Source organism: Streptomyces sp. R11 (assembly GCF_041051905.1).
GTDB lineage: Bacteria > Actinomycetota > Actinomycetes > Streptomycetales > Streptomycetaceae > Streptomyces.
In genome coordinates, this window is sequence record NZ_CP163432.1 from 2,213,404 (window position 1) to 2,327,337 (window position 113,934).

The following is a 113,934-nucleotide window of genomic DNA, read 5'->3' on the forward strand; positions in this document are numbered from 1 at the left end:
CAGGGCGACCGCGGGGATGGTCAGGCCGATACTGGCCATCGCCGAGCCGAGCGCGAGGTTCAGACTGGTCTGCACACGGTCGCGGCGGGCGGAGCGAAGCGCGGCGATCGTCTCGGGAAGCAGTACCAACAGGGCGATGATCACGCCGACGACGGCATGCGGAAGGTCGGCCGCCGCCACTCCGGACTCGATGGTGGGCGACACACCCTTGGCCAGGCCGACCACGCCGACCAGGGCCAGGCCCAGCAGCCCCAGGCTGATCAGGGCGGTGCGTCGAGAGGGCGCGTCGGCGTGGTCGTCCGCGGTGATCACGTCGCCCTGCCGGCTGATGGGGAGGAAGTAGTCGCGGTGCCGCACGGTCTGGGTGGTCACGAAGAGGCCGTACAGGATCAGCGACGAGATCGCGGCGAACGTCAGCTGCACGGTGGAGAACTCCGGGCCCGGCTTGCTCGTGGTGAACGTCGGTAGCACGAGGCTGAGCGTGGCCAGGGTGGCGACTGTCGCGAGGGCGGCGCCGGTGCCCTCGGGGTTGAAGACCGCCGTACGGTGCCGCAGCGAGGCGACCAGCAGACACAGGCCGACGATGCCGTTGCAGGTGATCATCACGGCCGCGAAGACCGTGTCCCGGGCGAGGGTGGAGCTCTTGTCGCCGCCATCGACCATCAGGGTCACGATCAGGGCGACCTCGATGATCGTGACGGCGACGGCGAGAACGAGGGAGCCGAACGGTTCGCCGACGCGGTGCGCGACCACCTCAGCGTGGTGTACGGCGGCCAGGACGGCACCCGCGAGGACCAGCGTCACCAGCGCGACGACCGCGCCGGGCAGGTCCCGTCCCCAGGTGAAGGCCAGCAGGACGACCGCGAGCACCGGCACGAGGTACGTCCACCCTGTCGTGAGCGACCTGAGCCGATCGATCATGGAGCGATCGTCGCAGAGGGCTTGGGGGTTCGCATTCCGGTCCGAGTGGTTGTCAGGTGGCCCCGCGCCCTCGGGTTGCGGGGCCCCTGCCTTTCGTATGTCGCTACGCGAAATCGGTCGTCTCCTGTACGTCGCAGTCCGTGAAGGACGGCGGCGCGGTGCACAGCGCGGCCATCTGCTCCGCGAACTTGGTCGTCTCGGGGTCGTCGCTGTTGCGCATCGCGTCCTCGTAGGAGGCGAACTCGATCACTGCGAGGTAGCGGTTGGGCTGCCCTCGGTCCTTGAGGACGATGCGTCGCGTGGGGCCGCCGTCGCGGCCCGCCAGGCGCTGTTCCGTCTCGTGGGCCAGTTCCCGCATCTCGTCGATGCGCTCGGTCTCGAAGTCGATGATCTGTACGAACTTGATGGGTGCGTCCACAGGTGCCTCCACCCCCGGCCGTGGTGTCCCCGGACGGGGACACCCCAGCACCCAACGAAGCACCGGGAGCGGTGCTCGGCAATTCGCTGGGCACCACTCCCGGTGTTGGTTCTTCCTACGTCCGACGTGGTCAGACGTCGATGCTGTCCTTCGGAGCGCCTTCGCTCCGCTCCTGCGCCGCCTCGGCCGCCGCCTTCTTCTTGGAGGCCCTCAGGCTGGTGATCGTGGTGACGATCAGGACGGAGCAGATCACGCCCAGCGAGACCGGAATGCTGATCTCGGGGACGTGCACCCCGGACTCGTGCAAGGCGTGCAGCACCAGCTTGACGCCGATGAAGCCGAGGATGATCGACAGGCCGTAGCTGAGGTGGACCAGCTTCTTCAGCAGGCCACCGATCAGGAAGTACAGCTGCCGCAGACCCATCAGCGCGAAGGCGTTGGCCGTGAACACGATGTACGGGTCCTGGGTCAGGCCGAAGATCGCCGGGATGGAGTCGAGGGCGAAGAGCACGTCGGTGGTACCGATCGCCAGCATCACGACCAGCATCGGGGTCATGACCCGCTTGCCGTTCTCCTGGATCCACAGCTTGGTGCCGTGGTACCGGTCAGCGACACCGAACCTGCGCTCGGCCGCCTTCAGCAGCTTGTTCTCCTCGAACTCCTCGTCCTCCTCGCCGGCCCGGGCCTCCTGGATGAGCTTCCAGGCGGTCCAGATCAGGAAGGCACCGAAGAGGTAGAACACCCATGCGAAGCTGGCGAGGATCGCGGCCCCCGCGGCGATGAAGATCGCCCGCAGCACCAGGGCTATGAGGACACCGACCAGCAGCACTCGCTGCTGGTACTGGGACGGCACCGCGAACTTCGCCATGATCAGGACGAAGACGAAGAGGTTGTCGACACTCAGCGACTTCTCGGTGATGAAGCCCGCGAAGAACTCGCCGCCGGCCTGTCCGCCGCCGAAGATCAGCAGGCCGAGGCCGAAGAGGCCTGCCAGGGCGATCCAGACGACCGTCCAGATACCGGCTTCCTTGATCGAGACGTCGTGCGGCTTGCGGCCGATGAAGAAATCGACGGCGATCAGGGCGGCAAGGCCCACGATGGTCAGGACCCATAGGGTCGTGGAAACTTCCACTGCTGCGCCTCCGGCAGTCGTAACGGCAAATGTCAGCGTCGTCGCGCGCCGGAGGTCTCTTCCACCCACTATGGGCCGACGCCCCGGGATCTGGCCGGATCCGTATTGACGGGTACGTCGCAGCGACAGGGAGTACTCCCCTCCGTGCAATGAACAGTACCCCAATCACCAAGGGAAGGTAAAGCAAATGGCAAAATAAGCACCAAGTTCGCAGGTCAGGGGCGCTTTACCGGTACTTGGCCCGGGCTGCGGCGACCTGTGCGAGCACGTGCTGGAGCACCTGGCTGCCGGGCGGCACGAGCGGGGGCTCGTAGGTCCAGGCGTGCCCCACCCACGGGTCGGCGAGGTGATCGTCCGGTGTCGGAGTCAGGCGCATCAGCGAGCGCCACAGCGGGTCGAGCAACGGACCGTAGGCGGCCGCCTCCTCGCGGTCCGCGACCATCATCAGGTGGACGCCGACGGCCGGACCCTCGTCCGCCAGGTAGCGCAGCTGGTTCACCGCGCGGTCGTCGAAGCCGTGCGGGAAGTCGTTGACGATCAGCAGCTGCTCGGACGTGTCGAAATCGGGCGGCAGAGAGTCGGGGGCACCGCCGCGCACCGCCATCTGCACCAGGTCGACACGCTGGGTGAGCTGCGCGAGGACCTCCGCGACACCGGCCGCGCCCACGGCGGGCGGGGCAGCGAGCACACCGGTCTGCACCAGCGGTACGAGTGCCTGTGCGCCCGACCCGGCGGGATCGACGACATGCACGGTGAACTCGCCCGCCGGATAGACGGCGAGCAGCCGTGCCGCGTGCGCCACCGCCGTCTCCATCGCGAGGCGCCGCAGGTCATGGGAGTCCGTGTAGGAGCCGTCGAGCGAGCCGCTGCTTCCGCTGTCGATCCACAGGCCCCGCTCCAGCGGCAGCCGGACCAGCATCGGGATGCGCAACCGGTCGCTCTCGGGCAGGTGGAGGTCGCCCAGGCGCAGGGCCATGGGGATCTCCATCGGTACGCGGTAGCCGTGCCAGACGGGGTTGTCCCAGCGCGCGAACGCAAGCGGCAGCGCGGGTTCGACGACCTCGGACTCGGCGGTGAGCTGGGCGATGTCCCGGTCGAGCGTCGCCCTGGCCTGGTTGACGAGCTGGGTGTGCTTGGCCTGGGCCGCCTCGCGCGCGGCGTCGCCCTGACCGCCGATCCGGCTGCGCGGGTCCGACAGGACCTGGTCGAGTTCCTTGTCCATGCGCGAGTCGGCGAAGTCGACCGCGCTGCGGTAGGCGGCTGTCGTGCGGGCCAGGTCCTCGAACATGCCCCACACCTGGTTGTAGAGCCGCTCGTCCATGGACCAGCCGGTGGCGTCGCCCGCGACGGGCTGCGCCGGCTGCCCGGGCTGGGCCGGGGGTGCGGTCGGCGGGGGCGGCGGCGGAGCCGCGTTCTGCCGGCCCGGGTGGCTGTAGTTGATGGGGCCGCCCGAGGTGGGAGCGGACGGCTGGGCCGGGTCGGCGGCGCCGGTTGCGCCCTGGTACGACGGCTGCGGCGCGGGCTGGCCCGGGAGGCCGGGCGTCTGTGTGCCGTACGGGGACGTCGGCGGCGGTGTGGGCTGGCCGGGCGCCCCCGGCGTCTGCGTGCCGTACGGCGACGTCGGATGCGACACGGGGCCTGATGTGCCCTGCGATGCAGGGCCGCTCTGGTCCGGGCCGAGGGCCGGCGCGGCCGCCTGCCGGGAGCGGTCGCCGTCCGTGCGTGGCGGGGGTGCCGGCACCGAGCGGGCCATGCCCTGGGCCACCGCTTCGTTGATGCTGCCGGCGAGTTGCTGGGCCTGGGGCAGGCCTTGGTCGGTCAAGAGGTCGGCGAGGCCGCCGGCGTACCCCTGGCCGATGGCGCGTACCTTCCAGGCGTCCTGGCGGCGGTAGAGCTCCAGCGCCACGACGGCCGACTCGGCCTCGAGGCCGGTGACGGTGTAGCTGGCGACCTCGGTGCCGTCGAGGCCGGTGACCGCGACGAAGGGGGTCGCGACGGCGCCGAACCGGGTCGGGCCGCCGGCCCCCGTCGGCAGGGCGAGCAGCACACTGACACGGTGGACGGCCTCCGGCATGGCGTCCAGATCGACCGCAAGACGATGGTCGGCGGCCGCCTGCCGGGAGACCTCGAGGCCGGGCAGGGTGGGGGCGCCGGGGTGGGCCACCCATTCGACGCCGTGGATCCTGCCCTGCTCGTCGCCGAGCGTGGCTGCGGCCACGATCGGCGTGCCGGCCGAAATCCGGACCTCCAGACGGGCCTGGGAGAGCGGGTGGTTCTGCCCCCGCACCAGCTCGGCCGTCATGCCTTCGTCCCCCTGTGTCGCTTGTCGTGTCGTGTGCGGCTCGCCGGGCGGGCCTACAGGTGCGGCAGGATCGCCGGCATCAGGTCCTGGAAGGTACGGCCGTTGGCCGGGGTGCCGAGGGCGGTCATCGACCAGCCCGGACCCGAGCGGTGCACCTTCGCCATGATCTGCGCGGTGTACTGGCCGCCGCCGGCCAGCGTGTAGCGGGCGAGCTCCTCGCCGTTGGTCTCGTCGACCAGGCGGCAGAACGCGTTCTGCACCTCCTGGAAGGTCTGGCCCGTGAAGGAGTTCACGGTGAAGACGATCTGGTCGATGTGGACCGGGATGCGCGCGAGGTCGACGAGGATCGCCTCGTCGTCGCCGCCCTGGCCGACACCGCCGACCAGGTTGTCACCGGTGTGGCGAACCGAGCCGTCGTCGCTCACCAGGTGGCGGAAGAAGACGACGTCGACCGGCTGCTTGTCCGCGAACAGGACGGCGGAGGCGTCGAGGTCGACCTCCCGCGTGCGCGAGCCGAACAGGCCGCGCCGGGGAGCCGCCTGCCAGCCGAGACCCATGCGCACCGCGGTCAGGCTGCCGCCGTCGTTCTTCTGCAGACTGATGGCCTGACCCTTGGTCATGTTGACGGTCACGTGCTGATTCCCCTCTCGAGCTGTCCCCTGTTGGCCGCGGAGTCCGCGGATGACGAGAACCCTACGCAGGGGCACTGACAGTGACGTACCCCGGTCCCCACTTTGTGTCGGTCTTGCAACACAGCGAGTACCGGGAGGTCGGCCGACGACCGTTCCAGCAGCCTCTCAGGCCAGGCCCGCCTCCTTCATCTGGCGCAACTCCTTCTTCATCTCGGACACCTCGTCGCGCAGCCGAGCCGCGATCTCGAACTGCAGATCCGCGGCCGCGGCACGCATACGCTCCGTCAACTCCTCGATCTGCTCGGCGAGATCGGCCGCCGGGCGGTCGGTCGGCACCGTCTCCTTCGCCTTGCCCTTGGCGGCCTTGCCCGCCTTCGCGCCCTTGGCCTTGTCGCCGAGGGAGGGCACGGGCGCCTTGGTGCCCCGGCCGTCCTTCTTGGCGCGGTAGCCGGTGCCGAGCAACTGCTCGGTGTCGACGTCCTCGCGGGCGATCTGCGCGACGATGTCGTTGATCTTCTTGCGCAGCGGCTGGGGGTCGATGCCCTTCTCCGTGTTGTACGCGACCTGCTTCTCCCGGCGGCGGTTGGTCTCGTCGATGGCCTTCTCCATCGCCGGGGTGATCTTGTCGGCGTACATGTGAACCTGGCCGGAGACATTGCGCGCCGCGCGGCCGATGGTCTGGATGAGGGAGGTGCCGGAGCGCAGGAAGCCCTCCTTGTCGGCGTCGAGGATCGCCACGAGTGACACCTCGGGCAGGTCGAGGCCCTCTCGGAGGAGGTTGATGCCGACAAGGACGTCGAACTCGCCGGCTCGCAGCTCGCGCAGCAGCTCGACGCGGCGCAGGGTGTCTACGTCGCTGTGCAGATAGCGCACCTGGATGCCGAGCTCCAGGAAGTAGTCGGTGAGGTCCTCGGCCATCTTCTTGGTGAGGGTGGTGACCAGGACGCGCTCATCCTTCTCGACACGCACCCGGATCTCGTGCACCAGGTCGTCGATCTGCCCCTCGGTGGGCTTGACGACCACCTCCGGGTCGACGAGGCCGGTCGGGCGGATGATCTGCTCGACGTGACCGTCGCCGCGAGAGAGTTCGTACTTGCCCGGGGTCGCCGACAGGTAGACCGTCTGCCCGATGCGCTCCTGGAACTCCTCCCACTTCAGGGGGCGGTTGTCGAGGGCGGAGGGCAGGCGGAAGCCGTGGTCGACGAGCGTGCGCTTGCGGGAGGCGTCGCCCTCGTACATGGCTCCGATCTGCGGCACGGTGACGTGCGACTCGTCGATGACGAGCAGGAAGTCGTCCGGGAAGTAGTCCAGCAGGGTGTTCGGCGGGGAGCCGGGCGAGCGGCCGTCGAAGTGCATCGAGTAGTTCTCGACACCGGAGCAGCTGCCGATCTGACGGAGCATCTCGAGGTCATAGGTCGTACGCATCCGCAGGCGCTGGGCCTCCAGGAGCTTGCCCTGGTTCTCCAGCTCGGAGAGGCGCTCGCCGAGCTCCTTCTCGATGTCGTTGACGGCCCGCTCCAGGCGCTCGGGGCCCGCGACGTAGTGGGTGGCCGGGAAGACGTACAGCTGCTCGTCGTCGCTGATGATCTCGCCGGTGAGCGGGTGGAGCGTGGACAGTGCCTCGATCTCGTCGCCGAACATCTCGATGCGGACGGCGAGCTCCTCGTAGACCGGGAAGATCTCGATGGTGTCGCCGCGCACGCGGAAGGTGCCGCGGCTGAAGGCGAGGTCGTTGCGCGTGTACTGGATGTCCACGAAACGGCGCAGCAGCTGGTCCCGGTCGATCTCGTCGCCGACCTTGAGGGGGACCATGCGGTCCACGTACTCCTGCGGGGTGCCGAGGCCGTAGATGCAGGAGACCGAGGCGACCACGACGACGTCGCGGCGGGTGAGCAGCGAGTTGGTCGCGGAGTGCCGCAGGCGCTCGACCTCCTCGTTGATCGAGGAGTCCTTCTCGATATAGGTGTCCGACTGCGGGACGTAGGCCTCGGGCTGGTAGTAGTCGTAGTACGAGACGAAGTACTCGACGGCGTTGTTCGGCAGCAGCTCGCGGAACTCGTTCGCCAGCTGGGCGGCCAGCGTCTTGTTCGGCGCCATCACCAAGGTGGGGCGCTGGAGCTTCTCGATCATCCACGCGGTGGTGGCGGACTTGCCGGTGCCGGTCGCGCCGAGCAGGACGACGTCCTTCTCGCCGGCTTCGACACGCCGGGCGAGATCGGCGATGGCCTGCGGCTGGTCGCCGCTGGGCTGGTAGGGGCTGACGACCTCGAAGGGCGCCACCGTGCGTTCGATGCTGGAAACGGGCCGCATGACGTCAACCGTACGACCCTCCACTGACAACGCGGTCCGATCAGTGGTTTTGCGGGGTCCGGGAGCCTCGGTGGTCCTGGTTGCGACGGGTGCGCAGCTGCGGGCGGCGGGCCTGGTGCGGGGCCGTCGTGTGGGCCGGGACGCCGGGCTTGTGCTCGGCGGGGACCACCGCTGGTTTCCCCATGATCATGTGCGGGTCGAACAGCACTACGGCACCGGCCAGGAGCAGGAAGGTAAGGGGGCCGACCAGCATCGGCGCGAGCAGGCCGGCGGGTGAGTCGCCGGTCGCGGGCGCGTCCGCGCTGTGCAGATGGACGCTGAGGGCGGCCATGCCCGTGTAGTGCATACCGCTGACGGCGAGGCCCATGACGAGGCTGGCGCCGACGCTCCACATGAGCCCTCTGACCTGTCCGGCGGCCCACAGCGCGGCAGTGGCGGCCACCATCGCTATGGCGACGGAGATGCCGACGGTGAGCGTGTTGTATTCCAGCTTGCCGTTGAGCCGCATGCCGGCCATGCCCAGGTAGTGCATTGAGGCGATGCCCAGACCGGTGATGGTGCCGCCGGTGAACAGAGCCGTTCCGCGGGCGCCTTTGTAGCCGACGATGAAGATCCCCATACCGACCATGACGATGGCGACGGCGAGGCTCGCGAACGTCATCGGCTTGTCGTAGTGGATCGGTGTCTCCTTGACCGTGAACCCCATCATCGCGACGAAGTGCATGGTCCATATGCCGGAGCCGATGGCCGCCGACCCCAGGGCGAGCCAGCCCGGGCGCCAGGACTGCGAGACGAGCATCGATCTGGTGGTGCAGCGCAGGCCGAGCGCACCGCCGAGGCAGGCCATGAGGTAGGCCACCAGCGGGGTGACGAGTCCGTAGCTGAATCCGTCGATCGTGCCCTGCATACGCAGCTGCCCTTCCCGCCCTCGTACGTCCCGGAACTGTGAAAAACGCGCCCCCTCCCAGGACCGCCCGAGCGGTTCAGGGTTGAGGCAGAGAGTAACTCCCACCGGAATGGTCGAACGATTTTCCGGCAAAGAAACACGGCCTTGCCCCAGTTGTGCGGCATGAGTGAGCGGGCCCGGACCACTCCATTCAATCTGTGGCCATTCTGTACTCCTCCAGCGTTGACCCTCTGCTGCCACAGTTGTGCTGTCCGTGATCGTTCGACGCGAGGAGTACGCATGCACGCGCGCGTTGTAGCCGCCACGACGACCGCAGTCCTGGGAACCGCCGCGCTACTGCTTCCCGCGCCCCACGCCCGGGCCGGCGCCGAGCGGCCCACGGTCATCGCACACCGAGGGGCCTCCACCTACGCACCCGAGAACACGCTGGCCGGTGTCGACAAGGCCGCCGAACTGGGCATCGGCTGGGTCGAGAACGACGTGCAGCGCACCAAGGACGGGGAACTGGTCGTCCTCCACGACGACAACCTGAAGCGCACGACCGATGTGGAGCAGGTCTTCCCCAACCGGGCGCCCTGGAAGGTGAAGGACTTCACCGCCGCCGAGATCGCCCGGCTGGACGCGGGCAGCTGGTTCGGCCCCGCATACGCGGGCACGCGCGTGCCGACGCTGGGGCAGTTCATGGACCGGGTGGAACTGCACCACCAGAAGCTGCTTCTGGAGATCAAGAACCCTGACCTGTACCCGGGCATCGAGCAGCAGACGCTCAAGGCCCTGGACAACGAGGGCTGGCTCGACGCGCCCCACCTGACCCGGCTGATCGTGCAGAGCTTCAGCGCCGACAGCGTGCGGACCGTCCATGAGCTGAAGCCGGCTGTGAAGACCGGCTTCCTGGGGACGCCGCCCGTCGCGGACCTGTCCTGGTACGCGACCTTCGCCGACCAGATCAACCCCTCGTACACCTCCATCTCCACGGGTTATGTCAACTCCGTCCAGGCGTTCGAGGGGCCGCACGGCAGGCCGATGGAGGTGTTCACCTGGACCGTGAACGACGCGGACACCGCCCGACTGGTCGCCGGGTACGGCGTCGACGGGATCATCACCAACAGCCCCGACGTGGTGCGGGACGCCCTGCCCGAGGAGTGAAGGCCGCCCGGCTCCGGTGCCGGATGCCCGTTCGCGGGGCGTTGTCAGTGGTGGGTCGTACGGTTGGCGCATGGACAGCCATGGGCAGTACGAGCAGCAGGTCGTGTGGGCCGTCGTCGGTACCGACATCGGTCCGCTGATGCTGGCCGCGACCCGCGACGGCCTGGTCAGCGTCGTGTTCCACGCCACGGAGAAGGTGCGTGAGAAGACGCTCGACCGACTGGCGTCCCGACTGGGCACCGAGCCGGTCGAGGCGCCCGACTCCCCGCTGCTGACCGAGGCGATACGTCAGATGGAGGAGTACTTCGCGGGTGCGCGCCACGACTTCGAGCTGCCGCTGGACTGGTCGCTGATCTCCGGATTCAACCGGCAGGTGCTGCACGAGCTGGCCTCCGGTGTCCCATACGGCAGTGTCGTCGGCTACGGCGATCTGGCCGGGCGGGTCGGGCAGCCGGGCGCGGCCCAGGCGGTGGGAATGGCGATGGGCGCCAATCCGCTGCCGGTCGTCGTGCCCTGTCACCGGGTCGTGGAGAGCGACGGCGGCATCGGAGGGTTCGGGGGCGGGCTGGAGACCAAGCGGAAGCTGCTCGCACTGGAGGGAGTCCTGCCGGAGCCGCTCTTCTGATCTCCTGATGATCTTCCGAGGGCTTCACATTCTTCACACTGTGAAGGCTCCTCGGTCCCTCGCGGGGTTGGGCAGGCAGGGGATGAGGGGGACACTGCGCCTGTGACGACACCTTTCACCCACTTGTATGCGGCCCATTCGCTGTGTTGTCCCCTGCCGACCCGCGGGGCGGGCCGTACAGCCGGGTGCGCGTCGTGACCGCCGTGGAGCGGCAGGTCGTCGTTCCCGTCCCGCCCGACCGGTTGCCTGCACTGCGCCGCCGAATCTCGGGCGTGCTGATCACCACGCAGATCCTGGGCGGCCTGGGCGTCGCCACCGGAATCGCGCTCGCTGCGGTCCTGGCCAAGGAGGTCAGCGGCACCGAGTCGCTGTCCGGGCTCGCGCCCACCGCGACCGTCGCCGGCACGGCGGTGTTGTCGATGCCGCTCGCCGCGCTGATGACCGCGCGAGGGCGAAGGCCGGGACTCGTACTGGCCTATCTCATCGGGGCCGTGGGCGCCGGTGTCACGGTGCTCGCGGCAAGCATCGGGAGCTTTCCGCTGCTGCTGTGCGGGATGGCGGCGTTCGGCGCGGCCTCGTCGGCGAATCTGCAGGCGCGGTTCGCCGCCGCGGATCTGGCCGAGCCGGAACATCGGGCCCGGGCCATCTCCCTCGTCGTGTGGGCGACCACGATCGGCGCGGTCCTCGGCCCGAACATCGCCGCGCCCGCCGGCCGTAGCGTCACGGGACTCGGGATACCCGCCGCGGCGGGGCCGTTCCTGTGGGCGGCGGGGATCTTCCTGATATCCGCGGTCGTGGTGGCAGTACTGCTGCGGCCGGACCCGCTGCTGACGGCACGTGCGCTCGCACCGGCCGAGGAGCAGTCGCCCGCGGCCCGTTCGCTGCGCGCCGGGATGGCAGCCGTGGCCGCCTCGCCGCGGGCGCGGCTCGCGGTGGTGACGGTGGCCGTCGCGCACACGGCGATGGTCTCGGTGATGTCGATGACCCCGGTCGACCTCGCGCACCACGGCGCGGGCATCGATCTGATCGGGCTGGTCATCAGCGGGCACATCGCCGGCATGTACGCGTTCGCGCCGCTCATGGGGCGGCTGTCGGACCGGCTGGGGCGGCTGTCCGGGATCGGGCTCGCCGTGGGGTTGCTGGCCTGCGCGGTGTTCGTCGCCGGTACGGCGGGCGGCAGTCATGGGCAGACGGCCTTCGGGCTCTTCGTGCTGGGGCTCGGCTGGTCGGCGGCGCTCGTCTCCGGTTCCGCGCTGCTCACGGACTCCGTGCCGCAGCCCGCCCGAGCCGCCGCGCAGGGGCTGTCGGATCTAGCCATGAACGCCTCCGCGGGCATCGGCGGGGCTGCCGCCGGACTGGTGGTCGCGCAGGCGAGCTACGCCTGGCTGAACTTCGCCGCCGCGTGCCTGCTGCTGCCGTTGGCGGGGCTGGCTCTGTTCACCCGGGGCAGGCGGACGGAGAAGGCCCTGCCTGGCGACTGACGCCACGCCCCCGGGCGCTCGGCTCGCCACGACGGACTCACGTCGGCTGGCTCAGGCCACGAGGAACGCAGGAAACGCACGGCCGCCCGCTCCGCCCAGTCCAGTCCCCCGGTCCGCAAGCTCTGCTCGTCCAGACCGGTCCGCAACCTCTGCTCGTCCGGGGCGCCCCGCCCGGTCCGCCTGTCCGCCCCGTCCGCCCGGGACGCAAGCCCTGCCCGCGCGGCTCGCGCAGGGCCAAAGCAGACCGGGCGCTTCCGGTAGCCGCGAGGACTGGCCGGAGCCCATCTGTAGTAGCAGACTCGGCCATACGCACAGCCGCTGGCATCCGACTGGCATCCGGAAGACCCGGGCCGAAGGGACGGCGATCACGCATGAGCGGAAACAGGGCAGTGGCGTATCTCAAGCCGGGCACGGTGGAGGTCAGGTCCATCGACTATCCCTCGCTCGAGCTGCAGGACGGACCGGGAGTCGCCCCCGACAACGTCGGCCGCAAGTGTCGGCACGGGGTGATTCTCAAGGTCCTCGCGACCAACATCTGCGGAAGTGACCAGCACATGGTGCGCGGGCGGACGACCGCGCCGGAGGGGCTGGTACTAGGACACGAGATCACCGGAGAGGTCGTCGAACGGGGTCCGGACGTCGAGACCATCGACGTCGGCGACATCGTCTCCGTACCGTTCAACATCGCCTGCGGGCGGTGTCGTAACTGCAAGGAGCGCAAGACCGGCATCTGCCTGAACGTGAACCCGGCCCGGCCCGGGGCCGCGTACGGCTATGTCGACATGGGCGGCTGGGTCGGCGGACAGGCCGAGTTCGCCATGATCCCCTACGCGGACTTCAACCTGCTGAAGTTCCCCGACCCGGACCAGGCGCGCGCGAAGCTGCTCGATCTGACGATGCTGTCGGACATCTTCCCGACCGGCTTCCACGGCGTGGTCAGCTCGGGTGCGGGCGTCGGCTCGACGGTGTACGTCGCCGGGGCGGGCCCGGTCGGGCTCGCGGCGGCCGCTTCGGCGCATCTGCTGGGCGCCGCCGTCGTCATCGTCGGCGACCTGAACCCCGAACGCCTGGCCCAGGCGCGCAGCTTCGGCTGCGAGACCGTCGACGTCTCGCAGGGCAGTGTGGAGGAGCAGATCGCGCAGATCCTCGGGGAACCCGAGGTGGACGCCGCAGTGGACGCGGTCGGCTTCGAAGCGCGGGCCCACGGCCCGAACGCCCAGGAGGCCCCCGCGACGGTCCTCAACTCGCTGATGGGCGTCACGCGCGCGGGCGGTGCCCTCGGCATCCCCGGCCTGTACGTCACGGACGACCCCGGAGGGATCGACCAGGACGCCAAGTCCGGGACGCTGAAGGTGCGGCTGGGCCTCGGCTGGGCCAAGAGCCACCGCTTCACGACCGGACAGTGCCCGGTCATGCAGTACCACCGGGGCCTGATGATGGCGATCCTGCACGATCGGGTGCACATCGCCAAGGCGGTCAACGCGACCGTGATCGGGATCGAGGACGCACCACAGGGCTACGCCGAGTTCGACCAGGGCGCCAGCCGCAAGTACGTGCTGAATCCGCATGGGGCGCTGGACGGCCTACGGGCAGCCTGACGTCCCGGGCTCCGACGTCCCGAGAAACGGGGGCCACGCGCGCGTGGCCCCCTGCTCGGCGTCCTAGTCGTAGTGCCGGGCCTCGAAGATGTTGCCGTCGGGGTCACGGAAGTAGAAGCTGCGCTTGGCCTTGCCGCGGGCGCCGAAGGAGTCGTACGAGTACTCCGAGACCGGTACGTCCTGCTCCTCCAGATGGCTGCGCAGCCCGTGGAAGTCGGCCTCCGGCAGGGACAGGCAGACGTGATTGACCGGGTGTCCGGCGCTGCGGGCGGCGTCGGGGAGCATCTTCATGCGCTCCGCCATGGTCATCGGCATGAGGTCGAGAATGGTCTCGTCGTTGACGCGCACCGAGGGGAACGGCGCCTCGCCCGCGATGAAGTCCGTGAGTCTGACGGGCAGCATGCCGAGCGTCTTCTCGTAGAACGCGGCCGACGCGGCCGGGTCGCTCACCCAGAGAACCACGTGGTCGAGGCGTGTCGTGTTGTCGGTCATGCATTCCAGGCTGGTGGTGTCTCACACATGCCGCAAGGGTTTGACCCGGTGCGCCGCCCGCCAGAGATGAGGGAGGACCGACGGACAGGAGGCAGGCGCGTGGTGCTGATGGTGTCGGAAGAGGTACGGGAGGCGGTCGACGCGCGTCGACCTGTGGTGGCCCTGGAGTCCACGATCATCGCGCACGGGCTGCCACGCCCCCGCAATCTGCAGGTGGCGCTGGAGCTGGAGGACGTCGTACGGCAGGAGGGTGCCGTTCCCGCGACGATCGCCGTGCTGGACGGGCGGCCCCACGTCGGCCTGGACAAGGAGCAGCTGGAGCGGATCGCGAACGAGGACGGGATCCGCAAACTGGGGCACCGGGATCTGCCGCTCGCGGTGGCCTCCGGGGCGAGCGGGGCGACCACGGTGTCGGCGACGGCTCTGCTGGCTGCCCTGGCGGGCGTACGCGTGTTCGCGACGGGCGGGCTCGGCGGTGTGCACCGGGAGTGGACGGTGACGCAGGACGAGTCGGCCGACCTGGGCCTGCTGGCGCGGGCGCGGATCACGGTGGTGTGCGCCGGCGTGAAGTCGATCCTGGATGTCCCGGCGACCCTGCAGCGCCTGGAGACGCTCGGCGTCGCCGTCGCCGGCTACCGAACGGAGCGCTTCCCCGGCTTCTACCTGTCCGACTCGGGGCATCCGGTGGACTGGACGCTCGGGTCTCCGCCAGAGGTGGCCGAGGTGATGCGCGCTCAGGACGCGCTCGGCGGGCCGGAGTCGGCGCTGATCGTCGCCAATCCGGTGCCGGAGGAGGAGCAGCTGGATCCCGAGCTGCACGCGCGTGTGCTCGCCGACGCGCTGCACGCGTGCGAGGAACAGGGCATCACGGGTCAGGCGGTCACGCCGTTCCTCCTGGACTACTTGGTACGGCACACGGACGGGGCCTCCCTGAGCGCCAACCTCGCGGCGGTGCGCGGCAACGTACGGCTGGCGGGGCGCATCGCGGCGGCCTGGGCCGGGGCGTGAGCGAGCCGGAGAGGGGGTCCGCCCCGGCCGGCCGGCGCGACGGCGCACTGCTGGTCGTCGGCGACGTGGTCACGGACGTCATCGCCCGGCACCGGGGACCGCTCGCCTCGGGTACGGACACCGCGGCGGCCGTCCGGACGGTGCCGGGCGGCGCCGGGGCCAATGTGGCCTGCTGGGCGGCGTATTGGGGCGCCACGGAGGTGCGGCTGCTGGGGCGCGTGGGAGCGGACGCTGCCGCGTGGCACGAGCGGGCGCTGACGGCGAGCGGAGTACAGCCCTGTCTCGTGGTGGATCCGCAGGCGCCGACCGGGACGGTGATCTGCCTGGTCGACACGGGCGCGGCTGCCGAGCGGACGTTCCTCACCGACAGCGGGGCGTCCCTGCGGCTCGACCCCGGCGACTGGTCGGATGCCCTGCTCGACGGTGTCGCATGGCTGCACCTCTCGGGGTACCTGCTGTTCTCCGAGCCGAGCCGCGCGCTGGTGACGGCTGCGTTGGCGTCCGCACGCGCGCGTGGAGTGCCGGTGAGCCTGGACCCGGCGTCGGCGGGCTTCCTCGTGGAGCTGGGCGTCGACCGTTTCCTGACCCTGGTGGAGGGCCTGGAGGTCCTGCTGCCGAGCCGTGACGAGGCGTGTCTGCTCACCGGGCTGCCCGATGCGGTGGACGCGGCAGCCAAGTTGAGTCGCCATGTCCCGCTGGTGGTCGCCAAGCAGGGCGCGGACGGCGCCATGGTGGCCAGGTCGGGCACCGTGAGCGCCCACGTCCCTGCCATGCCGACGGCGCCGAGGGACACCACGGGAGCCGGCGACGCCTTCACCGGTGCCTTCCTCGCGGCCCTGCTCGCGGGCACCCGGCCCGAGGACGCGGCGCGGGAGGGTTGCCGGGCAGGTGCGCTGGCGGTGGAGCGAGTGGGCGGAAGACCGCCGGCGCCGGAGTGACGGCAGCCGACGCCGGCGGAAGCGATGCCGGCACTCCGGTACCTGAAGCGGTGTCAGCTCTCCGATACCTGAAGCGGTGTCAGCTCTCCGGTGACTGAAGGACCTCAGCTCTCCGGTGGCGGAGGCGACGCCGGCTCCCCGATGTCTGAGGTGATGTCAACTCCGCTCTCCTCCGGTGCCCTGCGCCCCCACGCCGAGATCATCGGGGCGGTGGCCAGGTCCATGCCCCCGGCGGCGACGTTGGCGAGGTGGCGGTCGATGTCCTGGTCGGTGGCGATCCCCTCGGCGACGAGCTGGTCGCGGATCTGGCGGACGGTGGCGGACTCCAGGGCGGCGCAGGCGGGCGAGGTGACCGGGAAGTACGCGTCGGCCTCCACCCTGCGCAGGCCCGCCTCACGGAGCAGACGCGGCAGCATGCGGCCGTAGGACAGGTCGGCGCCGCGGTCGGCGAGCAGCTTGCGGAAGCCGTGCCGAAGGCGGTTCGCGAGCTGCTGGTCGGGGCCGTACTCGTCGGGGCAGAGCAGGGGCTGCAGAGCGGGGTCGGCGTCCTCGATCAGGAGCCGGCCACCGGGGCGCAGGGCCTCGATCATCGACCGCAACGCCCGTTCGCGGTCCGGCACATGCACGAGCACGAGCCGGGCATGCACCAGGTCGAACCCCTCCCCCGGCGGTTCGTCCGCGCCCACGTCGTGTACGCGGACCTCGACCGGCGGGCGGGCGGCCGGGGTGAGCAGGGAGGTGTCGATGTCGGTTGCTACGACCCGTCCGGTCGGGCCGACCTTCTTGGCCAGCCAGGACACCACCGAGGTGCCGCCGGCGCCCACCTCCCAGCACCGCCAGCCGGGTCCGATGCCGAACCGTTCGAAATGCCGGAACGTCGTGGGGTCGAAGAGTGTGGCGAATGCGTCGAAGCGCTCGGCCGCCTCCGCCTGCCGGTTGTCGAGGAGATACCCGTCGGTTCGCGTCATGATGCGATCATCCCAGTTGCCCGGCTTGTCCGGATGGGGCGACGCTCGGCAGGACGGCCCCGAATTTGTACGGCCCCGGCCCCGAATTTGGTACGACCCCTTCATCCACAGCCGGGAACCAAGCGGAACCACCCGTTCCCACAGGCTTACCCACCTCTCACGCCCACCTGGCAAACTGGCGAGCCAGGGCGCAAAGATGCAGCGCAGCGCGAGCGAGTCGAAGGGGCTGGAACGTCCCGGAGGTGAGCCGCGCGTCAAGAGGAGATCCAAGCAAGGAGATCCAGATGTCCATGGCAGGGAATCTGCGGAAGGTCACCGGCCTCGGCAGGGTCGGCGGCCTCCGCAAGGTGGCACGGCTGGCTCGACGGCGCCCCCGCGTCGACCTCAGCCACCCCGCCCGGTCCCCGCTGGGCTCCTCGGTGGTGAACTGCGTGACGTACCGGGACGGTGTGCGGGTCCCGGAGACCGGCGATCTCGTCGACGTCGTGCAGAAGGTGCGCAAGCGCGGTGGCGGGTTCGTCTGGCTCGGTCTCCATGAGCCGACGGACCAGGAGTTCGCGGGCATCGCCGAGCTGTTCGCACTGCACCCGCTGGCGGTCGAGGACGCGATCGAGGCACATCAGCGGCCGAAGCTGGAGCGCTACGACGAGACGCTGTTCGCGGTGTTCAAGACGGTCTGTTACGTCGAGCACGAGGAGCTCACGGCGACGAGCGAGGTCGTCAACACCGGCGAGATCATGGTGTTCGTCGGCCAGGACTTCGTGATCACGGTGCGGCACGGGCGGCATGGCTCACTGGGCCCGTTGCGCGAGGAGCTGGAGTCGAGCCCCGAGCAGCTCTCCAAGGGACCGGCGGCGGTGCTGCACGCGATCGCGGACCACGTCGTCGACGACTATCTGAGCGTCATCGACTCGGTGCAGGAGGACATCGACGAGGTCGAGACGGAGGTGTTCGCGGCGAACGGCGCACGGGCCGACCCGGGCCGGATCTACCAGCTCAAGCGGGAACTGCTGGAGCTGAAGCGGGCCGTGGTTCCACTGAGCCGCCCGCTCGAGGACCTGGCCTCATTGTCCATCAGGGTGGTGGAGCCGGAGATACAGGCCTACTTCCGTGACGTCTCCGACCATCTGCTGCGGGCCAAGGAGCAGATAGCCGCCTTCGACGAACTGCTCAACTCGATCCTGCAGGCGCACCTGGCACAGGTCACGGTCTCGCAGAACGAGGACATGCGGAAGATCACGGCGTGGGCCGCGATCATCGCCGTGCCGACGATGGTGTGCGGGGTGTACGGGATGAACTTCGAGCACATGCCCGAGCTGCGCTGGACGTTCGGCTATCCGCTGGTCCTGGGCGTGATATCCGTCGCGTGTCTGGTGCTGTACCGCGGATTCCGGCGCAACGGTTGGCTCTGACGCGGCCGACCGGCCGGCTCCGGTGCGCCCCCGCCCGCCGGGACGGGCCGGACGAGGACGGCAGACGGAGTGCGGTCGGGCGTTCGCCGGGTCAGTGCGTCGTCGGCGTGCCGGTCCTGGCGTAGACGCTCTCGGCCCAGTGGGCGACGTCGCCCTGACGCAGGTTCAGGACCAGATCGGCCTCGCTGATCATGCCGACCAGGCGCTTGTTCTCGATGACGGGGAGCCGACGGATCTGGTGGTCCTGCATCTCCCGGAGCACGTCGCTGATGTCGGCATTCGACTCGATCCAGCGCGGGGTGCCCTGGGCCATGTCGCCGGCGGTGACCTTGCTCGGGTCGCGGCCCATGGCCACGCAGCCGATGACGATGTCGCGGTCGGTGAGGATGCCGCAGAGCCTTTCGTTCTCGTCACTGATGGGAAGGGCACCGACGCCCAGCTCGCGCATCAGCTGGGCGGCGCGGTCCAGGGTCTCGTGAGCCGGGATCCACTGGGCGCCACGGTGCATGATGTCTCCGGCAGTGGTCATGAAGTACCTCCCGATGCCGGACGGCCGGCGCGGCGCGGGACGCACCGCTAGTCCCGGCGCCCTTCATTCTCGCCGTGACACCTGGCCGACGCACCCGGAGCAGACCGGTTACGGCCACCGGCCGCGGCCACCGGCCGGGGCAGCGGGCGTGGGCGCCGATCAGGCCGAGAAGCGCACGATCTTCCGCGGGACGACACGGATGATCACTCGGACCTCGTCGTCCTTCTCGGCGGGCGGGTCGATGCCGAGGTACTTGTGCGAGAGCTCGAAGGGCAATCGCTTGGCCTCGTCCGGGACGATCTCGGCGATGCCGCGGATCTCGACGGAGGAGTAGGGGTTGGCGAGGTCGTAGACCGAGACGCTGATGCGGGGGTCGCGGCGGAGGTTGCGCACCTTCTGGCGGGCGTCGACGGAGGAGAAGAGCACGGTGTCGCCCTCGCGCTTGATCCAGACCACCGAGTTCTGCGGTGCGCCGTCGGGACCGAGGGTGGCCACGCCGGCGAAGTTCTTGCCGTCGAGCAGGGAGCGGACGGAGTCGTCGAAGGAGATCGGATCACTCGTGGAGGACGTCATGGCTTCAGAGTAGTTAAATGCACATGCATGCAAAAGGTGTTTGGAGAAAGTGAGGGCCGCCTGCTGCTCCTCCTCCGCCCCCGGCTCCACTCACCCGCTCCACGCCGGGTGCCGTGGGTCGTCGGCGCGGACCAGGACATCGGCTGTGCCGGCCGGGTCGGTCTCCTGGCCGTAGCGCTCGAAGGCGGGGAGGGTCCAGCGCTCGGCCTCGGGGGTGCGGCGGCGCAGGGCGCCGGGTGAGAGGAGGACGTGGGCGGTCAGGTCGAAGGGGAACCAGTGGCGCAGCAGGAGGGGGCCGTGCAGCAACAGGAAGCCGCCGGGCGGGAGTTGGACGTAGGGGCTGCGGGTGGCCCGGTCGGTGGCCGGGTCCCACAGGTCGGGCAGGACGCGGCCGTCGCCGCCGGGTTCGAGGGGGCCGAAGACCTCGCGCCACAGGGCGCCGGTGTCGAACCAGCCGTCGTAGTAGGCCTCCACGTCCTGGTGGCCGTACTCCAGGCGGACCGAGGCCGGGCGCAGAAACCCCTGCGTGCCGACGGTGAGCGAGGGGCGGCCGCGTATGCGCAGGGCGTCCCCGACCCTCTCGGCGAGGTCTCCCGGGCGGGCTGCCGGAGCCCCGTCGAAGGCGATGCGCGGCCAGGAGCTGCCGTCGGCCGGCTTCAGGTCGAGCAGTCGCTCGGCCAGCAGGTCGCCGAGCCGTTCCCAGGTGATCGCTTCGAGTCGCACAGGGCCCATGATGCGACAGGAGGTGCCGGTCGCGGGCGTCGCGCTTCAACGGCAGGCGGTTCCGGCGCGGGATTGGGAGGCGTATGTGGTGCGGCCGCCTCGCGGGGGGCGGCGGGCCTGATCAGGGACCGTGCGAGGGCCCGCCGGGTAGTTTCCCGGATAGTTCCACGGACCGGCTCCGAGGGGAATGAACCCCGTATGGCACCTCTCGCAACTCCCCCGCCCCGTAACGGCCTTCTGGTCATTCAGCCCCTCAAGCGGCGGCGCTGTGCGCAGTGCCATGCGGGACCGTTGCAGATGCTCGTGCTGGAGGACGGTGCGCCGCGGTGTCTCGACTGTGCCGACCTCGGGCATCTGGTGTTCCTGCCGCGTGGCGACACGGCGTTGACGCGCCGGTCGCGGGAGGAGAGTGCGCTGTCGGCGGTGGTCGTACGGTTCAACCGGCGCAAGAGCCGTTACGAGCGGCAGGGCGTCCTGGTGGAGGAGGCGGGGCTCGTCCGGGCGGAGCAGCGCTGTCTGGCCGACGCGGAGGCCCGGCGGCGGCGCCGGGCGCGGGACGCCCAGCGGCGGGCGCGGGAGGACGTGCGGTTCGCCGAGGCGTTCGCGGCGGAGATCCGGCGGCTTTTCCCGGGGTGCCCGGCGGACCGGGCACGGGACATCGCCGCGCACGCTTCGGCGCGGGGCAGTGGACGAGTGGGGCGGAGTGCGGCGGGGCGTGCCTTGTCCGAGGGGGCCGTGACATGGGCGGTCACGGCGTCCGTACGGCACCTGGACACGCCGTACGACCAGATCCTGATGGGCGGGGTGCCGCGGCACGAGGCGCGGCGGCGGATCGCCGCGGCGGTGGAGACGACGTTGCGGGCCTGGCGGGTGGAGGTGTCGGAGGTCGGCTGACATTGCTCTGCCTCGTCCGAGCAGCGCCCGTGGCTGGTCCGGGCTGGTCCGGGCAGCGCCCACTGGCAGGTCCGAGTGGCGCTCGTGGCGCGTCCGGGTCACGCCCATGGACGCTCACGTATGGGCTCGCGCCGCTCGGCCATGGTCACGGTTCTCGTACAGGATTTCACTTGAGGTGACGGATGGGGCCGGGAAGGATCTCGGCGGGATGCGGGAGTTGACGTTGACATGATCGATGGGCCGTACTTCGTACTCGTTGTGATCGGTGTGGTCGGGACCGGCCTGGTGGCCGGAGTGTTCTGCGCCTTCTCCACCTTCGTGATGCGCGGGCTCGCCGCGCTGCCGCCCGCGCAGGGCGTCGCCGCCATGAAGGCGATCAACGTGACCGCGCTGATGCCGGCGTTCATGCTGGTGTTCATCGGGTCGGCGGTGCTGTGCGCGGTGATCGCGGTGGTGACGTTCGTGCTCTGGCCGGACGAGGGCACGGTGGAGCTGTTGCTGGGCTGCGGGCTGTATCTGTTCGGCTCGTTCGGCGTGACGATGGTGGCGAACGTGCCCCGCAACGAAGCGCTGGTCAAGCTGGACGCGGGCACCGCGGAGGCGGCCGCCCACTGGCCGACGTATGTGCGCGAGTGGACGGCCTGGAACCACGTCCGGACGGTCGCCTCGGCCGCCGCGACGGTGTCGTTCGTTCTGGCCATCAGCTGACCGCCGGCGCCTGCCCAGGAATCCGCGGGGCGGCCCACAGAACAACCCGCGGAGCAACCGGGGAGAAAGCGCTGTCAGCCACTCTGCGCAGGTGGCCGGTGGGACGTATCGTTGCGGGAAGAGTGTCGCCCGATGACGCACGCCTCCAGGGCGTCGCACGCGCACGCGAGGAAGACGGCCATGGCCGATCCCAAGGGTTTCATGACCACCCCCCGCCAGGACTGGCCGCGCCGGCCCGTGGAGGAGCGGGTCCAGGACTGGGACGAGGTCTACGTCCCCGGGGCGCTGCTGCCCATCATCAGCAAACAGGCGGACCGTTGCATGGACTGCGGCATCCCCTTCTGCCACGACGCCTGCCCGCTGGGCAATCTGATCCCCGACTGGAACGACCTGGTGTCCCGGGAGGACTGGCGGGCTGCCGCCGACCGGCTGCACGCGACGAACAACTTCCCCGAGTTCACGGGGCGGTTGTGTCCGGCACCGTGTGAGGCGGGGTGTGTGCTGGCGATCAATCAGCCGGCCGTCACCATCAAGAACGTCGAGTGCGCCATCGCCGATCGGGCGTGGGAGGACGGCTTCGCGCCACCGCGCCCGCCGGACCGGCTGTCCGGGCGGACGGTCGCGGTGATCGGGTCGGGGCCGACGGGGCTCGCCGCGGCGCAGCAGCTGACGCGGGCGGGGCACACGGTCGCGGTGTACGAGAAGGACGACCGGATCGGCGGGTTGATGCGGTACGGCATCCCCAGTTTCAAGATGGAGAAGCACCATCTGGAGCGGCGGATCGAGCAGATGCGGGCCGAGGGGACCAAGTTCCGGACGTCGACGGCGGTCGGGCGGGACATCGGGGCGGCCGAACTGCGGTCCCGCTACGACGCGGTCGTCATCGCCACCGGGGCCACGGCGTGGCGTGAACTTCCCGTACCAGGAAGGGGGTTGACCGGCATCCAGCAGGCGATGGAGTATCTGCCGCTGGCCAACCGGGTGTGCGAGGGGGACCTGGAGGCGTCCCCCATGTCCGCTGCCGGGAAGCATGTCGTCATCGTCGGCGGTGGGGACACGGGGGCCGACTGTCTGGGCACCGCCGTACGGGACGGCGCCGCGTCCGTCACCCAGCTCGACATCTACGCCCAGCCCGGAGCCGAGCGGGACGAGGACGCCGAGCCCTGGCCGACGTATCCGAAGATCTACCGCCTCTCGGCCGCGCACGAGGAGGCGCGCGATCTGCAGACGGCACCGGCGGCGAACGCGGACGCACGGCTGTTCGCGGCGTCCACGCTCCGCTTCACGGGCGACGCCGACGGGCACGTGCGGTCGCTGCACCTGACCGAGGTGGACGTGCGGCGCCGCCCGCTGCCGGAGACCGGGCGGACGCTGCCTGCCGACCTGGTGCTGCTCGCCCTCGGCTTCTCGGGGCCCGACCGGGGGGACGGGCTGATCGAGCAGCTGGGGCTGGAGCTGGAGCCTCGCGGCACTATCACGCGCGATGCCGGGTTCGCCACGAACGCGCCAGGCGTGTTCGCCGCGGGGGATGCCGCCCGGGGGCAGTCGCTCATCGTGTGGGCGATCGCCGAGGGGCGGGCGGTGGCGGCGGCCGTCGACCGTTATCTGACGGGGAGTTCGCGACTGCCGGCGCCGATCTCGCCGTACGACCGGCCCATGACGGTCTGACGGGGCGGCGGTCGCGGCAAAAAGAACTGCTGCCGGACGGCGCTGCGAGCAGCGGCCCTCCAGCCGCGTCCCCCGCCTCCCCTCTCCGCTAGCGCCGCTCGTCCGTCCCCGCCACCTTCCCGGTCGCCAGCGCCACCCTGTTCCACGTGTTGATCGTGAGGATCAGGGCCAGCACGTGGGCCAGCTCCTGATCGTCGAAGTGTGCCGCGGCCTGGGCGTAGACCTCGTCGGGGACACCGCCGTCAGCCACCAGGGTCACCGCCTCCGTCAGGGCCAGGGCGGCTTGCTCCTTCTCGGTGTAGAAGTGGCGGGCCTCGCGCCAGACGGCGACCAGGTGCAGGCGGTCCTCGTTCTCGCCGGCCTTGCGGGCGTCGTTGGTGTGCATGTGGAGGCAGTAGGCGCAGTGGTTGAGGTGCGAAGCGCGGATCTGGATCAGCTCGACCAGTGCGGGGTCCAAGCCCGCGCGGGCGGCGGCGTCGAAGCCGACGATGGCGCGGAAGACCTTGGGGGCGGACTTCGCCAGGTCCAGGCGGGTCCGCGCGGCCTCGGCCGTGGCGATGGCGGAGTCGATGTCGGAGTGGATGTCGGAGTGGATGTCGGAAGTGCCCTGCGTGGCAGTCGTGTTCGTCGTCATGTGCTCCAAGTTACGAGCTCGAAAGACCCACTGTAGGGTGCATTCCCATGGCGAGATCGTGGGTCAATTATGCGGAGCGGATCGGCGCCGACCTGCACCTGGACCTCTCGGAGTCATCCGGGTCGTCCGAGGCGTCCGGGCCCGGCGGGCGGCGGGCCGCGCTGACCCGTGCGCTGCGCGAGGCGGTGCGCGACGGGCGGCTCGCGCCCGGCACCCGGCTGCCGCCGTACCGCTCGCTCGCCGCGGATCTAGGGATCGCCCGCAACACCGTGGCCGACGCGTACGCGGAGCTGGTGGCCGAGGGCTGGCTCACCGCCCGGCAGGGCTCGGGGACACGGGTGGCCGAGCGCGCCGAGCCCCTGCGACGCGCCGAGCGGGTGCCCCGCAAGGCACCGCCACGCGCGCGTGGGCCCCGGCACGACCTGCGGCAGGGCACGCCGGACGCGTCGGCGTTCCCGCGTGCAGCGTGGCTGGCCTCCTATCGGCGGGCCCTACAGCAGGCGCCGAACGAGGTCTTTGGGCCCGGCGATCCGGCCGGCCGGATCGAACTGCGGGAGGCACTCACCGAATACCTGGCACGCGCGCGGGGCGTGCGCACCGAGCCGGGCCGGATCGTGATCTGCTCCGGCTTCGCGCACGCCCTGCGCCTGCTGTTCTCCCAGGGCGGGGGCGGCGGCGTGCTGCGCGGTCCGCTGGCCGTGGAGGCGTACGGTCTGGGCTTCCACCGGGAGCTGCTCACAGCCGCGGGCGTACGGACCGTACCGCTCCCCCTCGACGAGGACGGCGCTCGCGTCGACCGGCTGGCGCGTGAGCGGGCCGTACTGCTCACGCCCGCGCACCAGTTCCCGACCGGGGGTCCACTGCACGCGCAGCGCCGGGCCGCCGTGATCGACTGGGCACGCGCGCGTGGGGGCGTCGTACTGGAGGACGACTACGACGGCGAGTTCCGCTACGACCGCAAGCCCGTCGGTGCCGTCCAGGGCCTCGATCCCGAGCGGGTGATCTTCATCGGCTCGGTCAGCAAGAGCCTGTCGCCGGCGGTGCGGCTCGGGTGGATGGTGCTGCCGGAGCGGTACGTCGACGACGTCCTCGCGGCCAAGGGCGAGCGCGAGGCGTGGGCGAGCGTCCTCGATCAGCTGAGCCTCGCCGACTTCATCGCCTCCGGGGCGTACGACCGTCATGTCCGGCGTATGCGGCAGCGGTACCGGGGCCGCCGCGACCGGCTCGTCGCGGCCCTCGCCGCGCAGGCGCCGCACATCGAGGTCACCGGTGTCGCCGCCGGACTCCACGCGGTGCTGCGGCTGCCGCCGGGCAGCGAGCGGTCCGCGGTCAAGGCGGCCACCTGGCAGGGCATCGCCCTGGACGGCCTCGCCGAGTTCCGGCACCCGGAGGCGGCGGAGCCGGACATGCCGGTCCGTGACGGCATCGTCGTGGGATACGCGACGCCCTCGGAACACGCGTACGGAGCGGCACTGGAGGCGCTGTGCGGGGTGCTGCCGCCGGGCCCGTAGCGGAGGCCGGCCGGGGCCGCCCTCTCTTCCATGTGTCCGAGCCGTACCTGCGAGCACGCCGGCCGGCTACGGCTTGCGGCCCATCGCCCCGTACCCGGGAATGACCCCGTCGTCCTGCCCGGGTACCGGCTCCCCCAGTTCGGGGTGCCACTGGTGCGGCACCTCGACGCCGGGCTCGACGAGTTCGAGGCCGTCGAAGAATCGGGCGAACTCCTCGCGGGAGCGCAGAGCCAGCGTGACGCCGGCCGCCTTGAGCCTCTCGGTCGCCGCCTTCGACTCCTCGGGAGTGAAGTCTGCGGTCGCGTGGGTCACCACCAGGTAGCTGCCGGAGGGGAGTTCGGACAGCAGCCGGCCGACCAGTTCGTGCGCGCCGTCCTCGTCGGAGACGAAGTGCAGCAGCGCGACGAGGGAAAGGGCCACCGGGCGGCTGAAGTCCAGTATCTTCCGGGCGCCTTCGACGATGGCGTCAGGGTCGCGCACATCGGCCTGCAGGTACTCGGTGGCGCCCTCGTCCGTGCCGCGCAGAAGGGCCGCCGCGTGGGCCAGCACGATGGGGTCGTTGTCGCAGTAGACGACGCGTGCGTCGGGGGCGATCCCCTGGGCGATCTGGTGGAGGTTCGGCTCGGTCGGGATGCCGGTGCCGACGTCCAGGAACTGGCGTACGCCGCTCTTGGCCAGCCAGCGGGTCGTGCGGTGCATGAACGCGCGGTTGACCCGCGCCATCACCGGGACGCGTGGATCGAGGGCGAGCATCTGCTGCCCCATGGCCTCGTCGACCGGGTAGTTGTCCTTGCCGCCGAGGTACCAGTCGTACATCCGCGCGGGATGCGGCTTGCTGGTGTCGATCTCGACGAAACGGTTCCGCCCGGTCATGACGAACTCCATAAGGGTCTGCGGCAGTCTGTGGTCATCAACTCATCAACTCATCAACTCAGTGCCAAAATTAGGGGATTGGCTGAAAAACAAGTCCGCTCACGACAGCAGGAAGTCCGCCTCCCCCGCCTTGGCACCCTCGATGAACGCCGTCATCTCGTCCGTGGTGTAGATCAGCGCCGGCCCGTCCGGGTCGGTCGACTGCCGGACGGCGATACGGCCGTCGGCGAGCTTCATCGCCTCCAGGCAGTTGCCTCCGTTGCCGCCGCTCCACGGCTTGTGCCAGCCTTCGCTGCCCAAGTCCCGCGCGGGCATGCCGTTGTAGACGCGTATGCGCGGCTTGATGCGATCCATTCACAGCTCCTTGCGGAGATCCCGGAGGATCTCCTTCGTGCGATGTGCCGTAGCGGCCTGCGCCGCCATGCGGTCCATGACCTCGAGGTGGGTCGCCACCTCGGTGCGCGCGTCGAGGTAGACGGCGCCGGTCAGGTACTCGCTGTAGACCATGTCCGGCAGTTCTGACATGGCAAATCGGAACAGCACGAAGGGCCCGTACGTGCCGGGGTGCGGCCCGTTCGCGAACGGAGCCACCTGCAGCGTCACGTTGGGCAGCCTCGTGGCCTGGAGCAGCCGGTCGATCTGGGCACGCATCACCTCCGGACCGCCGACCTGGCGGCGCAGCACGGTCTCGTCCATCACGACCCACAGCCGCGGCGCGTCCTCCCGGGTGAGCAGCTGCTGGCGTTGCATGCGCAGCGCGACATGGCGCTCGATGTCGTCGGGGCTGGTCTGGCCGATGGCGCCCGACTTCAGCACGCCGCGCGCGTAGTCCTCGGTCTGCAACAGGCCGGGCACGAAGTGGGGTTCGTACGACCGGATGAGCGCGGCGGCGCCCTCCAGGCTGACGTACATCGAGAACCAGCCGGGCAGGATGTCGTGGAAGCGCTGCCACCAGCCCGGCCTGTTGGCCTCCTCCGCCAGTTGCACGAAGGCGTCGGCCTCGTCGTCGGAGATGCCGTAGGCCTTCAGGAGCAGTTGGAGGTACGGGATCTTCAGCCCGACCTCGGCCATCTCCATGCGGCGGACCGTCGCGGGAGCGACCCGGAGCACCCGGGCTGCCTCCTCGCGCTTGAGCCCGGCGCGTTCGCGCAGGTCGAGCAGGCGGCGGCCGAGGACGACCTGGCCGACCGTAGGTGCGGACCGCGGCTCGCTCACGCTCCACCTCCACGTATGAATCCCGACAGGTCGATTGAATCCTGACAGGCCGACGGCGCCATTCGAAGACCTATTCGAAGATCCCGGTGGATCTTCGGTGATCTCAACTGGCGCCGTTCGACATGCTGTTGCAAGCAGTGTGCCACGGCCTTCCAGAGAGTCACACAGCACTCTGCATTTTTCAGAGTGACACTTGCCAAGTGTTCACGCCGGGGAGATAGTGGCAAGCGTGATTCCGTCCCCGCCCTTAGGAACAGACGCCACCGTGGTCCCCCACGACCTCGGTGCCGCCCCGACAGTGGGACCCCAGCGGGGCACCGCCGCCGAGCGCCGGTTCCGCTTCGAACTGGCCGCGCATCCGGGTTCTCCCGCGCAGGCCAGACGCCTGACGAGGGCTCGGCTGAACGGCTGGGCGGTGTGCGAGGACACCTGCGACACGGCGGCTCTCGTCGTGTCGGAACTGGTCACCAACGCGATCGTGCACACTGCCAGCGAGCACATAGTGTGCGAGCTGCACGACGGTGCCGACCTGGTGCGCATAGCCGTGCGCGACGAAGGATGCGCGCCGGGTGAGCCGCATCCGCTGTCGGCGCGACCCGAGGAGGAGCATGGGAGGGGACTGCTCCTCATAGACGCCCTCTGCCAGGCCTGGGGGGCCGCCGAGGACGGGTCCGGGTTGGTGGTCTGGGCCGATCTGCCACGGGTGGCCGGATTCCAGGACGCCTCCCGTGGTGACACCGGGCCGTACAACGATCTCGGTTGGGGGTCCCGGCCCAAGCCGGGTCCGCCCGGGGGTTCCGGCGACGAGGACGAGGCGCAGGCTCGGTACGGCAGGGGAACGGGGTCCGCATGGTTGTGAGGGGCCCGTCCGGCGGCGGTCAGGTGCTGAGCCTGGACACGCTGGTCCGCCTTCGCCGCGACATGCCGACGGCCGGGGCGCCCCGAAGGCTGCCGGTCCCCGAGGGGATGACGGCGCCGCTGGGCTTCGACGCGGTGGCGGCGCCCGCCCGCTACGGGCCTCTGGTCATGCCGCGGCTGCCTCGGGTGGGGTGCGTGTACGCCGATGAGGCGCACTGGTGGTGGATCGTGCCGTCCGACTCCGACTACGCGCTGGACTGGCCGGCGTCCGTGCGGTACATGACGGGCGCGGTTGTCCTGGACACGCCTCGCCTGATCCATCGGCCGGACGGACCCGTGCCTTATACGCCGCCGATTCCGCTGTATCTGGCGTTGTGCAGGGTTACGGGGACCACGCCTACGTGGCAGCGGCAGATCTCTGCGTGAGGCTCCGCCGGTTGGGCGGGGTTCTTGTGCTGAGAGTGACGGGCGTCGCCCGCTGTCGTCCCGTACCAAGGGGCTGCCGCCCCCTGGACCCCGCTTCGGCCCTGGCGGGCCTCGTCCTCAAACGCCGGACGGGCTTGGATTCACGGACCGGCGACGGGGAGTGACCGGCCGTACCCGCGCCGCAGACCCCGCCCTCGCCGCGTACGCCCGCGCGCACCTCTCAACCCCCACACACGCCCTCCCCCGGACTCGCCCGCCCGGCCATAGTGGCCCTCCGTCGCGAAGGCGGTCGGGGGAGGGTGGACGGTGGGGAAGAAACGCGCTGCTGGTGGGCCCGAGGTGTCCGAGTCGGAGCAGCTGCTCTTCGGGGGGCCGTTGCGGTACGACATGGGGTGGAACCGGCATCGGGACGCCTTTTTGGAGCTGAACTTCCGGGCGATGGTGACGCGGCTGCCGTCCCTGCTGTCGTCGAGCTTCCGGCTCGCCTGGCAGGCCGACCGGCGGGCCGCGCGGACCGTGCTGGTCGCCGAGGTGGGGCGCGGCCTTGCACAGGCGGTCGGGCTGCTTGCCGTGAACAGCGTGCTGGGGCGGCTGATCGGGGGCGGGGCCCTGGAGGAGCGGTTACGGGGTGCCGTTCCCGCGCTGCTCACCATGGCCGCCGTGATGGTGGTCTCGACGCTGCTGCGGGCCGCGTCGATCTACGCCACCGGGCGCCTGGAGCCCAAAGTGGAGCGGGTGGCGACCGAGCTGTATCTGGAGCGGGCGGCGGCCGTGGAGCTCGCCGCGATCGAGGACCACGCCTTCCACAAGCTGCTGGACACCGCGCAGTACGGCGCCGGAGCCGCCCGCCGCATGATCTCGTACAGCACGCGGGTCGTGAACGCGGCCATCTCGCTGATCGCGGCGGCGGGCGTGCTCACCGTGCTGCATCCCGCCCTGCTGCCTCTCCTCGCCACGATGACGCTGCCCAGCGCCTGGAGCGCCCTGACCAACGCCCGGCGCCGCTACGAGTCCTTCCACACCTGGGTGCAGCACTCCCGGGCCGGCCATCTGATCAGCGGGCTGCTGACCGAGCCCGCCGCCGCGCCGGAGATCCGTGTCCACGGGGTCGGGCCGTTCCTCCTGCGCCACTACCGGGCGATGTCGGAGACGGCGGAGGCCGAGCAGGCGCGGCTGGCCAGGCTGGCGGCGCGAACCGGGCTCATCGCGGCGGCGTGGACGGGGCTCGCGACCGTCGCGACCTACGCCACGCTGGGCGGGCTGCTGCTGGCCGGTGCCATGGCGCTGTCCGTGGCGGGTACGGCCGTCATCGCGATCCGCACGGGCTCGTCGAGCCTCGACAGCCTCGTCCTGGAGGTGAACGCGCTCCACGAGGAGGCGCTCTTCGTGGGCGATCTGCAACGGCTGTACGTCGAGGCGGCCGAACGGGCGATCCCGGTCGGCGGCGCCCCGCTGCCCGAGGACCCGCGGGAAGTCCGTTTCGAGAACGTCGGCTTCAGCTACCCGGGTGAATCGGCCCGCCCCGCCCTCGACGACGTCACGCTCACCCTCCCCCTCGGCCGGATCATCGCGCTGGTCGGCGAGAACGGCTCCGGCAAGACCACCTTGGTCAAGCTGCTGGCCGGGCTCTACACCCCGGACTGCGGCCGCATCCTCTGGGACGACGTCGACGCGGCGGGCGCCGACCGGCACCAACTCGCCGAGCGCATCGCGATGGTGGCCCAGGACTTCAAGCGCTGGCCGTTCACCGCCCGGGTCAACGTCGCCGTCGGCCGCTCCTCCGCGCCCCTCACCGAGGAGCGCCTGGCAGCCTCGGTCGCCGAGGCCGGGGCCGGTGACGTGGTGGCCGATCTGCCGCGGGGCCTGGACACCCTGCTGGCCCGTCAGTTCAACGGCGGGCACGAGTTGTCCGGCGGTCAGTGGCAGCGGCTCGGGATCGCCCGGGCCGCCTACCGGCGTGGCCGCATCCTGATCGTGGACGAGCCGACCGCGGCCCTGGACGCACGGGCCGAACTGGAGGTCTTCGAGAAGATCCGCGCCCTGGCCTCCACCGGGCAGACGGTCGTGCTCATCACCCACCGGCTGGCGTCCGTGCGCCACGCCGATCTGGTGCATGTCCTCGACCAGGGCAAGCTCGTGGAGTCCGGCACGCCCGACGAACTGCTGGCCACGGGCGGTGTCTTCGCGGACCTGTACTCACTTCAGGCGGGGCAGTTCACGACTCGGGTGCCCGCGCCGAAGGCGGGCTGACCTCTGCGAGGGCCCGGCGCACAGCCGGGCCGTCCCTCATCTCACACGCCGTCATGTCACGCACCGTCATGTCACGCGCCCTCGTCACGCCGCGACGTCGACCGCCATGTCGCCGCGCACGATCACCAGGAACGCGTCCGTGGCGAGGTCCATGACGACCTCTGCGGGCAGACCTTCCATCCGCCGCGCGTGTGCGAACTCCTCCGCCGGCCACGATCCTCGCGGCCCTCCCGCGGGAAAGCGTTCGAGCACTGTTCGCCCGTTCACCATCCTGCACCTCCCGAAAGCGTCGTACTTGTAGGAGTTAACGCCTGTCGGAGGTGAAACGCCTCGCCCGGTGACGGGACTGAGACGTAGTTGACACTCGTTCACCGCGATGTGTGAGCTTCTGATCACTCTCGATGATCAGTCGCTACTTCTTGTGTCAGTCCTCGTACTCGTCGTGATATCGGATACGTTCCCTGCCGGCCGGCGCCCCGAGAGCCGACGCACGCCCCTTGGGCTCCTCCCACTCCTCCTGCCGCCCCAGCGCGGTGAGGTCCAGGAAGCCGGTCGTCGAGCCCAGTCCGTCGAGACCGCGCTCGTACGTCGAGTAGGTGTGGAAGACGCGGTCCCGGTCCCGCAGGAAACAGCTCACGCCCGGCCGTTCCACCAGCTCGCCCTCGCGCTCCAGGGTCACCTCGAAGTCACGGTTGAAGTCGCTGCCGCAGGACGAGTACCAGGGCACGGTCCAACCCATGCGCGCCTTGAACGGCAGGATCTTGGTGTACGGCGCCCTGGAGACGGCGACAAGAGTCGTCCCCCGCGCCTTGAGGTGCGCCAGATGCCCGACCTGGTCCAGGAACCCGGAGCAACTGCGGCATCCGGCGTCCCACTCCGGGGCGAACATGAAGTGGTGGACGACGAGTTGGTGCCGCCCCTCGAAGAGGTCGAGCAGGGTGGCCTTGCCGTCGCCGCCCTCGAAGACGTACTCCTCCTCGACCTCGACCATGGGCAGTCTGCGCCGCTCGGCGTTGAGCGCGTCACGCGCGCGTGTGGCTGCCTTCTCCCTGAGCAGCAGTTCCTCGCGCGCCGCGCGCCACTGCTCGCGCGAGACGATCTCCGGAAGCGACATGGGGCGCCCCTCCTGTGCAACGGTCCGTTCTGGGTGGTGACCGGCGCGAGGTGCGTAACTCATCGCCCGCCGGGAAGATTTCAGGGGATTTTCTCGGAGTACGTCACCGGCAGCGCGAGCAGGCCACGGGCGCGCAGCGAGCGGCGCCACCGGAGGTCGTCGTCCGCGAGGGCGAGTTCGGGGAACCGGTCCAGGAGGGCGGCCAGGGCGATCTCGGTCTCGGCGCGGGCGAGCGGGGCGCCGAGGCAGTAGTGGATGCCGTGTCCGAGCGCGAGGTGACCGGAGGCGTCGCGGCCGAGGTCGAGGCGGTCGGCGTCGGGGAAGCGGACGGGGTCGCGGTTGGCGGCTGCGAGGGAGAGCAGGACGGTGTCCCCGGCGGGGACGGCCACGCCGCCGATGGTCACGTCCTCGGTCGGGAAGCGCCGGATGGCGAGCAGGGCGGGGCCGTCGTAGCGGGCGAACTCCTCGACGGCGGAGGGCATTCGGGACGGGTTCTCGCGCAGGGCCGCGAGCTGTTCGGGGTGGTCGAGCAGGGCGAGCACGGCGTTGCCGATGAGCTGCACGGTGTTCTCGTAGCCGGCGAACAGGATGAGGAAGGCGAGGGACATCAACTCGTCCTCGCCCAGCCGGTCGCCGTCGGTGTCGCGGACCGCGATGAGGTCGCAGAGCAGGTCGTCGGCGGGTTCCCTGCGCTTGTCGGCGAGGAGCCGGGTGAAGAACCCGAGCATCGCCACCACGGCCTCCTTCGCGGCCTGCGGTCGCGCCGGGTCGGGGGCGACGAGGGCGTCGGTCCACTCCCGGAAGTCCCGTCGGCGCTCGTCCGGGACGCCGAGGAGGTCGCAGATGACCGTGATGGGGAGGGGGGCGGCGTAGGAGGAGATCAGGTCGGTGGTGCCGTGCGGGCCGAGGGCGTCGAGGAGACGGTCGGCGGTCCGCCGTATGGGCGTGCGGAGCTGCTCGACGCGGCGCGGGGTGAAGGCACGGCCGACCAGGCGGCGGATCCGGGTGTGGTCGGGCGGGTCGATGTTGAGGAGGTTGGCGTCGAGGGCGGGCGGGAGAGCGAATCCCTGGTAACTCCCGGGTGCCGCATGCCTCTTGTCCAGAGACAGCCGTGGGTCTGCCAGGGCCTCGTGGACGTCGTCGTGCCGGGTGACGAGCCAGGCGGGACTGCCGTCGGGTCCGGCCATGCGGTGCACCGGGGCGGTCTCGCGCAGGCGCCGGTAGACGTCGTACGGGTGGTCGAGGAGGCCGTCGGCGAGATCCATGAACCTCAGCCTAAGTACCTCGGCCTAGGTGTCGTACTCCTGGATGCGCTTGCCGTGACTGCGGTCCAGGAGTGCGGGCATCCTTTCCCCAAACTCCCGTACGACGGCGGGCACATCGATGGTCAGCAGCTCCCGGTCACGCATCAGCACGCACCCGTCCACGATCGTCGTGCGGACGTCGGAGGAGCGGGCGCTGTGCACGAGTGTGGCGGCGAGGTCGTGGACGGGCTGAGTGTGCGGGCCGGTGAGGTCGACCAGGATGATGTCGGCGCGCCGGCCGGGTGCGATGCTGCCGACCGCCTCACCGAGTCCGACGGCGCGGGCGCTCTGGAGCGTGGCGTGGTGCAGGGCTTGACGTGCTGTCAGCCAGCGGGGGTCACCGGTGGCCGACTTCTGGATGAGGGCGGTGAGGGCCATCGACTCCCATACGTCGAGGGAGTTGTTGGAGGCGGCACCGTCCGTGGCGAGGCCGACGGGGATGCCGAGGTCGTGCAGGGCGCGTACGGGTGTGGTGGTGGGCCAGGCGAACTTGAGGTAGCCGCGGGGGGCGCTGGCGACGGCGACGCGACCGGAGGCGTTCCGCAGGATCGGCAGGTCGCGGTCGAGGATGCCGGTGCCGTGCGCGATGAGGACGTCACCGTCGAGGAGGCCGGTGCGCCGGAGCACCTCGATGGGCGTGACGCCGTGGCGGGCGAGGCTCGCCTCGGCCTGGTCGCGGTTCTCGGAGGCGTGGAGGTGGACGGGGAGGCTGTGCTCGCGGGCGAGTTCGGCGGTGGCGGCCAGGTCGGCGTCGTCGACGGTGTAGGGGGCGTGCGGGGCGAGGGTGGTGGTGATGCGGCCGCCCGCGGCGCCGCGATGCCGTAGCGCGAACTCCAGTGACTTCTCCCTGCCTTGAGGGCCCTGGGAGGAGAAGTAGGCCTCGCCGAGGTGGGCACGGATGCCGCACTCCTCGACCACGGCGGCGACGGCGTCCATCGAGAAGTAGTGGTCGGCGAAACAGGTGACCCCGCCGCGGATCATCTCGGCGCAGGCGAGCCGCGCCCCCAGCTCCACGTCCTTCTCGGTGAGGTTGGACTCGACGGGCCACACGACGTCGTTGAACCACTCGTCGGTGGGCAGGTCCTCGGCGACCCCGCGCAGGGCGACCATGGGGGCGTGGGTGTGGCAGTTGACCAGACCGGGGAGGGCGACCTGGCCGTGGGCGTCGATACGTTCGGTCGCGGTCAGCTCCTCGGCCTCCGCGCTGCTGATCACCGCCTCGACGACCCCGTCCCGTACGACGATCGCGGCGTCCTCGGCGAACCCGACCCCCTCATGATCGTCGTGCGTGAGCACCGTGCACCGGGTGATGATGAGACCGGCGGGAGAAGGCGTCATGCAGTCACCGTACGACGCGGTCGTGCCCCCGGACGGGGTGAACCGCGTTTCCCGTCGGCGCTCTGTCCCGGCGGCGTGGGCACGTGCACTCTGGCCTCACCACCGCCCGTCGCACGGCTTCCGGAAAGGGGCCCGACATGCTCCTCGGTACCTGGAATCTCGAGAATCTGATGCTGCCGGGCAGCGGTGACGGCGCGCCCGAGACCGACGCCGAGTACGCGGCGAAGGTGGAGTCCCTCGCCTCGGTGATCACCGCACTCGACCCGACGCTGCTGGGCGTCCAGGAGGTCAAGCAGGAGGAGGCGCTCGACGACCTGGTCCGGGCTGTGGGCGGGGAGTGGCACACCGCGCTCTCCCGGCACCGGGACGCCCGCGGTATCGGTGTCGGCTTCATCAGCCGTACGCCGATGCGGGTGCTTCGGGACACGCGTGTGTTCGCGCAGAAGCTGCGCCCCGTGCAGAGCGACGACGGCGCGCAGCCCGGCGCCCACGACCGGGAGGCGAGCCGCGGCTTCCTGGCGGTGGAGGTCGACACGCCGGACGGGCCCCTGCGGGCGGCCGTGGCCCACCTCAAGTCGAAGCTGCTGACGTACCCGGGCAACGGCAGCAAGTCGCGCTTCCACCCGCACAACGAGGCCGAACGAGCCCGCTTCGGCGCCTACGCCCTCTACCGCCGGGCCGCCGAGGCGGCAACCCTGCGCGGCCTCGCGGACTTCCTGCTCGAGGACGACGGGCGCGTGCGGGACGTGGCCGTCCTCGGCGACATGAACGACGTGGTGAACGCGGCGACGACGCAGATCCTGCTAGGCCCTCCGGGCTCCGAGCTCGACAGGGAACGCGCGTTCAAGGACCCCGATCTGGGCGATGCGTTCCGGCTGTGGAACGTGGCCCCGTTGATACCCGCGAAGCGGCGCTTCTCCCGCGTCAACTTCGGGCGCGGAGAGCTGATCGACCACGTCCTGACCAGCCACCGGTTGGTCCACCGCGTCTCGGAAGCGGGCACGGGCCTGCCCGACCAGCAGGGCCGGCCCCTCGAACTGCCCTCGGTCGGCGAGGACCCGACGGAGCGGGTCGGGACGCCGGGGTCGGACCATGCGCCGGTGTGGATACGGTTCGGCGGCTGACACCGCTGTGCCACGGGGGCCGGTACCGGAGCGCCTGACCTGGGCGGTGGAGAACCTCGACCTCACGCCCGGCGACCGGGTGCTGGAGATCGGCTGCGGCCGGGGAGTGGCGGCCGCCCTGATCTGCGAACGGCTCACCTCGGGCACGGTGACGGCGATCGACCGCTCGGCGACGGCGGTGGAGGCGGCGCGGCGCCGTAACGAGGGGTGCGTGGCGGCGGGCAGGGCGGTCTTCCGCACGGCCTCCCTGGAGGACTCCGCCTTCCCCGACGCGTCCTTCGACAGGATCCTCGCCGTCAACGTGAACCTTTTCTGGGTGCGCTCTCCCGACAGCGAGTTGGCCGCGCTGAGGCGCTGGCTGGCGCCGGGCGGCGCCCTGTGCCTGTGCTGGGAGCCGCCGGACGCGCGCCGGGCCGAGGAGATCGCCGGGAAGGTGGCGGCGGCCGTGGCGGCGCAGGGGTTCGTGGCGGAGGTGCGGGTGGGGGCGACGGCGGCGGGGAGCGGGTTGGTGTGCGTGCGGGCAGGGGGCTGACGGACATCACCCGGCAAGAGGTACGTCGGGGGTCGCGGGCCCTCGTGGCCCGTGCAGCCCGGCCCGGTCGCGCTCCTGCGCGAGTCGCTCCAGCAACTCGGTGAGCTGGGCTGTGTGCCAGGGCGTGAGCCGGCCCGAGTCGTCGAGGTGCACGGCGCAGGCGGTGGTCGTGTCGACGAGCTGTTCGAGAGTGGCGACGATTTCGTCCGCGCCCTCCGTGTGCCGGGCGAGCGCGGGAAGTTCGGCGGCGGCGAGGGCAATGGTGGTACGGGCCTCGGCGAGCGCACGGTAGGCCTCGCGGCGGAGGGTCCAGCGCACGGCGCGGGGGGCGGTACGGGGCGGGTTGGGTTCGTACGGCATCTGGGGGACGTCGGCCTCGCGCCTCGCAGAGGTGGCCTCGGACTCCCGCAGCACATGCGCGAGGTAGGCATGTGCCGCCCGGTCGGCCGTCGCGAGTCGGGACCGTACGCCCCCGCCCCGCTGCCCCGGCATGGGCAGGTGCCCCACGACCAGCACGATCGCGCAGGCCAGCAGCGTCTCGCCGATCCTGCTCGCGGAGGCCTGCGGCTCGCCGCCCACCATGACCAGGGCGAGCACGAGAACGGTCACGACGGCGGTCTGGGCGGCGAAGTGCCGGGTGGCCACGGGGATCAGGGCGCCGCTGAGAGCCACGAGCGCGATGAGCCCTTCCGGCCGGGGCAGTACGGCCGCGAACCCGGCGAAGAGCAGGGCTCCCAGCACGGTGCCGGCGGCCCGGCACAGCACCCGGGACGCGAGCGGCCCGAGGTCCGGCTTGACGAGGAAGACGGCGGTGGCGGGGAGCCAGTACCAGTGCTCGTGCTGCCCGTACCACTGGGTGTGGTGCAGCGCCTGGGCGACGGCGGCGCTGGCCCCGAAGCAGAGGGCGACGCGCAAGCCGTACTCCCGCCCGCCGGCCCCGAATACCGATCGGGCGAGATCCGCGGCCGTACGACGCCGCGTGTGCAGGTCGCGGTTGCCCCGGCCCCGGTCGAACGCCTCGGCCGCGTGCAGCAGGGCATCGTCCAGGGCGCGCAGGGCGGGCGCGGAGCGGGAGGGCGCCGGGAGGGGGCCGGTGTGGGTGTTGCCACGCACGGCGGCGGCGAGGCGGCGGGGGCCTTCCGAGGCCCGCGCGGGCACCGCTTTGCCGGCCCAGGCGAGCGCGGTGGCGGCCTCGGCGAGGGGCAGTGCGGCCGCGTACTGCGCGTGCAGCCGCCGCTCGGTGGACGAGGAGGCGTACCGCCGCAGCCGGGGCCCGGTGAGAGCGTCCTGCGCATGGTCGAGGGCGGCGGTGAGCGCGACGCGACGGGTGGTGGCGTCGCGGGTGCCGACGGCGTCGAGGAGGTCCGCGACGGCGCTGTACACGTCGGCGACGGCGTCGCGCTCGCCGTCGAACCGGAAGTCTCCGACGAGGGAGCCGGGCGTGGGGAGGGCCAGCCGGAGCCCCAGTAGCCAGGCGCCACCGCCGAGATAGGCGAGCGCCCGCAGCCACCCGCTCTCCGGCAACGGCATCCCCGCCCCGATGGCGGAGGCGACGAGCAGTTGCGTGCCGGCCGCGGAGGCGACGGGCCCGACGGCGCTGATCCCTCCCGCGAAGAGCCCGAGCGCGGTGAGGAGGAGGGTGAGCGGGACGGCCCCGAGACGATCCCCGGACATCGTCCCGACGAGGAGCCCGCCCGCCCCCGCCAGCGCGGGCACCCCGAGCCGATGGACGGAGACGCGACGGCTGCCGGGACGGTCGTTGATACCGGCGAGCATGGCGGCGATGGCGGCCACGACGCCGAGAGAGGCGCGGCCGACGAGCACGGCGACGAGGAGGAGCGGCCCGGCGGCCAGGGCTCCCCGGACCACCGCACTCCAGGGGACCGGGCCGCGCTGGGCGCGGAGGGTGTGGGCGAGCCAGGGAGGGAGAGCGAGGGCCGGACGTGCGGGGCGGGACACAGGGCTCCTGTCGGGGCGAGGGCGGGGGTGTGCCTTCGGGCGACGGTGGCCGGGCTCGGGCTGGGCTGTGGTGTCCACGGTAGGGCGAGCTCTTGGAGGCTGTGGGGCGCCGAGGTTTCGGGGATGTGACGATGCGTGGAAACGCCACGTTCTTTATGAACGCAATTACGGGCGATGCGTTCTGCTGCGCGCGGCGGTCGGCGATCGTACGGTCGGCCCGTCACCGAGGAGGACTTCTGATGCGCAGCGTGACCTGCTCGATGGCCCTCTCACTGGACGGCTACATCGTCGGGCCGGACGGGGGCTTCGACTGGGGGGCGCCCAGCGAGGACGTCTTTCGCCTATCCGTCGACGAGATCCGTGGGGTCGGCGTCCATCTGCTGGGACGCCGTACGTACGAGACGACGCTGTACTGGGAGACCGCCGACCAGAATCCGTCGCTCGACTTCTCCACGCTTGATTTTGCCGCGCTCTGGAAGGCGCTCCCGAAGGAGGTGTTCTCCGCCACGCTGTCGGCGGTGCAGGGCAATGCCCGCCTGGCCGCCGGCGGCCTGGCGGAAAAGATCGAGCGTTGCGGGCCGAGCCGGGGGAGGGCGACATCGCGATCGGCGGCCCGACGCTCGCCGCCGAGGCGGCCGCGGCGGATCTGATCGACGAGTACCGGGCCAGGGTCTACCCGGTGCTGGTCGGCGGTGGCATTCCGTTCTTTCCCCAGCACGAACGCCGGGTGGACCTCGAACTCGTCGAGACCCGCACCCTCAGCTCGAAAGTCGTCTACCTGCGCCACCGCGTGGCGCGCTGACCGGCTGGTCCAGCGCAGGGAAGAACGGGCCGGCCGTCTCCCCCCTCGAGAACCGAACGCGTCCCCCGCGCGTGATAGCGGAGGACGCGTTGGCATGCACACGAGGGCGGGGGAACGCGAGTGGGGTTCACAGCACGCGCGAGAACGGCGGTACTGGCGGCCGTGGTTGCCGGGACGCTGGTCACGGGGGCGTTATCGGCAGGCGGCCAGCCGGCGCAAGCCGCCGGTTCCGCCGCGCAGGACGGGACGAAGGCCCGGGCGAAGGCGAAGCCGCCGGCGACCGTCACATTGATCACCGGCGACCGCGTGGTCGTCGGCTCCGACGGTCAGGTGGTTCGGCTCCTGCGCGGCAAGAGCCGCGAGAAGATCGGCTTCTCGGTGCGGCGCGAGGCCGGCCACACGTACGTCGTCCCGCAGGACGCCCTGCGCCTGGTCGCCGACGGCGTGCTCGACCGGCAGCTCTTCGACGTCGCCCAGCTGGCCAGGGACGGGTACGACGACGCGCGCCGCACCACGCTGCCACTGATCGTCGGCTACCGGCAGGACAGCGCAAGGGACTTGGCAACCGGCGACCCGTTCGCGGACGTGGCCGTCCGCGAGCGCCGTGCACTGCCCGCGGTGGGCGGCGAGGCCTTCGCGGCACTCAAGACCGGTGCCCCGGCGCTGTGGGAGGCCGTCACAAACCGCTCTTCGCCCCGTACGGCAGGCGGTACGGCCGCCCCCGCGCGACCCATCGCCCACGTCTGGCTGGACGCGAAGGTCCGGGGCGCCCTGGCCGAGAGCGTGCCGCAGATCGGTGCGCCCGCCATGTGGGAGTCGGGCTTCACCGGCAAGGGCGTCACGGTGGCGGTCCTGGACTCGGGCGTGGACGAGACCCACCCGGACCTCAAGGGCGTCGAGACGGCCCAGAAGAACTTCAGCGATTCCCCCGACGTCAAGGACCGCTTCGGGCACGGTACGCACGTAGCCTCCATCATCGCCGGGAGCGGTGCGAAGTCCGGCGGCCGCTACACGGGCGTGGCGCCCGGTGTGAAGCTGCTGGACGGCAAGGTCCTGGACGATGACAACCTGGGATCCACCTCGAGCATCGTCGCCGGCATGCAATGGGCCGTCGACCAGGGCGCGAAGATCGTCAACCTGAGTCTGGGCTCCCTCGACACCCCGGGGGTCGACCCGAAGGAGGAAGCCATCGCCCGGCTCTCCGACAAGGTCCTGTTCGTGGCGGCGGCGGGCAACTCGGGCGACGGGCCCCGCACGGTCTGGTCGCCCGGCAGCGCCCCCGCGGCGCTCACAGTCGGCGCCGTGGACAAGCAGGACCAGATCGCCGACTTCTCCAGCCGCGGCCCGAACCTCGACGGCGCACCCAAGCCGGACGTCACCGGCCCCGGCGTTGACATCACCGCCGCCCTGACCACGCAGGGCGAGCAGCCCCCGAGCGAGGACTACGTTCCGAACTCCGGCACGTCGATGGCCACCCCGCACGTCGCGGGCGCCGCCGCGCTGGTGCTCCAGCAGCACCCGGACTGGAGCGGGGCCCGGTTGAAGGGGCTCCTGACCGGTTCGGCCACGCCGAACCCGCAGCTGAACGCCCATCAGCAGGGCGCGGGCCGAGTGGACTTGGCGCGCGCCGCCACGGCCACGGTCGTCGCCGAGCCCGGCTCCCTCGGCTTCGGCACGCACGCCTGGCCGCACACCGACGACAAGCCGACCTCCAAGACCCTCACTTACCGAAACCACGGCACCCAGGCCGTCACCCTGCGGCTGAGCGCTTCCGGGGCCGACCAGGCGGGCCGCCCGGCTCCGGACGGCATGTTCACCATCAAGGACGCCCAGCTCACCGTTCCGGCCGGAGGCACCGCGAAAACCACCGTCACCGCCGACACCCGCAAGGGCACCGTCGACGGCGTCTTCGGCGGCACCGTGCTTGCGTCGGGAGACGGCCAGGAGGTGCGCACCGGTCTGGTGGTCGATCGGGAGGTGGAGTCGTACGACGTCAGAGTGCGGCACATCGATGCCGACGGGGCGGCCCCGGGCACCTACGCGACGACGATCACCCCCATCGGCGGGCTCGGCGACCGCGTGGAGCTCCCGTACAGCGCGAACGGCACGGTGGTCCAGCGGCTGCCCAAGGGGTCTTACCAGCTGGAGAGCATGGTCTTCGCCGAGGACAACGAGCTGGGCTTCTTCGTCCAGCCGGTTCTGAAGGTGACCGGGAACGTCACGGTCACCCTGGACTCCCGCAAGGCGAAGCCTTTCGCTGTGAAGGCCCCGGATCCGGCCGCGAAGCTCGTCACCTCCACCGTCGGGTACGACGACGAGGCCGCAGGCGTGTCCAACTCCTGGTCCAGCAGCGGCGTGCCGCCGATGCGCACCGCCGCCCTCGGCCCGGCGTCCGACACGATGCGTGCCCAGTTCGTCGGGGTGTGGAAGAACCCCGGGGCGGCGGGCAAGAACGTCGACTACCGGTTCGCCTTCCACCGCGAGGGGACCTTCTTCACCGGCCTGACCCGCTCCGTCACCCGGGCCGAGGTCGCCGAGGTGAAGCTCGGCTTCGGCGCGTCCGTCACCGGGGCGAAGGGCCAGGTCCACATGACGCCCATGGACGAGCGCGGGTGGACCGTCAGCACACAGGAACCGCTGGAACAGAAGCTGCCGCAGGCCACCACGCATTACCTCAGCACGGCCGACGTGCGATGGTCCTGGACCGCCACGCAGCTCAACGCCCGTGGCGAGGAGCGCATGCAGTACACGAAGGAGTGGGTGGCCTACAAGCCCGGCTCCAGCCACACACTGAGGTTCAACACCGGTGTGATCGGCCCCGATCTCGCGGCAGGGAGCCCGGAGCAGCAGGGCGCCGAGCGGACCGGCGACTACATCAGCGCCAGGATCCCGCTGTTCAACGACGGCAGCGGCAACCCGGGATCCTCGATCGTCACCGGCGGCTTCGCCCGGCTGGAGTCCGGCGGCCGGATCCTCGCCGAGGTCCCGCCCACGGACCATGTGGGCGCCGAGGTTCCCGCCGCCTCCGCCGCGTACCGCCTGACGGTCGAGGCGAGCCGCTCCGCCGAGGACACCTCCATCAGCACGAAGGTGGCAGGGGTGTGGACGTTCACCTCGGCCCGGCCGGCGTCTGACGGCACGGCCAGGCTGCCCCTGTCGACGGTGCGACTCGCGCCGAAGCTGAGCCTGCAAGGGACGGCTCCGGCGGGCAGCACGCTCACGGTGCCGCTGAAGCTGAGCGGCGCGGCCGCCGCGGCCGGGCAGGTCGCCGCGCTGACCGTGAACGTCTCCTACGACGGCGGCCGGACCTGGAAGCCGCTCACCGTGACGACCGGCGCGAACGGAGCGCGCTCGGTGAGCGTGAAGCACCCGGCGACCGCCAAGGCCGTGTCCTTCCGGGTGGACTTGAAGGACAGGCGCGGCAACACCGTGCGTGAGACGATCACGAACGCCTACCGGCTCGCTCCGTGAAGTGACGGTGCGATCGACGCTCGGATATTCGGATGCGAGGAGTGGTGCGGGCGCGCATGATCGGCGGGTTGACCGCCGACTGCGCTGCACCGCCCAGGAGTTCCCATGATCCGACGCGTCACCTCCCCCGCCCTCTTCCCGCCCCCCACGTACTCCCACGCCTCTGTTGTCGAAGCCGGCACGAAACTCGCCTTCCTCGCCGGTTCCGTGCCTCTTGACCGCGACGGGAACCTCGTCGGTGAGGGAGACCCGGTGCGGCAGGCCGAGCAGGTGATCGCCAACCTCGAAGTGCAACTGGAGGAGATCGGGAGCGACTTGGCGCACGTCCTGTCGACCGACGTGTACGTCGTGAGCGGTGAGCCGGCGGTGCTGTCCGCCGTCTGGGAGGTCGTCGAGGCGTCCGGGCTGAGCGTCGGTCCGCACTCGTCGACGCTGCTCGGGGTGGCCTGCCTCGGATACACGGGGCAGTTGGTGGAGATCACGGCCACGGCCGCCGTTCCGGAGGAGGCGGCGCGCTCATGACGCCCGTGGCGCTCCGCCGTGCCAGACCCACCGATGCCGGTGCCGTGGCCGACGTCTGGCTGCGGTCGTTCGCCGCCGCGCTGCCGACGGTCGTCCGGCCGCGCTCCGACGACGACGTGCGGACGTACTTCCGGGAGGTGGTGGTGCTGCTCAGGGAGACCTGGGTCGCCGAGGCCGCCGACCGGGTCGTCGGCCTCATGGTCCTCGACACCGACCAGCTCTCCCAGCTCTATCTGGACCCCGACTGGCGTGGCCGCGGCATCGGCGACTGTCTCGTCGACCTCGCCAAGCGGCGCCGCCCGAACGGGCTGAGCCTGTGGACCTTCCAGGTCAACAAGCCCGCCCACCGCTTCTACGAGCGCCACGGCTTCGTCGCCGTCGAGTACACGGACGGCAGCGGGAACGAGGAGCAGGAGCCGGACGTGCGGTACGTGTGGCGTCCGGGGCAGTCGTAGGGGCGGCCCTCGCGACGCCCGGCCAGGCCGCCCAGTCCGGGAGGCTGGCCCGACGCGTGCACGCCCCGTCCACACCCGAGGCCCAGGCCCATCGGGTTCCCACCCCGCGCCCGCCGCCACACCCGCCGGGCCGTCCGCCCCGAGGCCCGCCCGCGCGCCCCTCCTGGGCCACCCCGAGCCCCCGACTCCCCCCGTCACCTCACCCCGACCCCCTCCGCCCCCACACCCGCCCCTTGGGCAACGGCCGCGCGTACCCCCCGACCCGGCTCGTCCTCAACCTCAACCCCACCAGCGACTCGGCGAGTTTCACGGCCGCCCCCACCCCGTCGACCACCGGAACCCCCAGCTTCTCCCCCATGACCCGCTGCAGCCCGGTCATCCCCGCGCAGCCCAGCACCAACACCTCCGCACCCGCGTCCCGCGCCCGTTCGGCGGCCGCCAGGAAGGCGGACTCGGTGCGTTCGGCGTCCTCCAGTTCCAGCACTCCGAGCCCCGTACCGATCACGGCGACGCAGTTGCGGCCCACCCCGGCCGTCTCGAGGCTGTCCTCGATCTGCCCGCACGAGCGCTCCAGCGTGGTCACCACCCCGTACCGGCGCCCGAGCAGACAGGCCAGGTGCGCGGCCGCCTCCGTGATGTCGACGACCGGTACGTCCACCAGCTCCCGGACGCCTTCGCGCCCGTGCTCCCCGAAGCCGGCCATGACGACCGCGTCGTAGGCGGGACCCTCGTACGTCCGCAGCGCGTCCATCACCGCCGCCGCCGAGAGGTAGCTGTCGAGCCAGCCCTCGGCCGACTCGGGCCCCCACCCGGGGGTCAGTCCGAGCACGGTGGTGCCCGGGCCTGCGGCGGCCCGGGCACCTCGTACGATCTCCTCGGTCATCTCCTGCGTGGTGTTGCAGTTGGTGACGACGATCCGCACGTCCTTCAGACCTCCCGCGCCGCGGACCCGGCGGCGACCTCGGCCTCGGCCCGCTCATCGCGGCACAGCACCAGATACAGCCCCGCCGCCATCGCCGTCCCGATGAACCAGGAGTAGGGCGCCACATCGCTGAACGTCTTCACCAGCGCCAGCACCGCCGCGACCCCCGCTGCCGGCAGGAAGGCCCACAGCGCCTTGGGGTTGACGCCCCTGCGGTAGTAGTAACGCGAACCCGGCTCGGCGGAGAAGAGCTCGTTCACGTCCACCCGGCCCCGTTTGACCAGGTAGTAGTCGACCATGATCACGCCGAACAGCGGGCCCAGGAAGGCGCCCAGGCCGCCGAGGAAGTAGTTGACGACCGTCGGATTCGAGAACAGATTCCACGGCGTCACCACGAGCGCCGCCACCGTGCTGATCATGCCGCCGACCTTGAAGGTGATCTTCTGCGGCCAGACGTTGGCGAGGTCGTACGCCGGCGAGACGAAGTTGGCGACGATGTTGACGCCCATCGTGGCGATGGCGAACGTCAGGGCGGCGAGCACCAGGACCCATGTGTTGCCGACCTTCGCCACCAGCTCCGCCGGATCCGTGATGGCCTCGCCGAACACCTCCAGCGAACCGGCCGTGACGATCACCGAAACGACCACGAAGGCGGTGGAGTTGATGGGCAGGCCCCAGAAGTTGCCCTTCCGCACCGTCCGGTAGTCCGGCGCGAAGCGCGAGAAGTCGCAGAAGTTGAGCATCAGCGTGCCGTACGTGGCGAGGATCAGGCCGATCGCGCCGAACCACTGCCGCCACTGCTCGCCGACGGACACCGGGTGCGGGGTGGCCGTGAGCGAGATCGTCCAGCCGGCCTTGGCGAGGATCCACACCGCCAGCGCGATCATCACGATCCAGATCGCCGGGCCGCAGAAGTCCTGGAACTTGCGCACCGACTCCATGCCCCGACTGATGATCAGCGCCTGGATCAGCCACAGGGAGAGGAACGACACCCAGCCGAGCGCGTGCAGGCCCAGGAAGGAGCTGTGCGTCCAGGACTCCAGGCCGGGCCAGGCGGCCAGCAGCATAACGTTCACGGCGACGGAGGCGAGGTAGGTCTGGATGCCGTACCACATGATGGCGATCACAGCCCTGATCAGCGCCGGGATGTTGGCTCCCCAGACGCCGAAGCTGATGCGGCTGACGACGGGGAACGGGACGCCGTGGCGCTGGCCGATCTTCCCCATCCAGTTCATGCCGACGTAGATGAGGACGAAGCCGACGAGCAGGGAGGTGAAGACCTGCCAGACGTTCATGCCGAGGACCAGCAGACCGGCCGCGAACGTGTAGTTGCCGAGGTTGTGGACGTCGGACATCCACAGGGCGAAGAGGTCGAAGACCTTCCAGTTGCGCTTGCCGGCGGGCGCGAGGTCTTCGTTGGTGAGCCGGGGATCGGGGACGAACGCTGCTGTGCCGGTGGCTTCGGCACGGTCGGCGAGGGACACGGGGCCTCCAGGAGCCGAGGGACGGAGACTGCTTGTGGAGGGGCGCCTTACGGAGGGCGCCGAGTGCGCGTTTGGTATACCAAACTGCGCACATGGTCCTCCCGTCAACCGTTCTGACCGATGTCACTCCTGTTAACGCTCCGTAAATCACACCCGGAGTCGGCGAAGATGGCCCCATGAGCTCCACGACGAAGACCGAACCCCTGGGCGCGGTACGGGAACGCGTCCTGGCGACCCTGCGGCAGGACATCATCGCCGGCCGCCTCCGGCCCGGCGACCGGCTCGTCGAGCGGGAGCTGGCCGAGCGCCTGGGCGTCTCGCGCGTTCCGGTCCGCGAGGCGATCCGCGCCCTGGTCGCCGAGGGCTTCGTCCAGTTCGAGTCGGCACGCCGAACGGTCGTACGCCGACTGACCCCGGCCGACGTCAAGGAGCTCTTCGAACTGCGCGAGGCCCTGGAGGTGTACGCGGCCGGACTCGCCGCGTCACGGGCGACGCCCGAGGACCTCGCCGAGGTGGAGGGACTCCTCGACCAGGCGGCCACCGCGACCGAGGCGGGTGACGCGGAGGCGATCACGGACGTCAACAGCCGGCTGCACGACCGCATCGTCGCCATGGCCGGCAACACCCTGCTGATCGAGGCACTGGAGCCGGTCGCCGGCCGCCTGCGTTGGATGACCCGGCGGAATGAGGAATGGCCCCAACTCCTGGTGGAACACCGCGAGTTGTACGAGGCCATCGCCTCCGGCGACCCGAACCGGGCCCGCGCACACGCACTCACCCACGTGCGCACCAACCACCGCTCGACGGTACGGCAGCTCTTCGGCGAGGCGGCGGCGGAGTTGCTCGGCTAGGAGCTGTCCGGGCGGCCGACGTACTTGTCCGTCAATGGCCCGCGTACTGGTCCGTCGCCGCCACCAGCGCAGCCGCCACGGTCGACGCCCCCGCGTCGTGCCCCACGTCGTCGATGACGACCAACTCGCTGCCGGGCCACGCCTGACGGAGCCGCCACACGGTTCCGAGCAGGTTGCCGAAGTCGAGGCCGCCCTGCACGAGGGTGCCGGGGATGCCCTTCAGCAGCGGGGCGTCCCGCAGGACGACACCCTCGTCGTTGCCCGCGCCCAGGAAGTGGTCGTTGCCGAAGTAGTGCGTGACGGTACGGGCGAAACCCATGCGGAACCGCTCGTCCTCGTACCGCGGGACCGAGCGGGGCGGGGCGGGGACGCACACCGTCTCCCAGTCCGTCCAGGCCCGCGCCGCCCGCGCCCGCACGCCGGGGTCGGGCGACTCGATCAGCCTGTTGTACGCCGCGGCGAGGTTGCCGTCGCGCTCCCCGGGCGGCAGCTCCCCCACGAACCGCTCGAACTCGGCCGGGAAGATCCGCCCCAACCCCCTGGTCAGCAGGGTCACTTCAGGGTTCGACCCGGTGGCGACCCCGGTCAGCACCAGCTCGGACACGGCCCCCGGATGCGTCTGCGCGTACCGCAGCCCCAGCACGGACCCCCACGACACGCCCCACACCAGCCACCGCTCAATCCCCAGGTGCCGGCGCAGCAGCTCCAGGTCGGCGATGAGATGAGCCGTCGTGTTCACGCTCATGTCGGTCTCGTACGCGCTCGCGTGCGGCGTCGAACGCCCGCACCCACGCTGGTCCAGCAGCACGATCCGGTAGGCGGCCGGATCGAACAGCCGCCGGAAGTAGGGGGTGCAGCCGGAGCCCGGCCCGCCGTGCAGCACGAGCGCGGGCTTGCCGTGCGGGTTCCCGCAGGTCTCCCAGTGGACGCGGTTGCCGTCGCCGACGTCGAGCATGCCGTGGTCGTACGCTTCGATCTCCGGGTAGAGCGCCATCCGGGGACCGTATCGACGGCACGGCCGGCCCCGCCCCTCATTTCAGGCCGGCCGCCTCCGCCGCCGTACGCAGCACGTACCGCAGCATGTCGGGCGTGAGTCTGCCGGTGAAGGTGTTGCGCTGGCTGACGTGGAAGCATCCGAAGAGGTCGAGCCCGTCGCGGCCCCCTGCGCCGTCCAGCGGGACCCGTGCCCCGTGCGCGAATGCCGGCCGCGGCCTGGGCACGCTCCACCCCGCCTCCACCAGCGCGGGCAGGGTCGCCTGCCAGCCGAAGGCACCCAGTACGACGACCGCCCGCACGGTCGGGCGCAGCAGCCGCAGCTCCTGCACCAGCCAGGAACGGCAGGTCTCGCGCTCACCCGGCGTGGGTTTGTTGGCGGGCGGCGCGCAGTGCACCGGGGCCGTGACACGCACGCCGTACAACTCGAGGCCGTCGCCGACGGCGACCGACGTGGGCTGCGAGGCGAGGCCCACGTCGTACAGCGCCTGGTAGAGCACGTCTCCGGAGCGGTCCCCGGTGAACATCCGCCCGGTGCGATTGCCCCCGTGCGCGGCCGGGGCGAGCCCGATGATCAGCAGCCGGGCGTCCGGCGGGCCGAAGCCGGGCACCGGGCGGCCCCAGTACGTCTGGTCGGCGAAGGCGGCGCGCTTCGTGCGGGCCACTTCCTCACGCCAGTCGACCAGGCGTGGGCAGGCCCGGCAGCCCGCGATGGTGCGGTCGAGATCGGCCAGTGCGTCCACAGCTCCACCGTAAAGCCGTCGCGCCCCCGTACGGGGACTCCGTGCGGGGACTGCGAGGGCCGGGACGGGACTAAGGTCGAGGCATGGCTTCCGAGGATGACGAGGAGAAGGCCGGCGGCACGGCCGACGCGCAGCCGGCCGTCGACCCGCAGGTCGCCGCCGCCGTGGCCGCGGCCGAGGCCGCCGGTCCGCAGAGCGGCGAGTCCGTACGGATCGACAGCTGGATCTGGGCCGTACGCCTGGTCAAGACCCGCTCCATGGGCGCCACCGCCTGCAAGGGCGGGCATGTGCGCGTGAACGGCCAGAACGTGAAGCCCTCCCACTCGCTGCGCGTCGGCGACGAGGTGCGGCTGCGCCAGGAGAACCGGGAGCGGATCGTCATCGTCAAGCGGCTGATCCGCAAGCGGGTCGGCGCACCGGTGGCGATCCAGTGCTACGTCGACAACTCGCCCCCTCCCCCGCCGCGCGAGGCCGTCGCCCCGGCGGGTATCCGCGACCGCGGCACGGGCCGCCCGACCAAGCGGGACCGCCGCGAGCTGGAACGACTCCGCGGAATCATGGGCGGCGGCGCGGAACGACCGCACGGACGGTGACACACGACGGTGGCGTCCGGTAGGCCGAGAAGGCCCGGGCCGGACGCCACCGAAGTCGTTTCGCGCAGGCGCACAGGCGCACCGTTCAGGCGCGTCGTCGGACCAGCCGCAGCAGATCCGCGTTCGAGCTCCGCCGTGCCCAGGCGATCAGGGCGAGGGGCACGATGAGGATGAGCGGTGTGGCCGCGTTCTCGCCGCCGAAGGCGGTGATCGTGACGACGAACGCGCCGACCATCAGCGCGCTCAGCGCCATCGCCGCCACCGACTGCAGCACCGGGATCAACAGCGCTATGGCCCCGGCCAGTTCGAGCGCGCCGATGGCGTACATCCCCGCACTGCCCCAGCCGAGCTCGTCGAAGCCCTCGGCGGCCGACGGGTGCGCGATCAGCTTGGGCAGCGCGCTCGCGATCCCGTAGAACAGGGCGAGCAGAATCTGCAGGCCACGCAGGGCGATTCGGGCGCGGCGGCCGCGCGGGGTCGCGGACTCGGCGATGACGGTGCCGGACGTGCGGGCCGTGGCGGAGGCTGCGGCGGTGACGGAGGCGGTGGTCTCGGGCATGGGGGTCTCCTGGGTGAAGCGTTCCGTGCTGCTGTCGGAGAGGTAGACCGGGGCCGGCTGCGGAACTCATCGCCGTAGGACGGCAATTCGTCATCGCCGCGATGAACCTCACCCGCGCCCGTCGAACGGCAGCCACCCATGCCCCACGTACCAGTGACCGCCCGCCCGCAGGTGGTCCCCGACGGCCCGCTCCACGGCCGTGCGCCGCGGCAGGCTATCGACCGGTAGCTCCGGGTCGCCGAAGACGAACTGGACCGGTTCGTTGTCGGCCTGCTCCCTGTCCTCGTCGGCGATGCGGAAACGCTCCTGGAAGCGCACGATGTTGGAGTCCCCGGGAAGGTACTTCCTGAGCTGCGGGTCCAGCAGCCAGGAGTGGCAGGTAGCCACCTCGTACCGCTCCTGCGGAAAGTGCACGGCGAAGAACTCCCGGGCCAGCGCCAGGGACCGGTCGACCGCGGCCGGTGACAGCGGCCCGAAGTAGTCGGGGATGTGCACGTTGAGACAGCCCGAGTCGGGGCCCACGTCGAGCCCCGCCGCCGCGAGCCTCGTCCCCGCACGCTGCCCGAGCCGTGCCCGCTCGAACTGCAGCCGCCCCAGCTGGTACAGCTCGCCGCGGAAATGATGGACGAGCCACCACGGCGCCTGCACGCCGGTCAAGCCATGGCGCCTGCGGTGCACGGCCATGTTCCGCCCGAGGTCCGCGAGGGTGCGCCGGGAGACATCGGCGGGGATGCCGCGCTCGCGGTGGTAGGCGCGTGTGGACGGCAGCGCCGCGACGAACACGTACACGGGGAAGCAGCGCCGCAGGGGGCCCGAGGCCCAGTCGAGGTCGGGCAGGTCGACCGCGCCGCCGACCTCCCCGATCCCCCGGACGAGCTCGTCGGCGGACCGCTCCAGGAACTGCCGCAGTTCCGGGTCGTCCGCCACCCGTCGGCCCATCCGTACGAGGTCCTTGATGTCCTCGTGGGGTACTCCGAGGTCGAGCAGGCATTCGGCCAGTTCATCGGTGTCCGGCAGCACGAGGCCCCCTACGAGGAGTACGAGGAGTACGTTTCAGGAAGGAGTGGTGATCCCGATGCGTACGGGCAGTGAGCCGAGGACAGCGCGCAGTGCACTGCGGGCCCGTTTCTGGCTGTGCGTGTGGGGCGTGGTGTGGGCGATCTTCGGTACCGCGGCCTTCGCGCTCGCGGGACGCCCCGGCTGGGCGGCGGCCTGCGGGGCGCTGTGGCTGGTGATCACGATCGACATGGCGATGGTCCTCAGACACATCCGCCAGGGCCCGCACTACCAGCCCGGCCGCGACATACCGCCGTACCGCCCGCCCGAGAATCCCCACCCCTAGGCGCCGCTCACGCTTCGAACCGTGCCGCCTTGAGGTACTGCGGGTTCGGGTCGAGCGCGGCCGCCAGCCGGAAGTGGCGCATGGCCTCGTCGGGCCGGCCCCGGCGCTCGTAGGTCCGGGCGAGCGCGAAGTGCGCGAACGCGTTGTCCGGCTCGCGCTCCAGGACGATCGTGAACTCCAGTTCGGCGGGCCGCAGTTGTGCGGCGGCGAAGAAGGCACGCGCGCGCAGCAGCCGGGCTGCGGTGTTCTCCGGGTGCGCGGCGATGACTCCGTCGAGCAGCTTCACCGCGCCCCGCGGATCCCGCGCGGCGAGCAGATGCTCGGCGGCGCGGAAGTCGATGACATGCGTCTCCGGAGTACGTCCGGGCGATCCGCTGGTCTCGGGCACGGCAAAGTCCTTCCCTCACTGGAAGGGTTCAACGCGCGATCGCGCCGGGGCTATTCCTGCGGCGAGGGGGGCGGGGGGCACCCCTGGGCCCCGTGGGCTCTGCGCACGAGCTCGTCCCACACGTCCTTCACGCGTCGCTGAAGTTCTTCCAGTGGTACGTCGTTGTCGATGACGATGTCCGCTATCTCCAGGCGCTCGGCGCGCGTCGCCTGCGCGGCCATGCGGGCGCGTGCGTCCTCCTCGGTCATGCCGCGCAGCCGGACGAGCCGGTCGAGCTGGGTCTCGGGGCCGGCGTCGACGACGACCACGACGTCGTACAGCGGCGCCAGGCCGTTCTCCGTGAGGAGCGGGACGTCGTGGACGACGACGGCGTCCTCGGCGGCGGCCTCTTCGAGCTCGCGGGAGCGGGCGCCGACGAGGGGGTGCACGATCGAGTTCAGTACGGCGAGCCGGTCGGGGTCGGGGAAGACGATCGAGCCCAGCCTGGGCCGGTCCAGGCTGCCGTCCTCGGTGAGCACGTCCTCGCCGAACGCCTCGACGACGGCGGCGAGGCCGGGGGTGCCGGGCGCGACGACCTCGCGCGCGATGCGGTCCGCGTCGATCAGCACGGCCCCGTGCTCCACGAGCAGCCGCGACACCTCGCTCTTACCGGCTCCGATGCCCCCGGTCAGGCCCACCTTCAGCATGACCCGAAGCTTAGGGCCTGCCTCTGACAAAGCACCGGGCAGGCCGCACTTCCCCCTCGACCGCTGTCGCCGGCGGCCCTCAGTTGTCGCCTTCCCGCTCCGCCAGGAACCGCTCGAACTCCCGCCCGATCTCGTCCGCCGACGGGATGTCCACCGGCTCGGCGAGCATGTTGCCCCGGCTCTCCGCGCCCGCGACCGCGTCGTACTGGTGCTCCAGGCCCTCGACGAGGTTGGTGAGCTCCTCGTCGCCCTCGCGGATCTGCCGGTCGATCTCGTTCTGCGTGCGGTGGGCGTCCGTGCGCAGGGAGTGCGCGATGCCGGGCAGGACCAGCCCGGTCGCCGCGGTGACCGCCTCCAGGACGGTGAGCGCCGCGTCCGGGTACGGGGAGCGGGCGATGTAGTGCGGGACGTGCGCGGCGACGCCCAGGACGTCGTGCCCGGCCTCCATCAGCCGGTACTCGACCAGGGACTCGGCGCTGCCGGGCACCTGCGCCTCGTCGAAGGGGCTGCGGTGGCCGGGGACGAGGTCGACGCGGTTGCCGTGCGGGGTGACGCCGACCGGGCGGGTGTGCGGGACGCCCATCGGGATGCCGTGGAAGTTCACCGACAGGCGTACCCCGAGCCGCTCCACGATCTCCTTGACGGCCGCCGCGAAGCGCTCCCACTCCACGTCCGGCTCGGGCCCGGACAGCAGCAGGAACGGCGCCCCGGTGGCGTCCTGGACGACCCGCACCTCGATGGCGGGATCCTCGTACTCGGCCCAGCGGTCGCGCTTGAACGTCAGCAGCGGGCGACGGGCGCGGTAGTCCACCAGCCGGTCGTGGTCGAAGCGGGCGACGACCTGGTGGGGCAGCGAGTCCAGGAGCCCGTCGACGATCTGGTCGCCGGTCTCACCCGCGTCGATGTATCCGTCGAAGTGGTAGAGCATGACAAGGCCGGCCGACTCCTGGGCAAGCGCCATGTCGACAACGGCGAGGCCCTTCGGCTCCCATGCGTACAAACCCTGCGGATCAAGCACTGTGACCGCTCCTCCTCGTGTTCATACCCCACAACACCCTTACGGGCGTGGGCATTCCCGGAGGAGGGCTCCATGATCACGCCGGTTGGGCAACCCCCTGAGGGGCGCGGAGCTGAATCGACATGCGGCTCCGCCGCGTGGGCGCGACCAGCCGCCACCGGCCCGCAGCCGAAGGACGACCTACCCGGGCAGCACTGAGGGGCCGCACCTCGCAAGGTACGGCCCCTCAGTCAACGGCTAAGCCTCAGCGGCAAGCGTTCAGCTCTGGCCGCCGGCCAGCTTCTCGCGCAGCGCGGCAAGCGCCTCGTCCGAGGCAAGCGCGCCGGAGTTGTCCGGGCCCTCGGAGGAGTAGGAGCCGCCACCGGACGCGGCCGGAGCCGCACCCGCCGCGTCGCCACCCTCGGCGGCAGCCGCAGCGTCCGCCTCGCGGGACTTGATGACCTGGGCCTGGTGCTGCTCGAAGCGCTGCTGCGCCTCGGCGTACTGGCCCTCCCAAGCCTCGCGCTGGGTCTCGTAGCCCTCGAGCCAGTCGTTGGTCTCGGGGTCGAAGCCCTCGGGGTAGATGTAGTTGCCCTGGTCGTCGTAGGACGCGGCCATGCCGTACAGGGTCGGGTCGAACTCGACCGAGGCCGGGTCGGCACCGAAGGACTCGTTGGCCTGCTTCAGCGAGAGGCTGATGCGGCGGCGCTCGAGGTCGATGTCGATGACCTTGACGAAGATCTCGTCGTTGACCTGGACGACCTGCTCCGGGATCTCCACGTGGCGCTCGGCCAGCTCGGAGATGTGGACCAGACCCTCGATGCCCTCGTCCACGCGGACGAACGCACCGAACGGAACCAGCTTCGTGACCTTACCGGGCACGACCTGGCCGATCTGGTGGGTGCGGGCGAACTGCTGCCACGGGTCTTCCTGGGTCGCCTTCAGCGACAGGGAGACACGCTCGCGGTCCATGTCGACGTCGAGAACCTCGACGGTGACCTCCTGGCCGACCTCGACAACCTCGGAGGGGTGGTCGATGTGCTTCCAGGAGAGCTCGGAGACGTGGACCAGACCGTCGACGCCACCCAGGTCCACGAAGGCACCGAAGTTGACGATCGAGGAGACGACGCCGGAACGGACCTGACCCTTCTGGAGGGTGGTGAGGAACGTCTGGCGGACCTCGGACTGGGTCTGCTCCAGCCAGGCACGGCGGGACAGGACCACGTTGTTGCGGTTCTTGTCCAGCTCGATGATCTTGGCCTCGAGCTCCTTGCCCACGTAGGGCTGGAGGTCGCGAACGCGGCGCATCTCGACCAGGGAGGCCGGGAGGAAGCCACGGAGGCCGATGTCGAGGATGAGACCACCCTTGACGACCTCGATGACGGTACCGGTGACGATCCCGTCCTCTTCCTTGATCTTCTCGATGGTGCCCCAGGCACGCTCGTACTGGGCGCGCTTCTTCGAGAGGATCAGGCGGCCTTCCTTGTCCTCCTTCTGAAGAACAAGGGCTTCGATCTCGTCACCGACGGCGACGACCTCGTTGGGGTCGACGTCGTGCTTGATCGAGAGCTCTCGGCTCGGGATAACGCCTTCGGTCTTGTAACCGATGTCGAGCAGGACCTCGTCCCGGTCGACCTTCACGATGACGCCGTCGACGATGTCGCCGTCGTTGAAGTACTTGATCGTCTCGTCGATCGCGGCGAGGAAGGCTTCCTCGTTACCGATGTCGTTGACCGCTACCTGCGGGGTGGTGGCGGTGGTCTCGGTGCTGCTCGTCATGTGGGAAAGGGCTCCGGTACGGACATTGAAGTCGTAGGTACTGCTACGCCGGGAGCCCGTATCGCTCTGAAGAAGCCGGACAGCCAAGGAAGCGCCCCACCAGGGAAAGGTGATGACGCCTCGAAAACCGAGGGGACATACAACAGATGCGAGCGCAGCCTGCTACGTCTGAGGTGCGCAGGCCCGCAGCGCAACTTGTAGCATACGGGGGCAGCCGGACAGGGTCAATGCGCGAAGCCGCCCACCCGGGGCGGATCGCCGCATACCCGGCACAAAACCTGTCTCCTGAGGCCACGCAGGCCTTGGAGCACCCCTCACGTGACACGACCGCGAGGGCCCGTGCCGTTCAGGTGACGGAAGAGTACGACGAGGGAGCCGATCATCCAAGAGTACGAACCGGAGGCCACGCGCCGTGAGTCCGGCGTAGCGGAGAGCTCGCACGCCAACCGCGGCTGGTGGGACCGGAACGCCGACGAGTACCAGACCGAGCACGGCACGTTCCTCGGCGACGATCGTTTCGTCTGGGGTCCCGAGGGCCTGGACGAGGTGGAGGCCGAGCTGCTCGGCCCGCCGGAGGACCTCAAGGGCAAGGACGTCCTGGAGATCGGCGCCGGCGCGGCTCAATGCTCGCGCTGGCTGACCGCGCAGGGGGCCCGCCCGGTCGCCCTGGACATCTCCCACCGCCAGCTCCAGCACGCGCTGCGCATCGGCGGTGCGTTCCCCCTGGTGTGCGCCGACGCGGGCGCCCTTCCCTTCGCCGACGCCTCCTTCGACCTGGTGTGCTCGGCGTACGGCGCGCTGCCGTTCGTCGCCGACCCGGTGCTGGTGCTGAAGGAGGTGCGCCGGGTGCTGCGGCCGGGAGGGCGTCTGGTCTTCTCCGTGACCCATCCCATCCGCTGGGCGTTCCCCGACGAGCCGGGCCCGGAGGGTCTGTCCGTCTCGGCTTCCTACTTCGACCGCACTCCTTACGTCGAGCAGGACGACGAGGGCCGCGCGGTCTACGTCGAGCACCACAGGACGATCGGCGACCGGGTCCGGGACGTCGTGGCGGCGGGCTTCCGGCTGGTGGACCTGGTGGAGCCGGAGTGGCCGGCCTGGAACACCTCGGAGTGGGGCGGCTGGTCGCCGCTGCGCGGGAACCTGATCCCGGGGACGGCGATCTTCGTGTGCGTACGAGACTGAGAGCGTGATCCGCTACGACGCCCTGGACGCGCTGCCCGTACGCAGCGCCCTGCCCGGTCTGAACGACGCCCTGGACACGCACGGCACCGCGGTGCTCGTCGCGCCGCCCGGCACCGGCAAGACCACCCTGGTGCCGCTGGTGCTGGCCGGACTGATCGGCGAGGGTCCTGCGCGGCGGGTCGTCGTGGCGGAGCCGCGGCGCATCGCCGCCCGGGCAGCCGCACGGCGGATGGCGTGGCTGCTCGGCGAGAAGGCCGGCGAGAGCGTCGGTTACACCGTGCGTGGCGAACGGGTCGTCGGGCGCCACGCACGCGTGGAGGTCGTCACGACCGGTGTGCTGCTGCAGCGTTTGCAGCGCGACCAGGAGCTGGCGGGCGTCGACGCGGTGGTGCTCGACGAGTGCCACGAGCGGCATCTGGACGCGGACACGGTGGCGGCGTTCCTGTGGGACGTACGTCAGACGCTGCGGCCGGAGCTGCGGCTGGTGGCCGCGTCCGCGACGACGGACGCGCAGGGGTGGGCTCGGCTGCTGGGTGATGCTCCGGTGGTGGCGGCGGAGGGCGTCTCGCACCCCGTGGAGGTGGTGTGGGCACCGCCGACGCGTCCCGTACGGCCCCCGCACGGCATGCGGGTCGACCCGGCGCTGCTGACGCACGTGGCGTCGACGGTCCGGCGGGCGCTGGCCGAGCGGGCGGGGGACGTGCTGTGTTTCCTGCCGGGTGTCGGCGAGATCGCGCGGGTGACCGGGCAGCTGGGGGATCTCGGGGACGTCGAGGTGCTGCAAGTGCACGGGCGGGCGTCGGCGGCCGTGCAGGACGCGGTGCTGACCGGCGGGGAGCGGCGCCGGGTGGTGCTGGCGACGGCCGTCGCGGAGTCGTCGCTGACGATTCCCGGGGTGCGTGTGGTCGTCGACTCCGGGCTGGCGCGGGAGCCGCGGGTCGATCACGCGCGCGGGCTGAGCGCGCTGACGACGGTACGGGCCTCGCAGGCGGCCGGGCGGCAGCGGGCGGGGCGGGCCGGGCGTGAGGCGCCGGGTGCGGTGTACCGGTGCTGGGCGGAGGCGGAGGACGTGCGGCTGCCGCGGTTCCCGTCGCCGGAGATCAAGGTGGCCGACCTGACGGCGTTCGCGTTGCAGGCGGCGTGCTGGGGCGATCCGGAGGCGACCGGGTTGGCGTTGCTCGATGCGCCGCCGAGTGGGGCGATGGCGGCGGCGAGGAGCGTACTGACGGCCATCGGAGCGGTGGAGCCCGACGGGCGGGCCACGGCTCGGGGCGCCGCGCTGGCCCGGCTGGGGCTGCATCCCCGACTGGGCCGGGCGCTGCTGGACACATCCGGTGCGGGTGCCGAGGCGGTCGCGCTGCTCAGTGAGGAGGCCCCGAGGGAGTACGGGGACGACCTGGCTGCCGCTCTGCGGGCGGCTCGGCGGGGCGGTGACGCCTATGCGGGGCGCTGGCGGGCGGAGGTGCGGCGTTTGCGGGCGAACAGTGAGAACTCGGCCCCGCAGAGCGCGGACGACCGCACCGCGGGCCTCGTCGCCGCCCTCGCCTTCCCCGAGCGGGTGGCCAAAGCCGACGGCGATTCCTACCTCATGGCATCGGGCACGCGCGCCGAACTCGGTGCCGGCAGCCCGCTGCGCGGTGCCCCGTGGATCGCCGTGGCCGTCGCGGACCGTCCCGTCGGCAAGGGGCACGCGCGCGTGCAGCTCGCCGCCGTGGCGGACGAGGACATGGCCCGGTCCGCGGCGGCTTCGCTGTACTCCGAGAGCCAGGAGGTCCACTGGGGCGACGGGGACGTCGTCGCCCGGCGGGTCGAGCGGCTCGGGGCGATCGAGCTCGCGGTGCGGCCCTTGCGGGACGCCGACCCCGTCCTCGTACGCGATGCGCTCCTCGAAGGGCTGCGCCAGGAAGGGCTCGGTCCGTTGCGGTGGCCGCCCGACGCCGGGGTACTGCGGCAGCGGCTCGCCTTCCTTCACCTCCACCTCGGTGCGCCCTGGCCCGACGTCTCGGACGACGCGCTCCACGCGCGCGTGGACGAGTGGCTGGAGCCCGAGCTGAGCCGGGCGCGGCGGCGGGCCGATCTGGCGCGGATCGACGCCGGGCAGGCGCTCACCAGGCTGCTGCCGTGGGCCTCCGGGGAGGCCGGGCGGCTCGACGAGCTGGCGCCCGAGCGGATGGCCGTACCCAGTGGGTCCAGAATCCGGATCGACTACAGCAACCTCGAACAGCCCGTCCTCGCCGTGAAGTTGCAGGAGATGTTCGGACTGCACGAGTCGCCGTCCGTCGCCGGCGTGCCCCTCCTGGTCCACCTGCTCTCCCCCGCCGGCCGGCCCGCCGCCGTCACCGCCGACCTCGCCTCCTTCTGGAGGGACGGCTACAAGGGCGTCCGGGCGGAGCTGCGCGGGCGCTATCCGAAGCATCCGTGGCCCGAGGACCCCGCCTCCGCAGAGCCGACCCGGCACACGAACGCCAGGCTCAGGCGCTGACCGGTTCCGGTTCGGTGTCCTTCGTGGGTTCCGGGTCGCCGGGGCGGCGGCTGCGTGCCTCCAGGTAGAGGGACAGCGCCAGGAGCAGCAGGCCCAAGGCAAGGAAGCCCCACGGGAGATACGACGTCAGCAGCAGGACCAGCGCGCGGTTGGACTTGACCAGGTCCACCGTGGAGGCGATGTAGTCCTCGCGCATCTTCACGTGGCCGGCGAACGCCGTCACCTTGTCGCGGTCCCCGAGCAGGGTGCCGCCGCGCAGTTCCTCCTTGTGGATCTCCTCGCCGTAGACGGGTGCTCCGGTGAGCGGTTCGACCCAGAACTTGCGGACGGTGGTGTACCAGCGGGTCGTGCCGGTCTTGGCGACCGACTCCGGGGTGATGCCCTCGACCGGCATCGTCTTGGGGAACCTGACCTTCGTCCACGGGATGGTCTGTTCGAAGTAGTAGACCTCGACGCCGCGGAAGTTCTGGGTGCCCTTGTAGTGGATGGGGGCGGTGATGCGGGCCTGCGCGTCGAAGTACTCGTAGTCCCGTTTCTCCGTCAGGAAGGGCCACTTGAACTCGATGCCCTGCCGCTTGACCGGGTCGCCGTCGACCATCTCGCCGGTGGCGTGGACGGGTTCCTGGGTGTGGGCGTCGAAGATGTAGCGCTCGGGGATCTTGGAGACCATCTTGCCGTCGGGGCCGACGACGTAGGACAGGCCGTCCCAGACCACCACGTCCTTGCCGGCCGTCTTCTCGATCTTCTCCGAGGCTTCGACGTTGCCCTTGAGCGTCTGCACGATGGTGACCTTGGAGACCTTGCGGGCCTTCATCGTGCCGTAGTCGAGGAGGGTGGCGTCCTTCGCCTCCAGGACCATGTCCTGGTACTGGTTGGCCGGGATCTTGGCCAGGCGCGGGAAGGCGTACCAGCGCAGCAGCGGGGACAGTGCCGCGAAGAACACGGCAAGGGCGAGCAGGACCAGGCCGGCCTTGCGGCGCATCTCGGCCTCCCTCCCGGACGGCGGTTACGGGTGTGCGGGCACCGTCGTCAGCAGCGGCTTGGGGGATGTCTCACCCTCCGGTGACCCCATCGCGGTCATCGCGAGGACCAGGGCGAGCGCGGCGACGAGACCGGTCGCGGCGGCGATCAGGGCGCGCATACGGGCCTCCCAATTCCGGATTGCCGCATCTGATACAGCGTCAGGTCCGGCACCGTAGCAACGGGCGCGCGAGATGAGAACACGTTGCGCATATGAACAAAGGGCGCCCCGTCCGCCGTAGCGGAGGGGGCGCCCTTCGGTGGGCTCCGCGGCGCTTACGCGCTCGGGCTCGGCGATGCCGATCCGGACGCAGATTCCGACGGCGTCGGGCTGGGCGACGTCTCGGCCGCCGCCACCTTCAGCTCGACGGTCAGGGTCGCGCCGCCCGCGGTGTTGATGCGGAGCAGGAACGTCCCGGTGATGTCGTCGGCGTACAGCTTCGGCAGCTTCAGCAGGCCCTTCGCGTCCGTCGTCAGGCCGGTCAGGGTGCGTACAGCCTTGCCGTCGGCGTCCTTGAAGTAGGGGCCCTTGTCGTTCTCGGCCGGGTCGTCCGCCGACTTGATGAGCGTCGCGGTGGCCGCGACCTTGTCCGCCACGGCGTCCTTGTAGGTCGCCTTCACCTCGACCTGGTCGGCGAACTCGCCGCCGGGCGTGCAGGTCAGCGCGGTCTCGCTGGTGCGGGCCAGAGTGTCGGCGGCGCGCTCGGTGACGGTGGCCGCGTAGTCGAGGCCGGTGACCGTACGGCCGACGACGGTGGCGCGGACCACGAAGTCGCCGGTGTCCTCGCCCGCCTTGAGCGCGGGCGCGGTCGCCTTGCCGACGCTGTTGGTGAGGGCGGTCGCGTACTTCTCGCCGGTGCTGAAGGTGGCGTCGGTGGGGCCGATGATCGTGAAGCGGACCCGGACCTTGGCGACGGCCTTGCCGGCCTTGGTCTCGGCGCGGGTGCCGATCGTCTCGGTGAAGGTGTCGCCGGCCATCGCGGTGAGCTTGGCGGTGCCCGCGTCCTCCAGGTGGTGCACGGTGTCGGTGGGCGTGGGAGGCGTCGTGCTCGGCGGGGTGGTGCCCGGCGGGGGCGGCTTGGGGCTGGTGGTGCCGTTGTCGCCGCCCGGTTTGGGGCTGCTCGGCGGCGTGGGTGTCGTCGGGGTGCTGGGCGTCGTGGGCTGCGTCGGCGTGGGGCTCGCGCCCGCCGTGTCGTCGCTGCGGTCCGACGGGAGGGTGCCGGTGCCGTCCGGGATCTCGTGGGTGCCCTTGCGGTAGTACTCCAGCCACCTCATGACGAGGTTGAGGTAGTCCCGCGAGTTGTTGTAGCTGAGGATCGCGCGGTCGAGGTCGCCCTGCGTGGACAGGTCCCAGCCGAAGCGGCAGAGGTAGTGGCCGGCGGCGAGCGCGGCGTCGTAGATGTTGTTGGGGTCCTTCTTGCCGTCGCCGTTGCCGTCGCGGCCGGCCCACTCCCAGGTGGAGGGGATGAACTGCATGGGGCCGACGGCACGGTCGTACGAGCTGTCCCCGTCGTAGGCGCCGTTGTCGGTGTCGCCGATGTTCGCGAAGCCGTTGCCGTTGAGCTGCGGGCCGAGGATCGGGGAGATCGTGGTGCCCTCGGCGTTGACGCGGCCGCCGCGGGCCTGGCCCGACTCGACCTTGCCGATCGCGGCGAGGAGCTCCCAGGGGAGGTTGCAGCCGGGCTTGGCCTGCTGGAGTGCGGCCTGGGCCCTCTTGTAGGCGTCGAGGACGGTCGCGGGGATGCCCGCCTCGGTGACGCCCGGGTCGACGGGGGTGTCGGTGGACGGCGAGGGGTTGGGGCTGTTGAGCGGCGGCAGGTCCGTGTAGTACGGCGAGTTGCCGGTCGCGCTGTCCTCGGCAGGTGTGTCCGGGGAGGGCTGGGTGCCGGTGGTGACCCTTCTGCCGGCGTCGTCGGTCGTCACTCCCGGAGCCTGGGACGCGGCCAGTGCCGCGACCACGACCGCGGCCACCGTGGTGTTCACCGCCCCCTTGCGGAGCCTGCCGAATTGCGCCGCCATGAAATGGACCCCTCCCGTGGACGCCCGGGCGCCCGACTCTGCCTGCCGGGCTCGCCGTGCCGAGCCCGCCCCTGTTGTGACGATCGACTCGCCGCGACAGTTGCCCTCGCGGCACGCTTTTAGTCGCTGTTCATCTGTTCGACCGCACGCCCCCGGCGCGGTGACCCAGGCGACACTACGACAACTTCCTTTGCGGGGGCACCCGTTGGTGCCCGATTTTTACCGGTTGGCCACGTGCGGTCCGCCCGTCGGATGTCCCGCATACTGGCTTCGCCGACGCCCGGGGCCCGACCGGCCCCGCCAACACCCCGCACGAGGAGCCCCGTTGCCGTTCACGCTCAGCCACGCGGCGGCCGTACTGCCCGGCATACGCACCGACGGAACCGGCCGCCTCGCACTTGTACCGGCAGCACTGGTGGCAGGGTCGTTCTCTCCCGACATGACCTACTACGTGGCGAGTGTCCTGCCGGAGGCGATGAAGTTCGGCGATGTCACGCACTCGTTCGCGGGCGTGCTCACCGTCGATGCGGCGATCGCCTGGGCGCTGGTGGGCCTGTGGCTCCTGCTGCGCGAGCCGCTGGTGGCACTGCTGCCGCCGCGGCGACAGGCACGGGTGGCCGCACTGTTGCGCTGCGGGGCACCACGCGCGCGTGTACGGCCGTCGTCGGCGCTGCGCTGGTACGTCTCGGCCGTCCTCGGCTCACTGACGCATGTCGTGTGGGACGCGTTCACCCATCTCGACCGCTGGGGGATGCGGCTCTTCCCCGTCCTGGGCGAGGAGATCGCGGGATCGCCGCTGTACTGGTATCTGCAGTACGGCGGTTCGGCGGTCGCCGCGGTCGTCATCGCCGCGTTCGTGATCCTGGCGCTACGCCGGACCGGTGCTGTGGCGCCGGTCGGTGTTCCGGTGCTTTCGGTACGGGACCGCTGGTGGGCCGCCGTGGTGATCGGCGGGTGTGCCGCAGTGGCGGCCGTGCAGCGGGTGTCGCGCTGGTGGGCCTACTGGGGGTCCACCGCGAAGTACTGGGAGCTGATTCCCACGCTGTGCTTCGGAGCGGGCGCGGGGCTCGTTCTGGGGTTGGTGCTGTACGCCGTGGGCGTCAGGGTGTGGCGTCCGGTCCGGGGCCCTGGCAGTTCGGGTGCGGATGCGGATGGGGCCGGTCGGGAGCCGAGCCGTCCGGGGGCTCGGTGACGGTTTCGGCCGTCGCGACGAACACGGTGACGGTACGACCCGAACGGTCCGGTCGGCAGCGTGGGAGTGCGGTGCGGGCGAGGTCCAGGTAGCCGCGGAGGGTTGTCGCCCTGTGCCGCAGAGCGCCCATCAGGTCGACGGGGATGCGGGCGGTGCTTGCGCCGGGGGCGAAGAGTGGGACCGTGGGGCGCGCTGTGGGGGCGTCTTCGGTGTTCGCGTTCGCCGGTGCCGGGGCCATCCGGCGGTTGAGCGTGCGTATACCCATGCCCGCATCCTTACGGGCATGGGGTGCGAGGAGCGCTTTTGCGGGGGCCACGCGGGTGACGGGTCCCTCCGGGGGTCGGGCGGAGTCCGACCGTCTGCGTGGCGGCGCTCTTCTCGGGCTGCGGGTCGTTTGTGGCTGGTCGCGCCCCGCGGCGGAGCCGCATATCGATACAGCCCCGCGCCCCTTTGGGGCGCGCTGTTGCCTTGTCCCTCCAAAGCGGCACCCGGTGCCGGGCCGGTTGGGTAGCCGGCCCGGCGCTGAGACGTGGTGTCAGTGGGCTGCCGACTCCCAGTCGGGCCCCGCGCCCACCGAGACGCCCAGGGGGACGTTGAGGTGGACGGCGTTGGACATTTCCCGGCGGACCAGTTCCTCGGCGGTTTGGCGCTCGCCGGGGGCGATTTCCAGGACGATTTCGTCGTGGACCTGGAGGAGCATGCGGGAGGTGAGGTTCTCCTCGCGCAGGGCCCGGTCGACGTTGAGCATGGCGATCTTGACGATGTCCGCCGCCGTGCCCTGGATGGGCGCGTTGAGGGCCATGCGCTCGGCCGCCTCGCGGCGCTGGCGGTTGTCGCTGTTGAGGTCGGGGAGGTAGCGGCGGCGACCGAAGAGCGTCGCCGTGTAGCCCGTCGCCCGGGCCTCGTCGACGGCGCGGCGCAGATAGTCGCGTACGCCGCCGAACCGCTCGAAGTAGGCGTCCATCAGCGCGCGGGCCTCGCCGGCGTCGATGTTCAGCTGCTGGGAGAGGCCGAAGGCCGACAGCCCGTAGGCCAGGCCGTACGACATCGCTTTGATCTTGCGGCGCATCTCCGCGTCCACCGCGGCGGGCTCCACGGCGAAGACCTGGGAGGCGGCCGTGGTGTGCAGGTCCTCGCCCGACGTGAACGCCTCGATCAGGCCCTCGTCCTCGGAGAGGTGGGCCATCACGCGCAGCTCGATCTGGCTGTAGTCCGCGGTCATCAGGGACTCGAAGCCCTCGCCGACCACGAAGCCCCTGCGGATCGCCCTGCCCTCGTCCGTGCGGACCGGGATGTTCTGCAGGTTCGGGTCGGTCGAGGAGAGGCGGCCGGTGGCCGCGACCGTCTGGTTGAAGGTCGTGTGGATACGGCCGTCCGCCGCGATCGTCTTGATCAGGCCCTCGACGGTGACGCGGAGCTTCGCCTGCTCGCGGTGGCGGAGCATGATGACCGGCAGTTCGTTGTCGGTCTGGGTGGCCAGCCAGGCCAGGGCGTCGGCGTCCGTCGTGTAGCCCGTCTTCGTCTTCTTCGTCTTGGGCAGGGCGAGTTCGCCGAAGAGGACCTCCTGGAGCTGCTTGGGCGAGCCCAGGTTGAACTCGTGCCCGGCCGCGGCGTGCGCCTCCTTCACGGCCTGCTGCACGGCGCCCGCGAACATCTGCTCCATGGCCTCCAGGTGCGCCCGGTCGGCCGCGATGCCGTGCCGCTCCATGCGGGCCAGCAGGGCGGAGGTCGGCAGCTCCATGTCGCGGAGCAGATCCGCGGCGCCGACCTCCTGCAGACGGTCCTCGAAGACCTCGCCCAGGTCCAGGACCGCACGGGCCTGGATCATCAGCGCCTCGGCCTCGGCGCCGTCGTCCGTGCCGAAGGCCAGCTGGCCGTCGGCCGCGGCGGCGGGGGCCAGCTCGCGGTGGAGGTACTCCAGGGACAACGCGTCCAGGTCGAAGGAGCGGCGGCCCGGCTTGACGAGGTAGGCGGCGAGTGCGGTGTCCATGCGCACGCCGGCGATGCTCCAGCCGTGCTCGGCGAAGACCCGCATCGCGCTCTTGGCGTTGTGGAAGATCTTCGGCCTGTCGGCGTCGGCCAGCCAGGCGGTGAAGGCCTTCTCGTCGGCCTCGTCCAGCTGTGACGGGTCGAACCAGCCGGCCGCGCCGTCGGCCGCGGCGAGGGCGACCTCGGCGACCGAGCCGGTGCCGAGCGCCCAGGCGTCGACGGTGGCCACGCCGAGGGCCTCGCCGCCGTGCTCCGCCAGCCAGGGGGCCAGCTCGCCCGTACCGAGCACGGCGCCGTCCAGCTCCACGCCCTCGGTCGAGATCGGGGTGGCCTCGGCCTCCTCGGCTCCGGGGTCGACGCCGAAGAGTCGCTCGCGCAGGGAGGGGTTACGGATCTCCAGGGTGTCCAGGATCATCGCGACGGCCTTGCGGTCGTACGGCACGCGCGCGACATCGGCGACGGTCTTGGGCAGCTCGACGTTGCGCTCCAGCTCGGTCAGGCGGCGGTTGAGCTTGACCGACTCCAGGTGGTCGCGCAGGTTCTGCCCGGCCTTGCCCTTGACCTCCTCGACGCGCTCGACCAGCTCGGCGAACGAACCGAACTGGTTGATCCACTTCGCCGCCGTCTTCTCGCCGACGCCCGGGATGCCCGGCAGGTTGTCGGACGGGTCGCCGCGCAGGGCCGCGAAGTCGGGGTACTGGGCGGGCGTCAGTGCGTACTTCTCGAAGACCTTCTCCGGGGTGAAGCGGGTCAGCTCGGAGACGCCCTTGGTCGGATACAGCACCGTCGTGTGCTCGCTGACCAGCTGGAAGGAGTCCCGGTCGCCGGTGACGATCAGCACCTCGAAGCCTTCGGCCTCGGCCTGGGTGGCGAGCGTGGCGATCACGTCGTCGGCCTCGAAGCCGTCGACGGCGAACCGCGATACGTGCATCGCGTCGAGCAGCTCGCCGATCAGCTCGACCTGGCCCTTGAACTCGTCCGGGGTCTTGGAGCGGTTCGCCTTGTACTCCGTGAACTCCGCGGAGCGCCAGGTCTTGCGGGACACGTCGAAGGCCACCGCGAAGTGCGTGGGCGCCTCGTCGCGCAGCGTGTTGGCCAGCATCGACGCGAAGCCGTAGATCGCGTTCGTCGGCTGGCCCGTCGCGGTCGTGAAGTTCTCCGCGGGCAGCGCGAAGAACGCACGGTAGGCCAGCGAGTGCCCGTCCATGAGCATCAGGCGGGGCCGGCTGCCGCCGGGGTTGGTCTCGGTCTGCTTCGATGCTGTCTCTGCCACGACCCCGATCCTGCCACGCCCCACTGACACTCGGTCCCCATCGGGGGGTCCGGCTCCGGGGAGGGGTCCGCGGAGGGGTCGGGCAGGGGGATACGGGTGCCGGGCCCCCACCCCCGTTGTCGGTCCCGCGTGCGAGGATCGGAGATGTACCTCACACGTGTACACAAAGGAGAGCGCGCGATGGCCACCAAGCCGCCCAAGGGTGATCCGGTTCAGGACGCGCCCCAGGTCGCCGAGCCGAAGCATGCGGCGGCGGGGCTGCCGGCCATCGGGCACACCTTGCGGATCGCGCAGCAGCAGATGGGCGTGAAGCGCACCATGCTGACGCTGCTGAGCGTCAACCAGAAGAACGGCTTCGACTGCCCGGGCTGCGCGTGGCCGGAGCCGGACCACCGGCACAAGGCGGAGTTCTGTGAGAACGGCGCGAAGGCCGTGGCCGAGGAGGCCACCCTGCGCCGGGTCACCCCGGAGTTCTTCGCCGCGCACTCCGTCGCCGATCTCGCGACCAGGAGCGGGTACTGGCTGGGGCAGCAGGGGCGGCTCACGCACCCGGTGTACCTCCCCGAGGGGGGCACGCACTACGAGCCGGTGACCTGGGAGCGCGCCTTCGACATCATCGGCGAGGAGATCACCGCCCTCGGCTCCCCCGACGAGGCCGTCTTCTACACCTCGGGCCGCACCAGCAACGAGGCAGCCTTCCTCTATCAGCTCTTCGCGCGCGAGCTCGGCACCAACAACCTGCCCGACTGCTCGAACATGTGCCACGAGTCCTCCGGGTCGGCGCTGAACGAGACCATCGGCATCGGCAAGGGCAGCGTCCTGCTGGAGGACCTCTACAAGGCCGACCTGATCATCGTCGCCGGGCAGAACCCGGGGACGAACCACCCGCGCATGCTCTCCGCCCTGGAGAAGGCCAAGGCCAACGGCGCGAAGATCATCAGCGTCAACCCGCTGCCCGAGGCCGGCCTGGAGCGGTTCAAGAACCCGCAGACGCCGCAGGGCATGCTCAAGGGCGCCGCCCTCACCGATCTGTTCCTGCAGATCCGCATCGGCGGCGACCAGGCCCTGTTCCGCCTCCTCAACAAGCTGATCCTCGAGACGCAAGGCGCTGTCGACGAGGAGTTCGTCCGCGAACACACCCACGGCTACGAGGAGTTCGCCGAGGCCGCCCGTTCCGCCGACTGGGACGAGACCCTGACGGCGACCGGTCTCACGCGCGCGGACATCGAAGAGGCCATGGCCATGGTCCTCGCCTCGCAGCGCACCATCGTCTGCTGGGCCATGGGCCTCACCCAGCACAAGCACTCCGTGCCCACCATCCGCGAGGTCGTCAACTTCCTTCTGCTGCGCGGCAACATCGGCCGCCCGGGCGCGGGCGTGTGCCCGGTGCGCGGTCACTCGAACGTGCAGGGCGACCGCACGATGGGCATCTTCGAGCGACCCGCCCCGGCCTTCCTGGACGCCTTGGAGAAGGAGTTCGGCTTCGCGCCCCCGCGCGAGCACGGCTTCGACGTCGTACGGGCCATCCGCGCCCTGCGCGACGGCGAGGCCAAGGTCTTCTTCGCCATGGGCGGCAACTTCGTGTCCGCGACCCCGGACACCGACGTCACCGAGGCCGCCATGCGGCGCGCCCGGCTGACCGTGCACGTGTCGACGAAGCTCAACCGCTCGCACGCCGTCACGGGCGCGCGTGCGCTGATCCTGCCCACCCTCGGCCGGACCGAGCGCGATCTCCAGGGCAGCGGCGAGCAGTTCGTGACGGTCGAGGACTCCATGGGCATGGTGCACGCCTCCCGGGGCCGCCTGGAGCCCGCGAGCGCGCATCTGCTGTCGGAGCCGGCGATCGTGTGCCGCCTGGCACGCCGCGTGCTGGGCGAGGGCAGCGCCACCCCCTGGGAGGAGTTCGAGAAGGATTACGCGACGATCCGGGACCGTATCGCCCGCGTGATCCCCGGCTTCGAGGACTTCAACGCGCGCGTGGCCCACCCCGGCGGCTTCACGCTCCCCCACGCCCCGCGCGACGAGCGCCGCTTCCCGACGGCGACGGGCAAGGCCAACTTCACGGCGGCTCCGATCGAGTACCCGACGGTGCCCGAGGGACGGCTGCTGCTGCAGACCCTGCGGTCGCACGACCAGTACAACACCACGATCTACGGCCTCGACGACCGTTACCGGGGCATCACGAACGGCCGCCGGGTCGTGATGATCAACCCCGAGGACGCGCAGCGGCTGAGCATCGCCGACGGGTCGTACGTCGACCTGGTGAGCGAGTGGAAGGACGGCGTCGAGCGGCGGGCGCCCGGTTTCCGTGTCGTCCACTATCCGACGGCCCGGGGCTGCGCGGCCGCGTACTACCCGGAGACCAACGTCCTCGTCCCGCTGGATGCCACCGCGGACACCAGCAACACCCCGGCCAGCAAGTCCGTGATCGTGCGTCTGGAACAATCGGCGACCGACTGAGCGTTTGCTCAGTCGACGCACACCACGACGAACGGAGCCGGGCCCCATGGGCGAGCAGCAGCATGTGAAGTTCCCGCAAGAGGTCATCGACGAGTACGCCGCGCTCGGCGTCGACCTGCCGGGCCTGTTCTCCGCCGGGCACCTCGGGACGCGCATGGGCGTCCAGATCGTGGAAGCGTCCGCCGAGCGGGTCGTGGGGACCATGCCGGTGGAGGGGAACACCCAGCCGTACGGGCTGCTGCACGGCGGCGCGTCCGCGGTGCTCGCCGAGACGCTCGGATCGGTGGGCTCGATGCTGCACGCCGGCAGCTCCAAGATCGCGGTCGGCGTCGACCTCAACTGCACCCATCACCGCGGCGCCCGCGCCGGCCTCGTCACCGGCGTGGCCACGCCCCTGCACCGGGGCCGCTCGACGGCGACGTACGAGATCGTGATCAGCGACGAGGCCGGGCGGCGTGTGTGCAGCGCCCGGCTGACATGCCTGCTGCGGGACGTGAACCCGAGCGACGGCGAACATCTCCGGGCGATGGGCTGAGCCGACCCAAGGGCCCTCTCGCGGCAACTCCCTTGAGGGCAACGCCTTTTGCCGCCCACCCGGCAGCCGGCACTCCCCGGCGCACTTCCGCGCCGCAGGCAACGCCCTTGCGCCACCCCGCCGTTGAAACCGGACGTCCGGCGGCCTAACGTCGAGGCATGACGTCGGGAGGGGCCCCCGGGAGCGGGGCGGCGCCCGGACTCCCGCTCTCGGCCGCCGGGTTGATGGCCGAAAGCGGTGAGCCCGGCAATGCCCAATTCCATTTTCGTGCCCCATACACGAAAACAGCCGAAGAACTCCGACCGACTTTCCCGGCTGTAACTCTGCGTAATACGACTGCAATACAGGCCCCCACTTCTCCCGCAGTGCGCACCCTTCCCGCACGTCCGCAGAGGCCCTCGGGTAGCCTTCGGCAACGATCCGGGTAATCACCAAAACCTGTGAACACTCGTGAAGGCGCTACGCGCGAACGCTGCAAGTTCTCACTATGTGGACAGGGCGAATCGGCCGGAAATCCACTCTTCCCCCCACGGAGTACCGCTCTGTGTTACCCCGTGTCATAACAAGAGCGTCACAGCCTTGGTCAGAGCCTCCTCCATGTTCCCCACCCGCGCTTAGAGTCACGGCCAGTCACGGCGCCATCGGATTCGAACTCACTTCGACCCAGCGCTCGACTCGGCGAGTTCCATGGGGGGCCGCCGTGCCAGGGAAAGGACCTGATTCGTGCGTCAACGTTCGATCATCGCCATAACCGCCGCGCTTGCGGCGGGATCGCTGACTCTCACGGCTTGTGGGTCGCGTGACGACGACGGCGGCAGCAGCAACGGCGACAAGACCACTGTGGTGATCGGTGTCGACGCCCCGCTGACCGGCGACCTGTCGGCGCTCGGCCTCGGCATCAAGAACTCCGCCGACCTGGCCGCCAAGACGGCCAACAAGAAGGAGTACGTCAAGGGCGTCGAGTTCAAGATCGAGGCTCTCGACGACCAGGCGCAGCCGTCCGTCGGCCAGCAGAACGCCCAGAAGTTCATCAGCAACAAGGACGTCCTCGGCGTCGTCGGCCCGCTGAACTCCAGCGTCTCGCAGCAGATGCAGAAGCCGTTCAACGACGCCGGCCTGACCCAGGTCTCCCCCGCCAACACGGGTACGGAGCTGACCCAGGGCGACGGCTGGAAGACCGGCGACTCGGTCCGCCAGTTCAAGACGTTCTTCCGTACGGCCACCACGGACGAGATCCAGGGCGCCTTCGCCGCCGACTACCTGTACAACCAGGCGAAGCTCAAGAAGGTCTACCTGATCGACGACCAGAAGACCTACGGCGCCGGCCTCGCCGCCTCCTTCAAGGCGAACTTCACCAAGTTCGGTGGCCAGATCGTCGGCACCGACCACATCAACCCGGACGACCGTGACTTCAACGCCGTGGTCGCCAAGATCAAGAAGACCGGCGCCGAAGCCCTGTACTACGGCGGCGAGTACCCGGCCGCCGGCCCGCTGAGCCAGCAGCTCAAGGACAGCGGCCAGAACATCCCGCTCATGGGCGGCGACGGAATCTACTCCGGTGAGTTCCCGAAGCTGAACAAGAAGGCCGAGGGCGACCTCGCCACCTCCGTGGGCAAGCCGGTCGAGCAGCTCGACTCCGCCAAGGCGTTCATCAAGGACTACGAGGCAGCGGGCTACGAGGACGCCTACGAGGCGTACGGCGGCCTCACCTACGACGCCACCTGGTCGATCATCGAGGCCGTCAAGCTGGCGGTCGAGGGCAACGACGGCAAGGTCCCGTCCGAAGGCCGCAAGGCTGTCCTGGACGCCATGGCGAAGGTCAAGTTCGACGGCGTCACCGGCACCATCTCCTTCGACGAGTTCGGTGACACCACGAACCACACGATGACCGCGTACAAGGTCAAGAACAACGCGTGGGCGCCCGAGTTCAGCGGCGAGCCCAAGCTGGGCTGAGCAGAGGACGAGTAAAGAGCACTCCACAAACACACATTGATCCAGGCCGCGCGGGATCGCCCATCAGCGCTCCCGCGCGGCGCCATATCCGAACCACTCCACGGAGGCCCTGCGGTGAACGAACTGCCGCAACAGCTGGCCAATGGACTCATCCTCGGCGCGATGTACGGACTCATCGCGATCGGCTACACGATGGTCTACGGCATCGTCCAGCTCATCAACTTCGCCCACGGCGAGATCTTCATGGTCGGGGGCTTCGGGGCCCTCACCGTCTGGTTGGTACTCCCCGAGGGCTTCGGCCTCGGGGCAGCAGTCCCCCTCATGATCATCGGTGGTGTCCTCGTCTCGGTCGCCGTCGGCACGGCGGCGGAACGCTTCGCCTACCGGCCACTGCGCACCGCGCCACGGCTGGCACCCCTCATCACCGCCATCGGCCTGTCCATCGTCCTGCAGCAGGCCGTGTGGATGTGGTACCCGGACGCGAAGAAGGACCACCCCTTCCCGCAGTTCCACGGCGGTCCGATCGAAATCCTCGGCGCCAACATCCAGCGCGGTGACCTCTTCGTCCTCATAGCCGCCCCGCTGTGCATGCTCGCCCTCGGCCTGTTCGTCACCAAGACGCGCTCCGGCCGCGGCATGCAGGCCACCGCCCAGGACCCGGACACCGCCAAGCTGATGGGCATCAACACCGACCGCATCATCGTCATGGCGTTCGCCATCGGTGCCGCGTTCGCCGCCATCGCCGCCGTCGCCTATGGCCTGAAGAACGGTCAGGTCGGCTTCCGCATGGGCTTCCTGATGGGCCTCAAGGCCTTCACCGCAGCCGTGCTCGGCGGCATCGGCAACATCTACGGCGCCATGCTCGGCGGCCTCGTCCTCGGCGTGGCGGAGTCCCTCGCCACCGGCTACATCGGCGACATCCCGGGCATGGAACTCTTCGGCGGCGGCGCCTGGAAGGACGTGTGGGCATTCAGCCTCCTCATCCTCGTCCTGCTGTTCAGGCCACAGGGTCTGCTCGGCGAACGCGTCGCGGATCGGGCGTGATACCCATGACCACCGAGATCCCCATGGACAAGACCACCGACACCGCCAAGGTGTCCACCGCTCCGGCGACCCCGATCATCCCGCTGCCGCAGGCCGCGGCACGCGGACTGACCGTCGCGGGCACCGCCATCGCCCTCATAGGCACCTTCCTCGCCTGGACCTGGACCGACGAGTTCCCGGGCAACCTGACCGTCACCGGCTACCCGGGCGGCCTTCAGGTCCTCACCCTCGTCGGCTCCCTGCTCACCCTGCTGTTCGCCCTCTCCGGCTACGGCATCAAGGGCCTGGGCTGGCTCACCCCCGGCGGCAAGAACAGCCCCGTCCTGCTGGCCGCCCTCGGCGTGTTCGGCACCACGGGCTACTCGATCGGCGCGATCACCCAGGAGCTGGGCGGCCTCGTCAACCTGGAGCCCGGCGCCTGGGTCTCCGGCATCGGCGCACTCGTCGCCGTGATCGGCGCCCTCGGCCTCCCGGTCGACCAGCCCTACAGCGCCGCGGACCCGACCCCGAACCTGTGGGGCCGCATCCGCCACTCGCTCACCGCACCCGACCCCGGCCGCGCCAAGGACCTCCCCTCCTGGGTGGAGATCCTGATCATCGCCGCGGGCTTCGGGGTCGGCCTGTACGTCTTCGCGTACGGCATCGGCACCGAGTACTCCGAGCTGTTCATCGGCTTCCTGATCGTCACGGCGTTCGGCTTCACCGCGGTGACCCGCGCGGGCCTGCTCAAGCGGCTCTCGGCGCTCACCGCCAAGCACCGCAATGTCGCCATGGCGGCGGCCTTCGTCGCGGCGATCTGCTTCCCGTTCACCCAGACCAACGACCAGTTCGCCCTCATCGGCGCGAACATCCTGATCTTCGCCACGGTCGCGCTGGGCCTGAACGTCGTCGTCGGCCTCGCCGGCCTGCTCGACCTCGGATACGTCGCCTTCCTCGGCGTCGGCGCCTACGCCGCCGCCCTGGTCTCCGGCTCCCCGCAGTCGAGCATCGGCGTCGAGTTCCCGTTCTGGGCCGCCGTTCTCACCGGCGCCGCCGCCTCGCTGATCTTCGGCGTGGTGATCGGTGCCCCCACCCTGCGACTGCGCGGCGACTACCTCGCCATCGTGACGCTCGGCTTCGGTGAGATCTTCCGCATCACCATGAACAACCTGAACGGCAACAGCGGACCGGACGTCACCAACGGCTCCAACGGCATCCCCAACATCCCGGACCTGGAGATCTTCGGGTTCAACCTCGGGCTGCCGCACAACATCCTGGGCACCGAGCTCACCCGGTCCGGCAACTACTACCTGCTGATGCTGGTGTGCACGGCGATCGTCGTCCTGGTCTTCCGCCGCTCGGCGGAGTCCCGCATCGGCCGCGCGTGGGTCGCCATCCGCGAGGACGAGACCGCCGCCACCGCGATGGGCATCAACGGCTTCCGCCTGAAGCTCCTCGCGTTCGCACTGGGCGCCTCCCTCGCCGGCCTCGCCGGCACCGTTCAGGCGCACGTGTCGTACAGCGTCACGCCCGAGCAGTACCAGTTCGCCGGCTCCGTGCCGCCGAACTCGGCCTTCCTGCTCGCCGCCGTCATCCTCGGCGGCATGGGCACCATCAGCGGCCCGCTGATCGGCGCCGCGCTGCTCTACCTGATCCCGGCCAAGCTGCAGTTCATGGCGGAGTACCAGCTGCTGCTCTTCGGCATCGCGCTGATGCTGCTGATGCGCTACCGCCCCGAGGGCCTGGTCGCCGACCGCAGGAAGCAGCTCGAATTCCACGAGACCGGACAGCTCGACGTACCGGAGGACAAGCCATTGCCCGAAGGCGCGACCGGCGTCGCGAAGGCAGGGGCGTGACCGCCATGACCACCACCACGACCGCACCCACCAGCACGACGGTGCTCGACGCCACCGGCGTCACGATGCGCTTCGGCGGTCTGACCGCCGTGCGCGACGTGAACCTCACCGTCAACAGTGGCGAGATCGTCGGCCTCATCGGCCCCAACGGCGCCGGTAAGACGACCTTCTTCAACTGCCTCACCGGCCTGTACATCCCGACCGAGGGCAAGGTCGCCTACAAGGGCACCGTCCTGCCGCCCAAGCCGCACCTGGTCACCCAGGCCGGCATCGCCCGTACGTTCCAGAACATCCGGCTCTTCGCCAACATGACCGTTCTGGAGAACGTGCTGGTCGGACGGCACACCCGCACCAAGGAAGGCCTCTGGTCGGCCCTGTTGCGCCTGCCCGGCTTCAAGAAGGCCGAGGAGGCGTCCCGGGCCCGGGCCATGGAGCTCCTGGAGTTCACCGGTCTCGCCGCCAAGGCCGACCACCTCGCCCGCAACCTGCCCTACGGCGAGCAGCGCAAGCTGGAGATCGCCCGGGCGCTGGCGAGCGAGCCCGGTCTGCTCCTCCTCGACGAGCCCACCGCCGGTATGAACCCGCAGGAGACCCGGGCGGCCGAGGAGCTGATCTTCGCCATCCGGGACCAGGGCATCGCCGTCCTCGTCATCGAGCACGACATCCGGTTCATCATGAACCTGTGTGACCGGGTCGCCGTGCTGGTCCAGGGCGAGAAGATCGTCGAGGGTCCGGCCGAGGTCGTCCAGGCCGACGAGCGCGTCATCGCCGCCTACCTCGGCACGCCCTTCGAGGGCGAGCCGGGCAAGGAGGAGGTCGCCGAGGTCGAGGCCGCGGAGGCCGGCGTCGAGGCGCAGAGCAGCACGGAAGGGGACGACAAGTGACCGCACTGCTCGAGGTCGAGGACCTCAGGGTCGCCTACGGCAAGATCGAGGCCGTCAAGGGCATCTCGTTCAAGGTGGAAGCGGGCGAGGTCGTCACCCTCATCGGCACCAACGGCGCCGGCAAGACCACGACCCTGCGCACCCTGTCGGGTCTGCTCCAGCCGCTGTCCGGCGAGATCAAGTTCGACGGCAAGTCGCTGAAGAAGGTCCCCGCGCACAAGGTCGTCTCGCTGGGGCTCGCCCACTCCCCCGAGGGGCGGCACATCTTCCCCCGCATGACGATCGAGGACAACCTCCGCCTCGGCGCGTTCCTGCGCACCGACAAGGAGGCCATCGAGAAGGACATCAAGCGCGCCTACGACCTGTTCCCCATCCTCGGAGAGCGCCGCAAGCAGGCCGCGGGCACCCTCTCCGGCGGTGAGCAGCAGATGCTCGCCATGGGACGGGCGCTGATGTCCCGGCCGAAGCTGCTCATGCTGGACGAGCCCTCCATGGGCCTCTCCCCCATCATGATGCAGAAGATCATGTCGACCATCCAGGAGCTCAAGTCCCAGGGCACCACCATCCTGCTCATCGAGCAGAACGCCCAGGCCGCGCTCTCCCTGGCCGACCACGGCCACGTCATGGAGGTCGGCAAGATCGTCCTCTCCGGCAGCGGGCAGGACCTGCTGCACGACGAGTCGGTGCGCAAGGCGTACCTGGGCGAGGACTGATCGCCAGGCTCACATGAGGTGAGGCCCGTGCCCCCCGGTCAGGGGCACGGGCCTCACCCTTTGCCACTTCGGTGCGTCAGCCCTTGGCGGCCTTCTTCTCGTCGGCGTCCTGGATGACGGCCTCGGCGACCTGCTGCATCGACATCCGGCGGTCCATGGAGGTCTTCTGGATCCACCGGAACGCGGCGGGCTCGGTCAGCCCGTACTCGGTCTGGAGGATGGACTTCGCCCGGTCCACCAGCTTGCGTGTCTCCAGGCGCAGGGTGAGGTCGGCGACCTCCTTCTCCAGCTCCTTCAGCTCGGTGAACCGCGATACGGCCATCTCGATCGCCGGTACGACGTCGCTCTTGCTGAACGGCTTGACCAGGTACGCCATGGCACCGGCGTCCCGGGCCCGCTCGACGAGGTCGCGCTGCGAGAACGCGGTCAGCATCAGCACCGGAGCGATGCTCTCCTCGGCGATCTTCTCGGCCGCCGAAATGCCGTCCAGCTTGGGCATCTTCACATCGAGGATGACGAGGTCGGGCCTGTGCTCACGGGCCAGTTCGACGGCCTGCTCACCGTCTCCGGCCTCACCGACGACGGTGTACCCCTCTTCTTCGAGCATCTCTTTGAGATCGAGCCGGATCAGCGCCTCGTCCTCGGCGATGACGACACGGGTCGTCAGCGGAGGCACGTGCGACTTGTCGTCGTCGGGCGCGTCTACGGGCTGGGGCGACTCGGGGGCGGTCACGAAGGCTCCTCGTTCAGGGGCAGGGGTGCTGCTCCCAAGAGCCTACCTAGCTACGGTATGGTGGACGCGCGGAGGGTCGGGGACAACCTTTGATTCTTCGAGCCCCGGTAGCCCAATTGGCAGCAGGCAACGGATTCAAAACCCGTACAGTGTCGGTTCGAGTCCGACCCGGGGCACTTTTCCTGCGATTCCAAGGTCGCCCTCTTGGAATTCCGAGGCCAATGCAAAGGGCCCCTCTCGATGAGGGGCCCTCGGTTTTTTACCGCGTCTTTCACTACTTCGGGGCGTCGTCCTCGCCAATGTGGTGGACGCGCACCATGTTTGTCGAACCGGAAACTCCTGGCGGCGATCCGGCCGTGATGACGACGGTGTCGCCCTTCTTGCAGCGGCCGTATTTCAGGAGCAGTTCGTCGACCTGGTCGACCATCGCGTCCGTCGAGTCCACGTGCGGACCTAGGAAGGTCTCCACACCCCACGTCAGATTCAGCTGGGAACGCGTGGCCGGCTCGGGCGTGAAGGCCAGCAGCGGGATCGGCGAGCGGTAGCGGGACAGGCGGCGGGCCGTGTCGCCGGACTGGGTGAAGGCCACCAGGAACTTCGCGCCCAGGAAGTCGCCGATCTCGGCGGCGGCACGGGCCACCGCGCCGCCCTGGGTGCGGGGCTTGTTGCGTTCGGTCAGGGGCGGCAGGCCCTTGACGAGGATGTCCTCCTCGGCCGCCTCGACGATCTTCGCCATGGTCCGGACCGTCTCGATCGGGTACTTGCCGACGCTCGTCTCGCCGGACAGCATCACCGCGTCCGTGCCGTCGATGACGGCGTTGGCCACGTCGCTGGCCTCGGCGCGGGTCGGGCGCGAGTTGTCGATCATCGAGTCGAGCATCTGGGTGGCGACGATGACCGGCTTGGCGTTGCGCTTGGCCAGCTTGACGGCGCGCTTCTGGACGATCGGGACCTGCTCCAGCGGCATCTCCACGCCCAGGTCACCGCGGGCGACCATGATGCCGTCGAAGGCGGCCACGATGTCGTCGATCGCCTCGACCGCCTGCGGCTTCTCCACCTTGGCGATCACCGGGAGGCGGCGGCCCTCCTCGTCCATGATGCGGTGGACGTCCTCGATGTCCCGTCCGGAGCGGACGAAGGAGAGCGCGATGACGTCGAAGCCGGTGCGCAGGGCCCAGCGCAGGTCGGCCTCGTCCTTCTCGGACAGGGCGGGGACGGACACGGCGACACCCGGGAGGTTCAGGCCCTTGTGGTCGGAGACCATGCCGCCTTCGACGACGGTGGTGTTCACGCGCGGGCCGTCGACGGCGGTGACCTCCAGGCACACCTTGCCGTCGTCGACGAGGATGCGTTCGCCGGGGGTGACGTCGGCGGCAAGGCCGGAGTAGGTGGTGCCGCACTGCTGGCGGTCGCCCTCGGCGCCCTCCTCGACGGTGATGGTGAAGGTGTCCCCGCGTTCAAGGAGTACGGGGCCTTCGGTGAAGCGGCCGAGGCGGATCTTCGGGCCTTGAAGGTCGGCGAGGACGCCGACGCTGCGGCCGGTCTCGTCGGAGGCCTTCCGCACGCGCTGGTAGCGCTCCTCGTGATCGGCGTGGCTGCCGTGGCTGAGGTTGAATCGGGCGACGTCCATTCCGGCATCGACCAGTGCCTTTATCTGGTCGTACGAGTCGGTGGCGGGGCCCAGGGTGCAGACGATTTTCGCTCGGCGCATGTTTCGACTCTATGACTTACCGGCGGGTAGTGAATTGGTGCCGCATGACTACTCAACAACCTTTGCGTGAAGGGCTATTGACAAGTGTTGAATTGTGCACCGGGGTGCTCCGATGAGCGTTCGAAGCACCCCTAAAGGGCTATTCACAGGTGCGGCGGCGCCATGGTGAATCGCGCATTGACCTCGGCGTGGACGTGCTGACGCTGGGGTTCGAGGTCGAGGGGGGCGGCGGCGGATTCCTCTTCGGCGGCGTAGGCCATGGAGCGCATACGGCCACCGCGGGTCTGCGGGTAGGCCGGCGGGGCGTTCTCCGCTCCGATGTCGGCGAGTTCCACCAGCGCGGCCAGGGAGGTCCCCAGCGCCTCCGCGTACTCCCGCGCGCGCTGCACGGCCTCCCGTACCGCCTGCTGCCGCGCTTCCCGGTGGGCCGGCGAGTCGGGGCGCAGGGCCCACCAGGGGCCGTCCACGCGGGTGAGCTCCAAGTCGGCGAGGCGGGTGGTGAGTTCGCCGAGCGCCGTGAAGTCCGTGAGTTCGGCCGTGATGTGGACGCGGCCGTGGTAGGCGTGGATGCGTTCGCCGCGGCCCTTGTCCTTGAGTTCGGGGCTGATGGAGAAGGCACCGGTCTCCAGGCGCTCGACGGCGTCGCCGTAGGTCTTGATGAGGTCGAGGACGCCTGCGTTGCGGCGGGTGAGGTCGTCCAGGGCGGCGCGGCGGTCCTTGCCGCGGGAGGCCACGGTGACGCCGATGCGGGCGATCTCGGGGTCGACCTCGAGGTGGGCCTCACCGCGGACGGCGATGCGGGGGGCGTCGGGGGTGCCGTAGGGGGCTGCGGGCTGAAGTTCTCCTGAGGGGGCGGTCATACGCCCCACTCTGTCATCGCTTGGCCGCCTGGGGGCCAGGCAGTTCACAGCTTCGGTCACCAGATCGAAACGTGCGGGGTCTGTTGCAACTCGCCATGGGCAGGTCAGAATCTACGCGCGTTGTTGACCATTCGCCCGGGAGAAGCACTCATGCCGTTGAACCGCCGTAAGTTCCTGACGAAGTCCGCCGTGACCGGAGCGGGGGTGGCGGTGGCCGGTGCGGTGAGTGCCCCGGCGGCGCAGGCCGCGCAGCCGGCGAAGGGGTCCCGGCCGAAGAAGCGGTACTCGCTGACGGTGATGGGCACGACCGACCTGCACGGCAACATCTTCAACTGGGACTACTTCAAGGATGCGGAGTACTCCGACGCCAAGGGCAACGCGAAGGGCCTGTCCCGGGTCTCGACGCTGGTGAACCAGGTCCGCGAGGAGAAGGGGCGCCGCAACACGCTGCTCATCGATGCGGGCGACACGATCCAGGGCACCCCGCTGACGTACTACTACGCCAAGGTCGACCCGATCACCGCCAAGGGTGGTCCGATCCACCCGATGGCGGCGGCGATGAACGCCATCGGGTACGACGCGGTGGCCCTCGGCAACCACGAGTTCAACTACGGCATCGAGACGCTGCGCAAGTTCGAGGACCAGTGCCACTTCCCGCTGCTGGGTGCCAACGCGCTGGACGCGAAGACGCTGAAGCCCGCCTTCCCTCCGTACTTCATCAAGAAGTTCCGGGTGCCGGGCGCCCCGCCGGTCAAGGTCGCGGTCCTCGGTCTGACCAACCCCGGCATCGCGATCTGGGACAAGGCGTACGTCGAGGGCAAGATGGTGTTCCCGGGTCTGGAGGAGCAGGCCGCGAAGTGGGTGCCGAAGCTGCGCTCGATGGGTGCGGACGTGGTGGTCGTGTCGGCGCACTCCGGTTCGTCGGGGACGTCGTCGTACGGTGACCAGCTGCCGTACATCGAGAACTCGGCGGCGCTGGTCGCCCAGCAGGTGCCGGGCATCGACGCGATCCTCGTCGGGCACGCGCACACCGAGATCGCGGAGCTGCTGGTCACCAACGAGAAGACCGGCAGGACCGTCGTGCTGTCCGAGCCGCTGTGCTATGCCCAGCGACTGTCGTTGTTCGACTTCGAGCTGGTCCTCGACAAGGGCTGCTGGAAGGTCGAGTCGGTGAAGGCGACGGTGCGCGACTCGAAGACGGTCGCCGACGACCCGAAGATCACCAAGCTGCTGAAGGACGACCACGACATCGTGGTGGAGTACGTCAACCAGGTCGTCGGCACGGCGACCGAGAAGCTGACGACGGTCGACGCCCGCTACAAGGACGCCCCGATCATCGACCTGATCACCAAGGTCCAGGAGGACGTCGTCAAGGCGGCCCTGGCGGGCACGGAGCACGCCTCGCTGCCCGTCATCTCGCAGGCCTCCCCGTTCTCGCGCACCTCGGAGATCCCGGCCGGCGACGTGACCATCCGGGACCTGTCGAGCCTGTACGTGTACGACAACACGCTGGTCGCGAAGCTGATGACGGGCGCTCAGATCAAGGCGTACCTGGAGTACTCGGCGGAGTACTTCGTACAGACCGCCGCCGACGTGGCCGTCGACGTCGACAAGCTCACGAACGCGGGCAACCGCCCCGACTACAACTACGACTACGTGTCAGGGCTGTCGTACGACATCGACGTCGCGCAGGCGGCGGGTTCGCGGATCAAGAACCTGGCCTACAACGGTGCCGCGCTGGACGACGCCCAGAAGTTCGTGTTCGCGGTGAACAATTACCGGGCCAACGGCGGCGGCGCGTTCCCGCATGTGGCGTCGGCTCAGGAGCTGTGGTCGGAGTCGACGGAGATCCGCACCCGGATCGCGGAGTGGGTGACCGCGAAGGGCGTGCTGGACCCGAAGGACTTCGCGTCGGTGGACTGGAAGCTCACGCGGAACGGCACGCCGGTGTTCTAGCGCCGGAGTCGAACCGGTGGGGAGCCTCAGATCCCGTCCAGGAGCGGTGTCAGCGCCTTCGGCCGACGCGCCCGCGGGATCCGGGGCTCCTGCTGGTCGAGGCCGAAGGTGGTGAACGCCGTGCGGGTGGGCAGCGGGTACGTCTCCTTGCCGGTGACGGAGTTGAGGATGCTGGCGCTGCGCCAGGCCGCGAGGCCGAGGTCGGGGGTGCCGACGCCGTGGGTGTGGCGCTCGGCGTTCTGGACGTAGACGTTGCAGCCGGAGCCGGTGACCGACGGGTCCATGACCAGGCGGTACTGGTCGTCGATGCGCGGGCGTTCCCGGCTGTCGAGGCGCATGTAGGGGTCGAGGCCGGCGAGGATGCGGGTGAGGGGGCGCTCGCGGTAGCCGGTGGCGAGGACGACCGCGTCGGTGGTCAGGCGTGAGCGGGTGTTCTGGTGGACGTGCTCCAGATGGAGCTCCACCTTGGTCGTGGCGATCCGGCCCGCGGTGCGGACCTGCACGCCCGGCGTGAGGACGGCGTCGGGCCAGCCGCCGTGCAGGGTGCGGCGGTAGAGCTCGTCGTGGATGGCGGCGAGCGTGTCGGCGTCGATGCCCTTGTGGAGCTGCCACTGCGAGGCGACGAGCTTGTCGCGGACCGGTTCGCCGAGGGCTTGGAAGTAGCGGGTGTAGTCGGGGGTGAAGTGCTCCAGGCCGAGCTTGGAGTACTCCATGGGCGCGAAGGCCTCGGTACGGCCGAGCCAGTGCATCCGCTCGCGCCCGGTGGGGCGGCGCCGGAGCAGGTCAAGGAAGATCTCCGCGCCGGACTGCCCGGAGCCGATGACGGTGATGTGCCCGGCGGCGAGGAGCCGCTCGCGGTGTTCGAGGTAGTCGGCGGCGTGGATCACCGGGACGGCGGGGGCCTCGACGAGGGGCCTGAGCGGGTCGGGGACGTCCGGTTCGGTGCCGATGCCGAGGACGATGTTCTTCGCGTACGTCCGGCCCAGCGCCTCGGCCTCGCCGTCGGGGGCGAGCTGGGTGAAGTCGACCTCGAAGACATCGCGGTCGGCGTTGAAGCGGACCGCGTCGACCTGGTGGCCGAAACGCAGTCCGGGGAGGTTCTCGCAGACCCAGCGGCAGTAGGCGTCGTACTCGGCGCGCTGGATGTGGAAGCGCTCGGCGAAGTAGAACGGGAAGAGCCGGTCGCGGGTCCTTAGATAGCTGAGGAACGACCACGGGCTCGCGGGGTCGGCGAGCGTCACCAGGTCCGCGAGGAAGGGGACCTGGATGCGGGACCCTTCGATGAGGAGGCCCGGGTGCCAGGCGAACGCAGTGCGCTGCTCGTAGAAGACGGCGTCGAGTTCGGCGAGCGGGTGGGCCAGCGCGGCGAGGGAGAGGTTGAAGGGGCCGATACCGATGCCGACGAGGTCGCGGGGGGTCTCGGGGTCCTGGCTCGGCGGGTTGGGGTGCCGGTCGGCCGGGGGGTTGGTCTGCGGGGTCATCCGGGGGTGTTTCCTTCCACCAGTTTCAGGAGGGCGGCCAGGTCGTCCGGGCGCGTGTGGGGATTGAGGAGGGTCGCTTTCAGCCACAGGCGACCGTCTATGCGGGCCCGGCCGAGGACGGCGCGGCCGTCGTTGAGGAGCGTTCGGCGTACGGCGGCGACGGCGTCGTCGGTGGCGTGTGCGGGCCGGAACAGGACCGTGCTGATGGTGGGCTGGTCGTAGAGCTCGAACCCGGGGTGACCGTGGACGAGGTGGGCGAACTCAAGGGCGCTGGCGCAGACTTGCTCGACGAGTCGGCCGAAGCCGTTGCGGCCGAGGGCCTTGAGGGTGACAGCGATCTTGAGGACATCGGGTCGGCGGCTGGTCCGCAGGGACCGGCCGAGCAGGTCCGGCAGGCCGGCCTCGGTGTCGTCGTCGGCGTTGAGGTAGTCGGCGCGGTGGTGGAGCGCGGCGAGTCCGCCCGGGTCACGGACGGCGAGGAGCCCCGCGGCGACGGGCTGCCAGCCGAGCTTGTGCAGATCGACGGTGACGGTCTCGGCGGCGTCGAGGCCGGCGAGCCGCTCGCGATACCGGTCGCTGAACAGCAGGCCTCCGCCGTAGGCGGCGTCGACGTGCAGCCGTGCGCCGTGAGCGGCGCACAGGGCGGCGATCTCGGGGAGCGGGTCGATCAGACCGGCGTCGGTGGTGCCCGCGGTGGCCGCGACCAGATGGGGGCCGGGCAGCTGTGTGAGGGCCTCGTCGAGCGCGGCGGGGTCGAGGACACCGGCGGGCGCGGGCACGACGACGGGGTCCGGCAGCCCGAGCAGCCAGGCGGCACGGGGCAGCGAGTGATGTGCGTTCGCCCCGTGCACCAGCCTGACTCCGGCACCGTGCGCCTCTCGGGCGAGCAGGAGGGCGAGTTGGTTGGATTCGGTGCCGCCGGTGGTGATCAGGGTGGTGGCCCCTCCCTCGCCGCCGAAGACCTCCCTCGCGAGCGCCTCCGTCACCAGCGCCTCCAGTTCCGACGCACCCGGCGCCTGGTCCCAGGAGTCCAGGGAGGGGTTGAGGGTGGAGGCGGCCAGGTCGGCGGCGGTGGCGAGCGCGAGGGGTGGGCAGTGGAGGTGGGCGGTGCACAGGGGGTCCGCGGGATCGGCGGCGGCTTCGGCGAAGGCGCGGACGAGGGTGTGGAGGGCGTTCGGGTCGCCCTCGTCCGGCAGGACGTCCCCGACCGCGGCCCGCATGCCCTCGGCCACCGCGTCCGGGCCGCCCGAGGGCAGTGGTCCCCGGCGTGCGCGGGCGCCCTCGCCCAGCGCGCCGAGCACGGTGTCGAGCAACGGCCGCAGGGCATGGGGACCCTCCGGGCCTGAAGCGAGCGACGGCAGCGTGCTCATCGTGGCCTCCCGGGCGCTGGACATGAGGGACTTCCAGCTTGTACGCGGATACGCGATGACGCCCGAAAAGCCCAATGATCGGAACCCGAAAGGGGGTATTTCCGTACGGGGAACGCGTGTCGGAGGCGGCACGTCGAGGCCGGCGGAGTAGGGGGCGCCTCAGTGCCGGAAGTCGTCCACGTGGTCCTCGGCCCACCGGGCGAAACTGCGGGCCGGAGTGCCCGTGATCCTCTCCACCGCGTCGGTGATCTCCGGCCGCACACCTACCGTGGCCTCGAAGGCCTTGAGCAGGTCCTTGACCATGTGCGGCGGAACGAACGGGAACAGCTCGGGGCCGGCTTGGTCCGGCGGCACCTCGACGAACTGAAGCTCGCGGCCGACGGCCCGTCCGATCGCCTCGACCTGACCGGCGTTGGATATCGCCCCGGGCCCGGTGAGCCGGTGGACGGCGCCCTCGTGGCCGTGGTCGAGGAGAGCCCGTTCGGCGACGGCGGCGATGTCGTCCTCGTGGATGGGCGCGCCGAGCCCGTCGGCGAAGACGCCTTGGACCCGGTCGCCGGCGCGGATCTGCGGAGCCCACTGGAAGGCGTTCACGGCGAAGGCGTTGGGGCGCAGGAACGTCCACGCGAGGCCGCTGTCGCGGATCTGCCGTTCGGCGGTGGCGTGCATGACGTGGATGGGGTGGGACTCGTCGGCGCCCTCCTGGATGATCCCGGAGGACAGCAGGACGACATGCCGGACCCCCGCCGCACGCGCCGCCGCCAGGAAGGCCGGGGTCTGTTCACCGACGGCCTGGATGTACAGGAAGAGCTTGGTCGCGCCCGCGAACAGGGCGGTGGCCCGGCCGGGGTCGAACCGGACCACCTCGGCGCCCGCTGGCAGTGCGGCCCGCTGCGGATCGCGGGTCAGCGCCCGCACCGGCCGGTCCGCGGCGGCGAGACGTTCGACGAGGGCACGGCCGACGTTGCCGGTGGCGCCGGTCACTACGATCACGGGTTCCTCCAGGGCTGAGGGCTGATCGACCTCTGACTCGTCGAGCCTAGGAAGGAAGATCAGCCCACCGCATCGGCCGTGGGGACCAGCGCCGCCCTACGTCGCAGGGCCTAGCCCTCCCGGCCCTCCCGCACCCGCAACGCCCGCGCCAGGTCGTCGAGGTGGTCGGCGAGCCGGCGTCGCAGCGCCGGGACCGGGTCGCCGTCGCGCAGGCACTCCTCGCCCAGCCGCAGGGACTCGGCGTCGACGGCGTACGCCGGGAAGGCGTAGCGGCCGGCGGCGTCCGCGATGGCGGGGCCACGGCGGGCGGCGACGGCGACCGCGTCCTTGTAGTAGCGCGGCACGTACTGCCGCAGCAGGTCGGTCTGTTCGGGCTGCCAGAAGCCCTGGGCGGTGGCGGTGAAGAGGTAGTTGGACAGGGCGGTGGCACCGTCGACGGCGAACATGGCGTCCCACGCCTTCGCCTTGGCCTCCTCGTCCGGCAGCGCGGCCCGGCAGCGGGCGACGCCCTCCTGGCCGGTGGCGCTCGGGTCGCGTGCCAGTTCGGCGGCGATGGCGGCCTCGTCGACGGCGCCGAGGACGGCGAGGCGGCCCAGGACGCGCCAGCGCAGCTCGGGGTCGAGTTCGGGTCCGCCGGGCACGGTGCCGTCGGCGAGCCAGGCGGCGATGGTGTCGGGGTGGGCGGCGACGTCGATGAAGTGGCGTACGGCGATCAGGCGCAGGCCGGGGTTGTCGCCGTCCTCGGTGCGGCGGATCAGGTCGCGGCACAGTGCGGAGAGGGTGGCCAGGGCGGCGGGCCGCTCCTCGGGGGTGAGGTAGCGGTCGGTGACCTGGGCGGCGGCGAAGGCCAGGACGCCCTGGACGATGGCGAGGTCGGTCTCGCGCGGGAGGTGGGCGCGGGCGGCCTCCAGGTAGGCGCCGGCGGCCAGTTCACCGTCCCGGACGGCGTCACGCAGGGCGTTCCAGACGACCGCGCGGGTGAGCGGGTCGGGCAGGCCGGCGAGGCTGCCCCGGACGGTCTCGAAGGACCCGGCGTCGAAGCGGACCTTGGCGTAGGTGAGGTCGCCGTCGTTGAGCAGCAGCAGGGCCGGGCGCTTGCCGATGGGCTGCGGGGCGCTCTGCGGGACGTCGAGGTCGAGGCGTTCGCGCAGGGTGAGGTTGCCGCCGTTGTCGCCGTGGTCCTGGTCGTACAGGCCGACGGTGACGCGGTGCGTGCGGCTGCCGGCGTGGTCGACGGTGAGGGTGTAGGTGCCGTTGTCGCCGGGGGTGACGGCCGGGGTGAGGGTGTCGACGCCGGTGGTGCGCAGCCAGGAGTCGGCCCAGGCGTGGACATCGCGCTCGGTGGCGGAGGCGAGGGAGTCGATGAAGTCGGCGAGGGTGGCGTTGCCGAACTTGTGGCGGGCGAAGTGGGTGTTGATACCGGCGAGGAAGTCCTTCTCGCCGAGCCAGGCCACGAGCTGGCGCAGCGCGGAAGCGCCCTTGGCGTAGGAGATGCCGTCGAAGTTGAGCATGGCGGCGGCCGTGTCGTCGACGGCCTCGGGGGCCACGGGGTGGGTGGAGGGGCGCTGGTCGGCGTCGTAGCCCCAGGCCTTGCGGGCGATGCCGAAGTCGACCCAGGTGTCGGTGAAGCGGGTGGCTTCGGCGCAGATCTGGTAGCCCATGTACTCGGCGAAGGACTCGTTCAGCCAGATGTCGTCCCACCAGCGCAGGGTGACGAGGTCGCCGAACCACATGTGGGCCATCTCGTGGGCGATGACCATGGCGCGGACCAGCCGCTCGGTGTCCGTGACGGCGGAGCGGTACACGAACTCGTCGCGAAAGGTGACCAGTCCGGGGTTCTCCATGGCGCCGGCGTTGAACTCGGGGACGAACGCCTGGTCGTAGGAGTCGAAGGGGTAGGGCTCGTCGAACTTCTCGTGGAAGCGGTCGAAGCACTGCCGGGTGACCTGGAAGAGCTCGTCGGTGTCCACGTCCAGGTAGGGGGCGAGGGAGCGGCGGCAGTGCAGGCCGAAGGGCAGGCCGCGGTGCTCGGTGCGCACCGAGTGCCAGGGGCCGGCGGCGACGGCTACCAGGTAGGTGGAGATCGGCGGGGTGGTCGCGGCCTGCCAGCGGCCGGCGCCGAGGTGCTCGGTGACGCCGTTGGCGAGGACGGTCCAGCCTTCGGGCGCGGTGACGGAGAGGTCGAAGACGGCCTTCAGGTCGGGCTGGTCGAAGGCGGGGAAGACCAGCTTGCAGTCGTCCATCGCCAGCTGGGTGTAGACGTAGCTCTCGCCGTCGGTGGGATCGGTGAAGCGGTGCATGCCCTCGCCGGTGCGGGAGTAGTGCATGGCCGCGTCGACGCGCAGTTCGTGCTCACCGGCGGTGAGGTTCTTCAGGGACAGCCGGTTGTCGTCCAGGGTCTCCGGGTCGAGGGGATGTCCGTCCAGCGTGACGGAGCGCAGCTCGGCAGGCTTGATCTCGACGAACGTGTCCGCGTCGGCGCGCGTGGTGAACCTGATGACGGTCCGCGAGTCGAAGGTCGTGTCCCCGGTGGTCAGATCGAGTTCGATCGTGTAGTGGTGGACATCGAGAAGCTGGGCACGGGTCTGCGCTTCGTCGCGCGTCAGTACGGACATGCAGGACATGCTGCCTGATGCCGCTGACAAGGCACAGGGGTGGATCACTACGTACGCTATGTCCGATTCCCCGCCGGGGTGTCGCGCTGCGGCGGAAGGCGGGCGTCCGGAGAGGGCGGAGCCGGGCGCGGGCCGGGTTCCTCGACCTCGGCATGGCCCTTGACCAGAGCGCGTAACTCCCGGACCTCCGCCTCAAGTGCGCGGTGGCGCTCGTGGACGTCGTACAGGTAGCGGACCTTGGTGCGCAGCGCCCAGGGGTCGATGGGCTTCAGCACGAGGTCGGCGACGCCGAGCCGGAAGGCGGTGGAGGTCAGCTCCTGGTCCGCGCCGAAGCCGGTGAGGAGGATGACCGGTATGTGCTGGGTCTGCTCCACCCGCCGCATGTAGCGCACGACGTCCAGGCCGCTGACGCCGGGCATGCGCACGTCCAGGAGCAGGAGACCGACCTTTCCGCGGAGCACCTGCTTGAGCGCCTCGTCACCGCTGGTGGCCCGGGCCAGCAGGTACCCCAGCGGGGCCAGGGCACTCTCCAGCGCGTACAGCGTGTCCTCGTGATCGTCGACAATGAGGATCTTGGCATCCGACGGCATGGCCCGACGTCCCTCCCGCGTGGACATCCAGGGTATGTCCGGGGCGCTGACGGGGAGTACGCGTCAGCTGACATGCGGTGCACAGCGCAGCATGCCCCTCCCGGGCCGCCGTGTCACTCCCCCAGGGAGGGTCTGTCTGCATCCCGTCGTCCCGGCAGGGCCTAGGAGCGGTTCGGCGTGGACGCGGTGCCGTTGACGGTGTCCTCGGCGATGCTCTCGTGGTGCCTGATGACCTCGGCGATGATGAAGTTGAGGAACTTCTCCGCGAAGGCCGGGTCCAGCTTGGCGTTCTCGGCGAGCGTGCGCAGGCGGGCGATCTGACGGCCCTCACGGGCCGGGTCGGCCGGCGGGAGCTGGTGCTTGGCCTTGAGGTGGCCGACCTGCTGGGTGCACTTGAAGCGCTCGGCGAGCATGTGGACGACGGCCGCGTCGATGTTGTCGATGCTGTCGCGCAGCCGGGCGAGCTCTTCACGGACGGCCGGGTCGACGTCGTGGGAGGACGTGTTGCTGGTCATGAGCGCCCAGCCTACGGGTCCGCTCAGTTGGTCGTTCGTTCGATCACGGGTGGATCGTCGGGGTCGGGGACCTGGTTGCTCCAGCCGCCGGGGACGGTGCGTCCCTGCTGGGCGCGGAAGCGGACCGGGGCCATGCCGACGCGGCGGGTGAACAGGCGGGAGAAGTAGGCGGCGTCGTCGTAGCCGACGCGGCGGGCGACTGCGGCGACGGGCAGGTCGGTGGCGGCGAGCAGTTCCTTGGCGCGGCCCAGACGGATGCCGAGCAGGTAGTCCTTGGGGCTGCACCCGGCGCCGCGCCGCACGGCGGTGCGCAGCTCGGCGAGGGTCATGCCGTGCCGGGCGGCGTGGTCGGCGACCGTCAGCGGCAGGCACGCGTCGCTGGCGAGGGCCTTGAGGACCTGGTCGCCGTCGGGGGCGAGGTCGGCGCGGGCGCGGCGCAGGGCGACGAGGAGCTCGTGGACGGCGGCGCCGGTCTCCACCTCCAGCATGGGGTTGTCGCGGCGGGCGGCGCGGGCGATGCGCCCGATGACGGCACGTGGGCCGGCGGCGTCGGACAGCGGCACGACGGGCCGGCCGGGCTCGATGTAGCCGAGTTCGGTGTACGCCGGTGCGGCGGGCCCGGTGAAGTCGACGAAGCCCTCGTCCCAGCCGGTGCCGGGGTCGGGCGCGTAGTGGTGCGGCACGCCGGGGGTCAGCCACAGCAGCGCGGGCGCGGTGACGGTCGTACGGCGGCCGTCGGGGGCGGCGTACCAGCCGCTGCCGGTACTGATCACGACGGCGACATGGTGGTCCAGGACACGCGGTCCGACCGTCGGCAGGGCGCCGTACTGCAGGCCCACGCCGAGGCAGGCGAGGCCGAGGCGGTGGTGGGCGGGACCGGGCGTGAAGAAACGCATCCAGGTGTGATACACCCGCGTGCCTCCCGTCCGCTCCTTCGGTCCAAGCAGCGCTGATCTTTGTCCATGGACCCTGACCTGCGCCAGAGGCGAGGGTGGGCGCATGAGCGAGTTCACGGTGGGGGACGAAGACTTCCTGCTGGAGGGGCGGCCGGTGCGGCTGCTGTCCGGCGCGCTGCACTACTTCCGGGTGCACGAGGCGCAGTGGGGGCACCGGCTGGCGATGCTGCGGGCGATGGGCCTCAACTGCGTGGAGACGTACGTGCCGTGGAACCTGCACGAGCCGCAGCCGGGCCAACGCCGTGACGTGCAGGCGCTCGGCCGGTTCCTGGACGCGGCCCGGGAGGCGGGGCTGTGGGCGATCGTGCGGCCGGGGCCGTACATCTGCGCCGAGTGGGAGAACGGCGGGCTGCCGTACTGGCTGACGGCCGAGGTGGGCGCACGCGCGCGTACCCGTGACGAGCGCTACCTGGGTCACGTGGCGAGCTGGTTCAGGCACCTCCTGCCCGAGATCGTGCCCCGGCAGCTCGACCGCGGCGGCCCGGTGATCATGGTGCAGGTCGAGAACGAGTACGGCAGTTACGGTTCCGACGCGGCCTACTTGCGGTGGCTGGCCGACCTGCTGCGCGCCGAGGGCGTCACGGCTGCGCTCTTCACCTCGGACGGCCCCGAGGACCACATGCTCTCCGGCGGCTCGGTCCCGGGGGTCGTGGCGACGGTGAACTTCGGCTCCCACGCGCGCGAGGCGTTCGAGACGCTGCGCCGGCACCGCCCCGACGGTCCGCTGATGTGCATGGAGTTCTGGTGCGGCTGGTTCGACCACTGGGGCGGCGAGCACGTCGTACGGGATCCCGGGGACGCGGCGGCCGCCCTGCGGGAGATCCTGGAGTGCGGGGCGTCGGTGAACCTGTACATGGCGCACGGCGGCACGAGCTTCGCCGGCTGGGCGGGTGCCAACCGGGGCGGCGGCGCGCTGCACGACGGGCCGCTGGAGCCCGATGTGACGTCGTACGACTACGACGCCCCGATCGACGAGTACGGCCGCCCCACGGAGAAGTTCTGGGCCTTCCGGAAGGTCCTCGCCGACCACGCCGACGGCCCCCTGCCCGAAGTCCCGCTCCCGCCCGCGCCGTTGAATGCACCGGCGGAGGTGGTGCTCACCGACTGGGCGCCCCTGAGTGACGTACTGGAGACGCTGGGCGGCCCGGAGACGTCCGGCCCCGTCCCGCCCCTCTTCGAGGAACTGGGCGTCGAGCGGGGCCTGGTGCGGTACGAGGTGACGGTGCCGGGGCCGCGGCAGCCGTATCCGCTGACGGTGCGCGGGCTGCGGGACCTCGCCGTGGTGTACGTCGACGGGGAGCGGGCCGGGGTGCTCACGGAGGACGACGCCTGCCTCAAGGAGCCTGTCGCGGGGCACGCGCGCGTGGAGCTGTGGGTGGAGTCCCTGGGGCGGGTCAACTACGGGCCGCGGCTGGGCGAGCCCAAGGGAATCACCGGGGGTGTCCTGCACGAGCGGCAGTATCTGCACGACGTACGCGCGCGTGGGCTGCGGCTGGAGGCGCTGGACGAGATCGAGAGGGTCCGTACGGTGCCGTCACGGGCGCTGCCCGGGGACGGCGCCCCGGGGCTGTACCGGGGCACCGTCATGGTGCGGGGCGCCGGTGACGCCCGTCTGGAGCTGCCGGGCCGGACCCGGGGGTTCGTGTGGATCAACGGCTTCAACCTCGGCCGTTACTGGTCCACCGGCCCCCAGTGCTCGCTGTACGTCCCTGGGCCCGTCCTGCGGGAGGGCGGCAACGACGTGTGGCTGCTGGAACTCGAGGGGACGGCCCGGTCCGGCGAGGGGCGGGCCCCGGTCCTCCGGGCCGTCTGACGCACACAGGTGCCTCGGCTGCCTACAGCGCGCCCGCCGCGCGGGCGATGTCCTTCGCGAAGTGGCTGACCTCGGTGTAGATGCCGGGCACACCGGGCCGGGCACAGCCGTCGCCCCAGCTCACGATGCCGACCTGGATCCACTTGCCCGCGTCGTCCTTGCGGAACATGGGGCCGCCCGAGTCGCCCTGGCAGGTGTCGACGGCGCCGCGCTGATAGCCGGCGCACAGTTCCTCCTTCGACACCAGCCGGTTTCCGTAGTGGCGCTTGCACACGCGGTCGGCGACGAAGGGAACGGTCGCCTTACGGAGCTTGGTCGTGCCCGTGTTGGCTCCCTCCTTGGTGTCGCCCCAACCGGCGATCGTGAACATGCCGCGGTTGTAGCGGTCCGTGGTGGCGATCTTCAGCGTCGGCTTGTCGATGGGCCGGGCGAGCTTGATCAGCGCCCAGTCCTTGCCGGTGCCCTCGTAGCCCGGGGCCACCTTGACCTTGGTCGACTTGACCTTGATCGCGGAGGCGGAGTCGAGGTCGTTGACACCCGCGGTGACGGTGATGCTGGTGTTGTTGCCGGAGCCCGGCACGCAGTGGGCCGCGGTCAGGACGACGTCCTTCTTGTAGAGCGCCCCGCCGCAGCCCATCGAGAGATGGACCATGAACGGGAACTCATTCTGCGCGGCGGGCGTTCCACCGACGATGCGGGTGGAGGCGGCCTGCGCGCTGAGAGGCTGGAGGGAGGCGACCGCGAGCGCGACGGCGCCCACCGCCGCGGCCCTCTTCGCCAGGGTTATGCCGCTTCTCTTCGGCGAGCTGTGGGTCAACATACGTCCTTTCATGGCGTGTTGAGCGGCCCGCAGTATGAAGATCAGGTGGCATGCCTGGCAAGGACGGATCTCACGCTCCGAGCGTGGAACCCCACCGGGGAAAATCCCCTCACATCCCCGTAGAGTGGAATCGGGTTCAAGGCGTCTTGGGGGTACGGGCGTGGCGAACGGCGGACCGGTCCAGCACGGCTTCCCGCACCTGGAGACGGTGCGGGCCTCGATCACCGCGCTCTACAGGCGGCTTTCCCACGACACCGTCCAGACGTTCGGGACCAGTGTGGTGCCGGCCGATGTGGCGTTCTGCGACACGGACGATCTGTATCTGGGTGCGCAGCGGGTGGCCCGCGAACTGGTGCGGCACTACCGCCTGCCGGACGCCCGTGTGATCGTCAGCTTCCGGGAGATGACCCATGCGGCGAGCGTCGAACTCACCGCCGGGCCCGAGTACTTCATCGAGCTCAACGACCGCTTCCGCACCCATCGCCGGGACATCGGCGCGGCCCTGGCCCATGAGGTGATGCACGTGTACCTGCATCGCCTCGGGCTGTCCTTCCCCGGTACGCGCGACAACGAGATCCTCACGGACACGGCGACGACGTATCTGGGCGCGGGCTGGCTGCTTCTCGACGCGTACCGGGAGGACTCGGCGTCCTCGCAGAAGCTGGGGTATCTGACGCCGGAGGAGTTCGGGTACGTGCTCGCCAAGCGGGCGCTGGTCTTCGCCGAGGATCCGTCGGTGTGGTTCACGAGTCCGCAGGCGTACACGGCGTATGTGAAGGGCATGGCCGAGGCCCGCCGCGACGAGCAGCAGCCTCCGCTGACGGCGGCCGGGTGGGCGGGGCGCCGCCGCTACGCCCGCGATCGCCGTCACGCCCAGGACCATCACGGGGCCGGGCCCGGGGCGGGGGTGCCGTACGCGTTCACGCCGGACGGGCGGGGGCCGCTGCGGGTGTCGTTCCCGTGTCCTACGTGTCAGCAGCGGATTCGGGTGCCGGTGCGAGGGAGGGTTCGGGCGCGGTGTGCGTTGTGCCGGAGGGTGTTGGAGTGCGACACGTAAGGTTTCAGGGTTTCGCCCCCCGCCGCCTCTACCCGTCCCGTCCTTGAAGGGGTGCCCCCCTTCGACCCCGGCCAGGGGGCGCTGCCCCCTGGGCCCCCGCTCCTCAAACGCCGGAGGGGCTGAATCTCCAGCGCCAGTCCAGGCAATTCAGCCCGTCCGGCGTTTGAGGACGAGGCCCCTTCAGGGCCGAAGCGGGGGTCTGGGGGCGGCAGCCCCCAGGTACGGGACGGGTAGGGGCGGCGGGGGCCGCTGCAACCTCACGCCCCGTACACCGCCCCCGGCACCCCCGCCTCCCCCAACAGCTTCACCGCCGCCTCCCCCGCCTCCTGCGGAGTCCATCGCGCCCCCTTGTCCGCCGTCGGCCCCGCCCGCCACCCCTCCATCACGGTGATCCGCCCGCCCTCCACCTCGAAGACCCTCCCCGTCACGCCGTCACTCGCGGCCGAACCCAGCCAGACCACCAGCGGGGAGACGTTCTGCGGGGCCATGGCGTCGAAGCCGGCCTCGGGGGCCGTCATCGTCTCGGCGAAGGCACGCTCCGTCATCCGGGTGCGCGCCGCCGGGGCGATCGCGTTGACCTGGACGCCGTAGCGGGCGAACTCGGCGGCCGCGACCAGGGTCAGCCCGACGATTCCGGCCTTCGCGGCGCTGTAGTTGCCCTGCCCGAGCGAGCCCAACAACCCCGCCCCGCTGCTCGTGTTGACGATCCGGGCGGCAGGGGCACGGCCCGCCTTCGCCTCTGCCCGCCAGTGCGCGGCCGCGTGCTTCAGGGGCAGGAAGTGGCCCTTGAGGTGGACCCGTACGACGGCGTCCCAGTCGTCCTCGTCGAGGTTGACCAGCATCCGGTCACGCAGGAACCCGGCGTTGTTGACGAGTGTGTCGAGCCGCCCGTACGTCTCCAGCGCGGCCTCCACCAGCGACTCAGCCCCGGCACTGGTCGCCACGTCACCTCCGTGCGCAACGGCGTCACCGCCCGCCGCGCGGATCTCGTCGACCACATGCCGGGCGGGGCTGTCGGCGACTGGGGTGCCGTTGAGGCCGACACCGAGGTCGTTGACGACGACCCTCGCCCCCTCGGCCGCGAACGCGAGCGCATGCGCGCGCCCGAGCCCGCGCCCCCCACCCGTCACGACGACGACCCGCCCTTCACACATCCGGCTCATGTCATGCCTCCTTGTTGACCGTCGCGGCATCCAGGAACACGGGCCGCTCGCCCCCGCCGTGCACGAGCAGGCTCGCGCCGCTGATGTAGGCGGCGGCGTCGGAGGCGAGGAAGGCCGCGGCCGCGCCGATGTCGGACGGTTCGGCGAGGCGGCCGAGCGGGACGGTGCGGGAGACTCCGGCGATGCCGTCCTCGCCGCCGTAGTGGAGGTGGGACTGCTCGGTGCGGACCATGCCGACGACCAGCGTGTTGACCCGCACCTCCGGCGCCCACTCCACCGCCATCGAGCGGGCCAGGCCCTCCAGCCCGGCCTTGGCCGCCCCGTAGGCCGCCGACCCGGGCGACGGACGGCCGCCGCTGACACTGCCGATCATCACCACCGAGCCCCGCACCCGCTTCAGATGCTCGTACGCCGCCAAGGACGCCGTCAGCGGCGCGACGAGGTTCAACTCGATCACGCGCGCGTGCCGGACGGCATCCGCGTCCGCCAACCGCCGGTACGGCGTGCCACCCGCGTTGTTCACCAGGACGTCGAGGCGGGGCAGGGCCGCGAAGAAGGCCCGGACGGCTTCCGGGTCGCGCAGGTCGAGCGACCTGAACTCGGCTCCTGGAAGCGGGACTTCGGGTGGTCTGCGCGCGCAGACGACGACGTCCGCGCCGGCCTCCATGAACGTCCTCGCGATCCCGGCGCCGACACCGCGCGTGCCGCCGGTGACGACCACGACCTTCCCGTCCAGCCCCATTCCCGGCTACCCTTCACCTAACAAACGTTTGGTGGAAAGGTAGCTGATGCGGCCATGAGTGTCTCCACCTCGTCTCCGGAAAAGGGGGCGGAGAAGAATGGGATCGCCGTCGTCACGGTCGACTTCCCACCGGTGAACGCCCTGCCGGTGGACGGCTGGTTCGCCCTGGCCGACGCCGTGCGGGCGGCCGGCCGCGACCCGGAGATCCGGTGTGTCGTGCTCACGGCCGAGGGGCGCGGGTTCAACGCGGGCGTGGACATCAAGGAGATACAGCGGGACGGGCACCGTGCGCTGATCGGCGCCAACCACGCCTGCGCGCAGGCCTTCGGCGCCGTGTACGACTGCGAGGTGCCCGTCGTGGCGGCGGTGCACGGCTTCTGCCTGGGCGGCGGCATCGGCCTGGTGGGCAACGCGGACGCGATCGTGGCGAGCGAGGACGCCACCTTCGGGCTGCCCGAGCTGGACCGGGGAGCACTGGGCGCGGCCACGCATCTGGCCCGGCTGGTCCCCCAGCACCTCATGCGCGCGCTGTACTACACCTCGCGCACGGCGACCGCGGCCGAGCTGCACGCGCACGGCTCGGTCTGGCGGGTCGTACCTCGCGCGGAACTGCACGCCGCCGCCCTGGAGTTGGCCGGCGAGATCGCCGCGAAGGACGGGCAGCTGCTGCGCCTGGCCAAGGCCGCCATCAACGGCATCGACCCCGTCGACGTGCACCGCAGCTACCGCTTCGAGCAGGGATTCACCTTCGAGGCCAACCTCAGCGGGGTGGCCGACCGGGTCCGTGACACCTTCGGAGAGAAGGGTGCGTAGGTGAGTGACAAGACGATGACCGCCGACGAGGTCGCCTCCAGGCTGCGCAGCGGCATGACTCTCGGAATCGGCGGCTGGGGCTCGCGCCGCAAACCGATGGCCCTGGTCAGGGCCCTGCTCCGGACCGACATCACCGACCTCACCGTCGTCTCGTACGGCGGTCCGGACGTGGGCATGCTGGCCGCGGCCGGGCGGGTGCGCAAGCTGGTCGCGGCGTTCGTCACCCTCGACTCGATCCCCCTCGAACCGCACTACCGGGCGGCACGCGAGCGCGGCGCCTTCGAGCTGACGGAGATCGACGAGGCCATGTTCATGTGGGGGCTGCACGCGGCGGCGAACCGGCTGCCGTTCCTGCCGGTGCGGGCCGGGATCGGTTCGGACGTGATGCGGGTCAACCCCGGTCTGCGGACGGTGACCTCGCCGTACGACGACGGGGAGACGTTCGTCGCCATGCCCGCCCTGCGCCTGGACGCGGCCCTGGTCCATGTGAACCGCGCCGACCGGCAGGGCAACGGTCAGTATCTGGGCCCCGACCCGTACTTCGACGACCTGTTCTGCGCGGCGGCGGACGAGGCGTACGTCTCCTGCGAACGGGTCGTCGACACGGCCGAGCTGACGAAGGAGGCTCCACCGCAGTCGCTGCTGATCAAGCGGCACAGGGTGACGGGCGTGGTCGAGGCCCCGAACGGCGCACACTTCACGTCCTGCGGCCCCGACTACGGCCGGGACGAGGCCTTCCAGAAGACGTACGCGACCACCCCCTGGCCGGAGTTCGCGGCACGCTTCCTGGACGGGGACGAGCAGGCGTACCAGGCGGCGGTCAAGGAGGGGACATGAGTCCACGTGGGGCCACGAGTCGGGCCGTGGGCCGGGCCACCCGCGCCGAGTACTGCGTGATCGCCTGCGCCGAGGCCTGGCGCGACGCCGGTGAGATCCTGGCGAGTCCGATGGGTCTCATCCCGTCCGTGGGGGCCCGGCTGGCCCGGCTGACCTTCGCGCCGGACCTGCTGCTGACCGACGGGGAGGCGATGCTCGTCCGCCCGGACGGCACGACCGAGGGCTGGCTGCCGTACCGGCAGCACCTGGCGCTGGTCAGCGGTGGCCGGCGGCACGTGATGATGGGCGCGAGCCAGATCGACCGCTTCGGCAACCAGAACATCTCGTGCATCGGCGACTGGGAGCAACCCAAACGGCAGTTGCTGGGGGTGCGGGGCGCACCGGTCAACACCCTCAACAATCCGACCAGTTACTGGATCCCCAGGCACTCCCGGCGGGTGTTCGTCGAGAAGGTCGACATGGTCTGCGGAGTGGGCTATGACCACGCGGGTGACGCCCGGTACCACCGCATCCCCCGTGTCGTCTCCGACCTCGGCGTCTTCGACTTCGCCACGCCGGACCACTCGATGCGGCCGGCCTCGCTGCATCCGGGAGTCACGCCGGAGCAGGTCAGGGAGGCCACCGGTTTCGACCTGGCAGTCCCCGACGACGTACCGACGACCCGCGAGCCCACCACCGAGGAGCTGCGGCTCATCCGCGAGGTGATCGACCCGGAGAACACCCGTGCCAGGGAGGTCGGTGAGTGATGGAGACACCGCTGACCCGGCTCGTCGGAGTCCGCCACCCGATCGTGCAGACCGGGATGGGCTGGGTGGCGGGCCCCCGGCTGGTCTCGGCGACGGCGAACGCGGGTGCGCTGGGCATCCTGGCCTCCGCGACGATGACCGTCGACCGGCTGCGCGAGGCGATACGCGAGGTCAAGTCCCGTACGGACGCGCCGTTCGGCGTGAATCTGCGGGCGGACGCCGCGGACGCCGGCGACCGGGTCGGCGTCATGATCGCGGAGGGGGTGCGCGTCGCGTCGTTCGCCCTCGCGCCGTCGCGTGAGCTGATCACCGCACTCAAGGACGCGGGCGTGGTCGTCGTGCCCTCGATCGGCGCCCGGCGGCATGCCGAGAAGGTCGCGGCGTGGGGCGCGGACGCGGTGATCGTGCAGGGCGGGGAGGGCGGCGGACACACCGGCGAGGTGGCGACGACGGTGCTGCTGCCGCAGGTGGTCGACGCCGTGGGCATACCGGTGGTGGCGGCGGGCGGTTTCCACGACGGGCGGGGCCTGGTCGCCGCGCTGGCCTACGGAGCGGCGGGCATCGCCATGGGCACCCGGTTCCTGCTGACCTCGGACTCGACGGTGCCGGACGCGGTGAAGGCACGGTATCTGGCGGCGACGGTCCGGGACGTCACGGTCACACGGGCGGTCGACGGGTTGCCCCACCGGATGCTGCGTACGGAGCTGGTGGCCGAGTTGGAGAACGCCGGACGGACGAGGGCGCTGGCCCACGCGCTGCGGCGGGCGGCGGGCTTCCGGCGGCTGTCCGGACTGACCTGGCGGCAACTGGTCCGCGACGGCCTCTCCCTGCGGCACGGCAAGGACCTCACGTGGAGCCAGGTCCTGCTCGCCGCCAACACCCCGATGCTGCTCAAGTCGGCCATGGTGGACGGCCGTACGGATCTGGGAGTGATGGCGTCCGGGCAGGTCGCCGGAGTCATCGACGACCTGCCGTCGTGCGCGGAACTGGTGGAGCGGATCATGGCCCAGGCCGCGCAAACGCTGAGCGGACTGTCCGTGGGCGGTGCTTCAATGCCCGCATGACGGAGACGATCAAGGAGCCCTGGGGGCTCAGTGTGTTTGGCGCGGGCAGTGTGCGGGCGGAGCCGCAGCTGGTGCGGGTGAAGCTGGGGGTGGAGGTGCTGGAGCCCGCCCCCGACCGGGCGTTCCACGAGGCCGGCTCGGCTGTGGCAAGGCTGCGCGAGGTGGTGCGCCGGCACGGGATACCGGATGCCTCGGTCTCCGGTTCCCGGCTCAGGCTCAGTTCGGAGTACGGCCATGCCAACGGCACGCGGAAGTTCCTCGGCTACCTCTGCCAGGCCCAGTACGTCGTCGAGACCGAGGCGCTGGACGACCTCCAGCAGCTCATCGTGGACGCGGTGGAGGCCGGCGCCCGAAGCATCGACGGCGTCGAGTTCGACGTCCACGACAAGCCCGCGCTGCGGGACGCGGCGCGCCGCCGGGCGGTGGCGGCCGCCCGGCGCAAGGCCGAGGTCTACACGGAGGCCGCCGGCGTGCCCCTCGGCACGGTGGTGCACATCCAGGACGTGGACTCCGAGTCGTACGAGTTCCGCCAGTACCGCGGGCACGGCGGCGGTGGCGGCAACTCCGCGGGCGACCTCGCGCCGGGGATGGTGGAGGTGTCCGCGGGCGTGGTGCTGGGCTTCTCACTCGGCCGCTGACGTCACAGCCGCTCGATGATCGTCACGTTGGCCTGTCCCCCGCCCTCGCACATCGTCTGAAGCCCGAACCGGCCGCCCGTGCGCTCCAGTTCGTGCAGGAGGGTCGTCATCAGCTTCACGCCGGTCGCGCCCAGCGGGTGGCCGAGGGCGATGGCGCCGCCGTTGACGTTGACCTTGTCGGGGTCGGCGCCGGTCTCCTTCAGCCAGGCCAGGACGACCGGCGCGAAGGCCTCGTTGATCTCCACGAGGTCGATGTCGTCGATCGACAGACCGGTCTTCTTCAGGGCGTGGGCGGTGGCGGGGATGGGTGCGGTGAGCATGCGGATGGGGTCCTCGCCGCGCACCGAGAGGTGGTGCACCCGGGCCCGGGGCCTGAGCCCGTGCTCGCGCACGGCCCGCGCCGAGGCCAGCAGCATCGCCGCCGCACCGTCGGAGACCTGCGAGGAACAGGCGGCCGTGACCGTGCCGCCGTCGATGACGGGCTTCAGCCCGGCCATCTTCTCCAGGGAGGTGTCCCGGCGCGGCCCCTCGTCGACGGCGACGTCCCGGTAGGGCACGACCTCCCGCTCGAAGCGCCCTTCGTCGATCGCCCGCAGTGCCCGCCGGTGCGAGCGCAGCGCGAACTCCTCCTGGTCCTGCCTGCTGATCCCCCACTTGGCGGCGATCATCTCGGCGCCGGCGAACTGGTTGACCGGCTTCTCGCCGTACCGCGCCCGCCAGCCCTCGCTGCCCGCGAAGGGGCCCGCCGTGAGGCCGAGCGGCTCGGCGGCCTGCCGGGTGGCGAAGGCGATGGGGATCATCGACATGTTCTGCACGCCGCCCGCGACCACCAGGTCCTGGGTGCCGGACAGCACGCCCTGCGCCGCGAAGTGCACGGCCTGCTGCGAGGACCCGCACTGCCGGTCCACGGTCACCCCCGGCACCTCCTCGGGCAGCCCCGCCGCCAGCCAGCAGGTCCGCGCGATGTCCCCGGCCTGCGGCCCGACGGCGTCCAGGCAGCCGAAGACGACGTCCTCGACGGCCACCGGGTCCATGCCCGCGCGCGCCACCAGTTCCTTGAGCACATGCGCGCCCAGGTCGGCCGGATGGACCGCGCTGAGCCCTCCTTTGCGCCGCCCCACGGGCGTACGGACCGCTTCGACTATGTAGGCCTCGGCCATGGCAACTCCCCAATGGGAACAGTGGGTTATGTGCGTACGGCGATCCCGTCCAGCACCATCGACAGGTACTGCCGGGCGATCTCCTCCGGGGTGTGCTGTCCGCCGGGCCGGTACCAGGACGCGGCGACCCACACCGTGTCCCGCACGAACCGGTAGGTGAGCCGGACGTCGAGGTCGGACCGGAACACCCCGGCGGCGACCCCGCGCTCCAGCGTGGACAGCCACGCTTTCTCGAACTTGCGCTGCGAATCGGCGAGGAACGCGAACCGCTCCTGCGCCACCAGCTGCCGGTTCTCCTTCTGGTAGATCGCGACGGCGGCGCGGTGCCGGTCGATCTCCCGGAACGACTCGGTGACCAGCGCCTCCAGCGTCTCGCGCGGGCCGGCCTCGGCCTCAAGGACGGCGTCGTAGCCGCTCCACAGCTCGTCGAGGAAGGAGCGCAGGATCTCTTCGAGCATCGACTCCTTGGAGTCGAAGTGGTAGTAGAGGCTGCCCGCGAGCATGCCCGCGTGGTCGGCGATCTTGCGTACGGTGGTGGCGTTGTAGCCCTGCTCGGCGAAGACCTCGGCGGCGGTGTCGAGGAGTTCGCGGCGGCGCGCCTGGGCGGCGGCGGCCGCGGGCTTTCCGGTGGCGGTCACCTGGGGCTTCTTCTTGGTCGGCACGGGTCCATTGTCGTCCTAGGCGTGCTGGCTGCTGACGGAGACGATCTCGCCCGTCATGTACGAGGAGTACTCCGAGGCCAGGAAGACGATCACGTTGGCCACCTCCCAGGGCTCGGCGTACCGGCCGAAGGCCTCGCGCGCGGTCAGTTCCTCCAGCAGCTCGGGCGTGGTCACCTTCGCCAGGTGCGGGTGCATGGCGAGGCTCGGCGCCACCGCGTTGACCCGCACCCCGTACTCGGCCGCCTCGATCGCGGCGCACCGGGTCAGCGCCATCACGCCGGCCTTCGCGGCCGCGTAGTGCGCCTGCCCGGCCTGGGCGCGCCAGCCGACGACGGAGGCGTTGTTGACTATCACGCCGCCGGCGTCCCGCATCCGGCGCAGGGCGGCCCGGGTGCATCTGAACGTGCCGTTCAACGTCACGTCGAGGACCTTCGACCACTGCTCGTCGGTCATGTCGACGAGCGGCGAAGTCCCGCCGAGGCCCGCGTTGTTGACGACCACGTCGAGCCGGCCGTGTTCGGCCACGGCGGTCTCGAACAGCCCCTGGACCTGCGTCTCGTCGGTGACATCGCACACCGCCGACGCCACCGCGCCCTCGAACTCCCGCGCCAGCTCCGCCTCGTACTCCTTCAGCCGCCGCGCGTGCGCGTCGCTGATCAGCACGCGGGCGCCCTCTTCGAGGAAGCGGCGCGCGGTCGCCCCGCCGATGCCGGCACCGGCAGCCGCGGTGACGACGGCCGTGCGTCCGCGGAGCAGTCCGTGCCCGGGAACGTACGTCGGCGCCTCGACGTTTGTCATGGCAGCACGCTAACCTACCAAACACTTGTTAGGGAAGAGCCGTAGGACTACGGGGAGGGAGGGCGACGGTGGATCTGACCCACTCGAGCGCGGACGAGGCGTTCCGCGCCGAGGCCCGTGCCTGGCTGCGCGCGCAGGTGCCGCCCGATCCGCTCCCCTCCCTGGAGACCGAGGAGGGCTTCGCGGCACACCGCGCGTGGGAGGCCGAACTCGCCGCGGACCGCTGGTCGGTGGTGAACTGGCCGACGGCGTACGGCGGCCGGGACGCCTCACTCGTACGGTGGCTGCTGTTCGAGGAGGAGTACTACGCGGCGGGCGCACCGGGCCGCGTCAACCAGAACGGCGTCAGCCTCCTCGCCCCGACCCTCTTCGACCACGGCACCGCGGAGCAACGCGCCCGGGTCCTGCCTCCCATGGCCACCGGCGAGGTGATCTGGGCGCAGGCCTGGTCGGAGCCGGAGGCGGGCTCGGACCTGGCGTCCCTGAAGTCGAGGGCCGTGCGCGCGGCGGGCGGCTGGCTGCTGACCGGCCAGAAGACGTGGTCCTCACGCGCGGCCTTCGCCGACCGCGCGTTCGGCCTGTTCCGCACCGATCCGGACGCGCCGAAGCCCCACCAGGGGCTGACCTACCTGATGTTCGACCTGCGCGCCCCCGGCGTCACGGTCCGCCCCATCGCCCGCCTCGACGGCAAGCCGGCCTTCGCGGAACTGTTCCTGGACGAGGTGTTCGTGCCGGACGAGGATGTGATCGGCGAGCCGGGCCAGGGCTGGCGCATCGCGATGTCGACGGCGGGAAACGAACGCGGTCTGATGCTGCGCTCCCCCGGCCGTTTCCTGGCGAGCGCCGACCGCCTCCACGCCCTCTGGCAGGACCGGGGCAGCCCCGAGAGTGCGAGGAAGGGGGTGGCCGACGCCCTGATCGGCGCCCGCGCCTACCAGCTCTTCACCCTCGCCGCGGCCTCCCGCTTCCTGGACGGCGAGTCCATCGGCCCGGAGTCCAGCCTGAACAAGGTCTTCTGGTCGGAGTACGACATCGCCCTGCACGAAACGGCCCTCGACCTCCTGGGCCCCGAGGGCGAACTGACCGACACCGACTGGTCCGAGCGCTACGTCTTCTCCCTCGCCGGGCCCATCTACGCCGGCACGAACGAAATCCAGCGGGACATCATCGCCGAGCGGTTGCTGGGCTTGCCCAAGGGACGGCGCTGATGCGGGAGGCTCCGCCCATGCGGGAGGCTCCGCCGATACGGGAGGCTCCGCCGATGCCGAGGGGGCTGCCGCGGGCAGCCGGGACGCCGGGCGCCGCAGACATCCGGGCGCGCACCATTCCCGCCGAGCGGGACACCACCGCGACAAAGGGACGGTGCTGATGCGGGAGGCCTGCCGACACCAAGGAAAGCGCTGCGGGCACGGGAGGACGGGACGCCGCAGACACCGGGGGCGCCGCATTCCCCCCGGCAGGAACGCCACCCCGACGAAGGGACTGCGGTGATGCGACGGAGCTCCGCCGACGCCGAGGCGAACGCCACCGACATCGGGAGGGCCGTGTGACGCCGACAGGGACACCACCATCGTCACCGCCACCCCCGAAGGGACCCCGCTGATGAGGTTTCTCCTCGACCCCGAGCAGCGGGCCTTCGCCCGCTCGCTGGACTCGATGCTCACGGCAGCCGACACGCCGTCGGTCGTACGGGACTGGAGCCGGGGCGAGCATGCGAGTGGCCGCGCGCTGTGGTCCCGTATCGCGGAGGCGGGGGTCTTCGCGCTCGCCGTACCGGAGGGGTACGAGGGGCTGGGCGCACGGCCCGTCGAACTCGCCCTCGCCTTCTTGGAGTTGGGTCGGCATGCCGTGCCCGGCCCGCTGGTGGAGACGGTCACGACGGCGGCGCTGCTCGCCGAGCTGCCCGACTCCGGCCCCGCCAAGCGGCTCCTGCCGTCGCTGGCGGCGGGGGAGGCCATGGCGACGCTGGCGTGGCCGGCGCCGTATGCCCTGGACGGCGACGTGGCCACGACCCGCCTCGCTCTCACCCCCGACGGCCTGTACCTCTCCCCCGGCCATGGCCCCGTACGCCCCTCCCTGGACCCGGCCCGCCGCGTCACCCCCCTCGAACCCGGCGGCGAACTCCTCAGTCCGGATCCGCCCACCGCACAGGCCCTCGCCCACGCCCGTCTCACCACCGCCGCCCAAGCCCTCGGCGTCGGTCTCGCGCTGCTCGACAGAACCGTCGGCTACGTCAAGCAGCGCACCCAGTTCGGTGCCCCGATAGGCTCGTTCCAGGCGGTGAAGCACCGGCTGGCCGACGCGAGGATCGGCCTGGAGTTCGCCCGGCCGCTGCTCTTCGGCGCCGCGCTCACCATGGCGCCCGCCGACATCGCCGCCGCGAAGGTCACCGCGTGCGAAGCCGCGTACGCCGCCGCCCGGACCGCGCTGCAGTTGCACGGCGCGATCGGCTACACGGCGGAGTACGACCTGTCGCTGTGGCTGACCAAGGCCCGCGCGTTGCGCACCGCCTGGGGCAGCCCGGACCTGTGCAGGGCCGAGGTGCTCAGTGGTGATCGCCGCTGGTGACCTCGCGGTACTCCTCCACCGTCGGCTTGGTGATCCGCGTCGTCGGCCCGAACATCGCCCGCGCCAGCCGGGCCCGTACCCGCTGGGCCGGGCTGACCCGGCGCCGGACGCCGCCTGCGTCGACGAGCGGGCCGATCTCGTACGGCGGCTCCTGCTCGTGCTGGGTGAGGGTGAACAGCTGCTCCTGCGACAAAGGCTCGTGGACCTCGACGTACGCACCGTGCGGGAGCCGCTTGATGGTGCCCGTCTCCCTGCCGTGCAGCACGTTGGCCCGGTCCCGGCGCTGCAGCCCGAGACAGATCCGCTTGGTCACGTAGAAGGTGAGAACCGGCACGACGAAGACGGAGATCCGCACGAACCACGTGATGGCGTTGATCGACAGATGCAGATGGGTGGCCACGATGTCGTTGCCGCCGCCGATCAGCAGGACCGCGTACAGGCTCAGCCAGGCCGCGCCGAGGCCGGTGCGCACGGGCATGTTGCGCGGCCGGTCGAGGATGTGGTGCTCACGTTTGTCGCCGGTGATCCACGCCTCGATGAAGGGATACACACCGAGCGCGAGCAGGATCAGCGGGAAGAGCGAGAAGGGGATGAAGACGCCCAGTTCCAGGGTGTGGCCCCAGGCGTTGAGCTCCCATCCCGGCATCACCCGGATCAGGCCCTCGGAGAAGCCTAGATACCAGTCGGGTTGGGCGCCCGTGGTCACCAGGTCGGGGCGGTAGGGCCCGAAGGCCCACACCGGGTTGATGCTGGCGATGCCGCCCATGATCGTCAGCACGCCGAAGACGAGGAAGAAGAAGCCGCCCGCCTTGGCCATGTACACCGGCAGGAAGGGCATGCCGACGACCGACTTCTGGTTGCGGCCGGGGCCTGGGTACTGCGTGTGCTTGTGGTAGAAGACCAGGATCAGATGGGCCACCACCAGGCCGAGCATGATGCCGGGCAGCAGCAGGATGTGGATCGGGTAGAGGCGAGCGATGAAGTCCTCGCCGGGGAACTCCCCGCCGAAGAGGAAGAACGCCACGTACGTGCCCACGATCGGGATCGACAGGATCGCGCCGTGCGCGAACCGCAGGCCGGTGCCGGACAGCAGGTCGTCGGGGAGGGAGTAGCCGGTCAGGCCGGTGATGATGCCGAGCATCAGCAGGGTCCAGCCGAACACCCAGTTCAGCTCGCGCGGCTTGCGGAAGGCGCCGGTGAAGAACACCCGCATCATGTGCACCAGCATGCCGGTGACGAAGACAAGCGCCGCCCAGTGGTGGATCTGCCGGATCAGCAGCCCGCCGCGCACGTCGAAACTGATGTCGAGCGTGGACTCGTACGCCCGGGTCATCAGGACCCCGTTGAGGGGCTCGTAGGAGCCGTTGTAGACGACCTCGCTGGTGCTCGGGTCGAAGAACAGGGTGAGGTAGACGCCCGTGAGGATCAGGATGAGGAAGCTGTAGAGGCAGACCTCGCCCAGCATGAAGGACCAGTGGTCCGGGAAGACCTTGCGCATGTTGGCCTTGGCCAGCGCGTACAGCCCGAGCCGCCCGTCCGCCCAGTCGGCGACCTTCTCGCCCTTGCCGGGCGGTGCGGGCCGCCGCGGCGCTGTGCCCTCGTTCCCCGATCGTGCGCCGTGCATAGGTCGTCGCCTCCCCGTCGGATCACCCACAGGGTGACATGGCCTCACGGGCCGCGCCAACGGGGCGAACAGGCCGCCGACGGGTCAGGCGGGGCGTACGATCCCCTGCGCCCGGGCCGCCACGAGCCACTTCGGGAACTCCGCGACCAGGCGGTCGTACAGCTCGGCGTCGGACATCCGCCGCGGATCCGAACCGGCGTGGAAGAACCCGGCGTTGTCGATCACTCTTTTGCCCGGCACCGCCAGCTCGTCGAGCTTGCGCAGAAAGTCGAACTGCCGGCTCGCCGGGTCCCCGAAGCCGATGAACTGCCAGAACAGCGGGAGCGGGGCCGCCTTGCACAGGTACCGTTCCGCGGCGAGCTTGTTGATGGGCCCGCCGTCGGTCTGGAACACGACCAGGGCCGGTTCCCGTGACCCGCTGTCCAGGTAGTGGTCGATGACGGCGTCCATCGCCAGGTGATAGCTGGTCTTGCCCATGTGCCCGAGCCCGGCCACGATCCGCTCGATCCGCCCCTGGTGGTCGGCCAGCGCGATCTCGGTCTCGGCGTCGACGTCGGTCGAGAAGAAGACCACCGGCACGGTCCCGTCGTCGTCGAAGTGCGCCGACAGCCCGAGCACCCGGTCGGCGAGCGCCTGCACGCTGCCGTCCTTGTAGTACGGCTTCATCGAACCGGAGTAGTCGACCACCAGATAGACCGCGGCCCGCACCCCGTCCAGCCCGTGCTTGTGCAGCGACACACCGGCGCTCTTGTACAGGCTGACCAGCGCGGGCGCGGTCTCCTCGACCTTGCTGAGACTGATCGCCGCCATACGTTCTCCCCCAAGTGCGTCCGTACGGCTGCCGAGATTACGGCATCACCGGCCCCACCTGTCCCTCCGTCCACAGGTGTTCGCTATTTTGATCGCCGCCGTCCCCACCGGCTCATCGTCCGTCCAGTTCTCCGAGGAGCCGGCTGTGGAGCCCGAGTCCGCAGAGTCCGAGGCCGTCAGGCCCGACGCCACCAAGTCCGAGGCCGTCGGGCCCGACGCCGACAAGCCCGCAGTCACCACCTGCTATCGCCACCCGAAGGTGGAGTCCCACGTCCGCTGCACCCGCTGCGACCGGTACATCTGCCCGGACTGCATGCGCGAGGCGGCCGTCGGCCATCAGTGCGTGGAGTGCGTGAAGGAGGGCTCGCGGTCGGTGCGGCAGGCCCGGACGCTGGTCGGCGGGCGGATCTCCGCGACCCCGCTCGTGACCTCCGTACTCATCGGGCTCAACGTCCTCGCCTATCTGGCCGAGGTGGTGCGCCCGGAGATCCTGGACCGGTTCTCGATGCTCAGCGCCCGGCTGGTCGGGCCGGACGGCGGCTACTACATCTACGTCTCCGGTCACCCCTCGGACTTCCACGCCGAAGGCCTGGTCGCCGGGCAGTGGGAGCGGCTGCTGACCAGCGGCTTCCTCCACCTGCCGCCGACCGAGGGCACCTTCGGGCTGCTGCACATCGTGATGAACATGCTCTCGCTGTGGCAGCTCGGCCGGGTCGTGGAGCCGATGCTGGGGCGGGTCCGCTACCTCGCGCTGTACCTGCTGGCGACGCTGGGCGGGTCGGTGCTCCAGCTGCTGCTCGCGGACGTGAACGTGGAGTCGGTCGGCGCGTCGGGCGCGATCTTCGGGCTCGGCGCCGCGTACTACGTCCTCGCCCGCCGGATCGGCGCCGACATGCAGACCGTCAACCGCTTCATGGCTTTCCTGCTCCTGTGGCTGCTGCTCTCCGCCGGCCTCACCTCCTGGCAGGGCCACCTCGGCGGACTGCTGACGGGAGCGGCGGTGACTCTCGCCTACGCGTACGCCCCGCGCGGCCCGCGCCAGGCCCTCATCCAGACGGCCGCCTGCGTGGGCGTGCTGGTGCTGCTGGCGGTGCTCGTGGTCGCGAAGGTGTCGGAGCTGACGGGCTGAGAGCGGCGCCTCAGGCGCAAGGCGGCGGCGCCTGCCCAGTCCGGTCGGGGACTGTGGGCAGGCGCCGTCTGTGTTCCGTACGCCTTTGTACGGGACGTGTATGAGCGACCGTCAGGTCACTTGTGGTGCCGTCAGACCATCAGCGCGCGGTCCGTCGGACGGATCGGCGCGGGCAGCTCGCTGGCGCCGGTCAGGAAGCGGTCGCAGCCGCGGGCGGCCGAGCGGCCCTCCGCGATGGCCCACACGATGAGCGACTGGCCGCGGCCGGCGTCACCGGCGACGAACACGCCCGGCACGTTGGTCTGGAAGTCGGCGTCGCGGGCGATGTTGCCGCGCTCGTCGAGGTCCAGGCCGAACTGGTCCATCAGGCCGTTGTCACGGTCGGGGCCGGTGAAGCCCATGGCCAGCGTGACCAGCTGGGCGGGGATCTTGCGCTCCGTGCCCGGCTTCTGGCTCAGCTTGCCGTCGACGAACTCGACCTCGGTGAGGTGCAGCCACTGGACGTTGCCGTCCTCGTCGCCCTCGAAGTGGGTGGTGGAGACGGAGTAGACCCGCTCGCCGCCCTCCTCGTGCGCGGACGTGACCTTGTACAGCATCGGGAAGGTCGGCCACGGCTGGTGCGGCGCGCGGTCCTCGCCCGGGCGGGGCATGATCTCCAGCTGCGTGACGGAGGCCGCGCCCTGGCGGTGGGCGGTGCCCACGCAGTCGGCGCCGGTGTCGCCACCGCCGATGACCACGACGTGCTTGCCCTCGGCGGAGATCGGGGAGGTGACGTAGTCGCCCTCCTGGACCTTGTTCGCCAACGGCAGGTACTCCATGGCCTGGTAGACGCCCTTGAGCTCGCGGCCGGGGACCGGCAGGTCACGGGCGGTCGTGGAGCCGGCGGCGATGACGACAGCGTCGTACCGCTTCTTGAGGTCGGTCGCCTTGAGGTCGCGGCCGATCTCGATGCCGGTACGGAAGCGGGTGCCCTCCGCGCGCATCTGCTCGATACGGCGGTTGATGTGCCGCTTCTCCATCTTGAACTCGGGGATGCCGTAGCGCAGGAGGCCGCCGATGCGGTCCGCGCGCTCGTACACGGCCACGGTGTGGCCGGCCCGGGTCAGCTGCTGGGCGGCGGCGAGGCCCGCCGGGCCGGAGCCGATGACGGCGACCGTCTTGCCCGACAGGCGCTCCGGGATCTGCGGCTCGACGTCACCGCTGTCCCACGCCTTGTCGATGATCGAGACCTCGACGTTCTTGATGGTGACGGCCGGCTGGTTGATGCCGAGCACGCACGCCGACTCGCAGGGGGCGGGGCAGAGGCGACCGGTGAACTCCGGGAAGTTGTTGGTCGCGTGCAGCCGCTCGCTCGCGGCCGCCCAGTCCTCGCGGTAGGCGTAGTCGTTCCACTCGGGGATCAGGTTCCCCAGCGGACAGCCGTTGTGGCAGAACGGGATGCCGCAGTCCATGCAGCGGCTGGCCTGCTTGCTGATGATCGGCAGCAGGGAGCCGGGGACGTAGACCTCGTTCCAGTCCTTGAGGCGTACGTCGACGGGGCGGGACTTGGCGACCTCGCGCCCGTGGTTGAGGAAGCCCTTCGGGTCAGCCATTGATCGCCGCCTCCATCATCTTCTCGGTGATCTCGGTCTCGGAGAGACCGGCTCGCTCGGCGGCGTCCTTGGCGGCGAGCACTGCCTTGTACGTGCTGGGGATGATCTTGCTGAAGCGCTCGACGGCGGTCTCCCACTCGGCCAGGAGCTTCTCGGCGACCGTGGAGCCGGTCTCCTCCTGGTGGCGGCGGACCACGTCGTGCAGCCACTGCTTGTCGGTGTCGTCGAGGGCCTCGACGGCGCTCACGTTGCCGACGTTGACGTTGTCCCGGTCGAGGTCGATGACGTACGCGATGCCGCCGGACATGCCGGCCGCGAAGTTACGACCCGTCTCGCCGAGGACCACCGCGTGGCCACCGGTCATGTACTCGCAGCCGTGGTCGCCCACGCCCTCGGAGACGACCGTCGCGCCGGAGTTGCGGACACAGAACCGCTCGCCCGTACGACCGCGAAGGAACAGCTCACCGCCGGTCGCGCCGTACGCGATGGTGTTGCCCGCGATCGTCGAGTACTCGGCGAGGTGGTCGGCGCCCCGGTCGGGACGGACGATCACCCGGCCGCCGGAGAGGCCCTTGCCGACGTAGTCGTTGGCGTCGCCCTCCAGGCGCAGCGTGACACCGCGCGGCAGGAAGGCACCGAAGGACTGGCCCGCCGAACCCGTGAAGGTGATGTCGATGGTGTCGTCGGGCAGGCCCGCGCCACCGAACTTCTTCGTCACCTCGTGGCCGAGCATGGTGCCGACCGTGCGGTTGATGTTGCGGACCTTGACCTGGGCGCGCACCGGCTGGGCGTCGGTCGCGGAGTCCGCGGCCAGCGCGTCGGCGGCGAGCTTGATGAGCTCGTTGTCGAGCGCCTTCTCCAGGCCGTGGTCCTGCTCGACCAGCGCGTGGCGCACCGCGCCCTCGGGCAGCTCGGGCACGTGGAACAGCGGGGCCAGGTCCAGGCCCTGCGCCTTCCAGTGGTCGACCGCGCGGGTCACGTCGAGGGCCTCGGCGTGGCCGACGGCCTCCTCGATGGAGCGGAAGCCCAGCTCGGCGAGGATCTCGCGGACCTCTTCGGCGATGTACTGGAAGAAGTTCACGACGTACTCGGCCTTGCCGGAGAACCGGTCCCTCAGGGTCGGGTTCTGGGTGGCGATGCCGACCGGGCAGGTGTCCAGGTGGCAGACGCGCATCATGATGCAGCCGGAGACGACGAGCGGCGCGGTCGCGAAACCGAACTCCTCGGCGCCGAGCAGCGCGGCGATGACGACGTCGCGGCCGGTCTTGAGCTGACCGTCGGTCTGCACGACGATGCGGTCGCGCAGGCCGTTGAGCAGCAGGGTCTGCTGGGTCTCGGCGAGACCGAGCTCCCAGGGGCCACCGGCGTGCTTCAGCGAGGTGAGCGGGGAGGCACCCGTACCACCGTCGTGACCGGAGATCAGGACCACGTCCGCGTGCGCCTTGGAGACACCCGCGGCGACCGTGCCGACGCCGACCTCGGAGACCAGCTTCACGTGGATGCGGGCCTGCGGGTTGGCGTTCTTGAGGTCGTGGATCAGCTGAGCCAGGTCCTCGATGGAGTAGATGTCGTGGTGCGGCGGCGGGGAGATCAGGCCCACGCCCGGCGTCGAGTGACGCGTCTTCGCGACCCACGGGTAGACCTTGTGGCCGGGCAGCTGGCCGCCCTCGCCGGGCTTGGCGCCCTGGGCCATCTTGATCTGGATGTCGTCGGCGTTGACCAGGTACTCGGAGGTCACGCCGAAGCGGCCGGACGCGACCTGCTTGATGCTCGACCGGCGCGCCGGGTCGTACAGACGGTCCGGGTCCTCGCCGCCCTCACCGGTGTTGGACTTGCCGCCCAGCTGGTTCATGGCGATGGCGAGGGTCTCGTGCGCCTCCTTGGAGATGGAGCCGTACGACATGGCGCCGGTGGAGAAGCGCTTGACGATCTCGGAAGCCGGCTCGACCTCGTCGATGGAGATCGGCTGCCGGTCGGACGTGAAGCCGAAGAGCCCGCGGAGCGTCATCAGGCGCTCGGACTGCTCGTTCACGCGCTCGGTGTACTTCTTGAAGATGTCGTAGCGACCGGTGCGCGTGGAGTGCTGGAGGCGGAAGACCGTCTCCGGGTCGAACAGGTGCGGCTCGCCCTCGCGACGCCACTGGTACTCGCCGCCTATCTCCAGCGCGCGGTGCGCCGGGGCGATGCCCGAGGCGGGGTAGGCCTTGGAGTGGCGGGCGGCGACCTCCTTGGCGATGACGTCGAGGCCGACGCCGCCGATCTTGGTGGCCGTGCCGTTGAAGTACTTCTCGACGAAGGCGGTGTCGAGGCCGACGGCCTCGAACACCTGCGCGCCGCGGTAGGAGGCGACGGTGGAGATGCCCATCTTGGACATGACCTTCAGGACGCCCTTGCCGAGGGCGTAGATCAGGTTGCGGATGGCCTTCTCGGCCTCCATGCCCGGCAGGAAGGTACCGGCGCGGACGAGGTCCTCGACCGACTCCATCGCCAGGTACGGGTTCACGGCCGCGGCGCCGAAGCCGATGAGCAGGGCGACGTGGTGGACCTCGCGGACGTCGCCGGCCTCGACCAGCAGGCCCACGTGGGTGCGCTGCTTGGTGCGGATGAGGTGGTGGTGGACGGCCGCGGTGAGCAGCAGCGACGGGATCGGCGCGTGCTCGGCGTCGGAGTGGCGGTCCGACAGGACGATCAGGCGGGCGCCGTTCTCGATGGCGGCGTCGGCCTCGGTGCAGATCTCCTCTATGCGCGCGGCCAGCGCGTCGCCGCCGCCGTGCACCCGGTACAGGCCGGACAGGGTCGCGGCCTTGAAGCCGGGCATGTCGCCGTCGGCGTTGATGTGGATGAGCTTGGCCAGCTCGTCGTTGTCGATCACCGGGAACGGCAGGGTGACGCTCCGGCAGGACGCGGCCGTCGGCTCCAGCAGGTTGCCCTGCGGGCCGAGGGACGAGAACAGCGAGGTCACGAGCTCCTCGCGGATGGCGTCCAGCGGCGGGTTGGTGACCTGCGCGAACAGCTGGGTGAAGTAGTCGAAGAGCAGTCGCGGCCGGTCGCTCAGCGCGGCGATCGGCGAGTCGGTGCCCATCGAGCCGATCGGCTCGGCGCCGGCCTTGGCCATCGGCGCGAGGATGACGCGCAGCTCCTCCTCGGTGTAACCGAAGGTCTGCTGGCGGCGGGTGACCGACGCGTGCGTGTGCACGATGTGCTCGCGCTCGGGCAGGTCGGACAGCTCGATCTCGCCGGCCTCCAGCCACTCGGCGTACGGCTTCTCCGCCGCGAGCTGGGCCTTGATCTCGTCGTCCTCGATGATGCGGTGCTCGGCGGTGTCCACGAGGAACATCCGGCCGGGCTGCAGGCGGCCCTTGCGGACGACCTTGGCGGGGTCGATGTCGAGGACGCCGACCTCGGAGCCGAGGACGACGAGGCCGTCGTCGGTGACCCAGTAGCGGCCGGGGCGCAGACCGTTGCGGTCGAGCACGGCGCCGACCTGGGTGCCGTCGGTGAAGGTGACACAGGCCGGGCCGTCCCAGGGCTCCATCATCGTGGCGTGGAACTGGTAGAAGGCGCGCCGGGCCGGGTCCATGGAGTCGTGGTTCTCCCACGCCTCCGGGATCATCATCAGCACGGAGTGCGGCAGCGAGCGGCCACCGAGGTGGAGCAGCTCCAGCACCTCGTCGAAGGACGCCGAGTCGGAGGCGTCCGGCGTACACACCGGGAAAATGCGCTCAAGAGCCTTGTCGTCGGATCCGAACAGGTCGGAGACGAGCTGCGACTCGCGGGCACGCATCCAGTTGCGGTTGCCCTTGACGGTGTTGATCTCACCGTTGTGCGCGACGAAGCGGTAGGGGTGAGCGAGCGGCCACGACGGGAAGGTGTTCGTGGAGAAGCGCGAGTGGACGAGGGCGACGGCCGAGGCGAAGCGGCGGTCGGACAGGTCCGGGAAGAAGGGCTCCAGCTGGCCGGTGGTCAGCATGCCCTTGTAGACGATCGTGCGGGCCGACAGCGACGGGAAGTAGACACCGGCCTCGCGCTCGGCGCGCTTGCGCAGCACAAAGGCCTTGCGGTCGAGGTCGATGCCCTCCGAGGAGCCGTCCGCGACGAACACCTGCCGGAAGGCGGGCATCGTCGAACGGGCGGTGGCGCCCAGCAGTTCGGGCGCGACGGGAACCTCACGCCAGCCGAGGACGTTCAGGCCCTCCTCGGACGCGATCGTCTCGATCTGCGAGACGGCGTCCTGGGTCCCGTCCTCCGGCAGGAAGGCGATACCGACAGCATAAGCACCGGCCTGGGGCAGTTCGAATGCGGTCACCTCACGCAGGAAGGCGTCCGGCACCTGGGAGAGGATGCCCGCGCCGTCGCCCGAGTCGGGCTCGGAGCCCGTGGCGCCGCGGTGTTCGAGATTGCGCAGAACGGTGAGCGCCTGCTCGACC

General features: G+C 70.7%; 97 protein-coding genes, 1 tRNA gene and 2 pseudogenes (2 of these 100 cut by a window edge). 45 read left to right on the plus strand and 55 right to left on the minus strand.

What is annotated here, in order from left to right; all coding sequences use genetic code 11:
• The 7 genes from AB5J55_RS10105 to AB5J55_RS10135 form a co-directional block, all read right to left on the minus strand.
• Nucleotides 1–921, minus strand: partial view of a calcium:proton antiporter gene (locus AB5J55_RS10105; protein WP_369270325.1) — the 5' portion only. Its footprint begins 180 nt before the window's first position; the window shows 921 of its 1,101 coding nt (coding positions 1–921); it begins with the start codon at nt 919–921; the stop codon falls past the left edge of the window.
• A 103-nt stretch (nt 922–1,024) separates the two neighbouring features.
• Nucleotides 1,025–1,339 (minus strand): hypothetical protein, encoded by a 315-nt coding sequence (locus AB5J55_RS10110; RefSeq protein ID WP_369270326.1) that lies wholly within the window; start codon nt 1,337–1,339, stop codon nt 1,025–1,027.
• Nucleotides 1,340–1,469: 130 nt separating this feature from the next.
• A complete protein-coding gene (locus AB5J55_RS10115) occupies nt 1,470–2,471 on the minus strand; it encodes a TerC/Alx family metal homeostasis membrane protein (protein WP_369270327.1) in 1,002 nt (333 codons plus the stop codon).
• Nucleotides 2,472–2,697: 226 nt separating this feature from the next.
• Nucleotides 2,698–4,773 carry a TerD family protein gene (locus AB5J55_RS10120; RefSeq protein ID WP_369270328.1) on the minus strand — a complete coding sequence of 692 codons (2,076 nt, stop codon included), beginning with the start codon at nt 4,771–4,773 and terminating at the stop codon, nt 2,698–2,700.
• 53 nt (nt 4,774–4,826) lie between these two features.
• On the minus strand, nt 4,827–5,405 hold the full coding sequence (locus AB5J55_RS10125; protein ID WP_328882378.1) for a TerD family protein: 579 nt from the start codon (nt 5,403–5,405) through the stop codon (nt 4,827–4,829).
• Nucleotides 5,406–5,570: 165 nt separating this feature from the next.
• Nucleotides 5,571–7,715: an excinuclease ABC subunit UvrB gene (gene uvrB, locus AB5J55_RS10130; RefSeq protein ID WP_369270329.1), complete on the minus strand. Its 2,145-nt coding sequence runs from the start codon at nt 7,713–7,715 to the stop codon at nt 5,571–5,573.
• 40 nt (nt 7,716–7,755) lie between these two features.
• Nucleotides 7,756–8,622 (minus strand): MHYT domain-containing protein, encoded by an 867-nt coding sequence (locus AB5J55_RS10135; RefSeq protein ID WP_369270330.1) that lies wholly within the window; start codon nt 8,620–8,622, stop codon nt 7,756–7,758.
• Between the two features lie 279 nt (nt 8,623–8,901).
• Between AB5J55_RS10135 and AB5J55_RS10140 the strand changes: the two genes are divergently transcribed.
• The 4 genes from AB5J55_RS10140 (at nt 8,902) to fdhA (ending at nt 13,472) form a co-directional block, all read left to right on the plus strand.
• The gene (locus AB5J55_RS10140; RefSeq protein ID WP_369270331.1) at nt 8,902–9,768 is read left to right on the plus strand and encodes a glycerophosphodiester phosphodiesterase; all 867 of its coding nucleotides are present in this window, start codon (nt 8,902–8,904) and stop codon (nt 9,766–9,768) included.
• Nucleotides 9,769–9,838: 70 nt separating this feature from the next.
• Nucleotides 9,839–10,393 (plus strand): methylated-DNA--[protein]-cysteine S-methyltransferase, encoded by a 555-nt coding sequence (locus AB5J55_RS10145; RefSeq protein WP_369270332.1) that lies wholly within the window; start codon nt 9,839–9,841, stop codon nt 10,391–10,393.
• Nucleotides 10,394–10,587: 194 nt separating this feature from the next.
• On the plus strand, nt 10,588–11,874 hold the full coding sequence (locus AB5J55_RS10150; protein ID WP_369270333.1) for an MFS transporter: 1,287 nt from the start codon (nt 10,588–10,590) through the stop codon (nt 11,872–11,874).
• Between the two features lie 371 nt (nt 11,875–12,245).
• Nucleotides 12,246–13,472 (plus strand): formaldehyde dehydrogenase, glutathione-independent, encoded by a 1,227-nt coding sequence (gene fdhA / locus AB5J55_RS10155; RefSeq protein ID WP_369270334.1) that lies wholly within the window; start codon nt 12,246–12,248, stop codon nt 13,470–13,472.
• Nucleotides 13,473–13,535: 63 nt separating this feature from the next.
• On the opposite strand, the gene AB5J55_RS10160 is transcribed toward fdhA, so the two are convergent.
• Nucleotides 13,536–13,964 carry a VOC family protein gene (locus AB5J55_RS10160; RefSeq protein ID WP_369270335.1) on the minus strand — a complete coding sequence of 143 codons (429 nt, stop codon included), beginning with the start codon at nt 13,962–13,964 and terminating at the stop codon, nt 13,536–13,538.
• Between the two features lie 99 nt (nt 13,965–14,063).
• Between AB5J55_RS10160 and AB5J55_RS10165 the strand changes: the two genes are divergently transcribed.
• On the plus strand, nt 14,064–14,972 hold the full coding sequence (locus AB5J55_RS10165) for a pseudouridine-5'-phosphate glycosidase (protein WP_369270336.1): 909 nt from the start codon (nt 14,064–14,066) through the stop codon (nt 14,970–14,972).
• Entirely contained in the window at nt 14,969–15,910 is a 942-nt protein-coding gene (locus AB5J55_RS10170; RefSeq protein WP_369270337.1) for a carbohydrate kinase family protein, read from the plus strand. Before AB5J55_RS10165 ends, AB5J55_RS10170 begins: the two co-directional genes overlap by 4 nt.
• A gap of 179 nt (nt 15,911–16,089) precedes the next feature.
• On the opposite strand, the pseudogene AB5J55_RS10175 reads toward AB5J55_RS10170, so the two are convergent.
• A pseudogene (locus AB5J55_RS10175) lies at nt 16,090–16,878 on the minus strand (methyltransferase); the annotation flags it as partial.
• A gap of 284 nt (nt 16,879–17,162) precedes the next feature.
• On the opposite strand from AB5J55_RS10175, the gene corA reads away from it, so the two are divergent.
• The gene (gene corA, locus AB5J55_RS10180) at nt 17,163–18,290 is read left to right on the plus strand and encodes a magnesium/cobalt transporter CorA (protein ID WP_369270338.1); all 1,128 of its coding nucleotides are present in this window, start codon (nt 17,163–17,165) and stop codon (nt 18,288–18,290) included.
• 91 nt (nt 18,291–18,381) lie between these two features.
• On the opposite strand, the gene AB5J55_RS10185 is transcribed toward corA, so the two are convergent.
• The 3 genes from AB5J55_RS10185 to AB5J55_RS10195 all read right to left on the minus strand — a co-directional run bounded on the left by AB5J55_RS10185 (nt 18,382) and on the right by AB5J55_RS10195 (nt 20,124).
• Nucleotides 18,382–18,819 carry a CBS domain-containing protein gene (locus AB5J55_RS10185; protein WP_369270339.1) on the minus strand — a complete coding sequence of 146 codons (438 nt, stop codon included), beginning with the start codon at nt 18,817–18,819 and terminating at the stop codon, nt 18,382–18,384.
• 159 nt (nt 18,820–18,978) lie between these two features.
• Nucleotides 18,979–19,392, minus strand: a complete 414-nt coding sequence (locus AB5J55_RS10190) for a PPOX class F420-dependent oxidoreductase (protein WP_369270340.1) — start codon at nt 19,390–19,392, stop codon at nt 18,979–18,981.
• Nucleotides 19,393–19,482: 90 nt separating this feature from the next.
• Nucleotides 19,483–20,124 carry a uridine kinase gene (locus tag AB5J55_RS10195; RefSeq protein ID WP_369270341.1) on the minus strand — a complete coding sequence of 214 codons (642 nt, stop codon included), beginning with the start codon at nt 20,122–20,124 and terminating at the stop codon, nt 19,483–19,485.
• A 189-nt stretch (nt 20,125–20,313) separates the two neighbouring features.
• Between AB5J55_RS10195 and AB5J55_RS10200 the strand changes: the two genes are divergently transcribed.
• From AB5J55_RS10200 to AB5J55_RS10210, 3 genes are all read left to right on the plus strand, one after another.
• Entirely contained in the window at nt 20,314–21,009 is a 696-nt protein-coding gene (locus tag AB5J55_RS10200) for a DUF2293 domain-containing protein (RefSeq protein WP_369270342.1), read from the plus strand.
• A 228-nt stretch (nt 21,010–21,237) separates the two neighbouring features.
• Nucleotides 21,238–21,717: a DUF1772 domain-containing protein gene (locus AB5J55_RS10205; RefSeq protein WP_369270343.1), complete on the plus strand. Its 480-nt coding sequence runs from the start codon at nt 21,238–21,240 to the stop codon at nt 21,715–21,717.
• A 180-nt stretch (nt 21,718–21,897) separates the two neighbouring features.
• Nucleotides 21,898–23,385, plus strand: coding sequence for a glutamate synthase subunit beta (locus AB5J55_RS10210; protein WP_369270344.1), 1,488 nt, complete (start codon nt 21,898–21,900; stop codon nt 23,383–23,385).
• 88 nt (nt 23,386–23,473) lie between these two features.
• Here the strand turns inward: AB5J55_RS10210 and AB5J55_RS10215 are convergent, their stop codons facing one another.
• A complete protein-coding gene (locus tag AB5J55_RS10215) occupies nt 23,474–24,019 on the minus strand; it encodes a carboxymuconolactone decarboxylase family protein (RefSeq protein WP_369270345.1) in 546 nt (181 codons plus the stop codon).
• 47 nt (nt 24,020–24,066) lie between these two features.
• On the opposite strand from AB5J55_RS10215, the gene AB5J55_RS10220 reads away from it, so the two are divergent.
• Nucleotides 24,067–25,530 (plus strand): PLP-dependent aminotransferase family protein, encoded by a 1,464-nt coding sequence (locus AB5J55_RS10220; protein WP_369270346.1) that lies wholly within the window; start codon nt 24,067–24,069, stop codon nt 25,528–25,530.
• Between the two features lie 66 nt (nt 25,531–25,596).
• Here AB5J55_RS10220 and AB5J55_RS10225 read toward each other — a convergent pair whose 3' ends face one another.
• From AB5J55_RS10225 to AB5J55_RS10235, 3 genes are all read right to left on the minus strand, one after another.
• Nucleotides 25,597–26,415, minus strand: coding sequence for an SAM-dependent methyltransferase (locus AB5J55_RS10225; RefSeq protein ID WP_369270347.1), 819 nt, complete (start codon nt 26,413–26,415; stop codon nt 25,597–25,599).
• Nucleotides 26,416–26,502: 87 nt separating this feature from the next.
• Nucleotides 26,503–26,757, minus strand: a complete 255-nt coding sequence (locus tag AB5J55_RS10230) for a DUF397 domain-containing protein (RefSeq protein WP_019757219.1) — start codon at nt 26,755–26,757, stop codon at nt 26,503–26,505.
• Nucleotides 26,758–27,618 carry a helix-turn-helix transcriptional regulator gene (locus AB5J55_RS10235; RefSeq protein WP_369270348.1) on the minus strand — a complete coding sequence of 287 codons (861 nt, stop codon included), beginning with the start codon at nt 27,616–27,618 and terminating at the stop codon, nt 26,758–26,760.
• A gap of 193 nt (nt 27,619–27,811) precedes the next feature.
• Here AB5J55_RS10235 and AB5J55_RS10240 point away from each other — a divergent pair, with 193 nt between their 5' ends.
• From AB5J55_RS10240 to AB5J55_RS10250, 3 genes are all read left to right on the plus strand, one after another.
• Nucleotides 27,812–28,477 carry an ATP-binding protein gene (locus AB5J55_RS10240; RefSeq protein WP_369270349.1) on the plus strand — a complete coding sequence of 222 codons (666 nt, stop codon included), beginning with the start codon at nt 27,812–27,814 and terminating at the stop codon, nt 28,475–28,477.
• Complete coding sequence (locus AB5J55_RS10245; protein ID WP_369270350.1) at nt 28,468–28,902, plus strand: hypothetical protein; 435 nt, start codon at nt 28,468–28,470, stop codon at nt 28,900–28,902. The genes AB5J55_RS10240 and AB5J55_RS10245 overlap by 10 nt, the downstream gene beginning before the upstream one ends.
• Before the next feature lie 387 nt (nt 28,903–29,289).
• The gene (locus tag AB5J55_RS10250) at nt 29,290–31,152 is read left to right on the plus strand and encodes an ABC transporter ATP-binding protein (RefSeq protein ID WP_369276147.1); all 1,863 of its coding nucleotides are present in this window, start codon (nt 29,290–29,292) and stop codon (nt 31,150–31,152) included.
• An 84-nt stretch (nt 31,153–31,236) separates the two neighbouring features.
• On the opposite strand, the gene AB5J55_RS10255 is transcribed toward AB5J55_RS10250, so the two are convergent.
• The 4 genes from AB5J55_RS10255 to AB5J55_RS10270 form a co-directional block, all read right to left on the minus strand.
• Entirely contained in the window at nt 31,237–31,422 is a 186-nt protein-coding gene (locus AB5J55_RS10255; protein WP_369270351.1) for a hypothetical protein, read from the minus strand.
• Between the two features lie 154 nt (nt 31,423–31,576).
• The gene (locus AB5J55_RS10260; protein WP_369270352.1) at nt 31,577–32,266 is read right to left on the minus strand and encodes a DUF899 domain-containing protein; all 690 of its coding nucleotides are present in this window, start codon (nt 32,264–32,266) and stop codon (nt 31,577–31,579) included.
• Nucleotides 32,267–32,346: 80 nt separating this feature from the next.
• Entirely contained in the window at nt 32,347–33,531 is a 1,185-nt protein-coding gene (locus AB5J55_RS10265; RefSeq protein ID WP_369270353.1) for a cytochrome P450, read from the minus strand.
• A 24-nt stretch (nt 33,532–33,555) separates the two neighbouring features.
• Entirely contained in the window at nt 33,556–34,908 is a 1,353-nt protein-coding gene (locus tag AB5J55_RS10270) for an amidohydrolase (protein WP_369270354.1), read from the minus strand.
• Between the two features lie 137 nt (nt 34,909–35,045).
• On the opposite strand from AB5J55_RS10270, the gene AB5J55_RS10275 reads away from it, so the two are divergent.
• Together AB5J55_RS10275 and AB5J55_RS10280 are read left to right on the plus strand one after the other, a co-directional pair.
• Nucleotides 35,046–36,032, plus strand: coding sequence for an endonuclease/exonuclease/phosphatase family protein (locus AB5J55_RS10275; protein ID WP_369270355.1), 987 nt, complete (start codon nt 35,046–35,048; stop codon nt 36,030–36,032).
• A 7-nt stretch (nt 36,033–36,039) separates the two neighbouring features.
• Nucleotides 36,040–36,564: a class I SAM-dependent methyltransferase gene (locus AB5J55_RS10280; RefSeq protein WP_369270356.1), complete on the plus strand. Its 525-nt coding sequence runs from the start codon at nt 36,040–36,042 to the stop codon at nt 36,562–36,564.
• A 6-nt stretch (nt 36,565–36,570) separates the two neighbouring features.
• Here AB5J55_RS10280 and AB5J55_RS10285 read toward each other — a convergent pair whose 3' ends face one another.
• Complete coding sequence (locus AB5J55_RS10285; protein ID WP_369270357.1) at nt 36,571–38,523, minus strand: FUSC family protein; 1,953 nt, start codon at nt 38,521–38,523, stop codon at nt 36,571–36,573.
• Between the two features lie 239 nt (nt 38,524–38,762).
• Between AB5J55_RS10285 and AB5J55_RS10290 the strand changes: the two are divergent.
• The 4 genes and pseudogenes from AB5J55_RS10290 (at nt 38,763) to AB5J55_RS10305 (ending at nt 43,773) form a co-directional block, all read left to right on the plus strand.
• Nucleotides 38,763–39,325 (plus strand): annotated as a pseudogene (locus tag AB5J55_RS10290) (dihydrofolate reductase family protein).
• A 120-nt stretch (nt 39,326–39,445) separates the two neighbouring features.
• Nucleotides 39,446–42,796: a S8 family serine peptidase gene (locus AB5J55_RS10295; RefSeq protein WP_369270358.1), complete on the plus strand. Its 3,351-nt coding sequence runs from the start codon at nt 39,446–39,448 to the stop codon at nt 42,794–42,796.
• A gap of 105 nt (nt 42,797–42,901) precedes the next feature.
• Nucleotides 42,902–43,318, plus strand: coding sequence for a RidA family protein (locus tag AB5J55_RS10300; RefSeq protein WP_369270359.1), 417 nt, complete (start codon nt 42,902–42,904; stop codon nt 43,316–43,318).
• Nucleotides 43,315–43,773, plus strand: a complete 459-nt coding sequence (locus AB5J55_RS10305) for an N-acetyltransferase family protein (RefSeq protein ID WP_369270360.1) — start codon at nt 43,315–43,317, stop codon at nt 43,771–43,773. The genes AB5J55_RS10300 and AB5J55_RS10305 overlap by 4 nt, the downstream gene beginning before the upstream one ends.
• A 199-nt stretch (nt 43,774–43,972) precedes the next feature.
• Here the strand turns inward: AB5J55_RS10305 and AB5J55_RS10310 are convergent, their stop codons facing one another.
• Nucleotides 43,973–44,695: an aspartate/glutamate racemase family protein gene (locus AB5J55_RS10310; RefSeq protein ID WP_369270361.1), complete on the minus strand. Its 723-nt coding sequence runs from the start codon at nt 44,693–44,695 to the stop codon at nt 43,973–43,975.
• 5 nt (nt 44,696–44,700) lie between these two features.
• On the minus strand, nt 44,701–46,179 hold the full coding sequence (locus AB5J55_RS10315; RefSeq protein ID WP_369270362.1) for an NCS1 family nucleobase:cation symporter-1: 1,479 nt from the start codon (nt 46,177–46,179) through the stop codon (nt 44,701–44,703).
• A 176-nt stretch (nt 46,180–46,355) separates the two neighbouring features.
• On the opposite strand from AB5J55_RS10315, the gene AB5J55_RS10320 reads away from it, so the two are divergent.
• A complete protein-coding gene (locus AB5J55_RS10320) occupies nt 46,356–47,030 on the plus strand; it encodes a GntR family transcriptional regulator (RefSeq protein WP_369270363.1) in 675 nt (224 codons plus the stop codon).
• Between the two features lie 31 nt (nt 47,031–47,061).
• On the opposite strand, the gene pip is transcribed toward AB5J55_RS10320, so the two are convergent.
• On the minus strand, nt 47,062–48,024 hold the full coding sequence (pip, locus tag AB5J55_RS10325) for a prolyl aminopeptidase (protein WP_369270364.1): 963 nt from the start codon (nt 48,022–48,024) through the stop codon (nt 47,062–47,064).
• A gap of 37 nt (nt 48,025–48,061) precedes the next feature.
• A complete protein-coding gene (locus AB5J55_RS10330) occupies nt 48,062–48,766 on the minus strand; it encodes a uracil-DNA glycosylase (protein ID WP_369270365.1) in 705 nt (234 codons plus the stop codon).
• Between the two features lie 83 nt (nt 48,767–48,849).
• On the opposite strand from AB5J55_RS10330, the gene AB5J55_RS10335 reads away from it, so the two are divergent.
• Nucleotides 48,850–49,359: an RNA-binding S4 domain-containing protein gene (locus tag AB5J55_RS10335; protein ID WP_369270366.1), complete on the plus strand. Its 510-nt coding sequence runs from the start codon at nt 48,850–48,852 to the stop codon at nt 49,357–49,359.
• Nucleotides 49,360–49,444: 85 nt separating this feature from the next.
• Here the strand turns inward: AB5J55_RS10335 and AB5J55_RS10340 are convergent, their stop codons facing one another.
• Nucleotides 49,445–49,918, minus strand: coding sequence for a DoxX family protein (locus tag AB5J55_RS10340; RefSeq protein ID WP_369270367.1), 474 nt, complete (start codon nt 49,916–49,918; stop codon nt 49,445–49,447).
• A gap of 108 nt (nt 49,919–50,026) precedes the next feature.
• Nucleotides 50,027–50,938, minus strand: coding sequence for an acyltransferase domain-containing protein (locus tag AB5J55_RS10345; protein ID WP_369270368.1), 912 nt, complete (start codon nt 50,936–50,938; stop codon nt 50,027–50,029).
• A gap of 55 nt (nt 50,939–50,993) precedes the next feature.
• Between AB5J55_RS10345 and AB5J55_RS10350 the strand changes: the two genes are divergently transcribed.
• Entirely contained in the window at nt 50,994–51,260 is a 267-nt protein-coding gene (locus tag AB5J55_RS10350) for a DUF6343 family protein (RefSeq protein WP_369270369.1), read from the plus strand.
• 7 nt (nt 51,261–51,267) lie between these two features.
• Here the strand turns inward: AB5J55_RS10350 and AB5J55_RS10355 are convergent, their stop codons facing one another.
• The 4 genes from AB5J55_RS10355 to rpsA form a co-directional block, all read right to left on the minus strand.
• Entirely contained in the window at nt 51,268–51,648 is a 381-nt protein-coding gene (locus tag AB5J55_RS10355) for a tetratricopeptide repeat protein (protein ID WP_369270370.1), read from the minus strand.
• Between the two features lie 50 nt (nt 51,649–51,698).
• On the minus strand, nt 51,699–52,334 hold the full coding sequence (gene coaE / locus AB5J55_RS10360; RefSeq protein ID WP_369270371.1) for a dephospho-CoA kinase: 636 nt from the start codon (nt 52,332–52,334) through the stop codon (nt 51,699–51,701).
• Nucleotides 52,335–52,413: 79 nt separating this feature from the next.
• Nucleotides 52,414–53,352, minus strand: a complete 939-nt coding sequence (locus AB5J55_RS10365; protein WP_369270372.1) for a PAC2 family protein — start codon at nt 53,350–53,352, stop codon at nt 52,414–52,416.
• Between the two features lie 258 nt (nt 53,353–53,610).
• Nucleotides 53,611–55,110, minus strand: coding sequence for a 30S ribosomal protein S1 (gene rpsA, locus AB5J55_RS10370; RefSeq protein ID WP_369270373.1), 1,500 nt, complete (start codon nt 55,108–55,110; stop codon nt 53,611–53,613).
• A gap of 378 nt (nt 55,111–55,488) precedes the next feature.
• On the opposite strand from rpsA, the gene AB5J55_RS10375 reads away from it, so the two are divergent.
• Nucleotides 55,489–56,292 (plus strand): class I SAM-dependent methyltransferase, encoded by an 804-nt coding sequence (locus tag AB5J55_RS10375; RefSeq protein WP_369276148.1) that lies wholly within the window; start codon nt 55,489–55,491, stop codon nt 56,290–56,292.
• 4 nt (nt 56,293–56,296) lie between these two features.
• Complete coding sequence (gene hrpB / locus AB5J55_RS10380; protein ID WP_369270374.1) at nt 56,297–58,774, plus strand: ATP-dependent helicase HrpB; 2,478 nt, start codon at nt 56,297–56,299, stop codon at nt 58,772–58,774.
• Here the strand turns inward: hrpB and AB5J55_RS10385 are convergent.
• From AB5J55_RS10385 to AB5J55_RS10395, 3 genes are all read right to left on the minus strand, one after another.
• Nucleotides 58,764–59,756 carry a DUF3068 domain-containing protein gene (locus AB5J55_RS10385; protein WP_369270375.1) on the minus strand — a complete coding sequence of 331 codons (993 nt, stop codon included), beginning with the start codon at nt 59,754–59,756 and terminating at the stop codon, nt 58,764–58,766. The two genes, hrpB and AB5J55_RS10385, sit on opposite strands and share 11 nt — an antisense overlap.
• Before the next feature lie 24 nt (nt 59,757–59,780).
• On the minus strand, nt 59,781–59,915 hold the full coding sequence (locus AB5J55_RS10390; protein WP_369270376.1) for an SPW_0924 family protein: 135 nt from the start codon (nt 59,913–59,915) through the stop codon (nt 59,781–59,783).
• Between the two features lie 155 nt (nt 59,916–60,070).
• Nucleotides 60,071–61,813, minus strand: coding sequence for a lytic transglycosylase domain-containing protein (locus AB5J55_RS10395; protein ID WP_369270377.1), 1,743 nt, complete (start codon nt 61,811–61,813; stop codon nt 60,071–60,073).
• A 325-nt stretch (nt 61,814–62,138) separates the two neighbouring features.
• Here AB5J55_RS10395 and AB5J55_RS10400 point away from each other — a divergent pair, with 325 nt between their 5' ends.
• Nucleotides 62,139–63,005, plus strand: a complete 867-nt coding sequence (locus tag AB5J55_RS10400; protein WP_369270378.1) for a DUF4184 family protein — start codon at nt 62,139–62,141, stop codon at nt 63,003–63,005.
• A 535-nt stretch (nt 63,006–63,540) separates the two neighbouring features.
• On the opposite strand, the gene polA is transcribed toward AB5J55_RS10400, so the two are convergent.
• Nucleotides 63,541–66,267 carry a DNA polymerase I gene (gene polA, locus AB5J55_RS10405; RefSeq protein WP_369270379.1) on the minus strand — a complete coding sequence of 909 codons (2,727 nt, stop codon included), beginning with the start codon at nt 66,265–66,267 and terminating at the stop codon, nt 63,541–63,543.
• Nucleotides 66,268–66,447: 180 nt separating this feature from the next.
• On the opposite strand from polA, the gene AB5J55_RS10410 reads away from it, so the two are divergent.
• From AB5J55_RS10410 to AB5J55_RS10440, 7 genes are all read left to right on the plus strand, one after another.
• Nucleotides 66,448–68,727: an FdhF/YdeP family oxidoreductase gene (locus tag AB5J55_RS10410; RefSeq protein ID WP_369270380.1), complete on the plus strand. Its 2,280-nt coding sequence runs from the start codon at nt 66,448–66,450 to the stop codon at nt 68,725–68,727.
• A 46-nt stretch (nt 68,728–68,773) separates the two neighbouring features.
• On the plus strand, nt 68,774–69,262 hold the full coding sequence (locus AB5J55_RS10415; RefSeq protein WP_369270381.1) for a PaaI family thioesterase: 489 nt from the start codon (nt 68,774–68,776) through the stop codon (nt 69,260–69,262).
• Between the two features lie 738 nt (nt 69,263–70,000).
• A complete protein-coding gene (locus tag AB5J55_RS10420; RefSeq protein ID WP_369276149.1) occupies nt 70,001–71,215 on the plus strand; it encodes a branched-chain amino acid ABC transporter substrate-binding protein in 1,215 nt (404 codons plus the stop codon).
• A gap of 114 nt (nt 71,216–71,329) precedes the next feature.
• Entirely contained in the window at nt 71,330–72,259 is a 930-nt protein-coding gene (locus tag AB5J55_RS10425; RefSeq protein WP_369270382.1) for a branched-chain amino acid ABC transporter permease, read from the plus strand.
• 23 nt (nt 72,260–72,282) lie between these two features.
• Nucleotides 72,283–74,094 (plus strand): branched-chain amino acid ABC transporter permease, encoded by a 1,812-nt coding sequence (locus AB5J55_RS10430; RefSeq protein ID WP_369276150.1) that lies wholly within the window; start codon nt 72,283–72,285, stop codon nt 74,092–74,094.
• A 5-nt stretch (nt 74,095–74,099) separates the two neighbouring features.
• Nucleotides 74,100–74,978 (plus strand): ABC transporter ATP-binding protein, encoded by an 879-nt coding sequence (locus AB5J55_RS10435; RefSeq protein WP_369270383.1) that lies wholly within the window; start codon nt 74,100–74,102, stop codon nt 74,976–74,978.
• Nucleotides 74,975–75,691, plus strand: coding sequence for an ABC transporter ATP-binding protein (locus tag AB5J55_RS10440; protein WP_369270384.1), 717 nt, complete (start codon nt 74,975–74,977; stop codon nt 75,689–75,691). Before AB5J55_RS10435 ends, AB5J55_RS10440 begins: the two co-directional genes overlap by 4 nt.
• 76 nt (nt 75,692–75,767) lie before the next feature.
• Here the strand turns inward: AB5J55_RS10440 and AB5J55_RS10445 are convergent, their stop codons facing one another.
• Nucleotides 75,768–76,424: an ANTAR domain-containing response regulator gene (locus AB5J55_RS10445; RefSeq protein ID WP_030949406.1), complete on the minus strand. Its 657-nt coding sequence runs from the start codon at nt 76,422–76,424 to the stop codon at nt 75,768–75,770.
• Between the two features lie 101 nt (nt 76,425–76,525).
• Between AB5J55_RS10445 and AB5J55_RS10450 the strand changes: the two genes are divergently transcribed.
• A tRNA-Leu gene (locus AB5J55_RS10450) sits at nt 76,526–76,600 on the plus strand.
• Between the two features lie 98 nt (nt 76,601–76,698).
• Here the strand turns inward: AB5J55_RS10450 and pyk are convergent.
• Both pyk and AB5J55_RS10460 read right to left on the minus strand, forming a co-directional pair.
• Nucleotides 76,699–78,135 carry a pyruvate kinase gene (gene pyk / locus AB5J55_RS10455; protein ID WP_369270385.1) on the minus strand — a complete coding sequence of 479 codons (1,437 nt, stop codon included), beginning with the start codon at nt 78,133–78,135 and terminating at the stop codon, nt 76,699–76,701.
• A gap of 143 nt (nt 78,136–78,278) precedes the next feature.
• Nucleotides 78,279–78,995 (minus strand): SIMPL domain-containing protein, encoded by a 717-nt coding sequence (locus tag AB5J55_RS10460; RefSeq protein WP_369270386.1) that lies wholly within the window; start codon nt 78,993–78,995, stop codon nt 78,279–78,281.
• A gap of 150 nt (nt 78,996–79,145) precedes the next feature.
• On the opposite strand from AB5J55_RS10460, the gene AB5J55_RS10465 reads away from it, so the two are divergent.
• Nucleotides 79,146–80,951, plus strand: a complete 1,806-nt coding sequence (locus AB5J55_RS10465) for a bifunctional UDP-sugar hydrolase/5'-nucleotidase (protein ID WP_369270387.1) — start codon at nt 79,146–79,148, stop codon at nt 80,949–80,951.
• 26 nt (nt 80,952–80,977) lie between these two features.
• Here AB5J55_RS10465 and AB5J55_RS10470 read toward each other — a convergent pair whose 3' ends face one another.
• From AB5J55_RS10470 to AB5J55_RS10500, 7 genes are all read right to left on the minus strand, one after another.
• Nucleotides 80,978–82,432 (minus strand): lysine N(6)-hydroxylase/L-ornithine N(5)-oxygenase family protein, encoded by a 1,455-nt coding sequence (locus AB5J55_RS10470; RefSeq protein ID WP_369270388.1) that lies wholly within the window; start codon nt 82,430–82,432, stop codon nt 80,978–80,980.
• Nucleotides 82,429–83,802: an aspartate aminotransferase family protein gene (locus AB5J55_RS10475; RefSeq protein ID WP_369270389.1), complete on the minus strand. Its 1,374-nt coding sequence runs from the start codon at nt 83,800–83,802 to the stop codon at nt 82,429–82,431. Before AB5J55_RS10475 ends, AB5J55_RS10470 begins: the two co-directional genes overlap by 4 nt.
• A gap of 159 nt (nt 83,803–83,961) precedes the next feature.
• Complete coding sequence (locus tag AB5J55_RS10480; RefSeq protein ID WP_369270390.1) at nt 83,962–84,795, minus strand: NAD(P)H-binding protein; 834 nt, start codon at nt 84,793–84,795, stop codon at nt 83,962–83,964.
• Nucleotides 84,796–84,905: 110 nt separating this feature from the next.
• Complete coding sequence (gene pepN / locus AB5J55_RS10485) at nt 84,906–87,410, minus strand: aminopeptidase N (RefSeq protein WP_369270391.1); 2,505 nt, start codon at nt 87,408–87,410, stop codon at nt 84,906–84,908.
• A 56-nt stretch (nt 87,411–87,466) separates the two neighbouring features.
• Nucleotides 87,467–88,000, minus strand: coding sequence for a two-component system response regulator (locus AB5J55_RS10490; RefSeq protein ID WP_369270392.1), 534 nt, complete (start codon nt 87,998–88,000; stop codon nt 87,467–87,469).
• Between the two features lie 161 nt (nt 88,001–88,161).
• A complete protein-coding gene (locus tag AB5J55_RS10495; RefSeq protein ID WP_369270393.1) occupies nt 88,162–88,515 on the minus strand; it encodes a chorismate mutase in 354 nt (117 codons plus the stop codon).
• A 23-nt stretch (nt 88,516–88,538) separates the two neighbouring features.
• Nucleotides 88,539–89,426 (minus strand): helix-turn-helix domain-containing protein, encoded by an 888-nt coding sequence (locus AB5J55_RS10500; RefSeq protein ID WP_369270394.1) that lies wholly within the window; start codon nt 89,424–89,426, stop codon nt 88,539–88,541.
• Between the two features lie 88 nt (nt 89,427–89,514).
• On the opposite strand from AB5J55_RS10500, the gene AB5J55_RS10505 reads away from it, so the two are divergent.
• Nucleotides 89,515–91,284: a beta-galactosidase family protein gene (locus AB5J55_RS10505; protein WP_369270395.1), complete on the plus strand. Its 1,770-nt coding sequence runs from the start codon at nt 89,515–89,517 to the stop codon at nt 91,282–91,284.
• Nucleotides 91,285–91,306: 22 nt separating this feature from the next.
• Here the strand turns inward: AB5J55_RS10505 and AB5J55_RS10510 are convergent, their stop codons facing one another.
• Complete coding sequence (locus AB5J55_RS10510) at nt 91,307–92,104, minus strand: trypsin-like serine protease (RefSeq protein ID WP_369270396.1); 798 nt, start codon at nt 92,102–92,104, stop codon at nt 91,307–91,309.
• Between the two features lie 160 nt (nt 92,105–92,264).
• Between AB5J55_RS10510 and AB5J55_RS10515 the strand changes: the two genes are divergently transcribed.
• On the plus strand, nt 92,265–93,161 hold the full coding sequence (locus AB5J55_RS10515) for a hypothetical protein (protein WP_369270397.1): 897 nt from the start codon (nt 92,265–92,267) through the stop codon (nt 93,159–93,161).
• Between the two features lie 257 nt (nt 93,162–93,418).
• Here AB5J55_RS10515 and AB5J55_RS10520 read toward each other — a convergent pair whose 3' ends face one another.
• Nucleotides 93,419–94,324 carry an SDR family oxidoreductase gene (locus tag AB5J55_RS10520; protein WP_369270398.1) on the minus strand — a complete coding sequence of 302 codons (906 nt, stop codon included), beginning with the start codon at nt 94,322–94,324 and terminating at the stop codon, nt 93,419–93,421.
• Nucleotide 94,325: 1 nt separating this feature from the next.
• Nucleotides 94,326–95,066: an SDR family oxidoreductase gene (locus tag AB5J55_RS10525; protein ID WP_369270399.1), complete on the minus strand. Its 741-nt coding sequence runs from the start codon at nt 95,064–95,066 to the stop codon at nt 94,326–94,328.
• A gap of 54 nt (nt 95,067–95,120) precedes the next feature.
• Here AB5J55_RS10525 and AB5J55_RS10530 point away from each other — a divergent pair, with 54 nt between their 5' ends.
• From AB5J55_RS10530 to AB5J55_RS10550, 5 genes are read left to right on the plus strand one after another with little or no spacing between them, the layout of a single operon-like run.
• Nucleotides 95,121–95,879: an enoyl-CoA hydratase family protein gene (locus tag AB5J55_RS10530; RefSeq protein ID WP_369270400.1), complete on the plus strand. Its 759-nt coding sequence runs from the start codon at nt 95,121–95,123 to the stop codon at nt 95,877–95,879.
• Nucleotides 95,880–96,716: a CoA transferase subunit A gene (locus AB5J55_RS10535; protein WP_369270401.1), complete on the plus strand. Its 837-nt coding sequence runs from the start codon at nt 95,880–95,882 to the stop codon at nt 96,714–96,716. It abuts the gene before it with no gap.
• The gene (locus AB5J55_RS10540; protein WP_369270402.1) at nt 96,713–97,462 is read left to right on the plus strand and encodes a CoA-transferase subunit beta; all 750 of its coding nucleotides are present in this window, start codon (nt 96,713–96,715) and stop codon (nt 97,460–97,462) included. Before AB5J55_RS10535 ends, AB5J55_RS10540 begins: the two co-directional genes overlap by 4 nt.
• Complete coding sequence (locus AB5J55_RS10545) at nt 97,462–98,526, plus strand: NAD(P)H-dependent flavin oxidoreductase (protein WP_369270403.1); 1,065 nt, start codon at nt 97,462–97,464, stop codon at nt 98,524–98,526. Before AB5J55_RS10540 ends, AB5J55_RS10545 begins: the two co-directional genes overlap by 1 nt.
• Complete coding sequence (locus AB5J55_RS10550) at nt 98,523–99,164, plus strand: SIMPL domain-containing protein (RefSeq protein WP_369270404.1); 642 nt, start codon at nt 98,523–98,525, stop codon at nt 99,162–99,164. Before AB5J55_RS10545 ends, AB5J55_RS10550 begins: the two co-directional genes overlap by 4 nt.
• Before the next feature lie 2 nt (nt 99,165–99,166).
• Here AB5J55_RS10550 and AB5J55_RS10555 read toward each other — a convergent pair whose 3' ends face one another.
• Genes AB5J55_RS10555 through AB5J55_RS10565 form a run of 3 tightly spaced genes read right to left on the minus strand, consistent with a single transcriptional unit; the run spans nt 99,167 to nt 101,784 of the window.
• Nucleotides 99,167–100,324, minus strand: coding sequence for an acetyl-CoA C-acetyltransferase (locus tag AB5J55_RS10555; RefSeq protein ID WP_369270405.1), 1,158 nt, complete (start codon nt 100,322–100,324; stop codon nt 99,167–99,169).
• Nucleotides 100,325–100,350: 26 nt separating this feature from the next.
• Nucleotides 100,351–100,986: a TetR/AcrR family transcriptional regulator gene (locus tag AB5J55_RS10560; RefSeq protein ID WP_328882302.1), complete on the minus strand. Its 636-nt coding sequence runs from the start codon at nt 100,984–100,986 to the stop codon at nt 100,351–100,353.
• A 15-nt stretch (nt 100,987–101,001) separates the two neighbouring features.
• Nucleotides 101,002–101,784: an SDR family oxidoreductase gene (locus AB5J55_RS10565; protein ID WP_362378300.1), complete on the minus strand. Its 783-nt coding sequence runs from the start codon at nt 101,782–101,784 to the stop codon at nt 101,002–101,004.
• A 68-nt stretch (nt 101,785–101,852) separates the two neighbouring features.
• On the opposite strand from AB5J55_RS10565, the gene AB5J55_RS10570 reads away from it, so the two are divergent.
• A complete protein-coding gene (locus AB5J55_RS10570) occupies nt 101,853–102,992 on the plus strand; it encodes an acyl-CoA dehydrogenase family protein (protein ID WP_369270406.1) in 1,140 nt (379 codons plus the stop codon).
• A 394-nt stretch (nt 102,993–103,386) separates the two neighbouring features.
• On the plus strand, nt 103,387–104,352 hold the full coding sequence (locus tag AB5J55_RS10575) for an acyl-CoA dehydrogenase family protein (protein ID WP_369270407.1): 966 nt from the start codon (nt 103,387–103,389) through the stop codon (nt 104,350–104,352).
• On the opposite strand, the gene AB5J55_RS10580 is transcribed toward AB5J55_RS10575, so the two are convergent.
• Both AB5J55_RS10580 and AB5J55_RS10585 read right to left on the minus strand, forming a co-directional pair.
• Nucleotides 104,330–105,976, minus strand: coding sequence for a cytochrome bc complex cytochrome b subunit (locus AB5J55_RS10580; protein ID WP_369270408.1), 1,647 nt, complete (start codon nt 105,974–105,976; stop codon nt 104,330–104,332). The two genes, AB5J55_RS10575 and AB5J55_RS10580, sit on opposite strands and share 23 nt — an antisense overlap.
• An 84-nt stretch (nt 105,977–106,060) precedes the next feature.
• Entirely contained in the window at nt 106,061–106,786 is a 726-nt protein-coding gene (locus AB5J55_RS10585) for a VWA domain-containing protein (RefSeq protein ID WP_369270409.1), read from the minus strand.
• A 145-nt stretch (nt 106,787–106,931) separates the two neighbouring features.
• Between AB5J55_RS10585 and AB5J55_RS10590 the strand changes: the two genes are divergently transcribed.
• Entirely contained in the window at nt 106,932–107,915 is a 984-nt protein-coding gene (locus tag AB5J55_RS10590) for a rhomboid family intramembrane serine protease (protein ID WP_369270410.1), read from the plus strand.
• Nucleotides 107,916–108,046: 131 nt separating this feature from the next.
• Here the strand turns inward: AB5J55_RS10590 and AB5J55_RS10595 are convergent, their stop codons facing one another.
• Nucleotides 108,047–109,507 (minus strand): glutamate synthase subunit beta, encoded by a 1,461-nt coding sequence (locus AB5J55_RS10595; protein WP_369270411.1) that lies wholly within the window; start codon nt 109,505–109,507, stop codon nt 108,047–108,049.
• Nucleotides 109,500–113,934, minus strand: the 3' portion of a protein-coding gene (gene gltB / locus AB5J55_RS10600; RefSeq protein ID WP_369276151.1) for a glutamate synthase large subunit. It continues 164 nt past the right edge of the window; 4,435 of the gene's 4,599 nt are visible here — the last part of the coding sequence; its start codon lies beyond the right edge, outside the window — the gene reads right to left on this strand; the stop codon is at nt 109,500–109,502. Before gltB ends, AB5J55_RS10595 begins: the two co-directional genes overlap by 8 nt.

What these genes read in the sequence shown, in the direction of transcription:
- AB5J55_RS10120 (WP_369270328.1), bottom strand. Translation starts at nt 4,773, where the DNA reads ATGACGGCCGAGCTGGTGCGGGGGCAGAACCACCCGCTCTCCCAGGCC.
- uvrB (WP_369270329.1), bottom strand. Translation starts at nt 7,715, where the DNA reads ATGCGGCCCGTTTCCAGCATCGAACGCACGGTGGCGCCCTTCGAGGTC.
- AB5J55_RS10135 (WP_369270330.1), bottom strand. Translation starts at nt 8,622, where the DNA reads ATGCAGGGCACGATCGACGGATTCAGCTACGGACTCGTCACCCCGCTG.
- AB5J55_RS10140 (WP_369270331.1), top strand. Translation starts at nt 8,902, where the DNA reads ATGCACGCGCGCGTTGTAGCCGCCACGACGACCGCAGTCCTGGGAACC.
- AB5J55_RS10145 (WP_369270332.1), top strand. Translation starts at nt 9,839, where the DNA reads ATGGACAGCCATGGGCAGTACGAGCAGCAGGTCGTGTGGGCCGTCGTC.
- fdhA (WP_369270334.1), top strand. Translation starts at nt 12,246, where the DNA reads ATGAGCGGAAACAGGGCAGTGGCGTATCTCAAGCCGGGCACGGTGGAG.
- AB5J55_RS10160 (WP_369270335.1), bottom strand. Translation starts at nt 13,964, where the DNA reads ATGACCGACAACACGACACGCCTCGACCACGTGGTTCTCTGGGTGAGC.
- corA (WP_369270338.1), top strand. Translation starts at nt 17,163, where the DNA reads ATGTCCATGGCAGGGAATCTGCGGAAGGTCACCGGCCTCGGCAGGGTC.
- AB5J55_RS10185 (WP_369270339.1), bottom strand. Translation starts at nt 18,819, where the DNA reads ATGACCACTGCCGGAGACATCATGCACCGTGGCGCCCAGTGGATCCCG.
- AB5J55_RS10190 (WP_369270340.1), bottom strand. Translation starts at nt 19,392, where the DNA reads ATGACGTCCTCCACGAGTGATCCGATCTCCTTCGACGACTCCGTCCGC.
- AB5J55_RS10195 (WP_369270341.1), bottom strand. Translation starts at nt 20,124, where the DNA reads ATGGGCCCTGTGCGACTCGAAGCGATCACCTGGGAACGGCTCGGCGAC.
- AB5J55_RS10200 (WP_369270342.1), top strand. Translation starts at nt 20,314, where the DNA reads ATGGCACCTCTCGCAACTCCCCCGCCCCGTAACGGCCTTCTGGTCATT.
- AB5J55_RS10205 (WP_369270343.1), top strand. Translation starts at nt 21,238, where the DNA reads ATGATCGATGGGCCGTACTTCGTACTCGTTGTGATCGGTGTGGTCGGG.
- AB5J55_RS10210 (WP_369270344.1), top strand. Translation starts at nt 21,898, where the DNA reads ATGGCCGATCCCAAGGGTTTCATGACCACCCCCCGCCAGGACTGGCCG.
- AB5J55_RS10215 (WP_369270345.1), bottom strand. Translation starts at nt 24,019, where the DNA reads ATGACGACGAACACGACTGCCACGCAGGGCACTTCCGACATCCACTCC.
- AB5J55_RS10220 (WP_369270346.1), top strand. Translation starts at nt 24,067, where the DNA reads ATGGCGAGATCGTGGGTCAATTATGCGGAGCGGATCGGCGCCGACCTG.
- AB5J55_RS10225 (WP_369270347.1), bottom strand. Translation starts at nt 26,415, where the DNA reads ATGGAGTTCGTCATGACCGGGCGGAACCGTTTCGTCGAGATCGACACC.
- AB5J55_RS10230 (WP_019757219.1), bottom strand. Translation starts at nt 26,757, where the DNA reads ATGGATCGCATCAAGCCGCGCATACGCGTCTACAACGGCATGCCCGCG.
- AB5J55_RS10245 (WP_369270350.1), top strand. Translation starts at nt 28,468, where the DNA reads ATGGTTGTGAGGGGCCCGTCCGGCGGCGGTCAGGTGCTGAGCCTGGAC.
- AB5J55_RS10250 (WP_369276147.1), top strand. Translation starts at nt 29,290, where the DNA reads ATGGGGTGGAACCGGCATCGGGACGCCTTTTTGGAGCTGAACTTCCGG.
- AB5J55_RS10255 (WP_369270351.1), bottom strand. Translation starts at nt 31,422, where the DNA reads ATGGTGAACGGGCGAACAGTGCTCGAACGCTTTCCCGCGGGAGGGCCG.
- AB5J55_RS10260 (WP_369270352.1), bottom strand. Translation starts at nt 32,266, where the DNA reads ATGTCGCTTCCGGAGATCGTCTCGCGCGAGCAGTGGCGCGCGGCGCGC.
- AB5J55_RS10265 (WP_369270353.1), bottom strand. Translation starts at nt 33,531, where the DNA reads ATGGATCTCGCCGACGGCCTCCTCGACCACCCGTACGACGTCTACCGG.
- AB5J55_RS10270 (WP_369270354.1), bottom strand. Translation starts at nt 34,908, where the DNA reads ATGACGCCTTCTCCCGCCGGTCTCATCATCACCCGGTGCACGGTGCTC.
- AB5J55_RS10275 (WP_369270355.1), top strand. Translation starts at nt 35,046, where the DNA reads ATGCTCCTCGGTACCTGGAATCTCGAGAATCTGATGCTGCCGGGCAGC.
- AB5J55_RS10300 (WP_369270359.1), top strand. Translation starts at nt 42,902, where the DNA reads ATGATCCGACGCGTCACCTCCCCCGCCCTCTTCCCGCCCCCCACGTAC.
- AB5J55_RS10305 (WP_369270360.1), top strand. Translation starts at nt 43,315, where the DNA reads ATGACGCCCGTGGCGCTCCGCCGTGCCAGACCCACCGATGCCGGTGCC.
- AB5J55_RS10320 (WP_369270363.1), top strand. Translation starts at nt 46,356, where the DNA reads ATGAGCTCCACGACGAAGACCGAACCCCTGGGCGCGGTACGGGAACGC.
- pip (WP_369270364.1), bottom strand. Translation starts at nt 48,024, where the DNA reads ATGGCGCTCTACCCGGAGATCGAAGCGTACGACCACGGCATGCTCGAC.
- AB5J55_RS10335 (WP_369270366.1), top strand. Translation starts at nt 48,850, where the DNA reads ATGGCTTCCGAGGATGACGAGGAGAAGGCCGGCGGCACGGCCGACGCG.
- AB5J55_RS10340 (WP_369270367.1), bottom strand. Translation starts at nt 49,918, where the DNA reads ATGCCCGAGACCACCGCCTCCGTCACCGCCGCAGCCTCCGCCACGGCC.
- AB5J55_RS10350 (WP_369270369.1), top strand. Translation starts at nt 50,994, where the DNA reads ATGCGTACGGGCAGTGAGCCGAGGACAGCGCGCAGTGCACTGCGGGCC.
- coaE (WP_369270371.1), bottom strand. Translation starts at nt 52,334, where the DNA reads ATGCTGAAGGTGGGCCTGACCGGGGGCATCGGAGCCGGTAAGAGCGAG.
- rpsA (WP_369270373.1), bottom strand. Translation starts at nt 55,110, where the DNA reads ATGACGAGCAGCACCGAGACCACCGCCACCACCCCGCAGGTAGCGGTC.
- AB5J55_RS10385 (WP_369270375.1), bottom strand. Translation starts at nt 59,756, where the DNA reads ATGCGCCGCAAGGCCGGCCTGGTCCTGCTCGCCCTTGCCGTGTTCTTC.
- AB5J55_RS10390 (WP_369270376.1), bottom strand. Translation starts at nt 59,915, where the DNA reads ATGCGCGCCCTGATCGCCGCCGCGACCGGTCTCGTCGCCGCGCTCGCC.
- AB5J55_RS10395 (WP_369270377.1), bottom strand. Translation starts at nt 61,813, where the DNA reads ATGGCGGCGCAATTCGGCAGGCTCCGCAAGGGGGCGGTGAACACCACG.
- AB5J55_RS10410 (WP_369270380.1), top strand. Translation starts at nt 66,448, where the DNA reads ATGGCCACCAAGCCGCCCAAGGGTGATCCGGTTCAGGACGCGCCCCAG.
- AB5J55_RS10415 (WP_369270381.1), top strand. Translation starts at nt 68,774, where the DNA reads ATGGGCGAGCAGCAGCATGTGAAGTTCCCGCAAGAGGTCATCGACGAG.
- AB5J55_RS10430 (WP_369276150.1), top strand. Translation starts at nt 72,283, where the DNA reads ATGGACAAGACCACCGACACCGCCAAGGTGTCCACCGCTCCGGCGACC.
- AB5J55_RS10435 (WP_369270383.1), top strand. Translation starts at nt 74,100, where the DNA reads ATGACCACCACCACGACCGCACCCACCAGCACGACGGTGCTCGACGCC.
- pyk (WP_369270385.1), bottom strand. Translation starts at nt 78,135, where the DNA reads ATGCGCCGAGCGAAAATCGTCTGCACCCTGGGCCCCGCCACCGACTCG.
- AB5J55_RS10460 (WP_369270386.1), bottom strand. Translation starts at nt 78,995, where the DNA reads ATGACCGCCCCCTCAGGAGAACTTCAGCCCGCAGCCCCCTACGGCACC.
- AB5J55_RS10465 (WP_369270387.1), top strand. Translation starts at nt 79,146, where the DNA reads ATGCCGTTGAACCGCCGTAAGTTCCTGACGAAGTCCGCCGTGACCGGA.
- AB5J55_RS10470 (WP_369270388.1), bottom strand. Translation starts at nt 82,432, where the DNA reads ATGACCCCGCAGACCAACCCCCCGGCCGACCGGCACCCCAACCCGCCG.
- AB5J55_RS10475 (WP_369270389.1), bottom strand. Translation starts at nt 83,802, where the DNA reads ATGAGCACGCTGCCGTCGCTCGCTTCAGGCCCGGAGGGTCCCCATGCC.
- pepN (WP_369270391.1), bottom strand. Translation starts at nt 87,410, where the DNA reads ATGTCCGTACTGACGCGCGACGAAGCGCAGACCCGTGCCCAGCTTCTC.
- AB5J55_RS10490 (WP_369270392.1), bottom strand. Translation starts at nt 88,000, where the DNA reads ATGCCGTCGGATGCCAAGATCCTCATTGTCGACGATCACGAGGACACG.
- AB5J55_RS10495 (WP_369270393.1), bottom strand. Translation starts at nt 88,515, where the DNA reads ATGACCAGCAACACGTCCTCCCACGACGTCGACCCGGCCGTCCGTGAA.
- AB5J55_RS10505 (WP_369270395.1), top strand. Translation starts at nt 89,515, where the DNA reads ATGAGCGAGTTCACGGTGGGGGACGAAGACTTCCTGCTGGAGGGGCGG.
- AB5J55_RS10510 (WP_369270396.1), bottom strand. Translation starts at nt 92,104, where the DNA reads ATGTTGACCCACAGCTCGCCGAAGAGAAGCGGCATAACCCTGGCGAAG.
- AB5J55_RS10520 (WP_369270398.1), bottom strand. Translation starts at nt 94,324, where the DNA reads ATGAGCCGGATGTGTGAAGGGCGGGTCGTCGTCGTGACGGGTGGGGGG.
- AB5J55_RS10525 (WP_369270399.1), bottom strand. Translation starts at nt 95,066, where the DNA reads ATGGGGCTGGACGGGAAGGTCGTGGTCGTCACCGGCGGCACGCGCGGT.
- AB5J55_RS10530 (WP_369270400.1), top strand. Translation starts at nt 95,121, where the DNA reads ATGAGTGTCTCCACCTCGTCTCCGGAAAAGGGGGCGGAGAAGAATGGG.
- AB5J55_RS10540 (WP_369270402.1), top strand. Translation starts at nt 96,713, where the DNA reads ATGAGTCCACGTGGGGCCACGAGTCGGGCCGTGGGCCGGGCCACCCGC.
- AB5J55_RS10545 (WP_369270403.1), top strand. Translation starts at nt 97,462, where the DNA reads ATGGAGACACCGCTGACCCGGCTCGTCGGAGTCCGCCACCCGATCGTG.
- AB5J55_RS10550 (WP_369270404.1), top strand. Translation starts at nt 98,523, where the DNA reads ATGACGGAGACGATCAAGGAGCCCTGGGGGCTCAGTGTGTTTGGCGCG.
- AB5J55_RS10555 (WP_369270405.1), bottom strand. Translation starts at nt 100,324, where the DNA reads ATGGCCGAGGCCTACATAGTCGAAGCGGTCCGTACGCCCGTGGGGCGG.
- AB5J55_RS10565 (WP_362378300.1), bottom strand. Translation starts at nt 101,784, where the DNA reads ATGACAAACGTCGAGGCGCCGACGTACGTTCCCGGGCACGGACTGCTC.
- AB5J55_RS10575 (WP_369270407.1), top strand. Translation starts at nt 103,387, where the DNA reads ATGAGGTTTCTCCTCGACCCCGAGCAGCGGGCCTTCGCCCGCTCGCTG.
- AB5J55_RS10580 (WP_369270408.1), bottom strand. Translation starts at nt 105,976, where the DNA reads ATGCACGGCGCACGATCGGGGAACGAGGGCACAGCGCCGCGGCGGCCC.
- AB5J55_RS10585 (WP_369270409.1), bottom strand. Translation starts at nt 106,786, where the DNA reads ATGGCGGCGATCAGTCTCAGCAAGGTCGAGGAGACCGCGCCCGCGCTG.
- AB5J55_RS10595 (WP_369270411.1), bottom strand. Translation starts at nt 109,507, where the DNA reads ATGGCTGACCCGAAGGGCTTCCTCAACCACGGGCGCGAGGTCGCCAAG.